At 35.0% G+C, this 115,343-nt stretch carries 80 protein-coding genes, 1 tRNA gene and 1 pseudogene (2 of these 82 cut by a window edge); 38 read left to right on the forward strand and 44 right to left on the reverse strand.

The window, feature by feature from the left end; translation table 11 throughout:
- Both L3049_RS13325 and L3049_RS13330 read left to right on the forward strand, forming a co-directional pair.
- Window positions 1-417 carry the 3' portion of an HAD family hydrolase gene (locus tag L3049_RS13325; RefSeq protein ID WP_275110307.1) on the forward strand. 51 nt of this gene lie to the left of the window's left edge, so only the last 417 of its 468 coding nucleotides appear in the window; the start codon falls outside the window, past its left edge; the stop codon is at window positions 415-417.
- Between the two features lie 98 nt (window positions 418-515).
- Window positions 516-950, forward strand: a complete 435-nt coding sequence (locus L3049_RS13330) for a rhodanese-like domain-containing protein (RefSeq protein ID WP_275110308.1) — start codon at window positions 516-518, stop codon at window positions 948-950.
- Here the strand turns inward: L3049_RS13330 and L3049_RS13335 are convergent.
- Window positions 943-1,437, reverse strand: a complete 495-nt coding sequence (locus L3049_RS13335; RefSeq protein WP_275110309.1) for an O-acetyl-ADP-ribose deacetylase — start codon at window positions 1,435-1,437, stop codon at window positions 943-945. The two genes, L3049_RS13330 and L3049_RS13335, sit on opposite strands and share 8 nt — an antisense overlap.
- A 245-nt stretch (window positions 1,438-1,682) precedes the next feature.
- Here L3049_RS13335 and L3049_RS13340 point away from each other — a divergent pair, with 245 nt between their 5' ends.
- A complete protein-coding gene (locus L3049_RS13340; RefSeq protein WP_275110310.1) occupies window positions 1,683-2,777 on the forward strand; it encodes a 6-phosphofructokinase in 1,095 nt (364 codons plus the stop codon).
- 56 nt (window positions 2,778-2,833) lie between these two features.
- Here the strand turns inward: L3049_RS13340 and L3049_RS13345 are convergent, their stop codons facing one another.
- The 7 genes from L3049_RS13345 to L3049_RS13375 all read right to left on the reverse strand — a co-directional run bounded on the left by L3049_RS13345 (window position 2,834) and on the right by L3049_RS13375 (window position 6,902).
- On the reverse strand, window positions 2,834-3,259 hold the full coding sequence (locus L3049_RS13345; protein WP_275110311.1) for a thiol-disulfide oxidoreductase DCC family protein: 426 nt from the start codon (window positions 3,257-3,259) through the stop codon (window positions 2,834-2,836).
- A 26-nt stretch (window positions 3,260-3,285) separates the two neighbouring features.
- On the reverse strand, window positions 3,286-4,320 hold the full coding sequence (locus L3049_RS13350) for a permease (protein ID WP_275110312.1): 1,035 nt from the start codon (window positions 4,318-4,320) through the stop codon (window positions 3,286-3,288).
- Window positions 4,321-4,331: 11 nt separating this feature from the next.
- Window positions 4,332-5,036: an aromatic aminobenezylarsenical efflux permease ArsG family transporter gene (locus tag L3049_RS13355; protein ID WP_275110313.1), complete on the reverse strand. Its 705-nt coding sequence runs from the start codon at window positions 5,034-5,036 to the stop codon at window positions 4,332-4,334.
- Window positions 5,037-5,043: 7 nt separating this feature from the next.
- Window positions 5,044-5,511: a nitrophenyl compound nitroreductase subunit ArsF family protein gene (locus L3049_RS13360; protein ID WP_275110314.1), complete on the reverse strand. Its 468-nt coding sequence runs from the start codon at window positions 5,509-5,511 to the stop codon at window positions 5,044-5,046.
- A 3-nt stretch (window positions 5,512-5,514) separates the two neighbouring features.
- The gene (locus L3049_RS13365) at window positions 5,515-5,751 is read right to left on the reverse strand and encodes a thioredoxin family protein (RefSeq protein ID WP_275110315.1); all 237 of its coding nucleotides are present in this window, start codon (window positions 5,749-5,751) and stop codon (window positions 5,515-5,517) included.
- Between the two features lie 11 nt (window positions 5,752-5,762).
- Entirely contained in the window at window positions 5,763-6,062 is a 300-nt protein-coding gene (locus L3049_RS13370; protein ID WP_275110316.1) for an ArsR/SmtB family transcription factor, read from the reverse strand.
- A gap of 120 nt (window positions 6,063-6,182) precedes the next feature.
- Window positions 6,183-6,902: a hypothetical protein gene (locus tag L3049_RS13375; protein ID WP_275110317.1), complete on the reverse strand. Its 720-nt coding sequence runs from the start codon at window positions 6,900-6,902 to the stop codon at window positions 6,183-6,185.
- 291 nt (window positions 6,903-7,193) lie between these two features.
- On the opposite strand from L3049_RS13375, the gene L3049_RS21660 reads away from it, so the two are divergent.
- Window positions 7,194-7,454 (forward strand): cysteine-rich small domain-containing protein, encoded by a 261-nt coding sequence (locus tag L3049_RS21660; protein WP_425440818.1) that lies wholly within the window; start codon window positions 7,194-7,196, stop codon window positions 7,452-7,454.
- Here L3049_RS21660 and L3049_RS13380 read toward each other — a convergent pair.
- The 6 genes from L3049_RS13380 to pheT form a co-directional block, all read right to left on the reverse strand.
- Window positions 7,451-9,256 (reverse strand): PAS domain-containing sensor histidine kinase, encoded by a 1,806-nt coding sequence (locus L3049_RS13380; RefSeq protein WP_275110318.1) that lies wholly within the window; start codon window positions 9,254-9,256, stop codon window positions 7,451-7,453. The two genes, L3049_RS21660 and L3049_RS13380, sit on opposite strands and share 4 nt — an antisense overlap.
- Before the next feature lie 155 nt (window positions 9,257-9,411).
- A complete protein-coding gene (locus L3049_RS13385; protein WP_275110319.1) occupies window positions 9,412-10,620 on the reverse strand; it encodes a winged helix-turn-helix domain-containing protein in 1,209 nt (402 codons plus the stop codon).
- 141 nt (window positions 10,621-10,761) lie between these two features.
- Window positions 10,762-11,436, reverse strand: a complete 675-nt coding sequence (locus L3049_RS13390; RefSeq protein WP_275110320.1) for a PrsW family glutamic-type intramembrane protease — start codon at window positions 11,434-11,436, stop codon at window positions 10,762-10,764.
- 168 nt (window positions 11,437-11,604) lie between these two features.
- Complete coding sequence (locus L3049_RS13395) at window positions 11,605-12,138, reverse strand: DUF4395 domain-containing protein (protein WP_275110321.1); 534 nt, start codon at window positions 12,136-12,138, stop codon at window positions 11,605-11,607.
- Between the two features lie 128 nt (window positions 12,139-12,266).
- Window positions 12,267-13,373, reverse strand: coding sequence for a glycosyl hydrolase 53 family protein (locus L3049_RS13400; protein WP_275110322.1), 1,107 nt, complete (start codon window positions 13,371-13,373; stop codon window positions 12,267-12,269).
- Window positions 13,374-13,511: 138 nt separating this feature from the next.
- Complete coding sequence (pheT, locus tag L3049_RS13405; RefSeq protein WP_275110323.1) at window positions 13,512-15,962, reverse strand: phenylalanine--tRNA ligase subunit beta; 2,451 nt, start codon at window positions 15,960-15,962, stop codon at window positions 13,512-13,514.
- Between the two features lie 552 nt (window positions 15,963-16,514).
- Between pheT and surE the strand changes: the two genes are divergently transcribed.
- From surE to lpxB, 3 genes are all read left to right on the forward strand, one after another.
- Window positions 16,515-17,291 (forward strand): 5'/3'-nucleotidase SurE, encoded by a 777-nt coding sequence (gene surE / locus L3049_RS13410; RefSeq protein WP_275110324.1) that lies wholly within the window; start codon window positions 16,515-16,517, stop codon window positions 17,289-17,291.
- Complete coding sequence (locus L3049_RS13415; RefSeq protein WP_275110325.1) at window positions 17,281-17,580, forward strand: hypothetical protein; 300 nt, start codon at window positions 17,281-17,283, stop codon at window positions 17,578-17,580. Before surE ends, L3049_RS13415 begins: the two co-directional genes overlap by 11 nt.
- Window positions 17,581-17,681: 101 nt before the next feature.
- Window positions 17,682-18,809, forward strand: a complete 1,128-nt coding sequence (gene lpxB / locus L3049_RS13420; protein WP_275110326.1) for a lipid-A-disaccharide synthase — start codon at window positions 17,682-17,684, stop codon at window positions 18,807-18,809.
- Between the two features lies 1 nt (window position 18,810).
- Here lpxB and L3049_RS13425 read toward each other — a convergent pair whose 3' ends face one another.
- Window positions 18,811-19,554, reverse strand: a complete 744-nt coding sequence (locus L3049_RS13425; RefSeq protein WP_275110327.1) for a GIN domain-containing protein — start codon at window positions 19,552-19,554, stop codon at window positions 18,811-18,813.
- Window positions 19,544-20,647: an acyloxyacyl hydrolase gene (locus L3049_RS13430; RefSeq protein WP_275110328.1), complete on the reverse strand. Its 1,104-nt coding sequence runs from the start codon at window positions 20,645-20,647 to the stop codon at window positions 19,544-19,546. The genes L3049_RS13425 and L3049_RS13430 overlap by 11 nt, the downstream gene beginning before the upstream one ends.
- Before the next feature lie 196 nt (window positions 20,648-20,843).
- On the opposite strand from L3049_RS13430, the gene gldF reads away from it, so the two are divergent.
- From gldF to L3049_RS13460, 6 genes are all read left to right on the forward strand, one after another.
- A complete protein-coding gene (gene gldF, locus L3049_RS13435; protein WP_275110329.1) occupies window positions 20,844-21,575 on the forward strand; it encodes a gliding motility-associated ABC transporter permease subunit GldF in 732 nt (243 codons plus the stop codon).
- A 12-nt stretch (window positions 21,576-21,587) separates the two neighbouring features.
- On the forward strand, window positions 21,588-23,288 hold the full coding sequence (gene gldG / locus L3049_RS13440) for a gliding motility-associated ABC transporter substrate-binding protein GldG (RefSeq protein WP_275110330.1): 1,701 nt from the start codon (window positions 21,588-21,590) through the stop codon (window positions 23,286-23,288).
- Window positions 23,289-23,601: 313 nt separating this feature from the next.
- A complete protein-coding gene (dnaN, locus tag L3049_RS13445) occupies window positions 23,602-24,732 on the forward strand; it encodes a DNA polymerase III subunit beta (protein ID WP_275110331.1) in 1,131 nt (376 codons plus the stop codon).
- A gap of 101 nt (window positions 24,733-24,833) precedes the next feature.
- Window positions 24,834-25,601, forward strand: coding sequence for a 3'-5' exonuclease (locus tag L3049_RS13450; RefSeq protein WP_275110332.1), 768 nt, complete (start codon window positions 24,834-24,836; stop codon window positions 25,599-25,601).
- A gap of 33 nt (window positions 25,602-25,634) precedes the next feature.
- Window positions 25,635-26,246, forward strand: a complete 612-nt coding sequence (locus L3049_RS13455; RefSeq protein ID WP_275110333.1) for a fumarylacetoacetate hydrolase family protein — start codon at window positions 25,635-25,637, stop codon at window positions 26,244-26,246.
- 233 nt (window positions 26,247-26,479) lie between these two features.
- A complete protein-coding gene (locus L3049_RS13460) occupies window positions 26,480-28,276 on the forward strand; it encodes an AMP-dependent synthetase/ligase (protein ID WP_275110334.1) in 1,797 nt (598 codons plus the stop codon).
- A gap of 76 nt (window positions 28,277-28,352) precedes the next feature.
- Here L3049_RS13460 and L3049_RS13465 read toward each other — a convergent pair whose 3' ends face one another.
- From L3049_RS13465 to L3049_RS13480, 5 genes and pseudogenes are all read right to left on the reverse strand, one after another.
- Window positions 28,353-29,222: a class I SAM-dependent methyltransferase gene (locus L3049_RS13465; protein WP_275110335.1), complete on the reverse strand. Its 870-nt coding sequence runs from the start codon at window positions 29,220-29,222 to the stop codon at window positions 28,353-28,355.
- 23 nt (window positions 29,223-29,245) lie between these two features.
- Complete coding sequence (locus L3049_RS13470; protein ID WP_275110336.1) at window positions 29,246-29,953, reverse strand: MgtC/SapB family protein; 708 nt, start codon at window positions 29,951-29,953, stop codon at window positions 29,246-29,248.
- Window positions 29,954-29,984: 31 nt separating this feature from the next.
- Window positions 29,985-30,962: an NfeD family protein gene (locus L3049_RS13475; protein WP_483874630.1), complete on the reverse strand. Its 978-nt coding sequence runs from the start codon at window positions 30,960-30,962 to the stop codon at window positions 29,985-29,987.
- Window positions 30,936-31,331 (reverse strand): annotated as a pseudogene (locus L3049_RS21715) (NfeD family protein); the annotation flags it as partial. The gene L3049_RS13475 and the pseudogene L3049_RS21715, both read right to left, overlap by 27 nt.
- 139 nt (window positions 31,332-31,470) lie before the next feature.
- On the reverse strand, window positions 31,471-32,271 hold the full coding sequence (locus L3049_RS13480; protein ID WP_275110338.1) for an EI24 domain-containing protein: 801 nt from the start codon (window positions 32,269-32,271) through the stop codon (window positions 31,471-31,473).
- A 161-nt stretch (window positions 32,272-32,432) separates the two neighbouring features.
- Here L3049_RS13480 and purB point away from each other — a divergent pair, with 161 nt between their 5' ends.
- Together purB and L3049_RS13490 are read left to right on the forward strand one after the other, a co-directional pair.
- Complete coding sequence (purB, locus tag L3049_RS13485; protein ID WP_275110339.1) at window positions 32,433-33,770, forward strand: adenylosuccinate lyase; 1,338 nt, start codon at window positions 32,433-32,435, stop codon at window positions 33,768-33,770.
- Between the two features lie 119 nt (window positions 33,771-33,889).
- A complete protein-coding gene (locus L3049_RS13490; protein WP_275110340.1) occupies window positions 33,890-35,713 on the forward strand; it encodes an ABC transporter ATP-binding protein in 1,824 nt (607 codons plus the stop codon).
- Between the two features lie 98 nt (window positions 35,714-35,811).
- On the opposite strand, the gene L3049_RS13495 is transcribed toward L3049_RS13490, so the two are convergent.
- Window positions 35,812-35,884 (reverse strand) — tRNA-Trp (locus L3049_RS13495).
- Complete coding sequence (locus tag L3049_RS13500) at window positions 35,875-36,132, reverse strand: hypothetical protein (RefSeq protein ID WP_275110341.1); 258 nt, start codon at window positions 36,130-36,132, stop codon at window positions 35,875-35,877. The genes L3049_RS13495 and L3049_RS13500 overlap by 10 nt, the downstream gene beginning before the upstream one ends.
- A 60-nt stretch (window positions 36,133-36,192) precedes the next feature.
- Here L3049_RS13500 and L3049_RS13505 point away from each other — a divergent pair, with 60 nt between their 5' ends.
- Window positions 36,193-36,633 (forward strand): (4Fe-4S)-binding protein, encoded by a 441-nt coding sequence (locus L3049_RS13505; protein WP_275110342.1) that lies wholly within the window; start codon window positions 36,193-36,195, stop codon window positions 36,631-36,633.
- A 35-nt stretch (window positions 36,634-36,668) separates the two neighbouring features.
- Here L3049_RS13505 and L3049_RS13510 read toward each other — a convergent pair whose 3' ends face one another.
- The 15 genes from L3049_RS13510 to L3049_RS13580 all read right to left on the reverse strand — a co-directional run bounded on the left by L3049_RS13510 (window position 36,669) and on the right by L3049_RS13580 (window position 62,724).
- Window positions 36,669-36,959 (reverse strand): HPF/RaiA family ribosome-associated protein, encoded by a 291-nt coding sequence (locus tag L3049_RS13510; RefSeq protein WP_275110343.1) that lies wholly within the window; start codon window positions 36,957-36,959, stop codon window positions 36,669-36,671.
- Between the two features lie 360 nt (window positions 36,960-37,319).
- Window positions 37,320-39,593: a beta-glucosidase BglX gene (bglX, locus tag L3049_RS13515; protein WP_275110344.1), complete on the reverse strand. Its 2,274-nt coding sequence runs from the start codon at window positions 39,591-39,593 to the stop codon at window positions 37,320-37,322.
- 28 nt (window positions 39,594-39,621) lie between these two features.
- On the reverse strand, window positions 39,622-41,805 hold the full coding sequence (locus L3049_RS13520) for a beta-glucosidase (RefSeq protein ID WP_275110345.1): 2,184 nt from the start codon (window positions 41,803-41,805) through the stop codon (window positions 39,622-39,624).
- Between the two features lie 48 nt (window positions 41,806-41,853).
- Window positions 41,854-43,314 (reverse strand): glycoside hydrolase family 30 protein, encoded by a 1,461-nt coding sequence (locus L3049_RS13525; protein WP_275110346.1) that lies wholly within the window; start codon window positions 43,312-43,314, stop codon window positions 41,854-41,856.
- Between the two features lie 94 nt (window positions 43,315-43,408).
- A complete protein-coding gene (locus L3049_RS13530) occupies window positions 43,409-44,944 on the reverse strand; it encodes a RagB/SusD family nutrient uptake outer membrane protein (RefSeq protein ID WP_275110347.1) in 1,536 nt (511 codons plus the stop codon).
- A 17-nt stretch (window positions 44,945-44,961) separates the two neighbouring features.
- Window positions 44,962-48,027, reverse strand: a complete 3,066-nt coding sequence (locus L3049_RS13535; protein WP_275110348.1) for a SusC/RagA family TonB-linked outer membrane protein — start codon at window positions 48,025-48,027, stop codon at window positions 44,962-44,964.
- A gap of 163 nt (window positions 48,028-48,190) precedes the next feature.
- Window positions 48,191-48,394, reverse strand: coding sequence for a hypothetical protein (locus tag L3049_RS13540; RefSeq protein ID WP_275110349.1), 204 nt, complete (start codon window positions 48,392-48,394; stop codon window positions 48,191-48,193).
- 2 nt (window positions 48,395-48,396) lie between these two features.
- On the reverse strand, window positions 48,397-50,121 hold the full coding sequence (locus L3049_RS13545) for a glycoside hydrolase family 9 protein (RefSeq protein WP_275110350.1): 1,725 nt from the start codon (window positions 50,119-50,121) through the stop codon (window positions 48,397-48,399).
- A 12-nt stretch (window positions 50,122-50,133) separates the two neighbouring features.
- Window positions 50,134-52,566: a glycoside hydrolase family 94 protein gene (locus tag L3049_RS13550; protein ID WP_275110351.1), complete on the reverse strand. Its 2,433-nt coding sequence runs from the start codon at window positions 52,564-52,566 to the stop codon at window positions 50,134-50,136.
- Window positions 52,567-52,628: 62 nt separating this feature from the next.
- Window positions 52,629-54,221: an MFS transporter gene (locus L3049_RS13555; protein ID WP_275110352.1), complete on the reverse strand. Its 1,593-nt coding sequence runs from the start codon at window positions 54,219-54,221 to the stop codon at window positions 52,629-52,631.
- 9 nt (window positions 54,222-54,230) lie between these two features.
- The gene (locus L3049_RS13560; protein WP_275110353.1) at window positions 54,231-54,971 is read right to left on the reverse strand and encodes an NUDIX hydrolase; all 741 of its coding nucleotides are present in this window, start codon (window positions 54,969-54,971) and stop codon (window positions 54,231-54,233) included.
- A gap of 883 nt (window positions 54,972-55,854) precedes the next feature.
- Complete coding sequence (locus L3049_RS13565) at window positions 55,855-56,730, reverse strand: alpha/beta hydrolase (protein ID WP_275110354.1); 876 nt, start codon at window positions 56,728-56,730, stop codon at window positions 55,855-55,857.
- A complete protein-coding gene (locus tag L3049_RS13570; RefSeq protein WP_275110355.1) occupies window positions 56,727-58,742 on the reverse strand; it encodes a response regulator in 2,016 nt (671 codons plus the stop codon). Before L3049_RS13570 ends, L3049_RS13565 begins: the two co-directional genes overlap by 4 nt.
- A gap of 4 nt (window positions 58,743-58,746) precedes the next feature.
- Window positions 58,747-61,827 carry a response regulator gene (locus L3049_RS13575; RefSeq protein ID WP_275110356.1) on the reverse strand — a complete coding sequence of 1,027 codons (3,081 nt, stop codon included), beginning with the start codon at window positions 61,825-61,827 and terminating at the stop codon, window positions 58,747-58,749.
- A gap of 42 nt (window positions 61,828-61,869) precedes the next feature.
- On the reverse strand, window positions 61,870-62,724 hold the full coding sequence (locus L3049_RS13580; protein WP_275110357.1) for a CheR family methyltransferase: 855 nt from the start codon (window positions 62,722-62,724) through the stop codon (window positions 61,870-61,872).
- Between the two features lie 449 nt (window positions 62,725-63,173).
- Between L3049_RS13580 and L3049_RS13585 the strand changes: the two genes are divergently transcribed.
- The gene (locus L3049_RS13585; protein WP_275110358.1) at window positions 63,174-64,640 is read left to right on the forward strand and encodes a hypothetical protein; all 1,467 of its coding nucleotides are present in this window, start codon (window positions 63,174-63,176) and stop codon (window positions 64,638-64,640) included.
- 452 nt (window positions 64,641-65,092) lie between these two features.
- Here L3049_RS13585 and L3049_RS13590 read toward each other — a convergent pair whose 3' ends face one another.
- The 5 genes from L3049_RS13590 to L3049_RS13610 all read right to left on the reverse strand — a co-directional run bounded on the left by L3049_RS13590 (window position 65,093) and on the right by L3049_RS13610 (window position 71,906).
- On the reverse strand, window positions 65,093-66,532 hold the full coding sequence (locus L3049_RS13590; RefSeq protein WP_275110359.1) for a TlpA family protein disulfide reductase: 1,440 nt from the start codon (window positions 66,530-66,532) through the stop codon (window positions 65,093-65,095).
- A gap of 353 nt (window positions 66,533-66,885) precedes the next feature.
- A complete protein-coding gene (locus L3049_RS13595) occupies window positions 66,886-68,430 on the reverse strand; it encodes a DUF2130 domain-containing protein (protein WP_275110360.1) in 1,545 nt (514 codons plus the stop codon).
- A 198-nt stretch (window positions 68,431-68,628) separates the two neighbouring features.
- On the reverse strand, window positions 68,629-69,105 hold the full coding sequence (locus L3049_RS13600; protein ID WP_275110361.1) for a hypothetical protein: 477 nt from the start codon (window positions 69,103-69,105) through the stop codon (window positions 68,629-68,631).
- A 413-nt stretch (window positions 69,106-69,518) separates the two neighbouring features.
- The gene (locus tag L3049_RS13605) at window positions 69,519-70,874 is read right to left on the reverse strand and encodes a glycoside hydrolase family 43 protein (protein WP_275110362.1); all 1,356 of its coding nucleotides are present in this window, start codon (window positions 70,872-70,874) and stop codon (window positions 69,519-69,521) included.
- A 543-nt stretch (window positions 70,875-71,417) separates the two neighbouring features.
- Window positions 71,418-71,906, reverse strand: coding sequence for a hypothetical protein (locus L3049_RS13610; protein ID WP_275110363.1), 489 nt, complete (start codon window positions 71,904-71,906; stop codon window positions 71,418-71,420).
- A 1,424-nt stretch (window positions 71,907-73,330) separates the two neighbouring features.
- On the opposite strand from L3049_RS13610, the gene L3049_RS13615 reads away from it, so the two are divergent.
- From L3049_RS13615 to L3049_RS13650, 8 genes are all read left to right on the forward strand, one after another.
- Window positions 73,331-73,885, forward strand: coding sequence for an RNA polymerase sigma factor (locus L3049_RS13615; RefSeq protein ID WP_275110364.1), 555 nt, complete (start codon window positions 73,331-73,333; stop codon window positions 73,883-73,885).
- 221 nt (window positions 73,886-74,106) lie between these two features.
- Window positions 74,107-75,282 (forward strand): FecR family protein, encoded by a 1,176-nt coding sequence (locus L3049_RS13620; protein WP_275110365.1) that lies wholly within the window; start codon window positions 74,107-74,109, stop codon window positions 75,280-75,282.
- 111 nt (window positions 75,283-75,393) lie between these two features.
- Complete coding sequence (locus tag L3049_RS13625) at window positions 75,394-79,038, forward strand: SusC/RagA family TonB-linked outer membrane protein (protein ID WP_275110366.1); 3,645 nt, start codon at window positions 75,394-75,396, stop codon at window positions 79,036-79,038.
- A gap of 109 nt (window positions 79,039-79,147) precedes the next feature.
- Window positions 79,148-80,674 (forward strand): RagB/SusD family nutrient uptake outer membrane protein, encoded by a 1,527-nt coding sequence (locus L3049_RS13630; protein WP_275110367.1) that lies wholly within the window; start codon window positions 79,148-79,150, stop codon window positions 80,672-80,674.
- A gap of 1 nt (window position 80,675) precedes the next feature.
- Entirely contained in the window at window positions 80,676-81,527 is an 852-nt protein-coding gene (locus L3049_RS13635; RefSeq protein WP_275110368.1) for a zinc-binding metallopeptidase, read from the forward strand.
- A 120-nt stretch (window positions 81,528-81,647) separates the two neighbouring features.
- Entirely contained in the window at window positions 81,648-82,937 is a 1,290-nt protein-coding gene (locus L3049_RS13640) for a DUF4302 domain-containing protein (protein WP_275110369.1), read from the forward strand.
- Window positions 82,938-83,089: 152 nt separating this feature from the next.
- Window positions 83,090-83,287: a hypothetical protein gene (locus tag L3049_RS13645; protein WP_275110370.1), complete on the forward strand. Its 198-nt coding sequence runs from the start codon at window positions 83,090-83,092 to the stop codon at window positions 83,285-83,287.
- Window positions 83,288-83,369: 82 nt separating this feature from the next.
- Complete coding sequence (locus L3049_RS13650) at window positions 83,370-83,579, forward strand: hypothetical protein (protein ID WP_275110371.1); 210 nt, start codon at window positions 83,370-83,372, stop codon at window positions 83,577-83,579.
- A 586-nt stretch (window positions 83,580-84,165) separates the two neighbouring features.
- Here L3049_RS13650 and L3049_RS13655 read toward each other — a convergent pair.
- Window positions 84,166-88,278 (reverse strand): hybrid sensor histidine kinase/response regulator transcription factor, encoded by a 4,113-nt coding sequence (locus L3049_RS13655; RefSeq protein ID WP_275110372.1) that lies wholly within the window; start codon window positions 88,276-88,278, stop codon window positions 84,166-84,168.
- A 973-nt stretch (window positions 88,279-89,251) separates the two neighbouring features.
- On the opposite strand from L3049_RS13655, the gene L3049_RS13660 reads away from it, so the two are divergent.
- From L3049_RS13660 to L3049_RS13720, 13 genes are all read left to right on the forward strand, one after another.
- Window positions 89,252-92,506: a SusC/RagA family TonB-linked outer membrane protein gene (locus L3049_RS13660; RefSeq protein ID WP_275110373.1), complete on the forward strand. Its 3,255-nt coding sequence runs from the start codon at window positions 89,252-89,254 to the stop codon at window positions 92,504-92,506.
- A gap of 26 nt (window positions 92,507-92,532) precedes the next feature.
- Window positions 92,533-94,434 carry a RagB/SusD family nutrient uptake outer membrane protein gene (locus L3049_RS13665; RefSeq protein ID WP_275110374.1) on the forward strand — a complete coding sequence of 634 codons (1,902 nt, stop codon included), beginning with the start codon at window positions 92,533-92,535 and terminating at the stop codon, window positions 94,432-94,434.
- A 427-nt stretch (window positions 94,435-94,861) separates the two neighbouring features.
- Window positions 94,862-96,070 (forward strand): glycoside hydrolase family 88 protein, encoded by a 1,209-nt coding sequence (locus L3049_RS13670; protein ID WP_275110375.1) that lies wholly within the window; start codon window positions 94,862-94,864, stop codon window positions 96,068-96,070.
- Between the two features lie 83 nt (window positions 96,071-96,153).
- Window positions 96,154-98,688: a COG1470 family protein gene (locus L3049_RS13675; RefSeq protein ID WP_275110376.1), complete on the forward strand. Its 2,535-nt coding sequence runs from the start codon at window positions 96,154-96,156 to the stop codon at window positions 98,686-98,688.
- 83 nt (window positions 98,689-98,771) lie between these two features.
- Complete coding sequence (locus L3049_RS13680) at window positions 98,772-100,217, forward strand: glycoside hydrolase family 30 protein (RefSeq protein ID WP_275110377.1); 1,446 nt, start codon at window positions 98,772-98,774, stop codon at window positions 100,215-100,217.
- A gap of 119 nt (window positions 100,218-100,336) precedes the next feature.
- A complete protein-coding gene (locus L3049_RS13685) occupies window positions 100,337-101,983 on the forward strand; it encodes a GH39 family glycosyl hydrolase (protein ID WP_275110378.1) in 1,647 nt (548 codons plus the stop codon).
- A gap of 6 nt (window positions 101,984-101,989) precedes the next feature.
- The gene (locus L3049_RS13690) at window positions 101,990-102,805 is read left to right on the forward strand and encodes a DUF1961 family protein (RefSeq protein ID WP_275110379.1); all 816 of its coding nucleotides are present in this window, start codon (window positions 101,990-101,992) and stop codon (window positions 102,803-102,805) included.
- Window positions 102,806-102,846: 41 nt separating this feature from the next.
- Complete coding sequence (locus L3049_RS13695; RefSeq protein ID WP_275110380.1) at window positions 102,847-103,983, forward strand: glycoside hydrolase family protein; 1,137 nt, start codon at window positions 102,847-102,849, stop codon at window positions 103,981-103,983.
- Window positions 103,980-105,362, forward strand: coding sequence for an alpha-L-fucosidase (locus L3049_RS13700; protein WP_275110381.1), 1,383 nt, complete (start codon window positions 103,980-103,982; stop codon window positions 105,360-105,362). Before L3049_RS13695 ends, L3049_RS13700 begins: the two co-directional genes overlap by 4 nt.
- A 144-nt stretch (window positions 105,363-105,506) precedes the next feature.
- Window positions 105,507-108,986, forward strand: coding sequence for an alginate lyase family protein (locus L3049_RS13705; RefSeq protein ID WP_275110382.1), 3,480 nt, complete (start codon window positions 105,507-105,509; stop codon window positions 108,984-108,986).
- A 334-nt stretch (window positions 108,987-109,320) separates the two neighbouring features.
- Window positions 109,321-111,321 (forward strand): glycoside hydrolase family 97 protein, encoded by a 2,001-nt coding sequence (locus L3049_RS13710; RefSeq protein ID WP_275110383.1) that lies wholly within the window; start codon window positions 109,321-109,323, stop codon window positions 111,319-111,321.
- A 15-nt stretch (window positions 111,322-111,336) separates the two neighbouring features.
- Window positions 111,337-114,171, forward strand: a complete 2,835-nt coding sequence (locus L3049_RS13715) for a heparinase II/III domain-containing protein (protein WP_275110384.1) — start codon at window positions 111,337-111,339, stop codon at window positions 114,169-114,171.
- A gap of 11 nt (window positions 114,172-114,182) precedes the next feature.
- On the forward strand, window positions 114,183-115,343 hold the beginning of the coding sequence (locus L3049_RS13720) for an endo-acting ulvan lysase-like protein (protein ID WP_275110385.1). Its footprint extends 1,599 nt past the window's final position; only the first 1,161 of its 2,760 coding nucleotides appear in the window; the start codon lies at window positions 114,183-114,185; its stop codon lies off the right edge, out of view.

Here is a 115,343-nt window from a genome sequence, read left to right on the forward strand (position 1 = left end):
TTAGTTGTTGATTCTAACGGAACATTAACTGTAAAAGGGGAGATTGTTCCAGGTGTAATGGAAAGAATTCATCAATTGCAATCATTGGGAGTGAATGTGGTCATGATTTCTTCAGATCAGAGAGGGAATGCTCGTGAATTAGCAGATTCAACAGGTATTACCTATTATGAAGCTCGTAATTCGAGAGAAAAAGAAGATATCTTACTTTCCTTAGGAAGCAGAAATGTTGCTGCCATTGGAAATGCACGTATTGATATAGGCTTGTTTGTACAAGCGGTTGTTTCTGTTGCTACCTTGCAAGCAGAAGGTATTCATAAAGATATTGTTGATCACGTAGATGTGATTGTTCCTTCAATTAATAATGCATTGGACTTCTTCCTTGATGAAGACACTTTCATTGCAACCATGAAACGTTAATTGATTCAAATATGATATTTAAAATCTCCTTTATTGGAGATTTTTTTTTGTATTCTTGTGAAGTGAAAAATCTTTATTAGCTTCATTAAAAATATTCCATGAATATATTATTGATTATATTTTCCGCGCTTTCACTGATCTTTGGTGTGTATTGGTATTTTATACATGTCCCAAATTATCATGGATATATATCTAGTGAGGGAGAGAAATTAAAAATATACTTAGATGCGGAAAAACTTTTAACCTTAGCTCGCAAGAATTCGGAAGAAATTTGGATCTTAGATGTAAGAGAAGAAGAATATTATTTAATGGGACATATTCCTGGAGCAAGGAATTTTCCTCATGATAAAGTAGATCAATGGTATTCTAAAATCCCCAAGGATAAAGCTCTTATTTTATATTGTGATTTAAGCTTAAAGACTCAGAATGTGATTGTTTTCCTTGAAGAAAAAGGCTATAATTGCATGCTTAACTGGGGTAAATACAAGCGTTGGAATTTAGATGAGGTTGTTGAAGAGACAATTTCTATTTAGCTAATTCATGATAAATGTTTAAGTTCTCATCATCGAAAATGCAAAAGGTAATTTCCTTTAGGTGCTGATACTTTTCTTTTTGTACAACTTTAATTGCTATTTGAGCAGCTTGCCTTTTGGGGTAGCCATAAACGCCTGTGCTGATATTAGGAAAAGCTATACTTTCCAATTTTAATGACTCGGCTATTCGAATACTGTTTTTATAACAGTTTTCTAATAAGATTGCTTCATTTTGATTGCCCCCATTCCAAATTGGCCCAACGGTATGAATTATATATTTAGCCGATAGTTGATATGCCTTGGTGTATTTTGCTTCACCTGTAGAGCAGCCATTTAATTTTTCGCACTCCCTTAAAAGTTCGGGGCCCGCAGCTCTGTGAATAGCACCATCGACTCCGCCACCACCTAGTAAGCTTGAATTGGCAGCATTTACAATGGCATCAACTTTTAATTGTGTGATATCAGATTGTAAAATAATTATTTTCATAGCTTTAATTTTTATAAATTGGGTGAATGTGCTGTATTTTAAAAGGATAAGCATGATAATTCAGCTTAATCATGTTCGAGTTTATTGCTGTTATAAAATTAACAATTCAAATTCATTATAAAAAAAGACACCGAAATCGATTGCAATTCATTGATTGTGAAATTGTTTGTTCGACTTTGGAAAAATATTTTTACTTTAGCCGAGCTAGCCAAGCAAATTGATTGAAATATATTAAATTGACGATTATGAAAAGAGTATTAGTTGCAACAGGGGGTGGCGATTGCCCGGGATTAAATGCGGTAATTCGTGCAGTAGTAAAACGTGCAGCACAAGAAAAAGATTGGGAAGTAATAGGTAGTATTCAGTCTTTCGATGGAATATTAAAAGAGCCTACTGAAATAAAAATATTAGATGATGCTGCCGTAAAAGGCATCCATTATCAGGGAGGAACTATAATTGGAACAACAACTAAAGGTGGTCCTTTTGCTTGGCCAGTTAAAAATTCTGATGGAACATGGGGATCAGCTGATCGTTCCGATGAGATGATTCGCAAACTGCAATATTTAGGCGTTGATGCTGTAATTAGTATTGGTGGTGACGGTTCACAGAAAATTTCACAAGCTTTATATGAGAAAGGTTTAAATATTATTGGTGTTCCTAAGACTATTGATAACGACTTGATGGCGACTGATTTTACTTTCGGTTACCAGACTGCAGTTCAGGTTTGTACAGAAGCTGTTGATAAGCTGAAAACAACGGCTGCATCTCACAACCGTATTTTCATTCTGGAAGCAATGGGACGTGATGCAGGATGGATTGCTTTATCGGCAGCTATTGCTGGTGGTGCAGAAGCATGTTTGATACCTGAAATTCCTTACGATATCACGAAAGTGAAAGAGAAGTTAGATACGCGTTTTCTCAAAGGCAAAGGTTTTGGAATTATTGTAATTGCTGAAGGTGCAATGCCGGAAGGAGGAGAGGCCCTTGCTGAAGAGAGTATTGAAGTTGGTAATCCAAACTTGAAATTAAGTGGTGCTGCAGATCGTTTGGCATACGAGCTAAAGGAAGCTGGTATTGAAGCTGATATTAGAACAACAGTGCTAGGTCACTTACAACGTGGCGGTATTCCTATGGCCTATGACCGGGTGCTGGCAACTCAGTTTGGAGTGAAAGCTTTCGAAATGGTTTTGGAAAAGAAATTTGGACATATGGTAGCTTACCATCACCCGGAAGTTGTAGCTGTACCACTTCCTGAAGCAATTGGAAAACAAAACCTTGTTGATCCGGATTCAAACTTGGTTAAAACAGCTAAAGGTGTTGGAATCTGCTTCGGAGACTAATTTACACTTCAAGATATACAGAACCGGAATCCGAAAGGCTTCCGGTTTTTTTATGCTTATCCGTGAAAACGATGTTTCCATTCGGCTTTTGGAATCATGCATTCTTTTTTATGACCAAACCAGCTATAACGATACTTTGCAACTAATTTATAAAACCAGTCGGTAATCGATTTTGGGAGGTATTTAAAATTTTCGATTGCTCGCCAAGGGTAAATCAAATGTTTGGATATTTCGAAAATAGCTGTGCTTTGCGTACTGATTTTTTCATTTTCAATAAACACCACAGTAGCGAGGTCTGTTTGGGATAAATTATATTTTGCCAGTAGATTTTTAGCATACTTCGATTGTAGAGAAGCGAAATGCAGGTTTTCTTTTCGATTGTAGGCCATAAGAAATCGAACAGAAGTATTGCACAAATTACAAACCCCATCGAAAAGTACGATAGGGTTTGAAGTATCTTGATATGATTTGTTTTCTGTCATCAATCGAAAGATTAATTTTTCATCCCTTAATAGATAAAATTAAAAATAAAGCCTACAGCTAGAATTCCAGCAGCAACAACTCCAATAAAGATAAGAATCAAAGGCATTTTTAATACCTTTTTCAGGATAATAATCTCAGGCAGAGATAAGCCAATTACCGACATCATAAAGGCTAAGGCTGTTCCAAGTGATGCCCCTTTTTCAATAAGTACACTTACAATCGGAATGATACCAGCCGCATTCGAATACATTGGAATACCAATTAAAATTGAAAGAGGTACCGAATACCAAACTGATTTACCCATCAAGTTAGCCATGAAATCTTCGGGAACATAGCCATGAGCAGCGGCACCAATGGCAACACCAATCACAATATAAAGCCAGATTTTACCAACAATTTCCTTAACCGTTTCAAAACCAAGTTTAATCCTTTCTGAGAAAGTGATTTTTGTTTCATCAACACCAGTTTGTCCTGTTTTAACTTCGAATACCCATTCCTGAATATATTTTTCAAGCTTAAGAACACCAATAAGCCAACCTGCAACAATTGCAATTAATAAGCCTGTAAGGGTGTAGATTATTGCTGTTTTCCATCCGAAAAGGCCCACTAACATGATAAGGGCAATTTCGTTGACCATAGGCGCAGCAATAAGAAAGCTGAAAGTAACTCCTAGTGGCACACCAGCCTCAACAAACCCTAAAAACAATGGAATGGCTGAGCAAGAACAAAAAGGCGTTAAAACACCTAAAAGAGCAGCCATAATATTCCCCATGAAGGTGGATTTACCCGCTAAAGCTTTTTTCGTTTTTTCAGGAGAAAAATAACTTCGAATAATACCAACGCCGAAAATAACCAGAACCAGAAGTAAAAGAACTTTAGGTACTTCAAAAATGAAGAAACGTAGCGTTTCACTCAAATGACTTTCGGGCATTCCCAATAAGCCATCGATAATAAAATCAGAGATATTCTGAAGATTAACGTATAAAAGATACCAAACTGGTAAAAGAAGTAAAACTGAGAGCAGTTGCTTTCTATTGGTGATTTGAATTGATTTAATCATGACTTAATAACTTAAGCAATAAAGAATATATATGTGAAATAAAGTCCGGCAATAATGAAAATGACTGCTGCCACTTTTCTAAACCAGAACTCGAAGCTTTTTACCTTATTGTAGAAATTTCCAACGCCTGAAAGTGTGAAGGCAAGTAGATAGGCAATAATAATTACAGGAAGGCCAGTAGCAATTGCAAACACTACAGGAAGAATTAATCCGTCGGCCTGTGAAATGGTTAAAGGAATTAACATTCCAAAATAGAGCACACCGCTATATGGGCAGAAAGCCAATGCGAATATCATTCCCATTAAAAAGGCGCCCCAATATTTGCCGCGTATTTTTTCACTGTTTAATTTATCGGTTAGAAAGCTAACTCCAGGGAAATTGAAGGAAATTAGATCTAACATGAAGATTCCAATAATCAGTAACAATGGTCCAAGTAACCTTTCGCCATAGGTGTTGAAGAAACTTGAAACATCAAACTTACTTGCTCCAAAATAGAGAATAACACCAAGAACTGTATAGCTAATTGCACGTCCTAAGGTATAAACCAAACCACTTATAAATATCTTCTTTTTATCGCCTAAACTTTTACTAATATAAGCTGTAGCTGTAATATTTGTTGCCAGTGGACATGGGCTAATAGCCGTCATAATTCCAAGCAGAAAAGCTGAAAATATGGGTAGATTACTTTGTGCTAACAGTTGATCCAGATATTCCATTGTTCGTTTATTGTAGCTCTGCTTTAATTACTGTTTGTAGCTTTTCAATGTAAGCAGGAGTGTCGTTAATAGCGTTGCGAAATGCAAAAGTTGTTAAGTCTTCAATTTTTCCTGACTTAGCACTTTTGATATACAAACTTGAACTACTAGCTTGAAATTGCTTGGCTAACTCTTTGTTTTTGTCTTCATCAAAATTGATATCGAAGAATTTTACATTTAGTGTTTCCGCTACTTCTTTAGCTTGTGCACCAACAGCTTTGCAAGTTTTACATTTTCTATCTCCGTGAAAATAGTATACGCCGGCATCTTCGGTAGTTGCTACAGTTTTAGCTTCTGCAGATTTCTCACATTTTGTACAATCTCCAGTACATGCAGTTTCTTCTTTCGCTGTTGCAGTTTCTTTTTTTGTATTTGATTGACAAGCTCCAAAGCTTAACCCCATTGCGATAAGGCAAAATGTTATAAGTTGTTTCATGTTTTAAGCGTTTTGAATTAGTTCTTTGATTTCAGATACAGATGGCACTTTACCACTAAATAACACTTTCTCATTTACAACCAAAGCTGGAGTAGACATAACGCCATAAGAAAGAATTTTAAGCATATCATCAACCTTTGTTACAGAAGCTTCAATATTCAATTCTTCAAGTGCTTTTTGTGTTGCATCGTGTAGGGTGTTGCACTTTTTGCAACCAGGACCTAATACTTTAATATCCATGTTTATTTTGTTTAGTTATTGAATAAATTGGTAAACATTTCTCGAGCAAGTGCCCAATTCTCTTTATTCAAACAATATTTAATTTTTGGAGGAACAATCTCTCCTTGTATTAAACCCGATGCTTTCAACTCTTTCAAGTGTTGTGAAAGGGTAGAACGGGCAATGGGCACTTCTTCAGCCAAATCGCCACTGTAGCAGCAGGATTGGCTTGATAAGAGTTTGCAAATGTAGACTCTCACCGGATGTGATAGTGCTTTAGCAAAACGAGCTAATTGTTTTTCATCATTCGAATAAAATTCTTTGTCTGTCATGTATTCGTTTTATTTGTTTTGTATTTCGTAGAAATACGAAACGAAGATAGAGGGAATTTTTATAAGACAAAAATTTAGAGGAGGAAATCTACATTATAGAAAATACTTCTTGCCTGTAAATTAATGATTGTGAATGTTGCAATAAGGAATTAACTTACTTTTTCCATGTTCATATCTATCATCACAATCATTGATATTTCCCTCGAAGCGTAATTTTTTTCGAACCCCAAAGCGGAATATGCCTTTGCCTTTTGCCATTCTTTCCAGTTTTTTGATTGCCTTGTCAGACAGTTGATCATACAAGGGTTGCAAAATTTCACATTGTTCAATTGTTCCATATTTTTTGTCCCAAATCAAAGCATCGTCTCCTGTAATAATTTGTTCTGAGGTATAAATCTGTTGCAATTGAGGAAAGGAAAAGGCAAATACTTTTGTTGATCCTTGATGTGCAAAATCAACTAATTCTTTGTTTCGAACTACAAATAGACGCAAAAAACAATTTTCCATTTTTGCTAACTGATTGGCAGCAACAGATGCTATTCCCATCCACTTTATGTCATGACCTTGTTGCATTCTGAACTCATTATAGAAAATGTAAAAATCTCTTATCTGCCGAATATTTTTGTATTTTTCATTTCCTTTATCAACACTCAAATTGTAATAATTTGCTTGTTTCCAAGTTTCAGTATTTCTTTTTCGGTCTTTTTTCAACCAGCATCCATTCTGTAAGTTAGCTTTGCTTGTTTCCTTTTTATAGGTGTGCATGTTTTTCCATTCTTGCGAATAAGTATGCTGTAGTGTAAGTAAGAGAAGGAGTGAAGTAAGAAGTACTGTTTTCAATTGTATGCGTGTTGTTTGTTATAGATAAGAATAAATGTATTGCAATTTTTGAAGTTAAGTTCAACATAAAAGTACAATTACATTTTGATTAATTGGATTGTGTAAATACTGTTTTATTAATTAAAACTTTATGAAATAGCAATTACTCTTTTAATTAGGTAGTTAGCTGTTTTAATAAGGTAAGGAAATCGGAAAGGAAAATAATTGATTGGAATAGTGACTGCCAGTTGCTAATTTTACAGGCAATTAATTTATTGGTTTTAGTAAGAATACGACTGAGGAGTTTGAGTTATGTCAGAAAATTATAAGTTTTTCCAAAATAAAAAGTGTGAATATTTTCCTTGTCACAAAGTTGAAAATGAAGAAGAATTTAACTGTCTGTTTTGTTACTGTCCTTTGTATATGTTGAAAGGGAATTGTGGTGGAAATTTTAAATACACGAACAATTTTAAAAATTGTGCAGATTGCATCATTCCACACAAAATAGATTCACACGAATACATGATGAGTAAAATGGGAGAGGTGTGTAAAATTGGTAGCGAAAGAGATTAGTAAGGTAAGGTAAAAAAGAAGGTGCTTCCTTTGCCTTCTTGGCTTTTCAACCAAATTTTACCTTTTAATAATTTTACAAAGGCTGTAGAAATTGATAAGCCAAGACCAGCTCCTTCTTGTAAACGTTTATTGGTCATGTCACCTTGAATAAAGCGTTCAAAAATAGCATGTTGTCTGTCTTCGGGAATGCCAACACCTGTGTCTTTTATGAAAAATTCTAGATGTTTGCCATTTGCTTCAAAGCCAAATTCAATTGCTCCTTGATTGGTGTATTTAATGGCATTTTTCAAAAGGTTGGTTAGTATAGCGTAAAGCTTTTCCCGATCAGTTTTAATCACAAGTTCTTTCGATAAATCAGGAACCAGAATAGCTAATTGTAAGTTTTTACTATCTGCTTCTGGCTTAAAGAAAGAATGCATGTATTGTAAAAGTTGATTGACATTTGTATCTTGGATATTTACATCGACTAAGCCAGCCTCAATTTTCGAAACATCAATAATATCATTAATAATGTTGAGCATTCGATTTCCACTTTCTTCAATGATATCGATGTATTCTTTTTGAATGCCCTTCTCTAAATCAGAATCTTTTAGTAGCTCGGCAAAACCCAATATACCATTCATCGGAGTGCGAATTTCATGACTCATATTAGCCAGGAAAGCGGACTTAAGTCGATCGCTTTCTTCTGCTTTTTCTTTGGCTTTAATAATTTCTGTTTCAACTTTTTTTCTATACGTAATATCAGTTCCAAAACAAGAGCTACCTATTACTTTCCCTTTTTTAACAATAGGATTGAATGTAACTTGAATAAACAGAAGTCCATTCTTTGTATCAAGTTCATCTTCAATTGTAAATTGTTCATTTGCTAGCACTCTGTCGTATCTTAATTTCCATGTTTCTCGAAACGGTTCGGGAATTATATCAAGAATACTTGCTCCAGGTTGAAGAGTGACATCAAAAATACCATGGAATACATCTTTGAAGGCCTGATTTAGATATAGTATTTCATAATTTTGATTGAAAGCCCAAATGCTTTCATTTGTTCCTTCAATTATTGCTGTAATGTTAGCATTTATGGCTTCAGTTGTATTTTTAGCATTGACTAGTTCTATTGTGCGTTCATCAACGGTTTTTTCAAGGTTCTTATTCAATTGTTCAACAGATATTTTTTCTTCATCAAGTTTTTGATTCAAGAAAAAATTTCGTCGAGACTGGAGTTCCATGTAATATGCAGCAAACATTCCAATAAGGTTAGCACTTACAAAAAAGAAGAGATTTGAAATGATTATTGGGATAGGGGTTTCGATATAAACAATTGCAAGTAAATTAAAAATGAGCAAGTTTAACCAACCACCAATGGTAGCCAATATAAATCGCATTTTAAGAAACAGATAGCCCGAAAAAAAGATGAGGAGTAAACCTGCATAGTATGCATTGTTTTCTGGCTCGAAGGTGGTCATTACACTAATTCCTGTTCCCCCAATAATGTAGCAAGCCAGTATTAACCATTGCCATATCTTTTTGAAAAATTTGGTAAAGGATAAAAAGATGACAAGAGTAACGGATGGAATGACAATGAAAAATCGAATGTTATGGAATAAATGGGCATGTTGGGGGAATAATAGTAAGTCTAAATAAGCAAAAACAGCATAAAGTAGCATTGTTAGAACTAAAGCAACTCTAACTTGAATAATAGAATTTTGGAAATAAGTTTCTTGAAATATGGGTTCAATGTGTTCTGGAAAGGATAAACTTATGCTATTGTATTGCATTTTCTCATTTCTGATATTGTTGAGATTCATGTATCCTTTGTTTGTAATAGATGGAGCTAATTCGTTATCGGTATTATCTTCCCATACTACGGTTCTAAAATAAAAAAGTTTAGAAAATAGGATTGAAATTTGAATTGATAATAATGTGTTTTATCACTTAAATTATTTTGCTGGCAGTTCTTATTTTAAGTGGCCATATTATTGATTAGATCGTTTAAAATTGGTGTGAAATTCGAAGGAGTAGTCTTGTATAATTGTACTTTGTTGCAATTGTTGAACTTCATAAAAGATTGTAACTCTTTGACTAATGAATAAGCAAAATCTTCAGTTTTAGTCAGTTTGTCTTCTAGGGCAATATGATTTATATGTAAGATGTTATTTTTTCTTTCTGCTTTACAATCCATACGGGCAACAAATTTGCCATTCCACAATATAGGTAAAGAGAAATATCCGTATTGACGTTTCGCTTCAGGAACATAACACTCAATCTGATAATCAAAATTAAAAAGAGTTTTTAATCGCTTTCGTTGAATGACCAAATTATCGAATGGGGAAAGTATATTAAGTTTGTTGCGAGCCAGTGGTTTGTTTAGCAACTCTAAGGAATTGGCTAAGGTGTAATATTTATTTTCACCGACAATTATTTGCATTAATTCTCCAGATAAATGCATTTCTTGAAGCATGCCTTGAACCGGTATTTTCGTGTTTTTTAATAAATAGGCAATTTCGCTTGCTTGTCCTAGTCCGTTTGCTTCCAGATATCTGTTAATTAAAAAACGTAGGTGTTCTTCTTCATTTGGGATATTGGTATTAATATCATCAGGCAATACACGTTCTGTAAGTTCATAAACCTTGTGGAAATTTAATCGGGAACCAATCATTACATCGCCTTGCATAAATAAGTTTTCCAAGGCCTGCTTAGCTGGTTTTGTTGTCCATTCTCCTTTTTTCTTGCCGGTTTGGTCAAAGTCTTTGGCCATTAGCGGACCTTCGTCGGCAATTCGTTTCAAAACTGAATTCATTAGTTTTGCATCACGCTTAAACCAGTGTTTTGCGTCACCATTTGCAATGGCTCGTTTGCGTGGCAAGCTAAAACGATAATCGCGCATAGGTAAGTAAGCTGCAGCATGCGACCAATATTCAAATACCTTTTTATCGGCAACCAATTGATCCAGATGAGTGTTTTGATATAGAGGGTTACGATTCCAAAGGGTATGATGATGAGCTCGCTCAATAGCAGAAATGGTATCAATTTGTATGTAACCAAGATGCTCAATTGCCGATAGGCTTGCTGATAGAGCAGTACCTGATGCTTTTGCTGGAGGTATTTTTTGCGATAGCAGGACTAATTTGCGAGCTTGTTGAATGGAGAGTGATTCTGTTATTTTTGCCATGTTTCTACCTTATTATTTCTTTGTAGTGTAAGATATAAAATGAAACTTATTCAATCCTATTTCTAGATTCTATTAGTAAAAAATAAAGCCAAATTCCTTTAGGGAAGTTGGCTTTTATCAATCTTGTTTTGATGATCTAATTTATCGATACCTAAAAATGGATTTGCTTTTTAATTCATTCATATTACCATTTGTTTTGTACATCAGGTAAATTAAAAATGGGAAAAAGAAAAGTAATACCCATTGAATATTTACCATTAATATAAAATCGTAAACTCCATGAAAGAAGAAAGGAACAAGGAATGCCAAGACAAATAATCCTTTCTTTTTCTGATTGGAAAACTTTGCTAATCCTAAGTAATAGCCCATCATGATCCCAAACATGGCATGTGCAGGAACCGCAGTAAAAGCTCTTGAAATACCTGTGCTCATTCCGTTAGAAAATACATACAGGATGTTTTCTACCAAGGCAAATCCAAGGGAAACAAAAACCGCATAAACAATCCCATCGAATCGTTCGTTAAAGTTTGGGTTTTTCCAAACCAATAAATAAACTGCTAGCAATTTAAAGGCTTCTTCGCAAAGTCCGGCCACTAAAAAAGCATCGCCAAATGCATAACCAATTTGCCCTCTAAGAAAAAGAGGATAGAATGAGGAAACTGCTTGTTCGGCAAAAATAACGGGGATGGTAATAATCATACCTGCCAATAGACCCTTTATTAAAAGTCGAATCGGTTCTTTTTCGTATTTGTCTCGGTAATAAACGTAAAACAAAATAATAGCTATAGGTGCGACAGAAATTAGGAGTAAGTTCATAGGTGTAATGGATATTTTTATGATGTTTACGAATTTAGAAAAAGCCAATTGGTAAACAAAGTAGAATTAGTGTAAATAGGATTTTCTGGTCTACATTTAATGAAAAAAGCCAAACTCCAAGAAGGAGTTCGGCTTTTAATTATTGTGGTAGTGGTTATATATTATTATTTATACTTCGCACGAGTTGCCCATGCAGTTTGGTTTCACTTCTGGTTGCTTTACGAGCTTTAAGCGAATGGCTAAAAAATAAATTTGGCAACCGATACAGATTCCAAATGCCGTTTCGATGAACATGAGTAGCATGCAAATTAGGCAAAGCATACAAACTGGTTCGAATAATGTAGCATCAGCTTGCAATGGGATGGATAGGAAAAAGACAACGGCTGCAAGTGTTAAACCTAAGCTCCAGGCGAATCTTTTCTGCACGGCACCAATGTATATCGGCTCTTGTTTAAGCACTATAAGGCGAGCTATCACATTTGCTGGTGCGTATTTAGGATTGATAAAAACACTAATGGCAAAGTTGATCAAGATAAACCCAGATACGTAGGGAATAGGAGCGTACTTCTTAAAAAATACTGCTGCTATTAAGGTAACCAAAATGGTGAAGAACAAAAGGCCTGCTGTTGCACGAACTTCTCTTTCATTTAGAACCTTATAGCTAATTCCATCAACATATTCTCCAAAACTAAATACTGACATTTCTTTGTGTTTAATTAAAAATCGAAGCGCAAAGTAATAAAAATACCTGCAGGTATTAAATTTTAATCGTTAAGTAAATGTTAAAGTAGGAAAGGTAGGGGGAATGAGAATTCAACTATTAAATGGAATCATTTATTAAATATCGATTTCCAAGTTTCAAGTGCTGGTCTTTCTTTGCCATTTTCATCTAACAAACCCGTGTCTTTCCAAAGCTTCCCTAAGTTTTTCACCTCATTTGGAAAGGTCTCCCACAGCTTGTCATAATCGCGGTGTGCCCACCAGATTACAAATTCGTAATCTTGATTGTAAGCATTTAAGAGCAGTGTTTCCAGATATTCCTTTTGTTGGCATTCGTCGCTTTCAATAAAAATGTCGTATCCATCAACTTGCAGATTTTCTGCCAAATGAGCTGTTTCCACAAAGGCAATTGGTTTATCGGTTTGTGCATGTAGAAAGTCAAATGCTTTTTGAAAATCATCTTTATTGTGTAAATCTTTAAAGTATGGGTAAAAACTAATGGCTACAAAATCCATGTTTTTTGCGTACTCACCGATTTTTGAAATGTTTGCAGTTGGTTCAGCCTGATACCAATTGTGCAAAGTTAGCGACTCACTAGTTCTTAAGTTTGGATACGCGGCTTTTATTCGTGGCCTGATTTTACTCATCAGTAATTTGTATTGTTCCCATTTTTCGGTAGAATGCAAGAGTAGTTCGTTCGCTTCAATCACCATTACCAAATAATCAGGATTAAACTGACCAATCAAATATTCTAAATGATCGAAATAGGCATCTTCTATGTGCTGATTGTCTAGTGAAGTGTAATCTGGAATTGTGCCATCAAAATCCTCTAGTAAATCGTTACGATTGTTATTTAGCAGGCTAACAGAGAGCAATAATTGATGATCGGGAATCTTTTTTGAGAGCTTGTTCTGAATAATATTTGTGAATTCTTCGGGCAATTCTGTTTCGTTTATCCAAGCCTTCCAAGGTATTTTGAAGTCGAGGTGTTCAGTATAGATATCAGCATTCTCAGCAATAAACTGGTAGGTATCATCAATATCCGATATGTTGGGACCATAATTCCAGCTGGTAAAGCCCATTTTAAAATTACGAGATTCTATTTGCTCCAACAGATCATCAGAACCACATACATTGGTATTTTTCTCATCACTTTTACTGCAAGCAAAAAACAGAAAGAGAGAACTCGCTATGGCAACGTTTTTTACTATATTCATTTTGTTCTGATAATTGTTAATGATTTGTTCCTGTTAAAAGTAGTAAAAGATGCCTTCAATATTTGTACCATTAATAATCTTCAATAAAAAAGCCGACTCCTAAAAAGAAGTCGGCTTTTAAATAATATTTGAGTACAATTAACGAAGCTCAGCTCCTAATTGCTTTTCGTAGCTTTTGATTAGCTTCTGCATAATTTTATCAATCTGCTTGTCAGTCAATGTTTTTTCAGTATCCTGAATAATGAAACTAACAGCATATGATTTCTTATCAGCACCCAATTGCTCACCTTCGTAAATATCGAATAGCGAAACTGATTTTAATAGCTTCTTCTCACAGTTGAAAGCAATGGTTTTGATCTCTGCAAAGCTTACGCTTTTGTCAATCAATAGAGCCAAGTCACGCTTAACAGCAGGGTATTTAGCAATAGGTACATAGTTAACCTTATTTCGAGTCGATTCTGCTAATAAAGTCTCCCATTTGAAATCAGCGTAATAAACCGGAGTCTCAATTCCAAAGCTCTTTAGAATTTTACCACTAACCATACCCATTTCAACTAAAACCTTTTTCTTAGCACCATAAGTTAAACCTTCGGTAAAGATATCACTCTCAGTTTCTTTAATTCTTAGTTTTTCAATATTGAAACCTAAACGTTTAAGAAGATTTTCCGTATAAGCTTTTAAATGGAAGAAAGATGTTGGCTCTTCCTTAAGATTCCAGTTTGCTGATGTTTTGTTTCCACACATGAAAACGCCCAAATGTTCTTTTTCGAAATAGTTGTCAACTGGGTTTTCGTTTTCCGGATTCACAAAGTGATGGTATGATTTACCAAACTCGTAAAACTTAAGATCAGCATTCTTACGATTGATGTTGTAAGCGATAGCTTCTAAACCACCAAACAATAACGACTGACGCATCGCATTCAAGTCAGAACTCAATGGATTCTTAATACGAACAGTATGGTTCTCCTCGATACTTTCCAATCCTTCGTAATAGCTGGATTTAGAAAGTGAATTGTTCATGATTTCGTTGAAGCCACCATAAGTCAACATATCCGAAAGCATATTCTTAAGTTTGTGCTCATCTGGTTTTGGTGCATAACTCAACGAAGCATTTACCTTATTAGGAACCTCAATATTATTGAAACCATAGATACGAAGAACTTCCTCTACGATATCAGCCTCACGTGTTACATCAACACGGTAAGGAGGAACCAATAAACTCATTTGATCGCCATCAATTTTATCAACTTTAATTTCTAAAGCTTCGAGAATATTTAGGATGGTTTCTTTGCCAATTTTCTTTCCAATTAAGCCTTCAATTCTTGAAATATTAGCTTCAACTTTAAAGTCTGCAATTGGGTTTGGATAAATATCGATAATATCTGATGAAATTGTTCCACCAGCAATTTCTTTAATTAATAGAGCTGCTCTTTTCAAAGCATATACCGTGTTGTTTGGATCTGTTCCACGCTCAAAACGGAAAGATGCATCGGTATTTAAGCCTTGACGGCGAGCTGTTTTACGAACATATACTGAATCGAAATAAGCTGATTCAAGGAAAATGTCAGTCGTTGTTTCACTCACGCCAGATTCGATACCTCCGAAAACACCAGCAATACACATTGGCGCTTCATCGTTGCAAATCATCAAGTCGTTCTCGTGCAATTCACGCTCTACCTCGTCAAGAGTTGTAAACTTGGTTTTAGCAGGCAATGTTTTCACAACAACTTTTCCACCTTTTACTTTTGCGTAATCAAAAGCATGCAAAGGTTGAGCTGTTTCGAACAACACATAGTTGGTAATATCAACAAGATTATTGATTGGCTTAAGACCTATCGCTTTTAAACGGTTTTGTAACCACTCTGGTGACTCTTCAACCTTAACGCCGCTAATGCAAACACCCGAGTAACGAGGACAAGCCTTTTCGTTCTCAACAACAACTTCGATAGCAGTATTTGTGTTTTCAACTTTAAAATCTTCCACTGAAGGAATCTTATAGTCGATATCTTTTTGCTGCTTAAGGTAAGCTGCTAAATCGCGAGCTACACCAATGTGTCCGGCACCATCAATACGATTAGGCGTTAAGTCAATCTCAATACAAGTATCATCCTCAACGTTGAAGAATTCCTTAGCAGGAGTTCCAACAACAGCGTCGCCATTCAAAACCATAATGCCATCGTGACCTTGACCTAAACCAATTTCATCTTCAGCACAAATCATCCCCATAGAAGGCTCACCTCTAAGCTTCGATTTCTTAATGGTAAATTCTTCATCACCATCATATAAAACGGTTCCCACTGTGGCTACAACCACTTTTTGTCCGGCAGCAACATTCTTTGCACCACAAACAATTGGAAGTAACTCACCCGAGTTAACATCAACAGTTGTAAGGCTCAAATGATCTGAATTTGGATGAGGTACACAAGTTTTAACTTCTCCAATAACAAGACCCTCCAGGCCTCCTTTAATAGATTGGATATTTTCAATACCACCAACTTCAAGTCCAATTTGAGTTAGAATGTCATCCATTTCAGCAAGCGTCAAATCTACATCTATGTAGTCTTTCAGCCATTTGTACGATATCTTCATTATATGTATATTTTTTCAGATAGTTTTCAATTTCAAAAGAAGAATAAACAGCTTGAGCGCCATCTATTTTCAAGCTTACAAAAGTAGGAATTTTACCTCCAAGTACCAAGTAAGTAATGTGCTTAAAATACTTAAGTTTTTTAAGGTTCTTGCCTCAACCTATTGTTGAATGGTTTGGTGTTACGATTGCAAAGATACACCCCTCTGTCTTGTGGACATCTCCCCTAAGAAGAGGAGAAAACCTTTAGTGAAGTTTTGTTCCAGATTATTACAACGGATAATATTTAATTCTTCCCCTTTGTAGGGGAAGTGCCAACAGGCGAAGGGGTGCAAAAAGGATTTTTTTCTTCCTGTTTTTTCTGTGCCTCTGTGGTTCTTTTTAGTAGTGTCATCATGTAAATCATTATAAACCTTTCTGCTCTTCGTGATATCCTTTGTCAACTTTGTGGTTAATTTCTTTGTTCTTTATCATTGATTGTAATATTTATCATCTGCGGAAATTGATTATTGCCCCGAATTCGAATATATTTGTACAATTATCAAATCAGAAATATGAGCGAAAAAACTGAAAAACCAATTATACTTGTTACCAATGATGATGGTCTAAATGCAAAAGGAATAAAGGCTTTGGTTGCAATGGTAAAGGATTTTGGAAATATTTATGTAGTAGCACCAAACCGTGCGAATTCTGGTAAATCAAATTCCATTACCGTTGAGGTTCCGATTCGAATTAAAAAGGTAAGAGACGAAGAAAACCTTCATATATACTCTTGCAAGGGAACTCCTGTTGATTGTGTAAAGCTCGCTTTGAATAAAATATTGCCACGAACTCCAGATTTTGTAGTTTCAGGAATTAATCATGGTGCCAATACTTCTGTAAGTGTTCTGTATTCAGGAACCATGGGGGCAACCATTGAGGGATGTTTGAATGGAATTCCTTCTATTGGCTTTTCATTAAATACTTTTGCAGCTGATGCTGATTTTACAGAATCTGTAAAGTATGGACGTAAGATTTTTACCAATTTAGTAGAGAATGGTTTGCCAACTAGTGTTTGTTTAAATGTGAATTTTCCTGATGGAGAAATTAAAGGAACACGTGTTTGTAGACAAGCAGATGGTCGATGGAAAGAGGAATTTGATCACAGGCAAGATCCTTTTGGAGGTGATTATTATTGGCTTACGGGATATTTTAAAAATGCAGAACCAAATGCAGAAGAAACGGATGAGTGGGCAATCCAAAATGGATACACGTCGGTTGTTCCTACACAAATTGATATGACAGCTCACAGCCTATTATCTGATTTAAAAAAATGGGATTATGAAGTCTAAGATAAATCTTACCCCTGTAGGTACTGTAATCGGAATATTGGTTCCAATTTTATCTATTCTATTGGTTTATTTAATAAAATTCCAGGCTGAGATGAGCATGGAAACTTTTATTGATAGCTTATTTGTGCATCGAATTTATACAAAGGTATTGGCACTAGGAGTGTACTTCGGAAATATTGCTTTTTTCTTTCTGTTTATAAAAATGGATTGGTTAAAAGCAGCAAGAGGAGTATTATTAGCTACTATTCTTTATTCTTTAGCCATTATGTTGTTCCGCATTGGAATGTAATAAAGTAGATTATAGATATTAGGATTGAGATTCTAGAGAATTAATTGTTGCTCTTTTTGTATCTCACATCTCATATCTCACATCTCATATCTAATTAAAAAATGAAATATTACATCATAACTGGTGAAGCTTCTGGTGATCTTCATGCCTCAAACCTAATGAAAGAACTTAAAAACGAAGATACACAAGCTGAGTTTCGTTTTTGGGGTGGCGACTTGATGCAGGCACAAGGAGGGGAGATGGTGAAGCATTACCGTGAAACGGCCTTTATGGGATTCGTTACGGTGTTGAAGAATCTGAAAACAATTCGAGCTAACTTCACCCTATGTGAAACTGACTTGTTAGCTTTTGCTCCTGATGTATTAATTCTGGTCGATTATCCGGGCTTTAATTTGCGAATGGCAGCCTTTGCTAAGAAGCATGGTATTCGTGTGCACTACTATATTTCTCCAAAGATTTGGGCTTGGAAAGAATCACGTGTGAAGAAAATAAAAGCACATGTCGATCGTATGTTTACCATATTCCCTTTCGAAACCGAATTTTATAAAAAACACAATTATGAGGTGAGTTTTGGAGGCAATCCTCTTTTAGATGCCATAGAAGATCGTGATAATAAGGATGAAAGCTTTGATCATTTTGCAGAAAGAAATCAATTATCACAAAAACCTATTATTGCTTTATTGGCAGGTAGTAGAAAGCAGGAGATTGAACGTATTTTGCCGGTTATGCTTCAGGTTGTAGATCGTTTCCCTGATTATCAATTCGTAGTGGCTGCTGCACCTTCCATTACAAAAGAATTTTATGCTTCCGTATCAAAAGGTAGTAAACTGAGTTTCGTTTATAATCAGACCTATGATTTATTGCAACAATCGAAAGCTGCATTGGTCGCTTCGGGAACAGCTACACTCGAAACTGCATTACTCAGAATCCCTCAGGTGGTTTGTTACCTAACAGGAGGTGGTAAGCTCTTATTTACAATTGGTAAGCGATTGTTGAAAGTGAAATATATTTCTTTGGTTAATTTGGTGATGGATAAGCTTATCGTAAAAGAATTAATCCAACACACTTGCAATAAGGAGATGATTACCGAAGAGTTGAATCAAATTCTTTTTAAAGAAGATTACCGAAGTGAAATGCTTCATAATTACCAACTGCTAAATGAGCATTTAGGTGGAGCAGGGGCATCAGCTCGTTTTGCTAAGATGATTTATAACGATCTACAGAGATAACTTATTCAGGTATTACCCTAGCGGTAGGGCTTTGATTGTTTACCTGCACTCGCTTAATGGTAATTTCCGGATTTCCTTTGTAATAAATATTTCCGCTGGTGTAAATTGTGGTATTCAGCTTCTTTTCAACCCAAATATGAGCTTCACCAATTCCATTTTGAATTAAATTGGTATTGCTTGTTTGTAAGCGAGATGCTTTAATATTGCTAATGCCAATTAATACATATTTAGCATCAAGACAAAAACCGGAAAATTCATAACCGCCAGCAACACTTCCGTAAGTATGAAAATCAAGAGAATTGTAATTTAAACTAAGATTCATTTCTACCAATTCACTTGCCGATGTAACATCAATATCCAATATATCTCCGCTAATTGTTCCTTGAGTGCTATAATTTGAAGGAGCTTCAGTTGCAATTTTTTTGAATTCTTTTAAATGGAATTCAGCTACGATTTGATCGTAGTTGGTAAAAATATTTTTATGAGAATGGTCAATGATTACATTCTGTTCATTAATTTGAATGGACACCTTAGAAATAATATTTTCTCCACCTTTTAAAAGAACAAATTCGTCATCATCTTCAACTAATATTATTTTGAAGATATTGTTGTTTTGAACTCCTGAAATACCAGGTAAATCAATTCTCTTTTCAATGTATTCTCCTTCTTCCTCAAAAGGATTTAGAGCATCGCAAGAGCAAAGTACCGCTAGCAGCAATATGAATATAGAAAGCTTATTTTTCATTCTTGTTTCTTTTTATTCGATAACCAATTCCCCATTCAATAAAATCAGCTTTTCCCATGTGAGCTTTTAGGCATAAGCTTGTCACAAGATGTTCACCAAACCTGTATCTTAGTCCTAATCTTGTATAGATTGGTTTTTCAGGAGTTGTTTTGTAAAAAGTATAAATACCAATATTTGCAATAATACTAAATTTCTCAATTGCAAGATCATGAGAAATGAAAAATGCTTGGCTAAATCGATTTTTAAAACTTGTTTCTGGATCAAAATCCCATTTACCTCTATTCGCAGCTTTATTGTAGAAAAAATCAATACCTAAACCTACTCTTTGTTTTGAATTGATTCCGATAGAATAATTCCCGCTTAAACTTGAAGTGTAATAGTTATGATGATCTTTTTCTGAAACTTGTTTGATTCCGTTTCCCCAAATTACGGATAATTCATTTCTGAGTTTTACGGCTTTAAATTTTGGCAATCCCTTATATGGGATTTTATCATTCCAATTGTATTGTACGCCAACAGTTCCAGTTAAAAGGTTTAATCCTTTATTAGGAGCACTGATTGCGCCATTGGAAATATGATTGAATCCAATACCACCATTAAGTCCCCATTTTTCATTTATGGAATAGCTTCCGTTTGCTAGTAATTTGAAAAAAGCATTGAATTTTGTTCCAATGGCAAGGTTGGTATAATTGTCAATTGGATCAAAGTGTTTTCTTGATATTCCAAGGCCAAAACCCATTTGAGTGTTGAATGCCCAACGTTTGCCTCTTTTTAAAGGAAAGTTGATATATGGAAAAATTGCAGTGACATTGCCTAATATCTTATCATTTCCTAAACTACCATGATACAATCCCAATCCAATTTCTGGCTGTTTGTATAATCTCGACCAAACTCGTTCTGTTGAAGGAATAAATCCTAAATTCAATTCAATAGCTGATATCTGATCATTAACCAAATAGCTAATGGATTTGTGATGAGATAAAACAGCTCCGTAATGATATCGGACTGTTGATGTAATGATATCTTTATTTTCTTGAGCAAATAAGCTATGGCAAGAAAAAAAGAGGATGATATATAGAAGACGAATTTTCATTTTAACAGCTTGAATTCATTAATGACCTTTGTTAAAATGTTAACTTAGAACAGATCATAAAGATTAGTGTACTTTTAATCGTATTTTGTAATTACGGATCAAATTTATGTAAGTAAATTGATTTACCAAAGTGTTTTTTCAACTGGAATAATTTTGCAAATTTGTAGGATAAGGATTTTTAATCAGAACCAGATATATGTTGCCACTACTTCGTAAGGAAATAAGAACTTTTTTTAGTTCTCTTACCGGATATTTTATTCTCTCGATATTTTTAATTTCCACAGGTTTATTTGTGTGGGTTTTTCCAGGCAACTCAAATCCATTAGAAACAGGATATGCCAATTTAGATGTGCTTTTTGAAATGGCTCCATGGATATATTTGTTCTTGATTCCCGCAGTTTGCATGCGATTATTTGCCGAAGAACGAAAACAGGGAACTATTGAATTGCTCTTAACTCGGCCAATTTCAGATATGGGAATTGTATTGGCGAAGTATCTTGCAGGTTTACTTGTGGTCGTATTTTCATTGCTATTTTGCTTGGTATACTATTATTCCATTTATTATTTGGGTAACCCAGTGGGGAGTGTTGATTCTGGTGCTTTTTGGGGTTCTTTTATTGGCCTGTTTTTATTGGCAGCTGTTTATGTTTCAATTGGTGTATTTGCTAGTTCAATTACAGATAACCAGATTGTTGCATTTCTTCTAGCCTTAATTTCTTGCTTCTTTTTTTATATTGGTTTCGATTATTTAGGAGATTTAAGCAGTCTGAAATCAGTGCAGAGCTTTATTATATCAATGGGAATAAATGAGCATTACCGTTCCATTTCAAGAGGAATTATTGATTCAAGAGATTTACTTTACTTTTTTTGGGTAATCATCTCATTTTTGTTGATAACAAGAACAGTACTACAAAGTAGAAATTGGTAATTGAAAATAGATATGGTGAAAAATAGAAAATTAAAAGACCTTTCTCAATTACTAATTTCAATATTAGCTTTAGTAATTGTCATTCAAGTTTTACAAGTGTATTTTTTTCGTTGGGATTTAACTTCCGAAAAAAGATATTCCCTATCGGATAACACCAAAAACTTAGTTTCTCATCTAGAAAAAGATTTGTTTTTAGAGGTTTACCTTGCCGGTGATTTACCTCACGGATTTACAAAATTGCAGAAAGCTTGCTTGGAGATGATAGATGAATTGTCTACCTATTCCAACAGGAAGATTTCTTATGTTTTAATCAACCCGAATGATGTGGCAAATCCGCAAAAGCGAAAAGAGCTATTTGCAGAATTGGTGGATCGCGGATTGAAACCAACCAATTTGCAGGAGAAAACTACCGATGGAAGTTTGAAACAAAAGCTAATTGTTCCTGGAATAATCATTCACGACAGAGCAAAAGAAACAAGTGTTCATTTATTGAAAAGTGTAGCAGGCTTATCCGCTGATCAGAATTTAAATCATTCGATTGAAACTTTAGAGTTTGAATTGACTTCTGCGATTCGAATGCTTCAGAATACTGCACCTAAAGAAATTGCTTTTCTTACTGGTCATGGCGAATTGGGCGAATATGAAGTAGCCGATTTTACAGCATCTCTTTTGCAGCGTTATGAGGTGAAAAGAATAAAGGCACAGGATTTAAATGGAGAGAGAAATCGTTTTTCAGCTTTGGTAATTGCACAGCCTAGCAATGAATTTTCAAGAGAAGATAAATATCACATCGACCAGTACGTGATGAATGGAGGAAGTGTGTTGTGGTTGGTTGATGAGGTTCGTGCCTCAATGGATAGTTTGGTAACAAAGGAAACTACGATGGCCTTTTATCAACCATTAAATTTTGAAGATCAACTGTTCAAATATGGCGTTCGTATTAATCCCGATTTGGTGATGGATGTTCACAGTCAGTTGATTCCAGTTCAAACAGCATTGCCTGGTCAGCCTGCTAAGTTTACGCCTGCACCTTGGTATTATTCTCCTTTGTTGGCAGCCCCCGATTCGCATCCAATTACTCGAAAATTGAATGTAGTAAAAGCAGAGTTCGCGAATTCAATTGATTTCGTGGGTGATAATAAGAAAATCAGAAAACAGGTTTTATTGATGACGTCGGATTACACCAGATTAGAAAAAGTACCAAAACCAATCAGTTTAGATATTGTAAATCGAAAGATGGATGCTTCCGATTTCCCTGCTGGACGAAAGAATATTGCTGTTTTATTGGAAGGTGAATTTCCTTCAGTTTTTCAGAATCGAATTTGGAAAGGAATCAACAAAAGTGAGTTTAAAAGCGAAAGCACTCCAACTAAAATGATTGTAATTTCTGATGGTGATTTGATTAAGAACAGAGTTAGAGGAACTGGAAATAACAGACAGATTGAGGCTTTGGGATACGATAGATATTCACGAAAAACATATGGAAATCGTAGTTTCTTACTTAATTGTATCGATTATTTATGCGACGATAGTGGGTGGATGGAGTTAAGATCAAGAGAAGTGAAATTGCGAATGCTAGACAAAACAAAAATTCGTTCGGAAAGATTATTTTGGCAGTTAGTTAATGTTTTATTACCTCTTATTTTTTTACTTATTTTTGGTATTATCCGCTTTTATCTTCGAAAGCGAAAATTTGCGTCTTCTAGTAACTAGATTTCTCCTGATAAATATTAATTTTGCCATCACCAAAAATGAAAGTTTAGAATCGATTCGCGATCTAATATTTTATTTTGTTATGATTTTTACCATGGTGCAAATATGTTTTTTTAAGGTAAATTGCCTACCTTCAATTAAATAGTGATTCTGTTTATCTGAATTGCTATCGTTTTTTGAATGAAGAAGATCAAGTTTACCTAATAAATTTGTATATTCACCACTTATTATTTGCCCTAAATCACATTCCTAAAATGGAAAAGGTAAACGGGTTGAAAATTGAATTATTGGTTAATTTTTAAATATTATGCAAATGAAATTTGTAGTATCAAGTACTGAGATTTTAGGACACATTCAAGCTATTAGCCGTGTTATTAGTAACAAAAATACGCTTCCAATTCTAGATAACTTTCTATTTGAATTGAAAGATGGTGAGCTTGTAGCAACTGCTTCTGACTTGGAAACGACTTTAATTACAACAATTCCATTGGATGCTTCTGAAGGAGAAGGTGTAATTGCTCTTCCGGCAAAAATTTTAACTGATACTTTAAAAGAATTTCCTGAGCAACCATTAACATTCGAAGTTGATTCGACCTCCTTGGCGGTAAAAATTACATCAGAAAATGGTGTGTTTAGTATCGTTGGTCAGAATGGCGAAGACTTTCCTAAACTACCAGAAAGAGAAGAGTCAAATCTTGTAAATATTACTGTTGCTAGTGAAGTGCTATTGAAAGGTGTAAACAAAACTTTGTTTGCTACTGCTGATGATGAGCTTCGTCCTGTAATGAATGGTATTTTTATCGAGTTGAATAATAATGACCTTACTTTTGTAGCTTCTGATGCTCACAAGTTGGTTCGTTACAAGCGTCTTGATGGTCGTTCAGAAGTTGAGTCTTCATTTATTCTTCCAAAGAAGCCTGCTTCATTGCTTCGTAACATTCTTCCAAAAGAGGAGAATCCGGTTTTGGTTGAGTTTGATGATAAGAATGCATTTTTCACACTTTCTAATTACAAGTTGATTTGTCGTTTAGTTGAAGGTAAATATCCAAGTTATGGTTCTGTTATTCCTACGAATAACCCATTCAAATTGACGATTGATCGTGTTGAGCTATATAATACACTTAAGCGTGTATCTGTATTCTCAAACCCTGCGAGTAACTTAATCAAGTTTGAATTGAACCAAAATGAATTAGTTGTTTCAGCTCAGGATATCGATTTCTCTATTTCAGCTCGCGAGAAATTAATGTGTCAGTACGAAGGAGAAGCTTTAGAGATCGGATTTAAATCAGTATTCCTTTTGGAAATCCTTCAGAATATATCTTCAGCTAATGTTGTGGTTGCATTGTCTGACCCAACTCGTGCAGGTTTATTCTTACCATACGATAACGAAAATGCAGATGAGGATGTATTGATGTTATTAATGCCAATGATGATCAATGCATAAAGAAGAAAAGATGATTAAAAAATAAAATAAACCCAGCAGAATCTAATTTTCTGTTGGGTTTTATATTTTTGTAGCATAAGCTAATATTTCATACGCAAACCATGAAATTGAATTTGAAAAACCCGATTGCATTCTTCGATTTAGAAACAACGGGCTTAAATGTATCAAAAGACCGAATTGTTGAGATTGCTATCGTAAAGATCAGCCCCAATGGCAATGAGGAAACTAAAACTTACCGTATAAATCCAACTATTCCTATTCCCAAAGAATCATCGGCCATACATGGTATTAGTGATGAGGATGTAAAAGATGAACCGACATTCAAGGAAATAGGTAAGACTATTGCTAAGTATATTGAAGGTTGTGATTTAGCCGGATACAATTCAAATCGATTTGATATTCCTTTATTGGCAGAAGAATTTCTTCGTGCTGATATTGATGTTGACATGAGAAAGCGCAAGTTTGTTGATGTGCAAACAATTTTCCATAAAATGGAGCAGCGTACTTTAATTGCAGCATATAAATTTTACTGTGGTAAAGATCTTGAAGGTGCTCACGGTGCTGAAGCCGATACTGTAGCAACTTATGAAGTCTTAAAATCTCAGCTTGACAAGTATGAGGAGCTAGAGAATGATATTGATTATTTATCGAAGTTCTCGACTCAAAATAAAAATGCCGATTTTGCAGGCATGATTGTGTTTGATAAGAAAGGGGTTGAGACGTTTAACTTTGGTAAAAATAAAGGTAAAGCTGTAGAGGAGGTTTTAAAAGAGCAACCAGGTTACTATGGTTGGATCATGAACAATGATTTTCCTCTTTATACAAAGAAAGTATTGACTGAAATAAAACTTAGAAATTTTAATATGTAAGCACTTTGTGCGAACGAATTAATTGGATTAGAGATGAAGATATTAGCGATTGGAAGAAATTATGTAGATCATGCAAAAGAGTTGAACAATCCGGTACCAAAGGAACCAGTAGTTTTTTCTATGCCCGATTCTGCACTTTTGAAAAGTAACAACGATTTTTATTACCCGGATTTCTCAAAGGATATTCATCACGAAGTAGAAGTTGTGGTAAAGATTAATAGAGTAGGGAAAAATATTCCAATCGAATTTGCCCATCGTTATTACGAAGAATTGGCTTTAGGAATTGATTTTACGGCACGTGATATTCAGGCAGAATGTAAGAAGAAAGGCTTACCATGGGAAAAAGCTAAGGCTTTTGATGGTGCTGCCCCAATTAGTAAGTTCATCAACAAGGATCAATTTAAAGATGTGAATCAAATGGATTTCCATTTGGATATCAATGGCAAGAGAGTACAAACTGGAAATACTTCCAATATGATATTTTCAATCGATTATTTAATCAGTTACCTATCGAAATATTTTACGCTTAAAATTGGTGATTTGATTTATACTGGTACACCGGAAGGTGTAGGACCAGTTAAAATAGGAGATCATTTGGAAGGTGAGTTAGAAGGTGAAAAACTTCTTGATTTTCACGTTAAATAAGCCAATTACCGTATAAATTCTGTATTTAATCAGTTAAATAGCCGGAGCATTATTGTTTCCGGCTATTTTTATATAAACAATTGAAAGGTAACTAGTTTAGTCCTTTTTGAATTAGCTTTAATTCTTATTTTCATGATTTTTAAGACTTTAGCCTTTTGTCTTTGCTTGGCAAACGTTTTAATAGTTGAGAAACATCACTATATTTGCGGTAGTATTACAACTAAAAGACTTTTATGGAATATCAGCATTGGGGGAAATTAATTCGCAACCGTATTGAAAAATATACGGATGGAATTGCCATGCACTACAAGGATGAGAAGAGTGGCGAGTGGGTTGGTGTAAGCTGGACTGAATTCGGATTACAAATACGTCAAATATCAAAAGCTTTAATAAAGGTTGGTGTGGGAGAAAAGCAGATGGCTGCTATTTTTTCTCAAAACATGCCAGAATGGATTACTGCTGACCTTGCAATTATGTGTTTGCGAGGAGTTACTGTGCCAATATATCCTACAAATTCAGCAAAAGAAGCTGAATATATTGTAGAGGATTCTCAAGCACAAGTAATATTCGTTGGCGAGCAAGAGCAATACGATCGCACAATGGAATTTATTGATCGTGTGCCTCATGTAAAAATGGTGGTTGCTTTCGATAAGGATGTAGTCTTGTCTGATTTTGATCGTTCAATGCATTGGGATGAATTCCTTATTTTTGGGAAGAATTCTAAAATGGGGCCTGAGTTTGAAGACCGCTTTGAAAGAGCAGAATTGGATGATTTAGCGACTCTTATTTACACATCGGGAACTACCGGTGAACCTAAAGGTGTGATGATAGATCACAACAATATTACATCTGTTCTTCGATCTCATGATATTGAACTCGATTTAACTGATGATGAAGTGTCTTTGAGTTTTTTACCCTTAAGTCATGTTTATGAACGTGGCTGGACTTTTTTCTGTTTGCACAGAGGGTTTAAGATCTATTTTAATCGTGATCCAAAGCAGATTGGACCAACAATGAAAGAGGCCAGACCAACTATAATGTGTACGGTACCTCGTATCTATGAGAAAATATATTCGGCTATTCAGGATAAGAGTAAATCGGCATCTCCTCTTAAACAAAAGCTAATTAATTGGGCTATCCAAACAGGTGGAAAGTACAATAACGATTATCAATTAATTGAAAAAAAGATTCCTTTAGGATTGAAATTGAAGTTCAAGCTTGCTGACAAATTAGTTTTAAGCAAATTTCGTGATATTTTTGGGGGACGTATCAACTTTACCCCATGTGGAGGGGCCCCATTATCATCAGAAATTATTGCATTTTTCCATTCTGTGGGAATTAATGTGAAAATGGGCTATGGTTTAACGGAAACTATGGCGACTGTTTGTCTTTATGGCGATACGCATATTGATTTTAATACCACAGGAAAAACATTGAATGGTGTTGAAATTAAGATTGGAGCTAATGATGAAATCATGGTGAAAGGTCCTGGAGTGATGCGTGGTTACTATAAAAAGCCTGAAGAAACGGCTAAAGTAATGAAAGATGGCTGGTTTTGTACAGGTGACGCAGGCAAAATTGATGAGAATGGAAATCTGACAATCACAGATAGAATCAAGGATTTGATGAAGACCTCGGGAGGAAAATATGTTGCTCCTCAGAAGTTGGAAACAACCCTTGTAAATGACCAATTTATTGAGCAAGTTGCTGTAATTGGTGATTGTAAAAAGTATGTAACAGCATTAGCCGTTCCAGCCTTTGAACCTTTAGCACAATATGCGAAAAAGCACAATATTTCATTTGAATCGATTGAAGATTTAATTGCTAATTCGCAGATTGTTGAGTTCTTTGAAAAGCGATTTGAAGATATGCAAAAGGAATTTTCTCGATTCGAAAAGATTAAGAAATTTACGCTTCTACCTAAAGAGTTTTCTATGGAGGCCGGAGAAATAACTTCAACGCTTAAACTAAAGCGAAAAGTGATTCAAGAAAAGTATAAACATCTTATCGAAAAGATGTATAAGGACTAGATAAGCCCACCAGTTTATTTATACTAACTCCGATGGAATTAATTTTCTACCGGAGTTTTTTTTATCTGATTTGTTTTTAAGCTTTTTGTGCAATCATGCCGATCCACGGACTTTCTTTTTCGAAGGGTTTTCCTTGCAGGTTAGACCAATATTCTTTCACATTAAAACCAGACTCTTCCATCATGTTAATACATCTTTTTAGAGAAAAGTAATGTTTCCAAATATGATGAGTTCTAACTTCACCATTTGCTAATAGCATGGTGTATTTGTCTAGTCGAACTTTATCTTTTTTGTATTTAAAATGAGATTGTAATAACAAATGCTCTTCTTCACTCCAAAAGCCTTCGTCATCACTAATGTACCAAGATTGTTCTGCTTCTTCCTTTGAGAAAAAATACTTGGTAAACACATCGAAAACGATGAATCCACCTGGTTTTAATGCCTTGTGAACTTTATTGAGAAGTATTTTTCTGTCTTCATGAGATAAGACACATAAATCTCCATAAATAAGCGTAATTACATCAAATTCATTCTGATAATCTATTTTCAGATAATCTTGGCAAATGTATTTTATTCGATATTGAAATCCTTCTGCTTGTTCTTTGGCATAATCAATAGAACTTTGCGAAATATCAATACCAGTAACATCAAATCCTTGTCCGTAAAAATTCTCACTATACAAGCCAGGTCCACATCCTAAATCAAGCAACTTGCTATCTTCCGGAAGCTTTAGATATTCGCACAGCCAAAGTACCGACTGTAAAATGTCTTGATACTTTCGTGATCCCTGATCAGATTCATCATCAAGATGTGCATTTAAAAGATGCTCGGAGATATAAGGATCTTGCCAGAAGTTTCCATCATCTTTGGCAAATAAGGCTGGTTTTTGTGTAATTTTCTCAAGTTGAGCTAAGTCCAACAATCCTTCTGCTGATATCAATTTCATAATTGTGATGCGATTTTTTTGCTTTACAGAATTTGCTGCAATTTTACTCTTTTAATTCCTGAAATACTATTTAAATCTGAAGTCAAATCGGTCAACTTAACCTTTTCGGATATTTGCACGGTAAGGTAATAGCTAATTTTATCTTCCTCAAAGGAATGTTCTATGTCAATTGTTCTAACCGCTACTTTGTATTTGCCTAAAATAGGAAGGAAATCATCAGAATGAACCTTTTGTCCTTGTGTATAAATGTTTAATCTTTTAATGAATTTATTTGTGAATACTTTCTTTCCTAAAACATCAAGAACAACTAGAGCTATCAATAATATGGCCGTACCTATTATTGCTCCCATGTACATTCCAGCACCAATTGTTAATCCCAAAGCTGCAACTACCCAAATTGATGCCGCTGTAGTTAATCCTTTTACGTTTACGCCAAATTTCATAATAGCACCTGCGCCTAGAAATCCAATTCCAGAAACAACTTGTGCCGCTATTCTTGATGGATCTCCATTTTGAAATTCAGGAAAGGTTTGAGGTACAAAAATAGAAAGTAGCATGATTAAAGTAGAGCCCATACAAATTAAAATATGAGTTCGTAAACCAGCAGGCTGTTTGTGTTTTTCTCTTTCAACACCAACAATAAAACCAATAATAAAGCTTAAAGTCAACCTGAAAAAAATAGTTTCAGTGGTAATTTGTGTCTCAGATATTAATTGTAAAAAATAATCCATTCAATATTTTTTGTAGTAGGTGATTTTTTGTTTAAAGTTCTTCCTCTTCTTTTCGAATAACGTATACTTGCCCAGTTTCAAAGCGGATCACTTCAATTTCAGTATCCTTGTCAAGAAAACCATCTTCCGATTTTGCATCGTAGATTTGCTTATCTATTTCTACCTTTCCTGAAGGACGAAGTACACTTAATACAATTCCGGTTTTTCCAATTAATGTTTTTGCGTGCATTTCAACACCAACGTAGCCTTCTTCAGTATTTTCAACTGTATTTAGGGCTAAGTGTCCTAAGAATGAATTAGACGCGAACAGTTTTTTACTTAGGTATAAGGATCCTAAAATTGAAGTAAACATGGAGAATACAACCAACATGATTGCGCTAAGAAGTGCTCTAATATGACGTGGTTCAAAATCGAAAGCAACATTATCAACCAAGCTAAGTGTGAGGCCAGTTATAATAAGAGTAAGCCCTGAAATTCCAGCTACACCAAAGCCAGGAATGACAAATATCTCTACGGCTAGAAGTATAACTCCAATAGCAAACAATAGAATTTCCCAGTTTTCTGCCATTCCTTCCAAATAAAGAGGAGAGAAATAAAGAACGGCTGCTATTATCGAAGCTATCAAAGGAAATCCAATTCCTGGTGATTGCAATTCAAAATAGATGCCACCAATTAGAATCATGATGAGAATTCCTTGAAGAACAGGATTGATCATGAAATCTACCATTTCTTCAATTACCGTTGGTTCGTATTTTTTGAGGATGTATTCGCCAACACCAACTTTTTTTAATACTTCCTCTACGCTATTTGCAATGCCTTCGCAATAGCCATTTTTAATCGCTTCGTTTGGAGTGAAAGTCAGAACTTTACCTGTGTCAATAACGTTTTCAATATAAGTGCGGGGATCTACCATTGCTTCTGCTATAAGTGGATCTCTCTTCCATTTTACAATTGTGTCACCATTCTGAATCAAAGTGTCTTTCCCATGTGATTCTGCTGTGGCTCGCATAGTCGATCGCATATACGATTGATACTTGTCAGGCATGGCTTCACCCGTTTGGTTCACAACAGTAGCAGCACCTATATTTGCTCCGGTTCGCATATAAATGCCATCGCAAGCAATTGAAATAAGTGCCCCAGCTGATGCAGCATTATTATCGATATAGACATAAACAGGTTTTTCACTATTCAAAATAGCAGTTCTAATGGAATCTGCATGAACGACCATACCACCATAGGTATTCATATGAATCAGGAATATATCTGCGTTCCATTCTTCAGCTTCTTCGAAAGCATCTTTAGTTTGTCGCCAAACAGGAGGTCCGATATCTTGTTTTATATCAAATTTGTAAACCTTGAGTGGTGTCAATTGGAGCAATACTATCTTGTATTGGATTTGCAGTAAGATGCAAACTCATTAAAATGGTAATGCTTAAGAGGAGAAAGTTTCGAAGGCTGTTCATGTTATAATTGTATTTAATGGTTTGTCTATGTAAGTTACCAATTAAGTTCAAGTTTTACGACTTATTTGTATTGCTTATTTTTTTGTCGTCCCAAATTTCATTAACCGCCAATGTTCCTGCTACAACAGAAATAACAGCTGCAAAACTAGAAAAAGAAACACCGCAAAATGGTATAATCAAGCAAAGTGAAAATACAAAACCGTTTGCCATAACAATACCTTTGTTTTCTCTCATGAATTGCACGCTTTCTTTAATACTCATCTTTTTTCGTTCAAGAGAATAATCAAGAAAAGAGAATCCATAAAAATAGGCAGAGATAAAAAATAAAAATATTGCTCCAATCCAGCCAATAATAGGGATGAAACTTAAAATAAACATTAAAATGGTAAGGATTAATTCAATGGCTAAATTACGCACAGCAATAAAAACACCACGCATAATGTCTTTAACAAATTGTCTGAATTCAAAAGGGTAATCATTTCCTGTTTTAATTTTCTCTGTTCGTTCTGAGAGATAGGAAAAGACAGGAGACATAATGATGATGATGATGTATCCACCGAAATATGCGAATATCAGAAAGAAGAGTATTTTAAAAATAACCCAAATAAATCCACCAATAGTTGCTTTTAGGAAGGCAGAACCCCAAAAGTCGGCATTTTCTAAATCTAACCATCCTTCTAGGTAAGTTTGAGATTGTTGAGCCAAATCGCCAATATAATCCCATCCAACCCAAAATAATATAATGTTTAGAAGTATCGGAAAAAGGAAAAACCAAGCTAGTTTTTTTCTGAAAATATACTGTATTGCTTCTGTATAGGTTCGCAAACCAAAGCTAAAATCTTTAATGAATTTCATTGATTCTGTCTTAAGTTAAAATGAGTGACTTAACAAAAATAGCAATTATCTTAAATTTTGAATCTCATTTTAGAAATCTAATATCTTATTGCAGATAAAATTCAATGCTTTTTTTAACTTTGTACTTCTAAATAATCATTTTACAACTTAATATTTATAGAATGCACAGTTTAACAGCTATTTCGCCTATAGATGGACGTTACCGTAATAAGGTTGACGTATTGGGAGAGTATTTTTCGGAGTATGCACTTATCAGATACCGCGTATTGGTAGAGGTAGAATATTTCATTTCGCTTTGCGAGCACCCAGTTCCTCAGTTAGCCGATTTTGATAAAAACAATTTCGATGAACTACGCAGTTTATATCTTGACTTTACTGTTGAAGATGCACAGAAAGTTAAAGACATTGAGGCTGTAACCAATCACGATGTAAAGGCAGTTGAATACTTCATTAAAGAGAAATTCGACGCTCTAAACCTACAACAATATAAAGAATTCATCCACTTCGGATTGACTTCTCAAGATATTAACAACACAGCAACGCCTTATTCTTTAAGAGATGCGGTACACGATGTGTATTACCCGGTTTTGGAAGAATTAATTGCTAAGCTTGAGTCTTTGGCTAAAGACTGGGATGATATTGCTCTTCTTGCTCGTACTCACGGTCAGCCAGCTTCTCCAACTCGTTTGGGTAAAGAGGTGATGGTTTACGTTTACCGTTTAAGAACTCAACTTAACCTATTAAAGTCGGTTCCTTGTTCTGCTAAGTTTGGTGGTGCTACTGGTAACTTCAATGCTCACCATGTAGCTTACCCACAAATCGACTGGAAAGCTTTCGGTAATAAATTTGTAAACGAGTCGTTAAAGCTTGAGCGTGAAGAATACACAACTCAGATTTCGAATTACGATAATATGGGTGCGATCTTCGATAATTTCAAGCGCATCAACACGATCTTGATTGATATGAACCGTGATTTCTGGCAATATGTGTCAATGAATTACTTCAAGCAAAAAATTAAGAAAGGTGAAGTTGGATCTTCGGCTATGCCTCATAAAGTGAACCCTATCGACTTCGAAAACTCAGAAGGTAACCTTGGTTTAGCTAACGCAACTTATGAGCATTTATCAGCAAAACTACCTATCTCTCGTTTACAGCGTGATCTTACTGACTCTACTGTATTGAGAAATATTGGTGTTCCTTTTGCTCACTCAATCATTGCATTTAAATCGACATTGAAAGGTTTAGATAAATTGATTATCTCAACTGATGCTTTCGAATCAGATTTAGAAGATAACTGGGCAGTTGTAGCTGAAGCCATTCAGACAATTTTACGTAGAGAAGCTTATCCAAATCCATATGAGGCATTGAAAGCTTTAACTCGTACAAACACAACCGTAACTCAGAATAGTATTGCTGAGTTTATCGATACGCTTGAGATTTCGGACAGCCTTAAAGCTGAGTTGAAAACTATTACTCCTAGCAATTATACCGGAATCTAAGATATTAATTATTGTTAATGCCTTGTAAATAGGCTGTAAGAGTTGTACTTTTACAGCCTATTTTTTATACAGCTTATCGGTATTTCGATATACTTTTATTTCACAGATTAAATTTTTTAATGAAAGATTTCATTCAGATATTAAAGCGATTCCTTCCTCCTTACAAGAGTGATTTAATCATGAGTTTTGTGTATAACTTGCTTGCAGCTGTTTTTGGCGTATTCTCTTTTGCTATGATGCAACCTGTTTTAGAGATTTTATTCAATATTGCAGAGCCAGCAGAAAAACTTGTACCATGGGAATTCACATTAGAGTCAGTCAAAACTAATTTTTACTATTACACTTCACAAGTAAAGTTAGAATATGGTGATGATTCGGCTCTTATTTTTGTTGGTATTTTTCTAATAATAGCCGTATTCCTAAAAGTTGGTTTTACCTATTTGGGCTCATATCACACCGTAGGTTTAAGAAATGGTGTGGTTCGGGATATGAGAAATCTAATTTATGATAAAATTGTAAACCTGCCAATCCCTTTCTTTACTGAAGAAAAAAAAGGTGATATTATTGCTCGCTCAACAGGTGATGTTCAGGAAGTAGAAAACTCTGTAATGAACTCATTGGATATGTTCATTAAAAATCCAGTAATAATCATTGTATCTCTATCGGCAATGATCATCATGAGTCCTCAGTTAACACTTTTCTCTTTCATTCTGCTACCTATAGCTGGTTTTATTATTGGTCGCATTGGTCGTAGCTTAAAGAAAACATCTCGTTTGGGTCAAAATAAAATGGGTGATCTTTTGTCTACCATCGAGGAAACATTATCAGGTCTAAGAATCATTAAGGCTTTTACGGCTGAAGAAAAAGTTCAAGATAAATTTGAAGCTGAAAATAATGATTACAGAAGAATAATGAACAGCTTGATGAGAAGAAGAGTTCTTGCTCATCCTGTTAGTGAATTTCTAGGAACAATAGTTATAGTCATTGTTCTATGGTATGGAGGTAAACTAATATTAAATGGAGAAGGTAATTTGAATGGCGCAAGCTTTATGGTATACCTAGTCTTATTTTATTCGATCATAAATCCTGCAAAAGCTTTCTCTAAAGCATTCTTTAGCATTCAAAAAGGATTGGCTGCTATGGAACGTATCGACCAGATACTAGATGCTGAGTCAACAATCGTTGATAAAGAAAGTGCAAAGTCGGTTGATACATTCGAAAAGTCGATTGAATACAGAAACGTTGCTTTCTCATACAATGGCGAGAAGCAAGTTCTTAAAAATATTAACCTTGAAATTCCAAAAGGGAAAACTGTTGCTTTGGTTGGTCAATCGGGGTCCGGCAAAACAACTTTTGTTGATCTATTACCTCGTTTTTACGATGTGATTGAAGGTGGTATTTTTGTTGATGGTGAGGATATTCGTGATTGCAAGATTACTGATATGCGTAACCTAATGGGTAATGTGAACCAAGAGTCAATCTTATTCAATGACACCATTTTCAATAATATTGCTTTTGGTGTTGAGAATGCTACACTAGAAGAGGTTGAAGCGGCAGCAAAAATTGCCAATGCTCACGACTTTATCACAGCAACTGAGGATGGCTACCATACCAATATTGGTGACCGTGGAGGTAAGCTTTCCGGTGGTCAACGTCAGCGTTTGAGTATTGCCCGTGCTGTCCTTAAGAATCCTCCAATTATGATTCTTGATGAAGCTACTTCTGCCCTTGATACAGAATCAGAACGTTTAGTTCAGGATGCTTTGGATAAGCTAATGCAAAACAGAACTTCAGTTGTAATTGCTCACCGTTTATCAACGGTTAAGAATGCTGATTTAATCTGTGTTTTCCACGAAGGTGAGATTGTTGAACGTGGTCAGCATGATGAATTGATAGAAAAAGATGGAGCTTATAAGAAATTGTATGACATGCAGCTCTTGTAAATTTCGATAAGATATTTTTTTGGAAAGATGAACTGGTATACTGGTTCATCTTTTTTTGTGACATAAAAAAAACCTTTCGAAAGAATCGAAAGGTTTTGCACGGGTGGAGAGACTCGAACTCCCGACACCTGGTTTTGGAGACCAGTGCTCTGCCAACTGAGCTACACCCGTATTTTTATTTTGTGATCTGCCTCCCGATAGCTATCGGGATGAGCTACACCCGTATTTTTTAAACAAACCAGAAGAGCTTTTCTGGAAAAGTCTGCGACAAAAGTAGAATATTTTTTTTCATGTGCAAACTCTTTTTTCGGTTCATAATTTAATTTTTCAAATTCAAAGTTTTCTTGATTTTGCACGGGTTTCAGAATGAGATGATTGCCTTGATGAAAACATTTTTTAATTTTTAAAATTATTTTCACAAAATCAGTAAAATGTGGTAAATTAATAGGAGAACTTTTAATATATGAAAAACTTGTCCTATGAAGAAAGCAAAAAAAGAATATTCAAATGGAGTGGTTACGGTTGTTTACGAACCAGATTTATGTATTCATTCTGGAGTTTGTTTTAAAGGATTGCCTGATGTTTTTCAACCAGGAACGCGGCCTTGGGTAAAAGCGAAAGGGGCAAGTACCGATGAAATTATTATGCAAATACAGAAATGTCCGTCCAGAGCTCTATCATTTTATATGAATAGTGGTGATGAGAATGAAGAGAAAGGTCCTATAAAAGCGATTGAAACAGGACAAAAAGTAGAAGTTTTTAAAGATGGTCCAATGATGATGGAAGGTCCAATCACTTTAATTGGATCGGATGGACATCGAGAAGTCCTTGGGAATTCTTGCTATTTTTGCAGGTGTGGAGCTTCGAAAAACAAACCATTCTGTGATGGTTCGCACAAGGATATAAAATTTAAGGAATAAAAAAAGGGCTCGATTTGAGCCCTTTTTTCTGTAGATTATTTCGTTTTAATTTCTTTATATTTTATGATTTGTGTTCTTAAAGCTTCCGAAACCAAATCTGCAGCTTCTTCAAATGTTTTGCTTTTCTTTTTTGCAAATAGTTCACTTCCAGGAACATTCATTTTTACTTCAACAACTTTATTATCTTTTGTACTTGATTTGTCAATATTAAGTATTACATCATAACCTGTAATTGTACTATCTAATTTTTCAAGTTTTTTTAATTTTTGGTTGATAAAAGCCTCTAGTTTACTATCTGCTTTAAATCCTACGGATTGCATTTTCATGTTCATCACAATTCCTCCTATATTTAATATGCATTAAATTGCATAAGTTAATATTCTGTTAAATATAAACCGGTTCTTTCTACTCGCGCGCTTTTGGCCTTGCAAAGCCATAAATGATTAATCTTTCTACCTTGAAAATAAGCAAAAAATCTAAGCTTAGGAAATGAAAAAGGTGAATTTAAATGACTTTAACATATTTTATTTTTCAAGAGGTTCAGGATTAGGGAAATAAAATTTAAAGAAAATTAATCTTTTATTAATGTTTAATCGGAATTGTAATGTCAGAGAGGAGAGAGATAAAAAAATGGCGGAAAACAAAGTCGTTTTCCACCATTTTTAGCACATAACTAATCTATCTAACTATTCTTTTAAGGTAAAACTGATTTTTTGTACCTCAACAGAATTTTTTCCCACAAATATGTGATAAGTTCCAGATTCAATTAAAAATTCACCATCAGGAGAATAATACCCTAAATCAGATGGGTTTAATGAAAAGCTTATTTGTTTGCTGTCACCTTTCTTAAGCAGAACCTTTTTGTAAGCTCTAAGTTCTTTAACCGGGCGAGCATATTTAGCCTTGGGATCTTGAATGTATAATTGTACAATTTCTTCGCCATCGAATTTTCCTGAATTGGTAATAGAAAGCTTTACTTCGATTGAATCATTTTTTGTGATCCTTGCTTTGTTGCATGTAAGTTCTCCATATTCAAAATTTGTATAGCTCAAACCATATCCGAAAGGATATAAAGGTGTATTTGGAGAATCGGTATAGTGCGACCAAAATACATTATTAGTAGAAGTCGGTCTGCCAGTGTTCATGTAATTGTAATAAATAGGGCACTGTCCAACATTTCTGGGAAATGACATGGTTAATTTACCAGATGGATTGTAATCTCCAAACAAAACATCTGCAATAGCATTTCCTGCTTCCGATCCAGCAAACCAAGTTTCCAAAATCGCAGGTGCTTTTTCAGATAATTCAGGAATAGCCAATGGACGTCCATTCATCAGAACTGCAACAATATTTTCATTTACCTTAAGAACAGCATTAAACAGTGCCATTTGTTCTCCTTTTAATGTAATATTGGTTTGACTTCTTCCTTCCCCTGATTGAAAGCAATCTTCGCCAATTGCCATGATTACAACTTCAGATTTCTGTGCTGCTTTAATAGCTTCAGAAAACTTAGAATTGTTATCCTTCTTAAAGGTTAGTTCTTGTCTGAAATTTCGATCTCCTGTTGTTAGATCGCAACCTTTTGCATAATTAATTTTTGTTTTTGCTGATACACTTGCTTGAATGCCTTCCAAAAGAGAAACTGCCGAGTTTTTGATTGCTTTGGCTCTCCAGCTTCCCAAAGGAATATCCTTACTATTTGCCATTGGCCCAATAAGGGCAATCGACTTTACTTGTTTGGATAAGGGTAGGAGTTGTTCTTTGTTTTTAAGAAGTACCATTGAGTGACGAGCAACTTTCCGAGCAATTGATCTATTTTCTTCGCTATAAATTTCTATTTTCTCTCGTTCAATATTTGAGTATTGATAAGGATCTTCGAACAAACCGAGTTGGTATTTAATTTTTAAAATGCGTTTTGCGGCATCATCAATTAAACTTTCATCAACTTTTCCTTCTTCAACAAGTTCTTTGAGGTGCTTTATGTAGCCATTAGACTCCATATCCATATCGCTACCAGCATTTATGGCAAGAGAAGTTGCTTCCTTTAGGTTTTCAGCTGCACCATGAATCGAAATTTCTTTAAGGCTTGCCCAATCAGAAACAACAAACCCTTTAAAATTCCATTGCTCTTTGAGTAAGGTGCGCTGTAAATATTCATTTGCTGTACAAGGGGTTCCATTGATAATATTAAATGAATTCATAAAAGTAGCAACACCTGCATTGGCTGCCGCTTTGAAAGGAGGTAAAACAATATTGTGAAGCGTATAAGGGCTTATTTCTACCGTATTGTAATCTCTACCAGATTCTGAGAATGCATAGCCAGCAAAGTGTTTAGCACAAGCAGCAATGGTATTTTTTGCAGCTAAATCCTCTCCTTGAAAACCTTTAATGCGAGCTACAGATAAAACGCTTGCTAAATACGGATCTTCACCACAACCTTCCATAACTCTTCCCCAGCGCGCATCTCTACCTACATCCATCATGGGTGCAAAAGTCCAATGCAGACCTGCGGCAGAAGCTTCTTTTGCGGCTACTTGGGCTGATAGTCTAACAATCTCTGTATCCCAAGATGAGGCTTCAGCTAAAGGAATGGGAAACATGGTTTGGTAACCGTGAATGACATCGTAACCAAAGATTAAGGGAATGCCTAAACGGCTATTTTTAATGGCTAATTCTTGAGCTTTACGAGTTGCATCTGCACCTGTTACATTTAGCATCGACCCAACGTCACCATTCTTTATTTGCTCTAGTCGATTTTGCGATTCACTATTTTGTGGAGCAGGTCCTGTCATTTCCCAATGACTGGTATATTGATTTAATTGCCCTATTTTCTCAGAAAGGGTCATGTCATCCAGAAGTTTAGATACAAATTTATCTTCTTCGGATAAGTTGCTTTTCTCTTTATTACACGATGAAAGTATAAGTAGTGAGAGTATTATGAGGTATATTGTTTTTGTCATTTTAGTGACTTTTTTATGGCGTTTGATCTTAGTTAACTTCAATTGATATTGTTTTCTCAATGTCTCGTGAAGACACACCTACCATTAGCTTAAAATTACCTTTCTCCAAATTCCAATCCATAATTGAATCATCAAAGAAAGCAAGATCTTTAGTTGGTATTATTAGGGTAATTGTTTTTGTTTCTCCCGGATTTAAGTTCACTTTTTTAAATGCCTTTAATTCTTTTAGAGGTCGTAAAACAGAAGCTTTGACATCATTTGCATATACTTGAATGACTTCGTTTCCTTTTATTTTACCTGTGTTTCGAATTTTACAAGAGACGGTAATAGAATCTTCTTTACCATAAGAACGCTTGTCGGATTTCACATTCAATATTTCAAAAGAAGTGTAAGACAATCCGAAACCAAAAGCATAGAGAGGTTTTATTTTTTTTGTGTCGTGCCAACGGTAACCAACCAATATATCTTCCTTGTATTCTTGATTTGTACCATCGCCAGGGTAAGAGAATTCGTCAAATGCATGTGCAGCATTATCTTCCAGTTTTACAGGGAAAGAAAATGGCAGTTTGCCAGATGGGTTTACATCTCCAGAAAGTATATCAGCAATTGCATTTCCAGCTTCGCTACCCAAATACCAAGTTTGTACAACAGCTTTTACTTTTGAAAGCCAAGGCATTTCAACAGCATTTCCACTTACCAGAAGAACAGCTGTGTTTTTATTTACCGCTATTATTTTATTCAGTAAATCATCTTGTCCGAAAGGCAATGAAAAATGTTTACGGTCATCTCCTTCACAATCCTGATGATGGTTTTTGTTTAAACCGCCCACGAAAAGAACGATATCTGCTTTAGCTGCCACTTTTATTGCTTCGACTTGTAATGAATCGGCGTTTAATTTTGATTCTACAACACGACCATAAACTGACGGTCCAGAAGCATATCCCATTGCATGCAAAATTTTTGCATTTTTGAATCGTTTCTGAATTCCCTCCAAAGGTGAAATTTCATGAATGGTTTTTAATTCTGAAGAACCTCCACCAATTGTCATCATTTTAGTAGCATTTTCACCAATTACTGCTATGGTTTGTACCTTTTCGGGATCAATAGGGAAGGTATTATTTTCATTTTTAAGCAGTACAATTCCTTCCTGTGCAATTTCACGAGCTACATTAAAATGTTCCTGACTATTCATACTGCCAAACGGACGAGATTTGTCCATATTTGTTCTGAACATTAAACGAAGAATACGGCTTACCTTTTCATCAATAACCGATTCATCAATTTCTCCTGATTCAACCATTTTACGCAAAGGATGAGCCATGAAATAGTTGTCGTAAGCGTTTTTTAATGAGCTTGTTAACCCATCGGTCCCTGTTCCCATTTCGATATCTAAGCCATAAAGAGCAGCTTGCTTGGTGTCATGAGTAGCTCCCCAGTCGGTAACCAAAATACCATCGAAAGCCCAATCTCCTTTTAATATTTTATTAACTAATAGTTCATTGTGACAACAATACTGTCCTCTGAATTGATTGTAGGCTCCCATTATACTCCACACTTTGCCTTCCTGAACAGCAGCTTTAAATGCTGGCAAGTAAATTTCGTATAAGGCTCTATCGCTTAATTCAACATTAATATGATCTCTCCAGTGTTCCTGATTGTTTAAAACATAGTGCTTAACGCAAGCCGCGACTCCGTTTTCCTGTACTCCATGAATGTAAGGAACCACCATTTTGGAAGCTAGATATGGATCTTCTCCCATATATTCAAAATTTCTTCCATTAAGGGGAGTTCTGTAAATATTAACACCAGGACCAAGGAGGATGTCTTTCTTGCGATATCTAGCTTCTTCTCCAATTGCTTTTCCGTATTTGTAGGATAATTCGGTATTAAAGGTGGCCGCCAAACAAGTTAAGGCAGGAAATGCAGTACAAGAATCATTTGTCCAACCAGCATGATTCCAACTATCCCAATCTATTTCAGCTCGTACACCATGTGGTCCGTCAGACATCCAAAGTTCTGGTATTCCCAAACGAGCTACTCCTTTTGAGCTAAACTTAGACTGTGCATGACACATGTCCAACTTTTCTTTCAAGGTGAGTTGTTTTATAATATTTTCAATTTTACTGTCCATTGATTGTGAGCTGTTTTGGGCAAAAATTTGATTCGAACTGATTAGGGTAAATAAGAAAAATGTAAATAGTAATTTATTCATGTAATGTGAGTTATATGGTTTTGAATGGTTGGTGGGTTTATTGAATTTTTAGTATCTGATCGTTTGTATTGCTCTTGCTGGAATATTTATGCTTACAGCTTGATTGGCTCCAACATAAAGCTGGTAATTTATTGATTCTTCTGATTGATTCATAACAACTGTAGCAATTTTTCCATCTTCATTTACAAAGGATGTGCTTTCTAAAAAACTAACACTTGAAACCGTACTTATTCTTTTGGCTCCTGGGCGGATAAATTTTGAGAAATGTCCCAAGTAGTAATAAGATGGTGTATAAATTATGCTGTCTGTTTTAGTGTCGGCATGAATAGGAGAGAAGCATAAATTTCCAACATGATTTGGTCCTCCCGTTTCATCCAATAGAATATTCCAATCGGTCCATCCAACGGTTCCTCGGTTAAAGTCATTAATCATTGAACGACCGTATCGTTCGGCATTAGGCCAATATTGATATTTAGCAGGATTGAAACTTTCGTTACAACCTTCAGTGAATAGTAATTTCTTGTCAGGATAAGCTTCCTGTATTTTTTGCAAATTATCGAACATTGGTTCTCCACCTCGCCAGGTTTCATACCAGTGGAAACCTGTTCCCCATGCATATTTAGATGCTTCTGCATCATCAAAAATAGTATTTGCCCTGTGGGTAATTAAATCTCTGTTGTGATCCCAAACCACAATGTTTTTATCTCCAAGTCCTTCTTTTTCTAATATCGGACCCAAATGATTTTTAAGAAAATCTCTTTCTTCTTCGGCTGTGTAAATACAAGATTCCCAGCGTTGAACGGCCATTGGTTCATTCTGAATTGTTACACCCCAAACAGGAATGCCTTCCTTTTCGTATGCTTTGATGAATTTAGCGTAGTATTTTGCCCAAATATCATAGTATTCAGGTAATAGTTTTCCACCTTGAAGCATGTTTTTATTATCCTTCATAAATGCAGGAGGACTCCATGGGCTAGCATAAAATAGCATTGATCCTCCAGCTTTTTTAATTGCTCGTTTGATCATTGGCAAACGAAACTGTCTGTCATGTTCTATTGAGAAGGTTTTTAATTCTTTGTCTCCTTCTTGGATATATGTGAAGCTGCCACTACTAAAATCGCAGCTGTGAATAGACGTGCGTAGTAAGGTATAAGCAATACCTTCTTTGCCATAATAGGCAGAAATTAATTCTTCTTGTTTTTCTTTTGAAAGTTTTGCGAATACTTCAGCAGAAGCATCAGTTATCGCTCCACCAATTCCTATGAATGTTTGAAATGTGTTGTTTGGATTAACGAATATGGAATTTTCGGTTTCCAGAGCTTGTTTTGTATTCTTGAATTGAGCCTGTGCGGTTTGTGTTAATCTAAGATCTGTATCCTTAGCAGTAGTAATCACTGTTACGGTTTTTCCTTCTGCACTAAACTCAATACTAGAGTTTGTATTTTCTTTCTTATTTGGCTGCGAACATGCTATAAAAGCAAATGCAATAACCGGGATGAATCTTTTCATAGTTTTGATTTTCTATATTCTAATGAATTTGGAAAAGACTACCCTGAATAAGGGTAGTCTTTTTTTATGATTCAAATTTCAATATAAATGATAATTAGTATCCAGGGTTTTGATCTGTTTCGTCAATTGAATTATTTGCGATAATTTCATTTTGAGGAATTGGGAACAATTCATGTTTGTTGGCTTGGAATCCTATGCCACTCATTTCTTGACTTGCTAAATCCCAACGAACTAAATCCCAATATCTGCTTCCTTCAAAAGCTAATTCTAATTGTCTTTCAGTTACAATTGCTTGAAAGATATCATCAGAAGCTGTAATGTCTGCTAAATTTGCACGATCACGAACTTTATTTAATTCGATTAATGCTAATCCATCTTGGGTTGAAAAGTGATAAGCTTCTGCAGCCATAAGCAATACGTCAGCATAGCGCATTAAACGCCAGTTAATGGTATAGTTTAGTTCTGCAACTCCACTTTCGCTTGTTTCTGATGCTTTGGTAACATACTTCATACGCATATAACCTTCATAGTCATGAGCATTAGGATCTTCGATTACGCCGCCTGTTGCTATGAAATCAGCAGCCGACATAACAGTTGCATCTCCACGTTCAGTATCTCCTGCGTCTATATAAGCTTGACCAATTTTAGAGGTTGGCATATTGAATCCCCATCCGTTTGCAACATCAAGAGAAGATCCAGAAAGATTAAATAGGTTACTACGAGGGCCTTGTAGCTGAGCTTCGATATTGTTTTCGTTGCCTCCGCCCCAAGGGAAGTTACCCCAATCATAAGATTCTTGTGAAGTATAAGAAATTTCGAATAATGATTCTTGTCCAAATTCAGTCTCTTTTGTCCAAACATCGGCAAAAATTGGTTCCAAGTCGAACTCAAGACTGCTAATAACATTGCCCAATTGAGTTGCAGCTTCTCCATATTTTTTCTGATAAAGAAGAGCTTTCCCATAATAAGCCTGTGCAGTTCCTTTTGAAAAACGATATTTGTCAGCAGCACTGTACTCACTTTTTAAAGGAAGATCGGGAATTGCTTCAGAAAAATCTTTCTCAATTTGAGTATAAACTTCAGCAGCAGTAGCTCTAGGAAGATGGTACTCTGAAGGATCAGCTGGGTTAATAGTCATCAATGGTACACCTCCAAATAGAGTAACCATTTCAAAATAGGTATAAGCTCTTAATGCTTTTGCCTCAGCAATTAACTCTTTTTTTGCATCCGTATCTGGTTCTACTAAATTAATTACTGTATTCGCAGAACTAATTGCTTTGTAGAAATTGGTCCAGATGCTTTCAATTTTTGCATTGGTTGTTTGAATAGCAAAATCATCAATGTTTTGATATTCTGTCTGATCACCTTCAGAAGAACCAGCTAAGCAATCATCAGCCGGCAGGTTTTTGATAAAATAAACACTTGCCCATGAACCGCTTGAGAAATTGTGTTGCATTGAATTGTAGATTCCTACCACAACTGTTTTTACCTCTTCTTCAGTTTCTAAATAAGTATCACTTGATAGTTTCCCTTTAGGTTCGATATCAAGAAAGCTATCTTCGTTGCACGAAGTACTAGCAAAAGCAATGGCTAGACCTAGTATGAATTTATAATATTTTGAATATTTCATTTGTTACGATTTTAAAATTAAAAGTTTAGCGATACACCAAAAATTACTTTACCGGCAATTGGATATAATCCACGATCAACACCTTGTCTAGCGTTATTTGAACTACCAGCTTCAGGATCTAAACCTTCGTAATCTGTAAAAGTGAAAAAGTCATCCAATGAAACGAATACTCTAGCACGATCAATACCTGTTTTTTGCAGGATGTCTGATGGTAAAGTATACCCAACTTGAATTTGTTTAATTCTCATATATGATCCATCAGAAACCATTAAGTCACTACGATAAACATAGTCGCTTGAATTGTTTGCAGCAGGACGACTCGCATTAGTATTTGATGGAGTCCAACGATCGTCAAACATAAATTTAGGCTTGTTTGAGAATGGTCTGTCAGAACGGAACCAACCCATAAACACATCATTCCCTTGCGAGCCTTGTAAGAACAGGTTAAAGTCAAAACCTTTGTATTGAGCATTAAAAGTTGCACCATATAAAATGTCAGCATGAGGATCACCAATGTAAGTCTGATCTGCATCAGATATTTCACCATCTTTATTAACATCTACAACGATAACATCACCATTTGTAGGATCAATACCATTGGTTTTATAACCTTTAAAGTACCAAATAGGAAGACCTTCTTCGAACCATGTTAAATCATGACCACGTAAGTTATCACCTTTTACTGGAGAATCAACGTCAAGTCTTGTTACTTCGTTATCAAGAGTAGATAAATTTAAATTTACACTGTATTTAAATTCGTGATCTCTATTGTTGTATCCCAATTCAAAGTCAAAACCTTTATTAGTTACATCACCAACATTCATAATTGGGAAATCATTACCTGTTGATAAAGGTCCCGAACCTGTCGTTAAAAGATCTTTTGTTGTTTTATTATAATAATCCATAGCGAAAGATAATTTTCCGCTCAAGGCTCTTAAGTCAAAACCAATATCTAATTGTTCTGTAGTTTCCCATTTAAGATCAGGATTAATTAACTTGTCAATTTCAGCTCCTGGTTGATATACATCATCAGCTCCTGGATATTGAGCGCCAAATACATAAAATTCTTGACCTTCGTTACCTGGGATATTAGAACGACTTCCGTTTTCTCCCCAACTAGCTCTTAATTTTAAATAATCAATACCTTGAAAGTCAAAGAAATCTTCTTCAGAAATAGTCCAACCCGCAGAAACAGCAGAGAAAACAGCTGCTTGATTATCAACTGGGAATACATCAGCAGCATCACGTCTAAGTGAAACTTCTAACATATATCGGTTAAGGTAGTTGTATGATAAACGACCAAAGAAAGAGGTCATAGTGTGGTTTACATACCCACCACCTGTACGATCAAATTCATTTGAAGTAGTATAACCTTGGTATGCATATTGGTCACCTTCTTTAATAAGTGGAGCAGAATGCATTGTGTAATCAGGTGCTTGATATTCTTCAGCTGAATAACCTGCTAAAACAGTAAAGTCATGATCGCCAAATGTTTTGTTATAAGAAGCAAAATTTTCCCATAACCATGTGTACCATTTGTTGATATTATCATCAACATAAGTTTCAGAATTTTGACTTTCTGCAGAGAAATAATATACAGGAGCCCAAGAGTGATCCGTTTGATAAGTTAAATCAAGTCCAGCTCTAGAAGTAAAAGTTAATCCTTTAAATGGTTTGATTGTTGCATATACATTACCAAGAATTTTATCTTGAACAATGTTGTTTCTATAAGTATCAAGTAAAGCTAATGGATTTGCTGTTTCACCTGTAACATACTCTGGTAAACCATAATATTTACCATTACTATTCTGTAGAATCGTATTTCCACCATCCAATAAATCTTGAACTCTTTGTGGAGTACCATCGTAAGTTGTTTGAGTTAGAGGATCAAGAAGAAGTGCAAAGTTAACTGCTCCACGATACTCATCATCCTCACCAATATATTTCTGCTTGGAGTGAGAAAAACTAAAATTATTTCCTACTTCTAACCAATCTTTAAGTTGACTTTTTACGTTTGCACGTGCAGTAAAACGTTCGTATTTCGCTTTGTCTCCACCAACAATACCGTCTTGACCATAGTATGATCCAGAAATTAGATAAGTTGTTTTTTCACTACCACCAGAAAAGCTTAAGTGATGCTTTTGCATTGGAGCAACTTCGAAAATTTCATCTAGCCAATCTGTATCAGTACCATTTAAGGTTACGGTACCGGCGCCAGATTCTTGCATCCATTGTTGATACTCACTTGCGTTCATTACTTCCATATCACTTCTTGATGATTGGAATCCGTACTGAAAGTCGTAAGAGATTTTAGATGATCCAGCCTTACCCGTTTTTGTTGTGATTAAGATAACACCATTTGCACCTTCTGTACCATAAATAGCAGCAGAAGCAGCATCTTTAAGAACTTCCATAGATGCAATGTCAGCAGGGTCAATGTTATTGATATCACCAGTTTTCATACCATCAACAATAAACAAAGGATTTGAATTTCCATTTGAGTTGACACCACGAATTCTGATTTTTGCTCCAGCACCTGGAGATCCTGATGTTGAAAGGATAGAAACACCAGCAGTTTTACCTTGAATTGCTTGATCGGCTCTTGAAACTGGAACGTTTTGGATATCCTCCGATTTAATACTAGAGATAGATCCAGTTACTAAGCTTTTCTTTTTCACACCATATCCAACAACTACAACTTCATCCATGCCTATTGCATCCTCAAGCATTATTACATTAAGCTGCACTTGATCAGCAACAAGAATTTCTTGACTGGTGTAACCAATAAAACTATACACAATTACATCTTCAGCACTAGCGAAAATGGTATAATTTCCGTCAATGTCGGATACAGTACCTGTAGTTGTACCTTTAAGAGATATATTAACTCCAGGCAAACCAAAACCAGATGAATCTGAAATTTTTCCAGATATTTCTTTGTTTGAGTTTTGCCCAAATATGATGGCTACATTGCAAAGGACCATCAGTAGTAGCATTGTTGGCTTAAGAAGCCAGTTACTCTTTTTTTGCTTCCCTGTTTGTAGGCAATGTGAGGGAGCATTAAAATTTTCAGATTTTTTCATAAAATTAAATTGATTCATTAGCGTATTATGATTTAATTCCAAAAGGAGAGGACCAACATATCCTTATGGACTTTTATTGATTATTCGTATTGATTGATAGTATTTCATCAATAGTAGTTTTTAGTGAGATTTTTCAATATTCTTTGTGTTGATTAATTGGTTGTCAATGGCTATTGAAATCGTTTTCGGGAGCATCAAAGAATAAAACTTGATAAAAGTCTATCTTCTCATAATGTTTCAGTTCTAATCGCTTAGTACATTCCTGCCCATATTTGTCTTTTTTTTTCATAAATTTGCGATGATTCATTAGCGTATTAACAAATGAGTTATTTGCCGAAAGGAGAGGACCAACTTTTCTTTTCGGCATTTTTATTTTTTATCATAGGCATCCATTCCAAAGGTTAAGAAAACTAGTGGCGCATTCCAATTGATTGCAATTTCGTTGGTTGAATAACTACATTGCTCATCAATATATGATTTTGCAGGGTAAGTAGATCTGATGATTTCAGGTCCACAATCGTTAAGAACAATTAGGTTTGGTCCACCTACAAGAAATCCTGGTACCGGTTCAACAACAGCATCGGCTGCGGATGGTCGGTGATGGATGTTCATTGGCGATAAAGAACCAAAACCTGTCACAAAGCAATAAGCTGTTGTATTTCGGCCAAGCAAATAATTTAAACTTTCTCTTGCTGAGTTCAGGTATTTGGAATTCTTAGTTATTTGGTGTGCAAGTAATTTCATTACGCCTTGATTGGCAAATTCAGAATTGCTTCCCCATTGGTATTTGTTAATTGCGATATGGTAAGGAGACTTTTCTTCTTTCAGAATTAACTCATCTGTACGTGCAAGAAATTGAGTTTCGATTGTTTTAAACTCTTCTCTTTTGTTAGATGTTAGTAAGGAGAAAATGCCCAATGTTGCAACGTCTCTCCAACCAGGTGTTGAAACTTCTAATTTTGATGAATTTAGATGCTTCAAGTAGCTCTTTTCTTCTGTTGCTAAATACATTTCGGAAGCAGCCCAAAACCATTCATCTTTTAAATTGGTATCATCATAAGCTCCAGTTGAAATGTCAGCGTCTTGATTGTAAATTTCATTTGGGTTTTTAATTGCCCAGTTCCATGCTTTTTTTGATTGGATCAAACAAGAATCTGCTAATCCAGGTAGTTGAGTTTCAAAATCACTAAACAATCTTGACGCGTAGCTCATGGTAGCTGCAAAATCGAGAGCTGCCGTTGTGCTTTTCTGAACCAAATACCTCTTGTTTATCGCCTTGTGTGGCATTACAAAATCTTCGAACTTTTTGGTCGTTAGTTTGTGATAAACACCACCATCAAAAGAATCTTGCATTGTCATCATCCATCTCAAATTGTACAAGGCTTCGTCTAGAATATCAGGAACTGTATTGTTAGATTCCGGAATGTTCAAGTTTATTTCATCGAAGTATTCCGAAAATAAATGATAAGACAAAAGCATTGTGTAAGTCGAAATGCTGCTGTTTACAATGTATTTATTGTAATCGCCAGCATCATACCAACCTTTTGGAGATGATATAATACTGTTTTCAGGATGATTTTTATCTGCTGCAGAAGAGTGATAATAGACAATTGTATCTGGATGGCCAGCTGGGCGTGCCCATTTGCCACCATGTAAACTGTCAATTTCTATTCCCGAGCGATTCAGGTAGAAAGACTTAAGCGAAGCTTTTGCAAGTTTCGCATAAGGCCTTTCTGTTATGATTATTTTATTTGAGATGATGCTATCATTAACTACAATATAATACGTTCCCTTGTCTGTTAATTCTGAAAAATCAATAGATTGAATTGTGTCACCTGACAATGAACAATACTGTTTTGAACCAGTAGCTTTTTCAAGTATGATTTTACCTTCACTGTTTTTGATTTGAAACAGATTGGCACTTGTTCTGACCATTGCTTTTTTAGGAGCATTGTTTTCATATCCAACTTGATTGGCAAGGATGAGTTGTGCGTTTGCAGGAACAGGCTCATCCATTTTTTGATTAGAGCAAGCAACCGCTGTCAATAAAACAGCAAGTAGAAAAGTATATATTTTATAGTCTTTAATATTCATCTCTTTGTATTTTTATCCTATAATAACTGTTACTTTTTGTGTTCCTGATTTAATAATAGGAATGATATTTCCTTCAATAGGTTTACCATCAATCACCATCGATTTTACACCCTTGTTTTTGCCCAAAGGATTTAAGATGTTGATTTCATAAGTGGCATTTCTAAATTGACGGGTTATGGTATATTCTTTCCATTCTTTTGGGATACACGGATCAATCCTTAAGCCATCGTAGTCTGGTTGAATACCTAAAATGTATTGAGTTACCGCATAGAAATTCCACGATGCAGTACCCGTTAGCCAACTATTTTTTCCTTCGCCCGGTTTAAATGCATCTTTTCCGGCTACCATTTGGCAGTATACATAGGGTTCAACTTTGTGCAATTCACTAATATCTTCAAGATATGTAGGACAGATTTTTCGGAAATATTCCCAAGCTTGATCACCTCTTCCTAATAATGCTTCGCCAATAACTATCCAAGGGTTGTTGTGGCAGAAAATACCTGCGTTTTCCTTGTATCCGGCAGGGTAGGTTGAGATTTCACCGTATTCAATTTTGTATTCGGTAAATGCTGGATTGTTTAGCACAATTCCAAAAGGAGTATCCAATCGTTCTTTAACGCTATCCAATGCTTTTTCCATCATGCCTTCTTCTTTTCCGATTTCGGCCATGGTGCACCATCCTTGCGATTCGATGAAAATTTTACCTTCCTCGTTTTCTTCTGAACCAACTTTTTTACCGTAGTAATCATAGGCTCTAAGAAACCAATCGCCATCCCAAGCATGTTTTTTTATTGATTCAGTCATTGCTTCAACATGCACATTGGCTTTATTCGCTTCTTCAGTATTACCAATTCGTTCGCAAAGCTTAATGAATTCTTTTCCGTACACGACGAATAATCCTGCAATCATTACCGATTCAGCAGTTCTTCCTTTTTTGTTTCCTGTGGTCTGGAACGATTCGTTCGGATTTGTTGAGAAACAGTTTAGATTCAAGCAATCATTCCAATCGGCACGACCGATTAATGGCAACTGATGAGGCCCCAAATTATTCACAACATGATTGAAAGATACTTTTAGGTGATGAAACAAAGATTGTGCTTTTGATTCATCATTATCGAAAGGAACCATTTCATCCAGAATACTAAAATCACCTGTTTCTTTAATATAGCATGTTACAGATAAGATTAACCACAACGGATCATCATTAAAATCGCCTCCTAAGGCATGATTTCCCATTTTTGTTAGTGGTTGATATTGGTGATAGCATCCGCCATCTTCAAATTGAGTAGCTGCAATATCTAAAATTCGTTGTCTTGCTTCAGCTGGTATTTGGTGAACGAAACCAATAATATCTTGATTGGAATCTCTGAATCCCATGCCACGACCGATTCCACTTTCGAAGAAACTTGCACTTCTCGACATGTTAAAGGTCACCATGCATTGGTATTGATTCCAAATGCTAACCATTCTGTTTAGCTCCGTTTCTTGACTCTCCAAATTGAATTTGTCAAGCAGTTTAGACCAGTAAGTTTCTAAATCTGCGAAAGCAGTATTCACTTTTTCGGTAGTGTCAAATTGAGCCATCATGACTTTGGCTTTCTCTTTGTTGATAACTCCTTTAGAAGCCCATTTTTCTTCGTCTTTGTTCTCTACATATCCTAAAGTGAAAACAAACTCTTTTTCTTCACCTGCTTGTAATTCTACTTCGATGTAATGAGATGCAACAGGCGACCATCCGTGAGCAATGCTGTTTCCGGCTTTGCCATTTTCAATTGCCTGTGGTTTATCAAATCCATTGTGCATACCAATAAAGCTTTCGCGATCGGTGTCAAAACCATTTATTTCAGAATTTACTGAAAAGAATGCGTAATGATTTCTTCTCTCTTTGTATTCAGTTTTGTGGTAAAGTGCTGATCCTTCAACTTCAACTTCGCCTGTTGATAGGTTGCGTTGAAAATTGGTCATGTCATCTTCAGCATTCCAAAGGCACCATTCTGCGAACGAGAAAAGCTTTACTTTCTTAACTTTATCGGTTTCGTTTTTTAGTTTTAACAGATGTACTTCTCCCATGTAGTCAAGAGGGATGAAGCAAAGTAAATTTGAAGAAAGTCCATTTTTACTGCTTAAAAAACGAGTATAACTAAGGCCATGACGACACTCATACTTGTCTAGTTCTGTTTGAGTTGGTTTAAAACCTGGATTCCAAGTGCACTCCTCATCTTTTATATAGTAGTAACGCCCGCCCATATCTACAGGCACGTTATTGTAACGATATCTAGTTAACCTTCTAAATTTCGCATCTTTATAAAAAGTGTATCCTCCCGCTGTATTTGATATCAATCCAAAAAAGTCTTTGTTTCCAAGGTAATTGATCCATGGAAAAGGTGTTTTTGGTGATGTAATCACATACTCTCTGTTGGTGTCATCAAAGAAACCGTACTTCATAATACTTCAATTAAAATGTTTATTCTATAAAGTGTATGTTACACTTCTTGTATTCGTCTTTATTATTTATTCTGTAACCTACGGCTTTGCAATTCTTTCGTGATCTCATCCATTTTGCTTTGATTCAATGGATAAATTGTCATGAAAATTGCGCCTAGAATTGCAATGATTGCAGGTATCCAACTCATTAGCATTTTAATGCCAGGAATTGCTCCTTGAATGGCCACATGATCTTGTCCGCTATAGTGAAAGGCTGCCAATACAAATCCAATGATTGCACCTGCCACGCCTCCTCCAAATTTGGTTGCGAATGAACCAGCAGAATAAATCAATCCAGTTGCACGTCGGCCATTTTTAAATTCTGAATAGTCGGCAGCATCACCAAGCATTGCAAAAAATAGCGTTGGAAATATTGCTGAAGCAAATTCGGATACGATACCTAATATGAAAATGGCACTAATGTCGTTGGGACCACAAAATATAATGGATGCATTTACGAGTCCTGAGAATATCAATGCATAGATAAAGAGCTTTTTCTTGCCTAGTTTTTTACTTAGGGGTGCAGTAATCATGGCACCAGCAATTGATGCAAACATTAATGCGACCATAAATGATGCAGCTAAGAGTTGATTGTGCAAGTAATGCGTAAAATAGATTACTACGATACCTTGTTTTATCGAATTGTAGATGCTGAAAAGTAAACCAATTGTTAGCAACACCAACCATGGTTTATTTTGAATTAGATCTTTTAAATCTTTTCGTAAATTACTTTTTTGCGCTTTAGGAGGTTGAACTCTTTCTTTGGTGCTCCAAAAAGTTATGAACATGAAAAAAGCCAAAAAAGCAGACATTAAATATATTGAGTAGCTGTAACCACTTTTTTGATCGATAATTACAATTTTTTCTTTTGATAGGTTTTTTTCACCTGAAACGATAAATGAATATGGTTTGTTAGCTTCTACTGAAAAACTTTTATCATGTGTTAAGGTATCTTTAATTCCTTCCCAGGAAAATTTAGCGATTCCATCTTTCGTTTTGATATTTACATTTTCAACATCTGCAGGAGCTGAAACGACAACCTGAAATTTATCATTTAGAAGTTCATTAACTTGAATATCTGGATTGATGTTTCCGAAGTGTGCAACTAGATAAAGCAAAGCGCCTTGAACTAACATTCCACCAGCAAAAGCACCTACCATTCGGTACGATCCTATACTCGTTCTTTCTTTGTCATCACCAGTCATTACAGCCATTAATGCTCCGTATGGAATATTATTTGCCGTATAGATTAAGGTGAAGAAAATATAGGTGACGTAGGCGTAAATAATTTTGCCTGTTGGGCCTAGATTTGGAGCCGTGAAAAGTAAAGATAAAATGACGCCTAGGGGAATTGCTGTAAACAATATCCAAGGTCTGAATTTGCCATACTTTGTATTGGTGTGATCACCAGCAATGCCAATTAAGACGTCACTAATCCCATCAGAAAAGCGGGCCACTAGCATTAGTAAACCAACTGCTGCAGGATTGATTCCGAAAACATCGGTATAAAAAATAAAAAGAAATGTAGCCACACCTCTCCAAGCAATGTTTGCTGCCCCATCGCCTAAAGCATAGCCTAATTTTTCTTTTATTGATATTTTATATGAATCTGACATTTCTTTCTTTTAGACTGTGAAATCAAATAATTCCTTTTTTGTTTTTTCATAAACATCTCTGCTAAAAACGTAAAGACGAGCAGGTTTGTGTGCTACTCCCGTTTGTTTCTCGTCTGTGGGAATTAGGTATTTCATACGTGCAATTTTCTTTCTGAAATTTCTTTTGTCTAATTCAGTGCTTAAGATTACTTCGTATATGTTTTGTAATTGTGTAAGGCTAAATTTTTCAGGAAGTAATTCGAAACCGATAGGTTCTTGCTTAATTTTATTGCGCAAGGCAATTAAGGCTTCGTTTAGTATTTGATTGTGATCGAAGGCTAGTTCTCCAACTTCTGAAACGGGAACCCACTTTACATTTCTACCTTTCCATTCAAGTGTAATACTTTGGGTTGCTAGTAAAGCAAAATAACCAATGGAGACGATTCTTTTGTTTGGATCTCTTCCATCATGAATTAACCATTTGCGGTCATTATCTTTTTTTAATCTTTCTGGATGTGCGAATGTTTTGAATTGATCTAGAAATACATTTTTTAATCCAGTTAAATCAAATAATACACGATAAGCAGCCTGTTCTATTGTTTCATCTTCGTAAATGTGATTTCCTGTAAGAGTTAAATCTGTAAATTCTGATTTTCCGGTTTTTTCATCAGTAAGTGTTCTATCTACAAGTAGAACTTGAAGTTCTTGCCCATTGTATCCGAAAATGACACAATCAACAGAAATATAGTCGTTTAATGTTCTTTTTATCATTGTTGGTTTGGTTGTTTTGATGGTGTTGATATGTATAAGTGTAAAATCAACACTAACTAATCATGACGCTAATGTAAAATCTTTTTTAGAAAAATCAAAAAATGATTTGTCTCTTGATCGAAAACGTGTGCGTAATACATTGTATAAAGTACACTAAGTCTTCTTTGTTTTCCTGCCTTTGATGATGTAAATGAAAGTTTAAGGGGAAAGCTTATTTAGAGTTAGTGTAAATAATTAGTGTGGTGGTTTTCTCAATTCAGGGAGAAAGTAGAAGATATATGTTTTGATTGAGTTGTGGCTAATGGAGGAGGAAGTGGGCGAAAAAAGAAGGTAATATGGCAGGAATAAACTTTTGGGCTTGGTTAGGTGAAGTAAGGTCGCTGGTTCCAAAAGCAATCTGAAAAACAAGAGATGACATAATCGGAGATTCACCGTGCGAGTAACAAGAATGGTATTCTGTTTAAGGTACTGATGAAAGTACCAAAGCAAGAATTAAGAATTGTTGTAGCTCAATATCTAGAGTGCAATTGAAGAAAGTATAAAAAATAAAACATTAGATTCTACCTATTAAGAAGAATATTATGAGAGATAACAAAGGCTGCCTAAATGGGCAGCCTTTGTTGTTATGTGTTATCTTCCTTTCGAAATTTCTTTGAAAATCTGTTCGTATTCTTTGAATTTATGTTTACGAATAGGTCTGATTTTGGGTTCAGTTGAGAAATGAAGCAATAAACAAGGTGAAATGCTTTTATACTTATCTACGTATTCATATCGTACAAATTCATTGTTGCTAATGCGTTGTTTAATTGTGTTATGGTATGGATACATTGTTTGATTTTTAAAATTTACTTTCTTTTACGGTTTTCAATGTAAGCTATTTTTTTTATTTCTGAGCTATACCTTCCACAAGTGTCCAATCGTAAAAACGCTCAATCCATGTGTCAGAAGGTAATCCTTTTTCGCGCATGCCAAATCCATGACCTCCTTTAGAATACATATGCAGAGCAACATTTAAGCCCATTTTGTGGTAAGAGTTGTATAATTCAATAGAGCCAGGAACCAAACCTAAAGGATCGTTCGAAGCACAGAAAATAATCATAGGAGGAGAATTTATTTTAGGTTTCTGTACAGGATATTGTGTTGTCCACGGATAAACAGGTACCAAAAAATCAGGCCTATTTTCCTTTGTGTAATTGTAAGCAACACCCATTGTTACAGCTCCTCCAGCCGAGAAGCCCATAAAGCCAATTTTATCAGGCTTAATAGTAAATTCATTGGCATTATTTCTTACGTAAGAGATTGCATTTAAACCATCAGAAATGGAAAGTGGAATTACTTTCGCAACCTCTTCTCTTATTTTTGAAGGATTGTTTTTCGATAAAACAGCTAGTTCTGTTACCGCATCATCTCCTGTAGGGACCAATCGATATTTTAATACGAAAACAGTAAAACCTTTTTTGATAAGCCATTTGGCAACATCTCTACCTTCACTATTAATGCTATGAGCGTATAATGCACCTCCTGGAGCAACAATTACAGCTGCACCATTATTCAATTCTTTTGTTGGTTTGTAAACCAGCATTGTAGGAGTCGAAACATTGGTAATTACTTGTGTAGTCCACTTTTCAGAGTAATATTCTTTCTCGTTTTGGCTCCATTTTATTTCTGTAGATTGTTTAAAAGGTAGCTTGATAACCTCTTGTGCGTTAGTAAATAAAAAGCTTGTAATGAATAAGGTGATTAAAAATTGTTTTTTCATTCTTGTATTGATGTTAATTTTCTTGACTTGTTAAGACATTTATTTATTGCTTCTAATAATTTTTGTTTGCCAATTGGTTTAGACAGATACAAGTCACAACCTGCTGATAATATTTTTTCCTGATCGCCAGCCATAGCATATGCAGTTTGAGCAATAATTGGGAGTTTTGGATTTATCTTTTTAATTTGCTCTGTAGCTTCATATCCATTCATTATTGGCATGTTGATGTCCATTAATACCAAATCAACTTCCTTATTTGTTGTGCAATACCCTACAGCTTCTTTCCCATTTTTAGCTCGAATACAATCAACTCCCTCTTTGCGAAGCAATTCCAATAAATAGGAATAACTCGCAGTGTCATCTTCTGCAATTAGAATTGTTTTACCCTTCAAATTAAGATGTTGCTGAGTGAATTCATCTGTGCTATTTTGTTTTGCATTATCCATATTTATTGGAATCGTAAAATAAAAAGAGGCGCCTTTGCCTTCTTCTGAATTAACCCAAATTTCTCCACCCAATAAATTGATTAGTCGCTTGCAGATTGTTAATCCTAAACCAGTTCCGCCATATATTCTTGTCTTCGACTCATCTACTTGTCTAAACACCTCGAAAATCAATTCCTGTTTATCTAAAGGGATCCCAATTCCTGAATCAGTAACGTGAAATTTAATCATTGGAATTTGATTTTGAATGATTTCTTCGCAACCAAATTCAACAGTTCCAGATTTGGTGAACTTTAATGCATTTTTTAAGAGGTTTAGTAGAACCTGTTTAATTCTATTCTGATCTGAATTTAAGATGAGATCAGTATTCTGAAGTTTGATATTTCTTTTGAGTTGGAGCTCTTCTTTTCCAAGATTTGTTTGTTCACTCGTAATAATAGAGTGCACTTCATCTAAAGTCTCTTCAATTGAAAAACGTTCATGTTCAATATTAATATCACCTGTTTCGATTAATGATATATCAAAAAGATCTTCAATAAGTGCTAATAAATTATTACCACTCTTGTTTATTATTGCATTGAAATTAAGAATGTCTTCAATGTTTGAATCTTTATGGATTAATTCTGAAAATCCAATTACTGCATTTAATGGAGTTCTCAATTCATGCGACATACTTGCTAAAAAAGTTGACTTTATTTTATCACTTTTCTCCGCATCTTCCTTTGCTAAGATTAACTCTTCGGTTAGTTTTTTTCTTTGGGTAATATCTGTAATAAAACCTTCCAAAGATACCAGACGATTGCCATCAAAAATACCACAACCACGTTCCCATACCCAGTGAATTTTACCATTCTTATTACGAATAGGATATTCTTCTTCGAATACACCCCTACGCCCCAAGGCTTCTTGCCATTTATTCCATAATAAATCACGGTATTCAGGTAGTATAATCTGATTGAAATTAATTTTAGAATTTTTGATAAAATCTTCAGGTGTGTAACCAGATATATTTGTGCAACCTTTGCTAATGTATTCCATTTTCCAATCTCTGTCGTTGGCACAAGTATAAACAAAGCCAGGAAGGTTATTCAGCAAGGTTTCCATTTTTCGATTGGTTTCCTCTAATTCTTTTATCTTATTTTCAATGCCAATTCCTAATATCTTATTTTCCTTTCTTAATTCATCTTCGGCATCTTTAATTCGTAGCATTACATTCAATTGCGCAATTAATTCTTCTTCTTCAATCGGTTTTGAAAGAAAAGCATCTGCACCTATTTCCAATCCTTTAATCCTGCTCTTTTTATCGCCACGCATGGCAGTAATAAGAATGATAGGAATGTGTTTGGTCTTTATTTCTTTTTTAAGCCTTTGGCAAGTCTCAAAACCATCCATTCCAGGCATAATAATATCCAATAGAATAGTGTCTGGCTGTTCTGTAATGGCCATTTCAATTCCTTCAGAACCAGATTGGCAAGTTATGATTGTACAAGTGGAGTAATACCTTTTTAGTATTGCCTGGTAAACTACTAAATTGTCCTTATTATCGTCAATAGCTAGAATCTTTCTCATAAGATTAAATAAAGAAGTTTTCAATTTTAGTCAGAATCTCTAAATGTCCAACAGGTTTGGTTACATATTCATCACAACCGGCTTTTAAGATTGCTTCTTTGTCTTCTATCATTGCCATTGCAGTTAATGCAATCACAGGAATGTTTTCATTTTTTGTATTGGATTTAATTCTTTTAACCACTTCTAAGCCATCTATTTTAGGTAGGGCCATGTCTAAGAGAATTAAGTGTGGATTTATTAAATCTACCATAGTCAATCCTTGTTCACCATCAATAGCTTCATGAATTTCGTATTTGTCGCCTAGTATTGCTTTAATGGTAACCATATTATCAGGATTGTCTTCAATGATAAGCACTTTAGCCTTTTCATTTTTATCAAGATTTATTTTTGGGCAGATTCGATTTGCATATTCGGAAGGTTCTACTTTTTCAATCTCACCAAACATTTTATGAATCTTCTCAAGTAAAGCCTTTATGTTGATATCACCTTTTTGGATTAATTGTTGAACATTATTAGCACTTAATCGACTTAAATCTTCTCTTGTTAGATCTTTCGCAGTTAAGATTACCACAGGGATATTAGCGGTGTTTTCTTTGCTTCTAATTCGTTCCAACACTTCAAACCCGTCAATTTCGGGCATCATTAGATCTAGAATAATACCATCAGGAATGGTGTGATTTACAAATTCCAGAGCTTCTTTGCCACCATTGGCAATATCTATTGTGTAACCTTCCAGTTCTAGAACCTGCTTCATTTGAATAATAGCAGTTTCATTGTCTTCAATCATTAAAATTCTTGTGTTTTCACGAGGCTTACATAATGTGCTTGTGTGATTGTTTTGATTATCTGGATTCAATTGAACACTTGGACCTGATGGATTATATGTGTTTTTTGTATTTTCTGAATAGGGAACTGAATAAAGAAGAAATGGAGAAGCTTCTTTTTCTAAGTGCCAAACTATAGGAATTGTGATTGTAAAGCATGACCCTTTATTAATTTCACTAGTAACACTAATTTTACCGCCAAGTATATTAATCAATTTGTTTACGATGGCTAATCCAAGACCTGTGCCTTCGTATTGGCGCGAAGAACTTCCATCAATCTGTCGAAATTCATCAAAAATGGTTTCTAGATTTTTTTTGGAAATTCCAATGCCACTATCTTGAACTTCAATTGTAATCTTTTCTTCGTCATGGAAGGCAGAAACAATAACTTTACCTTTTTCGGTGAATTTAACGGCATTACCAATTAAATTAGTCAAGATCTGGCTTAATCGAACTTCATCAGAATCGAAACCAGGGAAGGTGTTGTTGCAATTAATTTCCAATTCTATTCCCTTTTGAATAGCAAGAGGCTGAATGTTTTCCTGTAAAAGTTTCAGAATTGGTTTGAGCTGAATTTGACGTGGATACACATCCATTTTTCCAGCTTCTATTTTCGAAAGATCTAAAATATCATTGATTAATTGTAAAAGATTTGTTCCATTTCGCTCTACAATTTCCAGATATGAATTTTCTTCCTCGTTAAGTTTATCTTTTGCTTGCATGATTAAGGTTCGTGAAAGAGCCATAATCGAATTTAATGGAGTGCGTAATTCATGACTCATATTGGAAAGAAATTCACTTTTAAGTCGATTAGCTTCTTCTACTTCAATTTTTTTAGCTTCTAAAATTCTGTTTTGTTCATTTAATTCAGTAGCCTGATTTTGCATTTCATGCGACTGTTCCTGCAATTCATTTGTTTGTTCTTTCAGTTCTTCCGATTGTGCTTCTAGTGTTTGATTCGTTACGATTAAACTATCAGCTAAAGATTTTGTTTTTCTGGCAGAAATTAAATTCTCAAAAGCAATGTTGATACTAAGAGTCGATAAAGAAAGAATATCAATGCTTTCTGCTGTGTATTTTTCCAGATTGCTAAGAGAGATAATTGCTTTTACTTCATTTCCATCAAGAATGGGTAAGCTAAGGATTTCCATTGGGGCATATTCTCCAATACTAGTAGTGAACTGAAAGCCTGGATGATTTTGCAAACCATCAATTATTTGCATTTTTTTCTTGCGAATTGAGATGCCAAATTCACCAGGAGGATTGGTTAGAGAGAAATTTTGTAATGTATTTTTACTCGCACCAATAGATGCAATGCATTCATAGCATTTTCTATCTTCGTTAAGAATATAAAAGATAGCATTATTTGAATCTGTCACCTCTAAAATAGATTCCAAAAGTTGATAGGCAAATTTTTCAGTATTAGTCTCTCCAATTAATGAATTGCTGATTGAGGAAATGCCATTTTGAACAGTCATCCTTGATTTAAGAGAATGAGTCATGTTGTTAATTCCTTCGGCAAGTGAATTTAGCTCATCATTAGCTGAGGTTTCATTTTGGATATTTAAATCACCTTGTTGAATAGCTTCAGAAACAGCATTCATTTTATGGATAGGCCGTCGTATGCTTTGGGTTATTTTAAATGCGATATAAACACTAAGTAGTATGCTGATAATTAGAATGATTAAAATGGTTCGGAATATAAATTGGCCTTGCTTAAGGGCTGAACTTCGAAATGACCTTGCTTTTTGATCAGCAAAATCTTTCATTATTTTAATTTTCTTATTTATTTCTAGAATGTGTAATGCGCCTTTCCCTTTGGTAATTTGTGCTGCTTGGTTTCGCTCTCCTTTTTTTGCTAAGTCAATAACTTCCAAACGGATTGGTTTCCATGATTTAAATGAATCCCATGCTTCGCTAACATCATTTAAATCTCCAAGAAATTCTTTTGAGACAATTTTAAAAAGTTGATTTACATTCTTTTCGCATTCTGCTACTGCATCTATAGCTAAATTAAGTTCCTTTTCATTTTGTGCAAGAGGAACATCTTTCATCGATCGATGAATGGCAATTATATTCGTTTCTATTTCCTGAACAGCATTACTTACAGTATAAGGATGATCAAAAATATCCTCTATTGTGCTTAAATTCTGATTTGAATTCCAAAGTGCAATTAAACCAACACTAATGGTAAACAATGTGAGAAGTAAAAATCCTAAAAATAGACGAAAGCCGATGTTTAAATTTCTTAGTTTAAGCATGAAATAAGATTTGTTGACGAATTATAAACTCGCTGTTAGTGCTTATATTTTTTTATATATTTTGAATAATGTCGATTCTTTTTGGAATCTTTTTTCATACTCTCCTGAGGGTTCTTCAACTTCACCTAAAATGAGAAATCCTGAAGAATTCATGGATCGATGCAATTTGTTAAAAATGATTTCTTGGTATTCTTTGTTGAAATAAATTAGAACATTCCTGCAAAATATTAAATCGAAGTCCCCATAAATACTTTCTTCAGGAGCGTATTGCTGATTGTTTAAGAGATCGAAATTTGAGAAATGAATCATTTTTTTAATTCTTGGGATAATCGAATATTTCTCATCGACTTTAGAGAAATAGTTTTGTGCAATCTCAAGTTTTGTCTCTTTCAAAGAGTCAATTAAGTATTCTCCTTTTTTTGCTTTTAGTAAGGACTTTTGATCAATGTCTGTAGCAAAAATACTTGCGTTAAGCTTAATGTTATTTTTCCGGATATAGTTATCAATTAGAATTCCTATCGAATAGGCTTCTTCTCCTGTTGAGCATCCTGCAGACCAAATTCGGAGTGTTGGGTTTGCCGTTTTCAGTTTCTCATTAATAATTTTAGGAATAATAATTTTGTCAAGGTATTCAAAGGTGAAAGCATTTCTGAAAAAGTGACTCACATTTATTGTGAGGATATCTTGTAATGCTTCAAATTCCTCAGAATTATGCTGTAAATATTCAAGATATTCTTGGTGATTATTGGTGTTCGTTACCGACATTCGTCTTGAAATACGACGATGTAAAAAATCGAGTTCACTTCCACACAAATCAATTTTTTTAGAAAGATATAAAAGGCTCAGTATTTCATGAAGCTCTTTGCTAATACTCTCTTTTTTAGTGTTGATTTGCATCTTAGATTCTTTTTTTTGCATGTAATATTAAAAAAGGAGTCAATCAATTTTCGATCTTCATCACCTAAATTATACGAGTAACAGAGTAGACATAACAGGAAGTGTAATACACTAATTTTATTACATTTCTAAGAACTAAAAGAACAATAAGAACTCCTGAAGTAGTACTAAAAATCGGTATTATCGAGTAAATAACCAATATAAATAGTGTGTGTGTTGAAACAAGGTCATGAGACAGGCTAGTTGTGAATGGAAAGAGTCATTTTATGGAAAATAGAATGTTACGATAATTTGAGTATAATGACCTTAAGCTATAAGGGATTGTAAATGCAAACGATATAAGTTGAAAACCCTTTTGATTTGGGTGTTGTATGGATGTGTTCATTGAATCAAAATCAGTATCTTTGTAGAAAATTAGGACCCTTCCAAACAAAAAAGAAAAATAGCCTATGATCAATGAAGTTGTAAAAGTACATGATAAGTTTTCGGTAGAAATTAAAATGGGCTATGAGCCTCGTAAAGATCGCAAAGTGAATGAATTGTCTGTGAAAACCTGGTTGTTTGTGCCAAGTAGTCTGGATATTAATTCTTCAACTTATCAGAAAGAGGACTTTTACAATGATTTTAATTCGAATATTCGCCTAATTACACCTCCTTATCTGTTAAGAGATATTGCCTTGGGAAGTCATTCCGTATTTAGATATTTGGAGGATGCTTTTCAGAATGTAGCCAATCATCCAAGCCCTAAAAATGAAGCAAATTATGAATATCACATTCGTATGTTTCATACCATTTTAAGGTCGGCTTTGCGCAGGGAAATTCAGCATATTATTCGTAACGAACTGGCGGATGATCGCAAGTACCTTATTGGAGAATACATTGCCAATGTTAAGAAGATTGGTCGTCGTTATCGTGATTTACGCCGAATTGTAAATGTGCCTACCATCCGTAAAGAGATGTATGATTATTACCTTTTTGGCGATGAATTTATGAGCAATCAGTTCGAGGAGCATTCTCATTATTTGTATCGAGGCTTACGAAAATTGCATCATGCCGATTTTGAACAAAATAAGGATGTAATTTTAGAATTGATTAGGGAGGAAAATAGCTACAAACGAAGCAAAGGTTACTTGGTTGTAGAAGAAAAGCCAAATGATAAAAACCGTTGGTTTGTGCATCGTAATGGTGCTTTTCGAAAATACTTTGAAGGCCAATTGTTACTTACATCTCGTAAGAAAAAAGAGGGTGTATTTGTAATGCAACTATTGTATAGTTTGGCTGCTGGATTGGCGATGATTATTGGTGCAGCTCTAACCTTTATCTTTCAGAAAAGTTTGGGGACATTAACCATGCCTTTATTTGTGGCTTTGGTGATTATTTACATGTTAAAAGATCGCATAAAAGATCTCAGTCGACTTTATTTGGTTGGAAAAATCAACAAGCGTTTTTTCGATCACAAAACCATTATTCGGGTTAAAGGAGATGAGAAAATTGGTTGGTGTAAAGAAAGTTTCGATTTTGTTCGTGAAGACAGTGTTCCTTTGCGAGTGATGAAGCATCGCGATCGCTCAAGAATTGTTGATGTGGAAAGTCGTGGTGTAGGAGAGAAGATTATTTTTTACCGAAAACTACTTCGATTAGATCAAAAAGCGCTCGACAATTCATACGGAAACTACAACATTACAGGAGTAGTAGATATTATTCGTTTTAACGTATCGCGTTTAATTCAGAAGATGGATAATCCTGAAATTCCATTGTACTATTTAAAGGATGATGATGAATTTGAGAAGATATCTGGAGAAAAAGTATATTTCGTAAATATGGTACTTCGTTTTAAGTTGGATGACCAAACCAGCTATCGTCGTTATCGAATTATTTTTAACCGACGAGGTATTAAAAAAGTTGAGAAAGTTTAAGGAAATTAGATTTGAGTAATCTGTAATTGTATTGCTATGAAAAAGAGAACAATTTTAACTCTCATTATACTGTTTATAGGCCTTATTTTTTCAGCCACTGTTTTTGTGTATCAAATAAAAGAGGAAATATTTAACTGGAAGTTTTATGTTTCTTTCTTGGGGATTATGATTTTAGGGATGCTGTTTATGGCACTTATTCAACGAGCTATTAGCAGAGGTAAAAGGTATTGATCAAGAGATTTCTAGTTTTGAACCTTATTTTTCACACCTAATAATCTTGACTTTATCTATGCTTAAATCAACAGATACAAAACAAAATACCTTCCGCACCGTATTTAGGCCGATGAGGGTGGAGTGAAGAAGAGAATCTTGAATAAAAATGAATAATAAAAAAGAGGCTGTATCGATGATAGGATACAGCCTCTTTGTGTTTTTGTACAATTCGGAGTTGATTATTTAGCAGCTAATTTCAGGAGTTGTTCTTTTAATTTTGGACTACCTGGTCTATCGGCATTGTACGATACCAACTTACCTTCTTTATTAATAAGTAAATAGGTAGGAACTGCAATAATGGAAAGCGATTTGTGTAGCTTCGAGTCAAAGCCATTGTCAAAGCGATAATGGTTTTTATCTGTTAAAGAAACTTTGAATACCTCTGGCCAAAGTTTATCCGATTTCCCATCTATAGTAGCATAAATGAATTCTATCGGTTGGTCGGATAAGGATTCTTTTAGCTTTTTAGATTCTGGCATAATCATTCTGCAAGGACCGCAACCCAAGCTCCAAATATCCAGATAAACCACTTTTCCTTTGTGCTGAGCAATTAAATCTTCTATTGTTAGCTCCATTTCATCGGAGCTGTGTAATGCTGTTTGCAATAATTCTGGGCTTAAAGGAGCATCAATCATTGCCTTTTTAGCATTGCGCAAATTTAGCTCACGATCAACAACCATTTTGCAATTCGGATCGGTGCTAATTTTAGTAAAGGATTCAATGTATTTCGGCGCATCTGTATTTCTAAATGTCAGATTAAAATAGATTTCTAGCACTAGTACGTTTTCTCTTGTTTTGCCACTCAATGAATCCATTATAACGGAAAGTTTAGCATCTTCTCTACTGAGAGTAGTATCGGAAGCCATTCTTTTTTGTGATTCTTTACGAATTAAAGAGCTAAATAGGTGAATGTAATCACTGCAAATGAGGTATTCATCGTTTTGAATGGAAGCAATTGTATTGTATTTATTAGATCCAGCTGGCAATTGCAAAGAGTTCATATCTACTTTGTTTTTTCTGGAATAAGCTTGGGGAGCTCTATTTAGTAGATTGATGTTATCAATTTTTGTTTCTGTTTCAAAGAAGTGAATAAATTCTTTTTGCAATTCATGTTTCTTTTTGAAAATTGCCAATTCATTTTGTCTAAGGTTTACATAGTCAGTAATCATTGTAAACATGTCCTCTAGCGTGTGTTCTTTGGTGTACCATGATCGCATTAATTCAATTCGATCACATTTTTTTACTTTTTCGAGCTGATATAGAAAACTGTTTGGAGTAGCACCAATTCCTTCAAAATGAAGAGAATCGTCATCAACAGTTATTTCCAATTGATCACCAGGGCTAAGAACCAGTGAATTTCGCTTATTGTTGTAGGTCATCATTCCTTTACTTATTTTTTGTAGTGGAATCGTAATGCTAAAATGTCCGGTACTATCCGGATAAGCAGTTTTGGTATTGTTTTTAGGATCAGCGGGATTTTCTTTAAACCACATAAACTCTATTTTTTCAATATCGGGGGAGAGTCCCTTGCCGTTAATTGTTGCAAAATTTTCCGGCTCTTTCGTGATGCAAGAGCTTAGCAGGATTACTAAGGCACAAATGCTTACTAATTTGTTCATGTTTTTGGGTTTTTCAAAATGGTTATATCGTATGATATTATACAGAGCAACTAAGATATTAGTTTTAATGTACTGTTGAGTATTGTTGATGTTAATATATGTTAAATTAAAACTTAATCACATTGATACGATTCATCAATATTGCATTTAAAACTTAACAGTACAAAATCTAACAAAAATCATGTAAGTATCTTCTTGTCAAGTTTGTCAAGCATGAAAAAAGGCTGTTGATGTTTCAACAGCCTTTGTTAAGATACACTCTTGTGTTTGTTTCGCTTAAATCTTCTTTTAATAATGTGATGATTCGATCAGTAGTAATAATATTTAGTCATTAATTTAGTACTGTTTCGTTCCTAAAGTTCTTCTAGGTTATCAAATTTTGCTTTCATCGTTGGATTACCGTACGTCAGTTTTTTAATCGTTAAATCATCAGCTTTATTATTTGCCAAACGTAAATTATTTTCAGATGATAAAAGAGCATCCTTCGTTTTTTGAAGATGAGTAATGGTTTTATCAATTTCGTCAATAGCAGTTTTAAATTTTCGACTGGCTAAATCGTAATTATATGCAAACCCTTTTCTAAAGGTCTCAATCTTATCCTCAAAATTGGTAATGTCAACGTTTTGATTTTTTATTAAATTAAGCTCAGCCTTGTATTTTAGGGAATTCATTGCGGCATTACGAAGCAATGTAATTATTGGAATGAAAAATTGTGGACGCACAACATACATTTTCTCAAATTTATGAGAAACATCAACTATACCAGTATTGTAGAATTCATTCTCCGATTCTAAAAGAGAGACTAAAACTGCGTATTCACATTTTTTATCTATACGATCCTTGTCAAGTTTAGCAAAGAAATCTTCATTTCTTTTCTTAGTGGCAGTTTCATCATTCTCATTTTTCATTTCAAACATAATTGAAATGATTTCATTTCCTGAGTTATCGGTTTCTTTATAAATAAAATCACCTTTACTTCCACCTCTCGAATCATTATCTTTTTCGAAATAAGCATTTTGAAAGGCTGTTGCTCGTAGTTTATTAAACTCTGATTCACAATGTAGTTCTAAAGTTTCACCAACCATTTTTGTAGAAAGCTTCTGTTTGAAATCTTTTAAACGAGCAATCTCATCATCTTTCATTTTGATGGTTTCATCTTTGGTATTAAGCTTATTTGTAAATTGTTCCTTAATAGATTTTTCAAGTAGTTCTTTTTCGGTTTCCTTGATTTTTAAATTGTTAACAAGATCATCCCGTTCTTTTTCAATTACCTTAGTAGACTCTGATACGGCTAATTTTTTTTCAGTTTCAGCTTTATCGATTAGCGACTGCATTGTAAGAATTTCAGTTTCTTTTGCCGTTAATTTCTCTGCAAGTTCAGCGCTACTTTGGGCTTTTAGCTCAGATAGTTTTTTATCCTTTTCTGCCAATTCTTTTTGCAATGTATTTTGGATATTTGCTTCAGCTAATTTAACTGCATTTACTTTTTCGGTTTCCTTTATTTTTAGATTGTTAACAAGATCATCCCGTTCTTTTTCGATTTCCTTGGTTGCTTCAGTTACTGCTAATTTTTTCTCAGTTTCCGCTTTTTCAATCATTGCCTTCATTTCAGAAATTTCAGATTCTTTCGCAGTTAATTTTTCTGATAATTCTGTATCGCTCTGAGCTTTTAGCTCGCTTAGTTTTTTATCTTTTTCTGCCAGTTCTTTTTGCAATGTATTTGTGATGTTTGCTTCAGCTAATTTAACAGCATTCGCTTTTTCTTTTTCAGCAAGAATTAATCTATTCTTCAATTCTTCTTCGAATTGATGGTCGCGAACTTGCTTTAGAATATCTGCAAATCCAGCTTCATCAACTTTAAAAGCTTTTTTGCAATTTGGGCAGATTATTTCATTCATATTGTTCTATTATTTCTGGATTTTTTACAGTTTCTAAAATTGTTATTCTAAGCGTTAAAGTACCAATAAAATTATTTTATTCCATCAATTGCAATCTGACTCTATAACTGTTTGCTCGTTACGGTGGTGTTATACAGCGTAGCCTTGTTTTGCGCCTGCGGCAAGCTATTCTTTATGAGCCATTGTTGTTACCTGTTGTTATATATCTTTCAGCAACTTCTTTATTTTAATTTTTCTCTGTTTTTCTTGGTTTCGTTTTTTTCTAAAACTTATTAGCCCAACTAAGGAGAAAATAGTGAAAAAGACTAAGAGAATAATTTGATTTATATGATCATAGTCTCCGTCAGATTTACTCATGAAATCAAAAAAATAATCTAAAATCATTAGAGATGTCATTGCTCCACCGAAAATAGCCATTATCAAAAAATGTTTGGAGTTATAGCTTCCAAATGAATTTCCAATAAGTCCTTTTTCATTTCGTTCTTCTTCAATCAACTTTTCAAGCTGCCATTTCTTTTGATGTCTTTCTACATTCTTGAAATTGAATTTTCGAGCAGTGAGTTCTTTCTCTGCAAAATATTTCGCATCCTTATTCAATTTCTGCCTGCCGACAAATATCTCATAGAGTTCTTTGTCGGATTTATTTTTGAATATTTTTTCCCAATTATAACTCATTGTCTTTTTATAATTACAGGTAACGTTAAGAATATGCGGAGTTTGGGTTTTCGAAGCTCCAACATATCAGACCGTTACTGTTTTGAGTAAATGTATTGAAGTTAAATTTACCTACAAACCCCAACTTACGTATATTTATTGTTGGCCACAGTTATTTATTGTCAATCAGTGTTTTAATTTATCCGACTCGGTTCTATCTTTAAAGTTCACTATAAACCTGTCTGAATTATTCGTAGTTATAATCAGTTACAGCATCTTATTTGAACTAATCAGTAATCGGGTTTTACCAAATTTGTCAAGTTTGATGAATCCTTTTTTGATTGCTCCAGAGCTAAAGCCATTTGTCCGTGTTTTAATGTGAGGTATCATATCCGAAAGCTCAATATTTTCCATTATGGATTAAACTCCAAGGGCTATCGCGCTGTAAATTGAAACCAATTGAGACGGAAAGGTTCATCAGCTCCACGATATACCAAATAAAGATCATTCACCCCATAAATTTCTGAAACTGAACAACGTATTGTTTTCCATTTATCCCAACTACCAGTCCCTTTAACCTTGCATGTGCCAATCAACTTACCGGTTTCTGAACCAAGACGAATTTCAATCGCTCCACCTTTACCTTCAGCCGCCACTCTAATTTGAATTTTTTTTGCTCCTGAGCCAAAATCGACTCCGGAAAGTTGAGTCCAATCGCCATCGCTTATTTCTGTTACCATGCATCCACCTTCGCTGCACGGCGTTACTTCAATTCCGTTTTGGTGATCCATAGTCTCGGACTCAACCTTTTCAAACGGATTCAATGATTTAATCTGAGGAACACTCTCGCGTGTCACAACAACCTTTTTCATCGTGCCATCTTCATTATACTCTAATAAATCAACACAAACATTTCGTTTATATGCTTTATTCGATATTCGACGATCGTGATAAAACATGTACCATTGATCATTAAATAGAATGATTGACTCGTGGCTATTATTTCTAAGGTTTATATTTTCACCATCAAGTGATGGGCTTGGCAATACCACCCCCTGAAGCTCAGAATTAGTGAACAATGGATTATCAGCTATGATGTAGTAAATATGTTGTCCAGGTAATCCTGGGTACGACAAATAATACTTGCTGTCTTTCTTGTGTACAAAAGGTCCTTCAAAGGAATGTGGTGAATCGATGGTTATAGCTGTTCCATCTACCGAAATCATATCCTCATTCAGTTTAATTACACGAAAGTTTTTTCCGTGCGGGCTGGTTTTATTCCTTCCGCCACCAAAGTAGAGATAAGCTTGTCCATCATCATCAATATAGGCGCATGGATCAAATAACCAACTCACATCACAATTTGGCATTGTTTTATCAACTAGGGGCTTTCCTAGCGGATCAACAAAAGGTCCCTCTGGCTTATCTGACACAGCGACACCGATGGAATTACCTGCATTCGGGTAATAGAGATAAAACTTATCGTTGCGGAATACAACTGAAGGGGCATAGGCATTATCAGCCCACTTAGAATCCTCTTTTACCCTAAAAACAATGCCGTGATCCGTCCAATTCACCATGTCATCGGAAGAGATTAAGGTATAATTCAGCAATCCATCGTAGGAATCTACATTATCTTCATCACTCGAGCAGTATACATACACACGACCTTCATGCACCATAGCATTAGGATCTGCACAAAACCGCTGCGTTATTATCGGATTATCTGCTTTCACTATTTCCTGAGTCATTATTAGTAAGCCAATTATTGCAATTGTTACTCTAATCATTTTTTTCATATTTTTTAATAAATTAATAATAATGGTTTTGTTACCTACAATTCTATCTAGTTCAAATGAATAGGACTAGTATTAGTCCCAATAGTCCAATTATTATCAAAAAAGTTATTCTTGTTTTTATATGCATTGTAGTTTTGTTCAATTCTGACTAACGTAAATATTAGTCTCAAATTATCAACTGTTTAAGTTTTCACAAATAAATTCAATTTTTTGCTCCATAGTTGTCGTTTCTTTCCAAGGCATAGCAATTTGTTTTTATCACAAATTACGACCTAAAAAGTGTAAACCATGTGCCTTTAACTTTGTAAACGATGTCCCTTTACCATACCTAATTGCCCCTAACGGTCTTGCTAAGTTGCGTGGGCGATTAAAACAGATGTCTTGTCAAACCGCACGAAAGCAAGCCGCATAAATTTGTTTATATTTTTAAGCAAACCAAATCTGGGTGGCTTGCTGGTGTTTCTTAATTGCACTAATCTTTCAAATTGAGCATCACCGCCAATGAAATTTAGCTTTTGTTAGCTGCTGCCATTTCTATATTTTTTCTAATTCTAATACAAATTTCGTTTTTGGCAAATAACTGATCCTTATTGAATCATCTTTTTCAATCCCATGATAAATTTTATCACGATATACGAAAATCCATTTTGATTTAAAGTCTGGATTGGTAAACGATAGGCTTATGTCAGATTTATCTTGTCTGATATTTTTAATTCTTGTTTCCATAACTATCTTTTTCCTATTATTATAGTCCGTATTCTTCCTTGTCATAAAAATAAACATTGGAAGTCCAATTAACACTAAGAATATCAGAGCACATAAAGCAATCGAATTCAAATATGTCATTGAGTCTATTAAGTATTCGCCATTTCTGCCAGGAATAACTGGAATAATTAGAGTCGCTGCAATAAACAGAAGTGTAAGGATTAATATCCTTTTTTTGTCCTTTCTTCTGATTGCGCGAATCATAAGTTCATCTTTGCTATCGAAGTACTTCTCATTAAGAGTTTCTCTGAAATTCATTCTTCTAATTTTTTCAATTTACAATGCTTTTTTTCTCAAGCGTAGATTTTGGTTGCAGCTAACGGTATGGCGATATGTTTCGTCACTTGTTTTGAAATATATCCGCCTGTTATCATCTGTTGGGCTGTGAATACCACTTAGGATAAATTATTTCAGCCCATTTAAAAATAATTTGTCCTATTTAAAATTTCATTCCCTTTTGCATTGTCTATACACCCGTGTATGGATCTGTTCAATGAGGGAAGAAGAGATTGCAACACTCCAGGATTTTTACCATACTTGACTTTTATAAAAAAGTCTCGTAACTTCTCAAAGTCAAAAACGTTTTTACGTTCTGAATGTGTAACACTCACACGCTTCAAGCGTTGACTTTGATGAACTCGTTCTCAAGAATCCTTCCTTATCCCAATCCCTGAAATTTTATCTCAAACGCTCAAATTCACAGCACAATTGATGATTTAACTAGTTTATAACAACAATATTGTTGTTATTTCTTATGTGTCAACATTATAGTTGTTGTTATCCCTCCCATACGGTATGCTAACAACAATTATAAAATATATTTAACAATACCAAAGCTAGTTAAATTCGCATAAGTATAAGGATGTCAAACTTGCCAAGTTTCTAATTGTGATACAATACACACTAATTTTGGTTTTAGGCTTCCTGTTCGCTGTGGAATTTCATTTGTTCGCTCGGGAAGTGCAACTGTTCGCACAATAGGTCGTCTGCTACATCATAAAGTGCTTCTGCTACAAGCAAAATGTATTTCTGTTACAGGAGGTTTGTTCTTCTGTTACATGGGTAAAGGCTTCTGCTACAAGCAAAGAGTCTTCTGCTACAGGTCAAATGTGTTTCTGCTACAAGGGGTTTGTTCTTCTGCTACATGGGTAAAGGCTTCTGCTACGTGCAGAAGAGTATATGTGTTGTAGCAGATGAGGTAAATAGCCGAGCAGAAGAATGCAAATGGCGTGCAGCTATACAATAACTTGTAAGAGAATGCATTCATTTATGAGCAGAACATAAAAAAAGGGAAACATTTCTGTTTCCCCTTTAGCTGCTTCATTTTTTATGTTTTGCTTACCTCTTTGGTTGTTTTAGGATAGATAGAGGAATCCTTTCCTTAAGTAATTCAGGTATAAATAGAATTGAGAAAATTTGATTGTTTTTTTATTGGTAGGAAGTAGTTTGAATTTGAGTAGTTATGATATGTATTAGGAGAGGAGGAAAAGAAAAGAATTCTTCTTATTGTTTAGTACTCTTGTTTTTATCTTAATTAGAGTGATGTTTTAGCTGTTTGCAGAATTTTAAGTAAAACTTGTTTTATGCTTACTTTCCTATTCTTCAATTGCTAGGCTAGGGAAGTGGAGTTGCGAATGATATTTTGCAATATCGCCATGCTTTACTATTTTTACGGACCCTCTATGAAAAACCAAGAACAAAATATCATTGAAAAATTACGATTTGGAGATGAATCAGGCTTGCGAGAAATGTTTGATTTGTACTACTCTCCATTGTGCATTTTTGCCTTAAAATATATTGATGCTTTCGATAAATCGGAGGATTTGGTGCAAGAGGTTTTTATTAATTTCTGGGAAAAGAATCGGGTCGCGCAGTTAAATGGATCGCTAAAATCTTACCTTTTTACGGCAGTAAAAAACAATGCACTGGCCTATATTCGTAAGAATAATAAATATTTACTGGAAGAGTTGAATGATGATATTGATCTGTTTGTTGAAGAATCCATTGATTCTGAAATGTTGGAGGATAAAAAGAAACAACTCTACAAAGAATTAGATAATTTATCAGAAAACAATAGAAAGGTTTTTGAAGCTATCGTTTTTGAAAATTTGAAATATAAAGAAGTAGCAGAGATTCATGGTGTTTCGGTGAATACTGTAAAAACACAATTTTCCAGATCTTTAAAACAGCTTAGAGCTTCATTTACGATTATTATTCTACTCTTACTTCATTCATAGGTGAAATAAGATCGATTTTGTTGATGTAAATATTTCCTAGGAATTTGATTTTAGAAAATCAAATTTCTTCTTGTTTATGGCTATTCCTGCCCAAAATGATTGAGTGGATAAAAAAATAACATTTTTTTTAGTTTATCTGTCACCCATTTTAAGGTTCTTGAATCTTGATATTGATAATCACACACACTTATGAACTATTAAAACCAATTGGTATTAAAAAAATGCAAGAAAAAGAAGAACATATTATTCAATTAGCAATCGATTATTCGAAGGGGGAATTGTCGGTACAAGCTAAATTGGAATTAGAGGAGCTTTTGGCAGAAAGCAAGGAGAATAGAAGCATTTTCGATTCTTATTGTGAGAAATACCATAAGGCTCGGTCGGTTGCTTTTCTAAGTCAGCTGGATGAGGAAAAGGCGTGGGGAAGAATAAGGGGATCAATTAAAAAGCCAGAAAAGAAATCACGAAAATTACATTTGTGGATTCCATATGCTGCAGCAATAGCAATTCTGATTAGTGTTAGCACTTTCTTTTTAACACAGCATCAGGAAAAAATTCTTTCTTCGAAAGAATACAATTTTAGTGAACTAGCACAAGTAGGAAGTCGAAAAGCTTTTCTAACTCTTGCAAATGGTTCGAAAGTAACGCTTCATGAGGAGATAGAGCAACAAATTGCTGAAGCTGATGGAACAAAAATCACAAAGGATTCGGCAAATAACATAACCTATTTGGCTAATGCGGATACAAAGCAAGAATTACTGTACAATACCATTAATGTTCCGCGAGGGGGAGAGTATTCCTTAACCTTATCGGATGGAACAAAGGTTTGGTTAAATTCCGATACTGAATTGCGTTATCCGGTGAAGTTCTCTAAAGATAAAAGAGATGTATATCTAGTAGGTGAGGCATATTTGGAAGTTGCTCATAATAAAGAAGCTCCTTTCACAGTTCACACGCACGATTCGGAAGTTGTTGTGTTGGGAACGAAATTTAATATTTCTTCTTATGAGGATCAGGAATTTATTGCAACAACCTTGGTTGAAGGAAGTGTGCAAATTAATAACCTGACCAGCACTGAGATCCTTGAACCAGGAGATCAGTCAATGATCGTTCGAGGTTCTGCGCAAATTAATGTTGCAAAGGTAGATACAGGTTTGTATACCTCTTGGGTGAATGGAGTTTTCGAATTTGAAAATATGGAGTTGGAATACATTATGGCTCAATTGGGCAGATGGTACGATGTAAAATTCTTCTTTAAAGAGGAACAGCAAAAACACATCCGTTTTACCGGAGCCATTAAGCGTGATAAACCGTTTGAGTTTATGTTAGAAATGATAGAACAAGTTGAACAAGTAAAATTTTCAGTGAAAGATGAACATATAATAGTGGGTCGATAAGAATCGATCAAAATATATAAATAAAAAAAACAGGAAATATTGGCCTATTTCCTGTTTTAAGTCTAATCATTCTCATTGCATAAGCAATGAGTAAAACGTAACCCTAAAAATATGAAAAAAAATCGAGAATGGCGGTGTTTTTCACCGACCATTAGGAAATTCATGCTTCTAATGAAACTAACCCTATTTTTATTTTTTGCTTTTACCTTTCAGCTTTCAGCTGAAGTAAGTCTTGGACAGGCTGTTAGCTTGAGCTCTGGAGAGATTTCAGTCCGAGATGTATTTAAAAATTTAAAACAGCAAACCGGTACCTATTTTATGTATCAGGAAGATGCTGTTAGCCACCAACTCTCGGTTGATTTAAATTTCGACGAAGCTACTTTGGAAGAAGTTTTGGATCAGGTTTGTGCTCAAACAGATCTTCAGTATGATATTGTTGAAGATTACGTTTTAATTACAAAAGGAACTCCTGTAATTGTTGCCCCAACAGTTCAGGAAGAACGAAAAATTACCGGTGTTGTTGTCGATGATAAAGGAATTGCCTTACCAGGTGTATCTGTTATTGTAAAAGGTACAACCATGGGAGTAACAACCGACTTCGATGGTAAATATGTAATCGTTGTTCCAGACGAGTATCAAATTCTTTTGTATTCTTTTGTGGGTACATCTCCAAAGGAACACAAATTGGCAAAAGGAGAGTTAGTTGTAAACGTAACTCTTGAAAATCAGTCAGAACAATTGGGAGAGGTAGTTGTAACAACGGGATATCAAAGAATTGATCGTAAGTTATTTGCTGGTTCTGCAACAAAGTTAGATGCAAAGGAAACAAAGATTGAAGGTATTGTGGATGTGAGTAGAATGATTGAAGGTCGTTCGGCTGGTGTTCAGGTGCAAAATGTATCTGGTACTTTTGGTGCGGCACCAAAAATTCGTGTTCGTGGTGCTTCTTCAATTTACGGAGATCAGAAACCTTTGTGGGTTGTTGATGGTGTTGTTTTGGAAGATCTTGTGAATGTTTCTGCTGATGAATTGTCTTCAGGAGATGCTGAAACGTTGATTAGTTCTTCGGTAGCTGGTATCAACTCTGATGATATTGAAAGTTTTCAGATTTTGAAGGATGCTGCTGCAACTGCACTATACGGAGCTAAAGCGATGAATGGTGTAATTGTGATTACCACTAAAAAAGGTACAAAAGGCAAAACAAGAATTAGCTATACTTCTAATTATACAGTTAAAATGAAGCCTGAGTATTCGGATTACAACATCATGAATTCAAAGGACCAGATGTCTGTATATTCTCAAATGGAAGACAAAGGATGGTTAAATCATGCTGCAATTGCGAAAAGAAAAGATGGTGGCGTTTACTTAAAAATGTACGATCTGATCAATCAATATGATCCTGCAACAGGATTTGGTCTAGAAAATACGCCTGAAGCTCGTGCACGCTTTCTTCAAAAGTATGAAATGGCAAATACCGACTGGTTCGACATTCTATTTAAAAACTCAATTGCTCAGGAACACTCAGTAAGTTTATCAAGTGGAACAGATCGTTCTCAAACTTATGTTTCTACAAGTTTTTACAACGACGAAGGCTGGTCAGTTTCATCAAAAGTGAAGCGTTATACTGCTAACTTTAAAAATACAATTCAAATCAACGACAAGTTAAAAGTTGGTTTTAGTTCTGTAGGTTCTATTCGAGAGCAAGATGCTCCAGGAACAACCAAACGTGTTGATAATGTATTTGAAGGTACTTATTCTCGTTCTTTTGATATCAATCCATTTTCTTATGCTTTGAATACATCTAGAACGATGAGAGCTTACGATGACAATGGAAATTATGAATTCTACAAGAGAGATTTTGCTCCTTTCAATATCTTACACGAGTTAGAGAATAACAAAATCAAACTGAATATTTTAGATTTAAATCTTCAAGCTGATTTAGAGTACAAGTTCAATCCACATTTGACTTATAATTTTATTGGTTCATTACGATATGTGAAGTCGACCAGAGAGCATGAAATTACTGAACAAAGTAATTATGCAATGGCTCACAGAATGGCTCCGAATTCAACGGTTCGTAAAGCAAATCAATTGTTGTATTTAGATCCTGAAAATCCAAATGGAGAGAGAGTATCTGTACTTCCTGAAGGTGGATTTTACAACAGATATGAGAACTTCTTGAAGAGTACTTATATCAGAAACGTCTTGACTTATAACAATACGATTAAGGAAACTCACCTTGTTAATGCTTTGTTCGGACAGGAAATTAAATCTTCCGATCGTCAAGGGTATTTTAACAATGGACCTGGATACCAATATGGTTCTGGTGGTGTGCCTTTTATCGATTACAGATATTACAAGCAAGCACTAGAAGGAAATCAGGATGTTTACAGTATGGGATGGACCTATGATCGTTACCTGGCTTTCTTTACCAACTTGGCTTATTCTTACAAAGGAAAGTACACGATTAACGGTACTGCTCGTGTTGATGGATCAAACCAATTGGGACAAGATCGTAGTTCTAGATGGTTACCAACTTGGAACCTTTCAGCTTCTTGGAATGTAACAGAAGAAGATTGGATGCAAGATCAAACGCTAATTTCAATGTTAAAATTTCGTGGAACTTATGGTTTGACCGCTTCTATGGGAATGGCAACCAATTCGACTGCAATTTTAAGAAATCAAGTTACCAACAGACCTTATCTATCAGAAAAGGAAACGGGAATTGAGATTGAAAGTTTAGAAAATTCTGAATTAACCTGGGAAAAACAATACGAGACCAATATAGGTGTTGATTTGGGTTTACTTAAAAACAGAATTAGTATTATCTCGGATGTATACTATCGTCAAGGTTTCGATTTGATTGGTGTTTTGAAAACCAGTGGTATTGGAGGTGAAGGTTACAAATATGGTAACTATGCTGATATGACATCGAAGGGTATCGAATTGACATTGAATACGAAAAATATTGTAACGAACAATTTCTCTTGGACCTCGAATCTTACGTTTGCTTACAATGATAATGAAATTACAAACCTAAAGAGCAAGCCTAGAGTTTACGACTTGGTATTAGCTGAGGGTGGTGCAATTGAAGGTAGTGAGGTTCGTTCTTTGTATTCAATTCCATTTGCTGGATTAGATGAATATGGTGTTCCAACTTTTTATGGTGAAGATGGTGAAGTGACTCAGGAAATTAATCTTCAGTCGAATGTTACCGATTACTTAAAGTACGAAGGTCCTGTTGATCCTAAAATCACTGGTGGTTTTGATAATAAATTCAAATATAAAAATTGGGCTTTAAGTGTATTTGTTTCTTATGCTGCAGGTAATAAGATTCGTTTGAATCCTGTTTTTAAAGCGCAATACAACGATATGGATGCCATGTCGAATGAATTTAAGAACCGTTGGACCATGTTTGGAGATGAGAATGTAACGAACATACCAACCATCTTAAGTCAGAGACAAGAGTCAGACATGTACGATTACCCAATGAGTTATTACAACTATAGCTCTGCCAGAGTTGCAAACGGAGATTTTGTTCGTTTGAAATCATTGGCGTTAACCTACAATTTTCCGAAAGGAATGGTTAGTAAATTGGGTTTAAACAATGTTAGCTTAAAGGCACAAGCTACCAATCTATGGTTGATTTATTCAGACAAAGATTTGTATGGACAAGATCCAGAATTTTACAGTTCAGGAGGAGTTGCATTGCCTCAGCCAAAGCAATTTACAATGACATTGAAAGTTGGATTATAAAGGAAATGATCATGAAACGTCCATTGTAAAATCATCATGAAATTAGTTAAAAGATGATCGTTTTATATTGGAAAGTTCCATCTGATAATTAAATATCAAATTAGAACAGATGAAAATATTATATAAAGGTTTATTACTACTAGCAGTAGGATCGACATTGTTCTCTTGCGACGATTACCTGGATAAGGTGCCCGACAACAGAACAGAGATAAAAGAGAAAGAGCAAATTGCAAAAATTTTGGTTAACGCATATCCTAAAACAAGTTATGCTGCACTTTGCGAAACCATGTCCGATAATGTTGGAGATAAAGGAAGCGATGGTTTTCTGACTTCTGAAAATTCGGAAGCTTATAAATACGTTGAAAACTTCACAAAGGAGGATCAAAACAACCCAATTTTTTATTGGAACTATGCTTATACTGCAATTGCACATGCAAATCAGGCATTGTTGGAAATTGAAAAATTGGAGCAAGAAGGTGTTACTGGTCTAGATTCATACCGAGGCGAAGCTTTGGTATGTAGAGCTTATACTCACTTTATGTTGGTGAATATGTTTGCTCCAGATTACGATGCAGCAACGGCATCTACAGATTTAGGTATTCCTTATGTAGAGGAAGTAGAAACTGAATTGTTGAAAGATTACAAAAGACAAACAGTGGCTCAGGTTTATGAAAAGGTAGAAGCTGATTTGTTGGAAGGAATGAACTTGTTAGATGATACTCGTTATTCAGTGCCAAAATATCACTTTACAATTGCCTCGGCAAAAGCTTTTGCTTCCCGTTTGTATTTATGGATGGGTAGAGATGCTAGCGATTATTCCAAATCTTTAGATTATGCGAATGATGTGTTGGGTGCAAATCCAGCAGCAATGCTTCGTGATTACAAAGGATTTTATGCAAGCGCAAGTTACTACGATAAGGAAGCTCAGTACACGAAAGCGACTGAAACGCCAAACTTATTGCTAAGTGAGTGTATCGATAATTGGGGATACTACTACGCTTATTTGCGTTTTTCTTTAACCGGACTGTTATCTGGCGAAATATTCGAAATGGGAGCAACTGCAACTTGGGGGTTGAGCTATGCTCATACCATTCATGGAGGAACAGATTATGCTCACTTTCCGAAGTGGAGAGTACATGAAATTAAAGACAATCCATCGGATAATTCGTTTGTACCTTCTTTTATGATGCCACTGTTTACAACTGATGAGTTGATGTATAATCGCATTGAAGCCTTGTTGTATTTAGATGAAATTGATGCTGTTCTTGCTGATTTTAACATCTTAATAAATACTAGAGTGAAGTACTCTACAGAGTTGAGTAAATATGATATCAATCATTTTTATACAACTGGTGAAATGGTGTTTTTTCCACCTTGGGAATTACCAACCTACGAAACTCCTGAAGAAATTGCTGAGTTAAAAGGTTCTATGTTTCAATTTTATCTTGATTTGAAGCGTAAAGATTTTATCCACGAAGGAATGAGATGGTTTGATATTAGAAGATTCGATTTGGAAGTAACACACGAAACAGCAGATGGTGAAACTTTTACATTGGAAGCAAAAGATCTAAAGAAAACACTTCAGATTCCTGAAATAGCAGTTGCTAACGGTCTACAACCTAATAAAAGAAATTAATATGAAATTATATAAATATTTATTCCTGATAATGCTTGCTACCTCCTTTGTAGCTTGCGATAAGGAAGAGGATTTAGGTGAATCCAATATCATTATTGATGATACGAAAAATGAAATTGATCAATGGATTTACGATCACTTTACGAAACCTTATAATGTTGAAATAAAGTACGAATGGGACGATACAGAGCTTGAAAATAGTAAAGTGTTAACACCACCTTCTTTGGAAAAAATCATTCCTTTTTTAGAGGTGTTGTTAGAAGCTTGGGTAGAACCTTATGCCGAATTTGGGGGAGAAGATTTTGTTAAAAAAATGATCCCTAAACAAATCATTTTGGTAGGAAGTCAAAATATGAATACGAACGGAACCATGGTGCAGGGAACAGCCGAAGGGGGACGAAAAGTGGTTTTGTATCAAATCAACGAGTTTACTTATAGTAATTGGTCTTTTTTAAAGAGATTGATGCACATTATGCACCATGAGTTTGGACACATTCTTCATCAGGATGTCTTATACCCTGAAGAGTTTAAACAAGTTACTCCAGGCGGATATACAGCTGCATGGATGAATGTAAGTGAAGAAGATGCTTTGGATGAAGGTTTTATTTCTCCTTACTCGAAAAATATTATTGATGATGATTGGGTGGAGATTATTGCCTACATGCTAACCAATAGTAAGTTGGAGTACGATACGCACATTCAAAGAGGTAGTTATCAGGGACAAGCTATTCTTAGAGTAAAAGAAGAAATGGTGGTTAACTATTATCAAAATGTTTGGGATATTGACATGTATGCTCTTCAAGAAAGAATTCATGAAGTATTCGAAATGGTCCGATTGAGAGAGGACAACTAAATTCAATAAGTTTTATACAGGTTAATCCCGAATTAGTTCTTGTAAAACTAATCGGGCTTGCCTGATATTAATAGAATGTTCATTGAGAAATGAACTGTTTAATATGAAAAATTGAACCAAATGAAAAATATATATTTATTAATACTGGCAAGTTTTGTTTTGTTTACTTCCTGCGATAATGAAGTCGATGAATTGTTCGAACTTTCATCTCAGGAACGAATTAACGAGGCTACACAAGAATACAAGGATATTCTTACAGCACCAGAAAATGGATGGTTGATTGAAGTAATTCCAACCGACGAGGCTATGGGCGCATTTAATGCCTATGCGAAGTTTACCAAGGAAGGAATGAGTTATTTGAGCAATGATTTTAATGCTTATAGAATTGAGGCAGTAACCGATTCTTCCTTATACCGTGTGGGTTACACGCAAGGAATGACCATTACCTTCACCACATTTTCTCAAATGAATTATTTCTCGAATCCAAACAACAGTTGGGGCGCAGGAAAAGGTGGAGATATTGAGCTTTTAGTAAAAGAAATCTCCGACGATGAAATTGTTTGTGAGGGTAAGGTGAACAAAGGATCTTATATCTTCAGAAAAGCAGGTGTGTCAGATCATACTGCAGCTTTGCAGGAGATTATGAACATGGAAACAAAGATGATCAAACAAACTTATTTGAGTGATTACGCTTTTCCTTCTTTGATTCTTGAAGATGGTAAAAAAATTAGCTTTTCTTATAATGCTATCCGAAAATCAGTGCGAGTAAGTACTTTTTTACAAACAGCTGAAGGATTGTTAGAAGATGTAGTCTATCATAAGGTAAAATGGGACAATAAAGGATTTACATTATTGGATCCGATTACCGTAGATGGTAAGGATATTACCAGATTGGATTACAATGCTGATGAGGAGGTTTTTAAAACGCCAAGTGATCAAGTTCAAGCAGTTTTTCGAGTAGATCCATGGCCCCCAGTTCAAATTAAAGGAATGGCCGAGAAGTTTAATGAGATAGGTTGGGGTGATGTTATACGATACAGTAGAGGCCTGCAAACAAAGGTTAGTGATTTTGGCTTTTTATATCCTGATTTTAAAAAAATAGTGTATTGTAATCAGTATTATGGATGCGGATGGTTTTTTAATACGAGTAACTATTGGCCTTTCGCTATCATCAAAGATAAGAAGGCTACTGTACTCGATGAAGATGTAATTGCTTTTGAATACGATGGCTGTAACAACAGGTATTACACTCCTTTTAAGTTAGAAGATCGCCTAGCAACACCAGAAGGACAAGTGCTTAAGGATATTTTATTCTCTGAAAAAGGCTTTCGTTTGTTTACCTCTGATAATGAAAATATTTACCTTATTAGTATGGATGACCCAAGTGATTGGATGATTATAAATGTCTAATAAGAAGAATGGAAGAATGATTATCTGCTGGTTTTGTTTGATTCTACATTCAAAACCAGTAGTTCGTCTTCTATAAATTTGTTCAAATAAACTAAATGCTGAAGTCTAGCGTATTTTTAAGAATAATAATAAGGTAAATTAGCTGTGTTAATATGAAAACGAAAACAAAAACAATTTTAGCTCTTATTCCAATGTTTATAAGTGTTGTGTGGGTAGCTACTGTTTTTGTAATGCAAATACAACAGGAAATTTGGAACTGGAAGTTTTATGCATCCTTCCTAGCATTCTTAGGTTTTACTGCGCTATTCTTAACATTTCTATTTTGGGCTATTGGTAGAGGTAAAATTTAGGATAAATATCCTCAAGTTTTGGTCGATAGACTTTATTTGTTGTCTTTGAAAATATACATAGAGGCATTAAAATTCCAAGAATATGAAACTGAAAAACTTAGATAAGAATAAAGTTTTCTGGCTGATAAAGAAAACAATTGTAACGTTTATTTTAGTGTTGGTAATGGATTATTTTGTCTTTGATGTGAAGTTAGATGTACGTGCATATATCTCTGCTCTTTTATTTGGTGTAACCTTAACTGTATGGGAATTCTATTTCCCAGCTTATGGAAAGAGTAAAAACAAAGAATAAATAAAAATAGAGAAGGACTCGAATTTTGTGAGTCTATAAAATATTTTTTTTTCAGATAAAAGAAAGTGGTTAGTCTTTTATTACATTTAGTAGTAGTGAATTTGAGTGATTGCAGCTAGACTTGGTCTGGCTGCTTTTTTTATGCTGAAAAATTCCCTGTTTAGCTTAATTAAAACATCAATGCCAATTTAATGTGTAATGTTCACTAGGCTGAGCGACCTAGATATTTATACACCCTAATAAAAAGTAGTAGTAGACTATAAGGTTCTTTAAATCGACACTGATGTATTTAATAACTAAATGTGCTATGAATGTATTAAAATTATGTTGAAAGTTGAGTTGTCAAATGTGCCAAGTTTATTAAGTTCACAATTTAAGCCTGTTTAATCTCTTTTTAGTTCGTTTTAGGCATGAAAGTTATGAAAGGCCTATTGCTTTTAATGTTTTGGAATGAAATGACTCATTAACGACCATGGAACCTTAGCTTTTTTCACAAAGCGTTCCTTAATCATTAGATCATTTTTGATTGATCCTCTTTAGGGATTTGCATGTCTTAATTTAACAAGAATAAACAGAAGTAATAGAGTTATACTTGGTTTGATTGATTAGTGTCACCATTAATTTTCTTCAAATGACATTCTGAAAACTGTTTAGGCGTTTGTCCATATTGATTTTTAAATAGGGAGATAAAATGAGAAACATCAGAGAATCCAACCATAAAGGTTACTTCGTTTACATTATGGTGTTGCTTAATTAATAATTCAGCTGCATGCTTTAAACGAATATCTCTAATATATTTACTAGGAGTTGTATTCAAGAGCGCCTTAAACTTCCTAAATAACTGACTTCTACTCATTCCTAGTTCTGAACTTAAGCCTTCAACCGATAAATCAAAATCAGAAATTTTTAATGTAATAAGCTCCGATACTTTATCAAGAAAAAGTTTATCTAATGGAGGAATATCACAGGTTTCATCAATTAGATCAATATTATTTGTTTCTGCATTGTTATATTTTTCCTTAATATTTTCGCGCAATTGAAGAATGTTTTCAACTTGAATTTTTAGCAAATCGATATTAAATGGTTTCTCTATATAGGCATCGGCATGGTGGCGGAAACCTTCTATTTTTTGATCATCAGATGTTCTTGCAGTTAAAAGAATAACAGGAATATGAGAGGTGATAAAATCAGTTTTTATCGAATTGCATAATTCCAAACCATTCATTTTAGGCATCATAATGTCCGATAAAATAAGATCAGGCATCTGTTCTTTTGCTTTTTTCAAAGCCATTTCACCATTCGTACATTCAATAAGGGTATACTCTTCAAAATTTGATAGTAGATATTCTCTTAAATCATCATGGTCTTCAACAATCATGACAGTTTCTTTTTTGCTTACAAGTTCCGTTTGCGTTTCTTCAAACTGAATTGATTGAGGTATTGTTGGTTGATCTGTAAAATTAGAACCATTATAAGATATTGTCGTAATCTCTTCTGTTTTAAAGGATTTTTTATCGATAGGAATGGTAAAGGAAAAACAAGTTCCTCTATCAATTTCACTTTCTACATCAATATTTCCACGGTGCAGATTAACTAAGCTTTTTGTAAACGATAAACCGATTCCTGCTCCAGTTTGATGATGATCTACAAAATCGGTTGTGTAAAATCGATCAAATACTTTTCCTAATGAATCGGAAGGTATTCCAACTCCATCGTCTTTTACTTTAAGAATAGCTTTATCATTTTCTATTTGTACCGAAAGTTCAATATTGCCCCCTTCATTGGTGAATTTAATGGCGTTGGAAAGTAAGTTAAACAATACTTTCTCTAAAATGCTAAAATCGAACCAGCATTGAGCTGTATTTTGCTCAGATCCTGAGAATAGTAGGTTTATGTTTTTGTTTTGAGCTATGTCTTCAAAGCTATTGAATATTTCTTTTGATTCTTTAATGATATCTCCTTGAGCAACTTTAAGTCTGATTCTATTTTCTTCAATTCTTCTGAAATCCATTAACTGGTTAATGAGACGAAGTAATCGTTGAGCGTTTCTATTCATGCTCAATAAATTTGATTTAAGTTTCGGGTCCTTCGTTTCGTAATGCGTTAATTTTTCTAAAGGCGCTGTTATAAGGGTTAATGGTGTTCTTAATTCATGAGAGATATTTGTGAAAAATCTCAATCTATTTTTACCAGCTTCATCAATTCTTTGTTTTTCTAGAATCTCTGCTTTTAATTTGTTCTCGTGGTTTGTTCGGTAGGTGATAATAGCTGAAAATAAGCTAAGTAAAAGAATCAGAAGGACAAAATAGATGAAAATTGCTGTTTTGCTTTTCCAAAAAGGAGGCCAAACCTTAACACGAACAGAGGTGCCCTCGTTATTCCATAAACCATCATTATTTGAAGCGATCACCTTAAATGTATAATCGCCTGCAGGTAAATGTGTGTAAGTTGCAATTCTGTTGTGTTCTGCATTCTTCCAGTCGTTATCATACCCTTCCAATTTATAACGATATTTGTTATTCTCAGGAGAAGTGTAATTGATACCAATAAACTCAAAGGAAAAAGACGATTGTTCGTAGGTTAGCTCTAACTCGTTGGTTAAACTAATATGCTTTGTTAGTGGAGAACCTGGAGCTCCTATTTCTACAGGTTCGTTAAGAACCAACATTTCAGTTAATAGTACATTGGGAATATTGGGGTTGTCTTTGATCGAATCGGGATGAAAGATATTGAATCCATTGGTACCAGAGAATAGTAAATAACCATTGCTGGTCTTTAAAGAGACAAATTCCTCAAATACATTGGATTGAAGACCATCATGTTTATCGTAGTTTTTAAACGATTTTTTATTGGCATTTAATTTCGAAATTCCCCCTTTTGTACTCACCCATATATTATTAATGTCATCGACCAAAACAGCACAAATGTTGTCATTACTTAAGCCATCATTTTCGGTAAATACTTTGTTGGTTCCTTCTTTAGGATTGTGTTGTACTAAACCTTTATTTGTAGCAAACCAGATTGTTCCGTCAAGATCTTGAGTGATGTTATTTATACGCGTTTTTTTATCAAGTATTCGTTTCGAATCGGTTAGTTCGAATTGTTTAGCGATACCTTTAGTTTTGTTGTATTTGTATACACCATTCGACCATGTACCAATCAGGATGTCTTCACCAGTATCAAAAAAACATCTTGCATAAGTAACATTTTTTAAATGCGAATACTGCTTACTGATAGGGTTGTAGATATCTGTGTAGGAATTGTTTCCAATCCATATTTTACCATCGAAATCTTTATAGATGGAATAGATATTATTATTTGATATAGAATTTCTTGTTGAATTGGCTTTTGAAAATTGTGAGAAAATATTTTCTTTTTTGTGATAAGTGAAAATTCCACTACCAAAGGTGCCTACTAATAATTTTCCTGCTTCCAGTTCATTTATTGCGATTACAATATCGTTATCAATCCAATTTGCTTTTGATTTATCGGCTTTGTAATTCTTAAAAATTCTTTTTTTAGCATTGAATTTGCTAATTCCACCACCTTCTTTTGTGCCAATCCATAGTTCTCCATCCGAATCTTCAAACAGAGCTCTTACACTATTACTCATTAAGCCTGTTTTTGTATAATCAAAATGATAATGATCAAATAGTTTTCTGTTTTTATCAATGAAATTGAGACCGTTATTATAGCTGCCAATCCAAACGTTACCAAATTTGTCGGTGTACATTACGATTGGAGTTTTACTTTGTAATCCTTTGGGATTATAAAGGTCTGGTTGTAGAAAATCAGATTCGCCAGTACTTTGGTTAAGTACCATTACGCCTAAATCTTTTATACCGGCCAGGATAATGTCATTATTATAGGAAGTTATGGTCGCAATCCAATTGTATTCTGTCGATTCCATTTCTGGTTCGTAATACTTGGAAATACGATCATTTGCACAAATGTAAATCGAATTGCTTTGTTTGCTTCCGATCCATAATGTATTTTTAGAGTCAACATACAGACTTGTAATGTGTAAAGGATCTCCGTTTTTTAAAGTGTAATTTACCTTTTGGTATGAATCCGTTTCTGGGATATAATAATAAAGTCCTTTTTCGGAACCGAACCACAAACGTTGGTTTTTATCCTCACAAATGGCGGTCAAATTTTTAGGTACACTCTTATTTATTTTTGAGATGTTAATAAATTGATCCTTTTGGGGCATATATTTAAACAATCCATCGCTAAATCCCTCATTAAATCCTTCAACCCAAACATTACTTTGGCTATCGACACAAACAGATCCGCGAGCAAAAGGACTGTAGGTCGTGTTCGTATTTGTGAATGTGCCGTAATTTATAAATTTATAAGATGTTTTATCGAATTTAGAAATCCCAGATGATGTAACCAGCCATAAACAGTTTCTTGTCGGATCTTCAGCAATAGAGGAGATAAAATTATCGGCAAATGCACTACTGTCAGATGGCGTATTTTCAAAATGGTCAAATGAATACCCATTAAAACGACACAAACCATCAGCAGTTCCAATCCAAATAAAGCCATCCTGATCTTGAGTAATTGAGTTTACCCAGTTCGATATCAATCCATTTTCATAGTTGTAATGTTTAAATGGAATGGTGTTCTGTGCATGTATAGATAAGAACTGAAAAAATACAATGTTTAAAAATAGCAATAGCGTTTTTTTACTCATAGTGGTTTTATTACATCCTTGAAATGTGGTGTGATTGTAACCTGAAATACGTAACTAGTTTTCAGTATCCATTGTAAGTAATGATAATTGGATTGACCAAAAATAGTTAAATGCTTCAGTAAAAAAAATACACATCTACAAATGAGCACGGTTTAAGTGCTATTTTGGGTGAATATATAATGGATAAATAAAAAGAATATGGACAAGCTGATCAAAAAGTAATAAGTTCGACACAGAATTCGGTTTCTTACCTGTTTTTTTGAATTTAGATCCTTTTTACGATTTGTAAATTTAGTTATCTAGAAATGGATAAGTTTTATCAAACTGCAAATCAACTTAAATTTTTTGTCCAATAATTAATAAAGAATTCTCATTTCTTGACAAAAATTGAATTCGTTTCAAAATTTAAAAAACGATTTTAGGTACTTTAAATTGGTATTTGTTTTGGTTTAAAATTGAAATGCGAATTTAATTTATACGAAAACAATACAATTGATCATTATTTGCAAAATCCATAAAGTACAAAAGGTGAGCGCATTAGGGGTATTCTGCAACAAGAGTCCTATAATTTGAAACAGATTTCCTATATAATTTACACATCTATGAATAGTTTTATTGCATGAAATTATTGGTGAAGGAAAAGCTTAAGGCAATCAGTAAAAATAAATATACCATATATATATACATGGTGTTTATTGCTTTATATGTGTGCTTAATGATTTACTTATTTTTTTGATTGTTTAAATAAACTTGAATCCCATTTAGGGTGAAAAGTTTTTTTTTCTTACGACCAGAAAACGTTTTCGAAGTAGGTTTTTCTTTTCGAATTCCAAATAATTATAAAAAATAAAAAATCGTGAATACGAAGTGTTATGTTGATAAAAAGAAAACGAGAGATGAACCAAACATCTCTCGCCAAATAATATCTAAAAATAGATATTATCATAATTATAACTTATAATCTTGCAAATTTATGAAAAAAAAATCATTTTTAAGGTATCTTACCTTTGGAGTTGGTTTAAAATGTGCCAGTTTTCTGTTGGTATTGATTTTATTCAATCTAACAGCTAATGCGAATCCTTTTTTCGCCATTAGTACAAATGAGACTGTTGGGGCTAAAAACCAACAAGCCCGAAAAATTACCGGTAAAGTGCTTGATGAGAGTGGAATTTCTCTTCCAGGAGTATCTGTAATCGTTAAAGGAACCACAATGGGAACTATCACAACCATTGATGGTGATTTTGCAATCAATGTTTCAGAAGGTGCTACAACACTTTTACTGACTTTTGTTGGTATGGAGAATGTTGAAATTGATATTCAAAACCAAGACTTCTTTGAAGTGAAAATGAAAGCTAGCTCAATAGGTTTAGATGAATTAGTTGTTGTTGGTTATGGTGCACAGAAAAAAGCCACAATGTCTGGTTCAGTTGCACAGGTAAAAGGAGATGAGATGCTTAAAGGTAAAGGTACCTCTAGTGCAGCTCTTGCTATTCAAGGTGAAATTCCTGGAGTACAAATAACACGTACATCAGCTCGTCCGGGTAACGAGAATATTGACATTAAGATTCGCGGTGATATTTCTGTAAATAATATTTCCCCACTTATTTTATTGGATGGATTACAAATACCTGAATGGCAGTTGTCAACTATCAATCCAAATGATATTGAAACTTATTCCGTTATTAAAGATGGTGCAGCAGCAATTTTTGGTACAAAGGCAGCTGGTGGAGTTCTTTTAATTACAACGAAAAAAGGTAAGGCAGGAAAGATTAAAGTTGAATACAATGCTGACCTACAGTTTACTATTCCTTACGAATGGCCTATTACTAATTTGCAGGAATTAGGAGAGCTGTGGACTCAAGCAGGTTCTAACGATGCAATTACATTTACTGATGGTGATGGTAACGAAGCAGTTGCTGGAGGAACTTATAAGTTTTTTAGTAAAGATCAATGGGAAAAAATTGCAAATGGTGAAATTCCTACAGAACAGTTGTTTGGTGCTTTTGATTTTAAATATGCAGACACTGACTATTTTGACGAAGTTTATGGTGTAACTACATCGCAAAGACACAATATTTCGATATCGGGAGGTAGTGATAAGGCAACATTTAGAACTTCATTGGGTTATGCTAATGATCGTTCTACTATGGATGTGTCATATGATGGTGCAAAGAAGTATAACTTTCGTACTAACTTGAACTACAAGGTAAACGATATGGTAACTGCAGATTTGAATGTTTCATATGATAACAGACAAATTGATGTGCCAACGCAAGGAGTGGGTGAAACAGTAAATGACCCTTGGTTATGGCCTGTTTATAATCCTGATGGAGAATATTATCATCTTTGGGGTGCTAGAAACGTTGTTGGAAAGCTAAAAGAAGGTGGTCGTACTGAAACTGAACAAGAAATATTCAGATTAGGTGGAAAAATCACATTAAATCTAGGTAAATACGTTAAAGGGCTATCGTTAAATTATCAAGGGAATATGATGTCTCGTAGAAATGATAAAACAGCTCGTAAAACAACTACTACTGTTTACGATTGGACTAGTGAAAATGTGATTTCTGAGGCATTATCAGGTACATCTGTAGATATTGATTTAAGTAAGATATTCTTTCAAAATCATGTGTTTCAAGCGAATTACAAACGTTCTTTTGGTAATCATAACTTAGGTGTTATGGTCGGAATGACTGCTGAAGAAGAGACAGTTACAAAGTATGAAATGTATCGTAAGAATATGGCATCCGATGAGCTTGATGCTTTGAATACAGGTGATGCTACCACACAAACTAATGGGGGTTCAGCTTATGCAACAGGCTTGGTATCTTACTTAGGTAGAGTAAATTACGATTATAATGGAATTTATTTATTAGAAGTTTCTGGTCGTCGTGATGGTTCTTCTCGTTTACATGAGGATAAACGTTGGAAAAATTTCTTAGGTGCTTCAACTGGTGTTAGACTATCAGAAATGGACTTTTTAAAAGATGGACTTTTCCAAAATTTAAAAATTCGTGCTTCTTATGGTGAAACTGGTTCTACAACAGGAATTGGTGCTTACGATTACTTTTCAACCATTTCTACTGGAGAAACATACTTTGGTTCTTCACCAAGTATCAACAATACAGCTTGGATCAAATCAATGACGTCTACTGATCGTACTTGGGAGCGTGTAGCAAAAACCAATTTTGGTGTTGATTTCACAACATTAAATAGTCGCCTTAGTGGAACATTTGAATATTTCAAGCACCAAAATAAGGACATGTTAATTAGTATCACTTACCCACAAGTTCTAGGAGCAAGTGCACCAAAGACAAATAGTGGTGACTTTAATAATCACGGATGGGAAGTATCTTTAAAGTGGAGAGATAAAATTGGTGAATTGAAATATAAAGTTGGTGTATCTATGTGGGATAGTAAATCAGAAGTTACTCACATGGAAGGAGCTCAAACTATTAAACATGGTGTAAATACAACGATTGAAGGAAAGCCATTAAATGCGATTTATGCCTACAGAACTGATGGGATTTTTCAAAATGAGGCTGAAGTGTTAGCTTATTACAATGATTATGGATTTACAGATCCTTCTGATCAATTAGCTAAAAAATCGGGTACTGCACTTCCAGATTACCGCAGTAATAACCGTTTAAGTCCAGGATCATACAGAAAAGTTGATGAAAATAACGATGGAATAATCAATGATGATGATTTATATTATTTCGGCGATGCCAACCCTCATTATAATTTTGGAATTAATCTAAGTGCAGAGTGGAGAAATTTCGATTTCAGTGCATTCTTCCAAGGTGTAGGTCAGCAGTATATTGTACGTAGTGGTACATTAGCTTACCCTTTCCGTGCATGGTGGATGAACCAGAATAATACATGGGCTGGTGATACATGGACTCCTGAGAATACGGGAGCAGATTATCCAGCAATAACCAACAACGGCAAACGTAAAGGTTGGAATTATGGAACCACGAATGATAACAATGTAATTAACGCCTGGTACATGCGTGCTAAAGTGATTTCATTGGGATATACCGTGCCTAAAGAACTTATACAGAATATTGGGCTTGAAAGAGTTCGTGTATCTGTTACTGGTAATGACATTTTTACATTTAGTAATGTAAAAGATGGTTTAGATCCTGAAAATGGAAGTTCTGCTCACGGTGGTAATGTAGATCCATTTAATTCATCATTAATTTTTAGCATTCAGGCTACATTTTAATTCTTTCAACTAAAATGAATATAGAAATGAAAAATATATATAAACAAATCAATAAGTTTAGTCTGGCATTAGCTGCAACAGGACTAATCTTTGGTGGCTGCGATGATTATTTGGATCAAGAGCCTAAAGACCAGGTAACTGAGGCGATTTATTACGAAACACAAGAACAATTTACGAATGCTTCTAATTATTTTTATACCCGTTTTGGTTGGGAAGAGGGTGATGGAGCTACAGATCTTTCAGGTAACATAGGTGACACTGATTATGCTTCTGGAAAAACAATTATTCCTGTTTCAGATGACATATGGAAAAATAACTACGTTTATTTACGAGTAATAAATCAACTGATTGAAAAAGCTGCAGAATACAATGGCGAGCAGTCTGAAATTTCAGCATCTCTTGGTACGGCGTATTTCTTTAGAGCTTGGCATCACAATAAATTGTTGTTGCGTTTTGGTGGTGTACCTATTGTTACCCGTTCTTTGGATGTAAGTTCCGAGGAGGTTTATGCTCCACGTAATAGTCGTTATGAAGTAGTTAATCAGATGGTTTCAGATTTAGATATGGCAATTTCTCTTTTGCCAACTGCTACATCTTTAGCTGATAGTGAGGTAGGTAAAATAACTGTTGAAGCAGCTAAGTCTTTCAAGGCTCGTATCTTGTTGCATGCTGCAACTTGGGAAAAGTATGTTAGTACAACTGCAGATGGCGATGGATCATCAGTAGGGGCAGGGTCTGCTAAACCAGCGGGATATCCTTCAGTTGATGAAATGTTTACTGAGGCTAAGAAAATGGCAACAGAAGTTATGAATAGTGGAGCTTTTGAACTATGGGACAAACGTGCGGAGATTGAAGCTGCATACCCAGGTTGGGGAGATCATCACCTGTTTTACTTTTTCTGTTTAGAAGATGGAACTTCTAATCCAGCTGGTCTTACCAAAGCTGATAACAAGGAGTTTATTATCCAAACAGTTTATGACTATATTTTAAGACAAAATAGAAATAATACAACTCATGCTAAACCTTGGGGACCATCACGTAAGTTGATGGATATGTATTTGTGTTCAGATGGTTTACCAGTGCAACATTCGGGTGTGTTTAACGGATACGGAATGATGACTTCAGAATTTCAAAATCGTGACCTGCGATTAGTTGGCTTGGTAAAAGAACCACTTAAAGAATACTGGGGATACGGATCAGGTACTGCAGGCGGTGGAGCTCAGTATGACAAAGATTTCTCTGATTTTTCTTGGGATTTCCGTTATGTTCCAAATTTAGATAACGAATCAGCTACTCGTAATATGGGATATGAAGGGCGAAAATTAACCCACGAAAATTATTACCGTGAAACAAGGACTCAGTCTTATAACTTTCCATTACTTCGTTATGCTGAGGTGTTGTTAATATATGCTGAGGCTGCATGTGAATTAGGAGATGGAGTAATTTCAGATGGTGATTTGGACCTTTCTATCAATAAAATCAGAGAGCGTTCTGGTGTAGCAGATTTAACAAATGCATTAATTTCTCCTTTTAGTGATTTAACAATGCTTGGTGAAATTCGTCGTGAGCGTGCTATTGAGTTGTTTGGAGAGAATTTCCGTTACGACGATTTAAAGCGTTGGGGAATTGCCGAAGAGGAATTGAATAAAAATGTTTGCGTTACTTATGTAGCAGGAACAGAATTTGAAACAGCAATAGATCCGATGGATGCAACACTTAATATTTATAATGCTAGTGCATGGTCTTATGGTTTAACGACTACAGAAGAAGCAACTTCATCTTATGCAGGTATTGCTTCTACAAAAGCTGGTGCTTTAATTATTGATGCAAGTGGAAACAGAAGATTTCAGCGTATGAATTATGTTGATCCAATTCCTTCTGTTCAGATTGAATTAAATGAGAACTTGTTACAAAATCCAGGATATTAATGGACTTTTTTTTCAAGTTTAGATAGAAATTAAACTAGTTAATAGTTTGGTTTATTAGTAACAATATCATTACGGGCAATTTATTTCTTAGGATTTATTATTGTCCGTAATGTTTGTTCTTATGAGAATGTGTTTGTTGATTTATATGATCAATATCAATTGAAATAATAATTGAATATTATTTGGTGGTTGAATCATACAGCTCTAAAATCTAGAACACTGGGAATGAATTATCGTTGGTGTAAAGCCAAAAAATACCCAATAAATTTAAGGTAGAAATGAATTGGAAAATCTAATTTATTTAAGGGAAGACCTTGTTTTGTACAAGGTGAAAATCAATTTGCAATAATAGTAACGAGGTTATGTGTTTTGAATGTGAATTATTTCGAAGCAAGAAAGCCTTAGTTAGCATCAAATAAAGGAATTAATGAAGAGAATGAACAAACTGATAACAGCTTTTTTAATCTTAATTATAACTGTTTCATGTTCTAATGAGAAGAAAGCGATAGAAAAACTTGATACTGACAAGGTGTTGGAGTATTGTGTTGAGAAAGCACAGGAAACAATGAATGACTTAACTGATGTTGACAGTTTACCGAGGAATATATATCCTGGACAAAAAAAATGGAATAAAGTTGGTAATAAGGATTGGACTTGTGGATTTTGGCCAGGTGTACTTTGGTATGCTTATGAAGCCTCCAATGACTCTACGATATTAAAAAAAGCTAAAGATTTTACGAATCCCTTGCAAGCAGTTCTCGACGTTCCTGTTGATAACCACGATTTGGGTTTTATGTTGTATTGCAGTTTTGGAAATGGATATCGTCTTACTCAAGATCCTGAGTATCATGATTTTTTAATAGAAGCAGCGGATTCATTGGCAACATTGTATAACCCTAAGGTTGGAACGATATTATCTTGGCCTGTTATGCGAAAAAAAATGAACTGGCCTCACAATACGATCATCGACAACATGATCAATTTGGAACTTTTATTTTGGGCTTCAAAAAATGGTGGCGATAAATCTCTATATGATATGGCTGTAAAACATGCTGAAACTTGCATGACAACACTTATCAGACCTGATTTTAGCACTTACCATGTAGCTGTTTTCGATACAATTGATGGGCATTTTATCAAAGGTGTTACACATCAAGGTTATGCCGATGATTCTCAATGGGCACGTGGCCAAGGATGGGGAATTTATGGTTATACCATGTGTCACCGTGAAACTGGTAAGGTAGAATTTTTAGAAACAGCTAAGAAACTTGCTGATGTTTTTATTGATCGCTTATCTGAAGATGGTGTACCTTATTGGGATTTTAATGATCCTTCAATTCCGAATGCGCCAAAAGATGCCTCAGCAGCTGCTGTTGTTGCTTCTGGTATGTTGGAGCTTTCTACATTTATGAAAGACAAAGCAGATCAATTGAAATACAGAAATGCAGCCGTTTCTTTATTGACAAAACTTTCAACAGATATGTATTTAAGTAAGGATGTGAACCAGGCAATGTTATTGCATTCAACAGGACATCTACCTCATAATTCTGAAATTGATGCATCGATAATATATGCTGACTACTATTTTATAGAAGCATTGTTACGTTTGAAAAAAATAGAGGATAGCGAAAAATAAAATTTGTAAATGCACCTGTTTTAAGTAAGAGACTTAAAGCAGGTGCTTTAATAGTAAAGGAATTAAATTAAAAAAGAGTTAAAATGGGGCTGTTTAAATTGAATGTTAGGTTAATTAGAAAACTATTATTCTTATTAGTGATTTTGTTATCATGTTCAATTCAATCATATTCAATTGATTCTTGTCATGATAATGTAACTAAAGAATGCATATCCTTAGAAAGTAAAATTCTTTCTTTAAATGGGAATTCAGGAGAGACCGTGTCCTACTCTTTTGAATTGAAAAATAGTTATGATAGAACACAGATTATTCGCTTAAGTGTTAGAAAGGTACGAGAGTTAGCCTGTAAAACAGCTTTATCTGATACGCTAATTACACTTCAACCTCAAGCTAACTATAAGGGAACCCTTAAAGTAATTGTAAGTGATCGAATACCTGTTGGAGGACAAGAAAACATTACGATCCTTGTAAAAGATAGCCAAAATATTGAAGAGCATAGTTTGAAGTTTATAACTGTTCGATCAACACCTCACCCTTTTTTGTTGGTAACCAATGAAATCATAGAAGAATCAAAAGCAAAAATTGAAAAATATCCTTGGGCAAAGGAGAATTTAGCTAAAATGCTAAACACTTTGGATAAATTTCAGTTTCCAGAAAGAAAAATCATTACAAAACCAAGACCAACGAAGGTATGGTCAAGCTTGTCTTACATTGCTAGTGATGGCGAAAAGGCATTTCAATTGGCTTTGGCTTATAAGTTAACGAACAAGGTAAATTATCGAGAAAAGCTAATTGGGTTTATTAAGGAAGTTTGCGATAAAGAGGAAGGCTACCTTTCTATAGGAGCTGCAACTACAGGTGTGCAAGTTCATGAAGGAAATTTTTTCCTTTTTTTAGCTGCAGCTTGCGATATCGTTTACAACGAAGCTTCCTTGTCAGATGAAGACCGTGAAAACATTAAAAATACATTCCGTTTTTATCTGAAACAGAACAAAGGGCACATGAGTTCTTTGGGAATTATGAATCATCAAGCGAGTGCTAATGCTGGGGCTATTTTTGCAGCTCTTTTTTTGCAAGATATTGAAGAGGTAAATTACTTGATAGATGCTGATGGTGGTATGGCCGATCAAATATCGAAAGGCGTGATGGCTGATGGTTGGTGGTTCGAAGGAACTGTGAATTATTGTCATTTGGTTACACAAAGATATGTGTTAGTTGCACAGGCTTTTGAGAATTTTGGCTGGGATTTATATCACAGAAGATTTCCTGTTGAGTATAAAAGCAAGGATTTTGAGAATGCCAAAGAGGGATTTACTGGTATGAAGTTCGATAATTGGGGACCTACAGGCAAAAATACCAGAGGAGTAGAGGATTTGGTAGGTGCTTATATCCCCATGATGGATGAAAATGCCTGGGTTGTTTCCAGTAATGATTCCAAACTAACCAAGCCCGATATTTATTATGAATTAGCCTATAGACACTATCGTACAGATGAGTTGGCATGGGTGGTGAAAAATTCACAAAGAAATAGTTGGGTATCCTTGATGTATGGTTTGCCTAATCTACCTGAAGTAAAAGATCCAAGAACAAATTCAGATTTTGCCGCTAATGTTGGATTGGTAGCTTTAAGATCACAAGGAAAAGAACAAAAACCTGAAGAGCAAATACAAGCTTATTTTAAATTTGGTACCCATGGTGGTTGGCATGGACATTTCGATAGAACTGGGATGTTGGCCTTAGATCGTTATGGACATAAGTTCTTCGGAACAGAAATGGCTTGGTTTGGTTATGGTCATGCAGGATACAAAGAATGTGTTCAGACTTCAGCGACTCATAATATGGTCGTAGTTGATGAATTACAACAAGAGGCTGTTCCTTCTGAGCAAAAACTTTTTTACGCTGGCGAAATGATGCAAGTTAGTCTTACGGAAACCAATGCTCGTTGGCGAAAAATTCCAACCTTCAATATTGAAAAGTTTCCACCTTGGGATGATACTGATTTTGAAACAGAACCGATACTACAACGTCGACTTTCAATTGTTACAGATGATTATGTGCTAATTGCAGATTATGTGCGTGCATCAGAGAAACATACTTACGATTGGATGTTACACCCTATAGGATTGAAATCTGTAAAAGGTGCAATAAAAAAAGGAAAAGAATTAGCTGTTCTTAGTTCCTCAAACACTTCTCCCTACAAATATTTCAAAGCTGGCCAATGGTATAAAAAGAATAAAGGCACAGTGGTTCAGTTTGAGGACGAGAATGTCAATCTGGATGTTCATTTAATATGGCCAAAAAAGACTGCTATTTTAATCGCCAACTTTCCAAATGGAGGTAAGCAAAGCGGAATTAGGAATAACCCTAATCGCAGAACACTAGGAGTTCGAGGTGAAGCAAAGGAAATACTTTACTTAAATGTTTTGGAACCTTACAAGGGAGAAGCAATGATTACCAATATTGAATCGGTAGTTTCTAATGAAATAACGGTTTTCCTAAGAGATGGAAGAAAACAAAACATATCGATCGATCATTTGAAAGGAAAAGCGGAAGATGTTCAAGTTCAGATTGTTGAAGTTTTGAATAATGTTGATTTACGTAAGGAGTCAACAAATTAATAAGATAAAAAGAAATTAATGAGACTGTTGAATTGCCAATAGTCATATAAAGAATATTTGATCATAGATCTAAATTTTTACAGATGAAAAACAAACTAAACAGTTCAATTTCAAAACTAGCAAGCTTGTTGGTGTTGTTGGTAGTTTTTAATACTGCTCAAGCTCAAAAAGTTGAGCTAATTTATACAACATCATCGGATAGATGGGTTAAAGAAAAGAAAGCAGTTCAAACAAATAAAGATGTCAATGCAAAAGCTGATATCGTTGTTGATGCAAACAGTCCATTGCAGGTTGTTGATGGTATTGGAGGCGCCTTTAATGAGTTAGGTTGGACTGCAATGAATGTTTTGCCTAAAGAGGATGCTGCTAAGGTTTTTGATGCTCTTTTTGGTGAGGATGGTTGTAATTTTTCAATGGGAAGAGTGCCAATAGGTGCAAGTGATTATGCCTTGAGTTATTATTCAATGAATGATGTTCCCGAAGATTTTGAAATGCGCGATTTTAATATCGACCGTGATCGTTTCATCATGATACCATATATTAAAGAAGCCTTTAAACGTCGTCCAGATTTCAAATTATGGGCATCGCCATGGACACCGCCAGCATGGATGAAAGTAAACGAACATTACTCGTTGCGAGCAGGAGATATGGGAGGACGTGTAGGAGGAAATAAAATGGCAGCAGGTAAGGAGATTCGAACCAGTTCAACAGCGTTTAAAATGCAAAGACGCTATTTAGAAGCTTATGCTCTGTATTTTTCGAAATTTATTACGGCATATAAAGAAGCAGGAACTCCAGTTTTTATGATTCAACCACAAAATGAAATATTATATGCGCCAAATTGGCCTGCGTGCACTTGGTTGACAGAGGATATGTCTTATTTTATTGGAGACTTTCTAGGACCAAAATTTGAAAAAGATAGTTTGGATACTGAAATTTGGTTGGGTACCATTAACAGTCCAGATCCTCGCTATATACAGTATGCATTAGAACACAAAAATGCTAAAAAATACATCAAGGGCGTAGGTTTTCAGTGGAATGGAGAACGTTCGATTCCTACCATATCAAAAGAGTATCCAAATATTAAATTAATGCAAACCGAGAATAAATGTGGTGAGAAAGAAAACGATTGGTCGTCACTTGAAAGATCTTGGAAATCAATAGTGCATTATTTTAATAATGGAGCAGGATCTTATTTGTATTGGAATATGATTTTAGATGAAACTGGCAAAAGTGCTTGGGGATGGCCTCAGAACTCGATGGTTGTTATCGATAGTAAGTCAAAAGAAGTTAAGTATAACGATGAGTTTTATCTTTTTAAGCATCTTTCGCATTTTGTACAACCTGGTGATCATTTCTTAAAGTCAGAAGGAGAAAATCAGTTGGCATTTAAATTAAAGGATGGCCGAACATTACTATTGGTTTATAATCCTGAAAAAAATAGTAAAACAGTGAATATTAAGCTTGGCGAAACGCATCTAAAAGCAAAATTAGAAGCCGTGTCAATTAATACGATTTTGATCAACTAAAACCAAATTTTATAAAAGGTTCCGTTCCTAAATTAGGGAATGGAACCTTTGTTTAATGAAATTTTGAAATCAAGTGTTGGGAATTAGAAAGCCCGAATAATTTAAAATACTCTTATAAAATGAAAAATATATATTGTAAAGTATCGACTTTATTCTTGGTCATGATGTTAGTTTTCTCGGGAACTACTATTGCTCAGAAAACAATTGAAATTGATACAGACTCAAAAGGTGAAACATTTGAACATTTCTGGAGCAAATGTGTGGGAGCTGGAAGAGCTAATGAAGCATTAAGAGCTGGATGGTTAGAGCAACTTAAGCTAGTACAAGAAAATTGTGGTTTTGAGTATGTTCGCTTTCATGGTTTGTTTCATGACGATATGTTTCCTGTTTTCGAAAAAAATGGAAAGACAACTTACAATTGGCAATACATTGATGATGTATTTGACCGTTTATTGGATTTAAATGTAAAACCATTTGTTGAGTTGGCATTTTTGCCTAAAAGCATGGCAGCGGAAGATTCAAAAACGGTTTTTTGGTGGAAAGCTAATATTACACCAAATGAGGATTCTTTCGAAAAATGGCACGATTTAGTATCTGCCTTCACGCAGCATGCGGTTGATCGATATGGTATTGACGAAGTATTAACTTGGTATTTTGAAGTATGGAACGAGCCAAACCTGTATCAATTATTTTGGGATGGTACTAAATCACAGTATTTCGAAATGTATAAGCAATCAGCTTTAGCCGTAAAAGCCGTTGATCAGCGTCTTAGAATTGGTGGTCCAGCCACTAGTAACTTCGTGCCTGATGCGCGTTTTGACACTGAAACTTTAGACAATGATGCAGCGAAAGAAGTATTTACTGTTGATGATATTAACAAATTGGATTGGCATGGTGTTTGGATTGAGGATTTTCTGAAATATTGTGATAAAGAGAATTTACCTGTTGATTTTGTAAGTTGTCATCCTTATCCAACCGATTATGCTTTTAATCCTGAAACAGGAAAAGGAAGAGGCCTTACCCGTTTTATTCATGCTCCAAAATTGGATATGGAATGGTTAAAAGAAACGGTTGTGAAAAGTGCTTTCCCAAATGCTGAAATTCACTTAACAGAATGGAATACCAGTCCGAGTAGTAGAGATGCCATGCATGATTTCTTGCCTCCAGCAGCCTACATTGTAAAATCCAATCTAGATTGTCTTGGCTTAACGAATTCATTGGCTTTTTGGACATTTACTGATATTTTTGAAGAAAAAGGAGGAGCTTCTAGTATCTTTCATGGTGGTTTCGGAATGATAAATTACCAGGGTTTAGTTAAACCAAGCTATCATGCTTATCGCATGTTGCATCAGTTAGGAGATGAAGAATTATTTAAAAATGATTATCTGTTTGTAAGTCGTAAATCAGAAAATGGTAAAATAGTAGCCTTAGCCTATAACTATCCTAAAGAGTACTATGGTTCTGTACCTGCTGGAAATAACAAATTGGAAGAAGGAACATCAAGAGTGCTTGACTTCACACTTACAGGTTTGCAAGCGGGCAAAATGTTTAAAATCGAAATTTTAGATAAAGATCACGGTAATATTCATAATTCTTGGGAAGCATTGGGAAAACCAGAACCTCCAACACGCGAGCAAATAAAAGTGATGAAAAAAGCAGCGAATGCACTAAAAACAGAATTGGTTTCGGCTGATAAGGACGGTAACTTAAGCATCAAGCATGAAATTACACCTTGGAGTTTAGTGCTTATTGAGCAAATAAATTAAATGAATATGAAATTGAACGTGACCATGCATCATTACTTTAAAAGCTTTGTGTACCTAGTTGTTGTCTGTCTCTTTATGGGCTGTTCTGGTAAAACACAGAAAGATTTTGAAAGCCTAAATTCCTCAAAAGATTGGACTTTGAAACTTTCAGATTCTTGTACTGGAAATTGGCAGGACAACTGGTTTCTCGATGGCTTAATTGCCACGGTTGAGAACAGTGAAAAAGGAATGAACTTTACTGCAGGTCCTGAATTTAGGAATGATGCACACCACGCTGTTCTTTGGACGAAAGAATCATTTAAAGGAGATGTTAAGATCGAGTACAATTATACCCGAACTGATTCGCAAGTAATCAATGTCAATATTCTATACATTCAAGCGCAAGGAATTGGCAAAGGACCATACGATAAGGATATTTCAAAATGGAATCACCTAAGAGAGGTGCCAAAAATGAGTCTTTACTACAATTATATGAATCCGCTTCACATAAGTTATGCGGCCTTTCCTATGGTTAATGAAGATCCAGAAAATGACTATCTGCGTGTGAGAAAATACCCGGTAACTGATGCAATTACCTTTAAAGATATGGAGGTGGAGCCTTCTTATTATGATATCGGACTTTTCCTCCCTAATATAAGCTATAAAGTGACTGTTATAAAGACGGATTCGCAATTGCTTATGAATGTTAATGGAGATGGAAAGAATAAGTTGTACACTTTTGATGTATCAGATAAAGAGAAGTTAGTTGAAGGGCGTATTGGATTAAGACACATGTACACGCGTTCGGCTCGATATAGCGATTTTAAAGTGTCAACTAAATAGTTTAAAAAACAATATTTCTGCATAATACTGAGAAAGGAATCATGATAAAACGCTTAACACCATATTTAGGAATAGTTATTGCTTTGCTCTGCCTAAACTCAAAGATTAGCGCTCAGGAATGGGAAAATGATATTTACCCACGTATTGGAGAGGCACCTATTAACGGTGGATTTGCCATGGATAATTATTGGGTGTGGGGAAGTTCTGTGGTAAAAGGCAATGATGGTACATTTCATATGTTTGTAAGCCGCTGGCCAAAATCCTTACCTTTTCATCCTGGATGGATGCTTGCTTCAGAAATTGTACATGCAGTTGCTGAAAAAGCTGAAGGTCCTTATGAATTCGTAGAAGTTGCATTGGGAGCTCGCGGAGCCAAATATTGGGATGGGAGATCTGCGCATAATCCAAGAGTAGTAAAGTATAAAGATACCTATGTGATGTTTTATATGGGGTCGACTCATCCATTTGATGAGATTTCAGATTTAAGCCTGGATTCACCACAAACAATTGTGGCTCGTTCCAACAAAAGAATTGGCATTGCTACATCTAAAAGCTTAAATGGTCCATGGCAAAGGCGGGATAAATGTATTTTAGAAACCAAACCTGATACTTTTTATGAGTTCTTGACTTCTAATCCAGCACCATGGATTAATGAGGATGGTAGTGTAGACTTAATTTTTAAATCTAGAAAATACAATAAGAATTTTCCATTCCATAGTTCTATGAAGATAGGCTTAGCAAAGGCCGATCATTATGAAGGCCCTTATTCTGTAGCTGTGAGTGAACCTATTTTTGGAGTGGATAAAATCGGAGAAGTGGAAGATCCATTTTTATGGAAAGATAAAAATGGATATCACATGATAGCTAAGGACCAAAGAGGCCAAATAACTGGAAAAATGCACTCTGGAGTTCTGGCTCATTCTAAAGATGCTATCAACTGGAAGCTTGATAAAGATCCGTTGGCGTACACGCGTAATATAAAATGGTCAGGTGGTAGTGTTATTGAAATGGGACAGCTAGAACGTCCTTTTGTCCTAATTCAGAATGGAGTATTAACACACTTATTTTTTGCAACTATGGATGGCCCTGGAGGATTTTCGAATTCTACAAAATCTTGGAATATGGTGATTCCATTAAATAATGAAAAAACAAATAAAAATTTAAATATAATAAAATGAACAAGTTATTACAGATTATAGCCGTTTGTATGCTTTTATTCAACTTTGGATGTGAATCAAAAGTAAAGAAAGGAAGCAAAGATTCTGAAGAAAAATCAGTCGTGAGATTATCAGATGATGAACGTATGGAATGGTGGCGTGATGCCCGTTTTGGAATGTTTATTCATTGGGGAGCCTATGCTATTCCTGGTGGAGAGCGTAATGGTGAAGTTTGTAAAGGTGGAGCCGAATGGGTCATGGATAAATTAGACTATACCATTGAGGATTACGAAAAGGAAGTTACAGCTAAATTTAATCCAGTTAAGTTCGATGCTGATGCTTGGGTTAAAATGGCACAAGATGCTGGTATGAAATACATTGTATTAACATCGAAGCATCATGATGGATTCTGTCTTTGGGATTCTGAAATTACTGATTATGATGTGATGGAAGCTAGTCCATTTAAGCGCGATATCGTTAAAGAATTATCAGAAGCTTGTAAGAAAGCTGATATGAGATTTTGTTTGTATCACTCAATAGTCGATTGGCATCATCCACAAGCACAGGCGCCTTTATTCCCTAATTATAATGCGGGTCAAAAAGATCAAACTGTCGTTAATCCTGAATTTCCAAAATATTATGAGAATTATTTAAAACCAATGGTTGGTGAGTTGCTAACCAAGTATGATAATGTAGATGTTATTTGGTTTGATGGTGATTGGATTGCAGACTATACTACAGAAATGGGGAAAGATTTTTATTCTTATATCCGCAGTGTAAAGCCAAATGTCATTGTAAATAACCGTGTTGATAAAGGTCGTAACGGAATGGAAGGAATGGATAAGGAAGGCGAATTCGCTGGCGATTTCGGTACTCCTGAACAAGAAATTCCTGCAACAGGTATTGATTCTGATTGGGAAGCATGCATGACAATGAATGGATCATGGGGCTACAAACCATCGGATAAAAACTGGAAGAGTGATACTAAACTGATCCAAAACTTAGTAGACATTGTATCTAAAGGAGGTAACTTCTTATTAAATATTGGTCCTGATGCACAAGGTTTATTTCCTCAGGAGAGCATTGATCGTTTAAAGAGTATAGGAGAATGGACAAAAGCGAATAGTGAAGCCATTTATGGTGCTAAGGCTAGTCCTTTTGCACGTCCGGAGTGGGGAAGATATACCAGTAAGTCTGGTGTGGTTTATGCACATGTATTTGACTGGCCTAAAGATGGAAGATTAGTTTTAGATGCAAGCATCAAAATTAAAAGTGCAAGCTTATTAAGCACGCCAACATCTGAGTTGTTAGTGAACACTGATGATAATGGTGTTTCAATTCAAGTACCGGTTTCAGCACCAGATCGTTCCGCTAGTGTTATTAAGATTATTGTAGAATAGTTTCGTTTGATTTGGTAATGTGGTTAGCAAACGACAAGTGTTAGTAATAACACTTGTCGTTAATTTAATTCTCTGTTACCAAACTATTTTAAGCAATGCTTCTTTTTTTGCCTCATACATCAAACGTTTGTAAATTTTAATACAATGAGATTTAGCTTTTTTGTTCTTCTTTTTTTATTTGGAAATATTCTTCAGGCACAATTAAAAACCACAGTTGGAGCATCTGATTTTACTGATTGGTCAGGAATTACCAAAGTCAAAAATAACAATGCTTATTTCCAAAGTGGGGAAGTAATTTCTTTTTCTTATCCAAAGCTCAAACGGTCAGCCAAAGGATATAGAGATTATTATGCTAATGCTTTAGATTGGAGTGTATACGCAGGTTTATCCTTTCAAATCTATCAAAAAAATGAATCGGCGAATGATATTGAAATTTCATTTACAGTAGACGAAACCAGTACACGTATTTTACAGCACGTGAGTAAAGCGAAAATTCAAATTGTTGGAAAAGGATGGCAAGAGGTTTTTATTCCTTGGGAGATGTTTGATTTAGTGAAAGGACAAAGAGGAACGCTTCAAGGAGTTACTAAACTAGATATTCTTGCTAAGTCGGCAAATAACCAAACATTACAGATTAAAAATATAGCCTTAAGCAAAGGTCAGGTTTTATCAATGGAATCGAAGATTTTGGGTAAGTCGGCTAAGGCTGGAGAAACAGTAGAATATGAATTAGAGCTTGGTAATACCACAAACAAAAATCAAAAAATACAATTTATTTTCCCCCGAGTAGGATGGGAATCAATGCACTCAAGCATTGAACCTTCCTCTATAGAACTGGCTCCCAACCAGATTAAAAAATGCAAGGTTCTTGTTACTATTCCAGCATCATTACCGCAAGGAGTACGTGAAAAACAAGTGTTAAAAGCCATTGCAAATGGAAATGCAACAATTTCTATTGAATTTACAACAGCAGTTACAGTACCATCACCGTTTATGGTTCATACAAGCGAAGGATGGCAAGAAATAGAAGAGAAAATAGAGCATTATGACTGGGCCAAAGAAGAATTAGCAATCTACGAAGCAAAAGCTATCAATTGGAAAGTGCCTGAATATGCGACTAAAGAAGCATCTATTGATGCTTACCGAGGCAAGTATCTGTTTCATAATAATGAAGCTGGCAATGCGATGCAATGTGCCATTGCCTATAGACTAACTGGTAAAAAGGAGTATGCTCAAAAATGTGTTGATTTATTGCGCAAACTGTCTGATAAAGAAAATGGTTATCCAGCTACATTTAGAGTAAACCAAAACAACTTTGTAAAAGAAGGTGGTGTTTTTCAGGATTTGGCCAGAACCTATGATATGATTAAGGATTGTGGTCTGTTAAGCCAAAAGGATCATAAATTAATTGAAAATACTTTCCGTTTATATATCGAAACAACCATGTTGGGTAACGATAATGGAGGTGTTAATAATTGGGATTTAAGTGAACTTGCAGGGGCCTTTTATAGCGCATTGGTTATTCAGGATTGGAATCTTGTAGAATGGACCTTACATTCTCCATCTGGTATTTACCGTCAGTTTTCGCAAGGAGTTATGAGCGATGGTTGGTGGTATGAATGTGCAGTTGGCTACAACTTATGGTGTTCAACCATGTTCTCAGAAATAGCCATTGCATTGCGTCCTTGGGGAAACAATTTTGTTGATGAGCAAGTTGCAATTGGAACGACTCCATATTATTCCTTATTGCCTGAACGCATGACTCCAGGCTTGTATGGTATGGATTTTAATAAATGGGGAGCTATGCACAAGAGCAGTGTTGGTATTAAAGATATGTGGGATGCATTAATTCCCTTTCTGGATTACCGTGGAGTAATGTTTGCAGTAAACGATGCCAAGGAAGATTTAGTAATTGGAGAACCTTACGAATTAGCTTATTACCTGTATGGCGATCCTGAATATGCAGCTGTTATCAACCGAGGTGAGCAAAGAAATTTATTATACGGAGTACCCGAATTGCCTGAAGTGACATCAGATAAAGTGAAACATTCTTCCTTCGCCGATAACATGGGGATTGTTCAGTTACGATCGCAAACAAAAGACAGGGAGCAACGAGAGCAAATTCAGGCAGTATTGCATTACGGCACACATGGTGGTTATCACGGCCATTTCGATAGAACTAATTTCTTGAGCATGATGCGTTATGGACGAAGCTTTTATAATCCTGAAATGTATTGGTATGGATATAAATCTCACTTATATAAGTTCTTGGTGCAAACTTCTATCAACAAAAATATGGTGGTTGTCGATCAAAAAATGCAAGAGCCAAAAGAAAGTTTCAAGACCTTGTTTTATACAGGAAATATGATGCAGGCTGCGGCGGTTGAGACAAAAGCACGTTGGAGTAATCCACCATACGGAGGTATGATATATGGTGATAAAACACATCTGACATTTGCCGAAAAAGCATTTGAAGAGGGACGCTCTGTAGTTGTACCTGAGAATGCGCCAAAATATGGAACGTTGACCGATTTTTCTGAACCTGTTTTGCAGCGTAGGTTAATGATAATGATGGATGACTATGTGGTATTGGCAGATTATCTGCAAGCTAATGAAGAGCATACTTACGATTGGTTGTTCCAAATGAAAGGATTTAAAGAAATGCTTGCTGATAAATCGGAGTTGTTTAAACACGATAATCAAATGAGTTCAGATCCTTTAGGAAGTGCTCAATTTATAACGGATTGTAACTGGTATAAAACCGAAGGGACATCACGGGCTAAATTCGAAATGTGTTGGGGAGAAGGCTGTGATAATGCAGGAGGACGAATGCCACATAGTGAAGATGGTCCTTTAAAGATTGACGTAATCACTGCCTGGCCGCAACAGAACAATATCATGATTGGTACTGCTCCCGAAAGTTTTGGCGTGAACAAACAATTATGGTATACGGTTAAGGCTGATAATGAAACGATATTAAGTGACAGTTCTGGTGTTTGGATTCTAGGTAGTAAAAATATAGAATTGGATATTACAGATAAAAAAGAATTGATACTATCCACAAAAATTGACAAAAAAGCTAAGAATAATACCATTTTCTGGGGCAATGCAAAATTGATCTTAAAAGATGGTTCCGAAGTAATGATTTCATCACTTCCAGTTGAAAAGAAAAACATTCTAGATGCATCTGCTGGTCAAGATTACTATGGTGGAGTGATTAAAATTGGTGGAGAATCAATGCCAAATTCAACTCCCGCTATGCCGGAAAATTATAACGAAGCTGGTGAAATTAGGGTAGATCTATCGGGTATTGATGTGCTGACATTTAAAGCTAAAATTGGAGGGGATTTCCCATTGGGTGATGAATCAGCACGAAGAAAAACGATGGCTGTTCGAAGTTATGGAAAAGATACTCGCTATCTATCAGTTCTTGAACCTTATGAAAAGGTGTCGTCAATTAAATCAGTAAGTGCAATAAATGCCAATGAGTTGGTCGTTGAGCTTACCGATGGTAGAATTCAAGAAATCACCATTTTTGATCTGGATAGTGAAACGAATGAAATAAGAGTATCGGTGAAGGAGCTTGTGAATGGAGTAGTTATTCGAGAAGAGCAAACAAAGTAATCTCAGTGGGCTTCGGCTGAAGCCTTATCGTAAATGGATTGCCTCAGTTTTTTTGTTGAATATCGTCACGTGCTTAAATATTAGTTTGTTGAGGTTAAATTATTGCAAGAATTTTATAGACGTTGGAGCTAATGAATGTTCAAAATAGATATTTTTTTAGTGTAAATGAACATTTCATAATTCTACAGGATTGATCAACTTAGTAGCCCAAATGATATCTATGAAGACCATTTTATTTCAGTGTGTATTTTTAATTTGAATGGATTTGTGCCGATAAAAAGCAAAATGTGAGTTTTAAGGGGTAGGGATTTTAAAAAATGTAGAATTTAAAAATATGAAACCAAGTTGGAAGTTAACAAGTAATCTTTTTTGTCTGCTAGTAGCACTGGTAGTTTCTTTTGGATGCAAGCAAAATACAGAAATAGAGGTGAAATCGCCCAATGGAAAGAACATACTTACGTTTTATCCTTTAAGTGAAGCCCAAAATGGGATTACATTCTCAGTGCAAAATAATGGACGTAAAGTTATTTTACCATCTGTTCTTGAATTAAAATCGAATGATATTGATTTTAGTAGTCTTTTTGAAATAAAAAGTGTGGAGAATTCAGTAGTTGAAAATGAATGGATAAACGATTTCGGTGAACGAAAGCTTACTCCTGACAATTACGCGCAGGTAAAAATTCAGCTTGAAAGTGCAGCGGCTAGGGTCAACCTTATTTGTCGTGCCTACAACGAAGGAGTTGCATTTGCCTACGAGATTCCTGAACAAGGTGATTTGAAATCTATTCGCCTAGATGATGAGGTAATCAATTATCAATTTGCTGATGATCATGAAGTATGGTCGACACCAAAAAGAGAGCCTGGCGTACTTACCGCTCAGGGAGAATATCAAAAGATTCCTTTAAGTAATTTACAAGAAGGTTGCGAACGTCCTTTGGTTATAGAGATTGCTGATGATATAAAAATAGCCTTAGCTGAAGCTAAATTAGTGAATTATGCGCGTTTGAGTTACAGTTCAGGTAAAGACGGAAAGTTTAGTATTACTTCGAGCTTAGATGGAAAATTGCAAGAATTAAAGCAAGATACCATCACAGGAGCATTGGAAGGACAATGGACTCAGCACTCGAAAGTAACTATGGAGCTTCCATTTCAATCCCCGTGGCGTGTTGTAATGATGGCGGAAGATCATGGAAAATTATTAGAGCATAATTATCTGTTACAAAACTTGAACGATTCATGTGCCATTAAAGATGTATCATGGATCACGCCGGGAAAAGTTCTTAGAGAAGGTACTTTAACTACAAAAGGAGGTTTTGCAGCTATCGACTTTGTTGCTTCTCACAATATGCAATACGTTCATTTCGATGCTGGTTGGTATGGTAATGAAATGTACGATGGTTCTGATGCAACCACAATTACGCTTGATCCTAATCGATCGAAAGGACCATTTGATATAGAAGCTATATGTAAATATGCCAAAGCAAAAGGTGTGAAAGTAATGTTATATGTGAATCGCCGTGCATTGGAAAAGCAATTGGATGAGGTATTGCCATTATATAAAAAATGGGGTGTCGCAGGAATCAAATATGGTTTTGTTCGTGTCGGAGATCAGGATGCTACAGCTTGGTTGCATGAGGCAATTAAAAAGACTGCAGAATATGAAATGATAATGGATGTTCACGACGAGTATCGTCCAACGGGTTTCTCACGTACTTACCCTAATTTAATGACTCAGGAAGGGATAGCTGGCGATGAAACAACAGTTACAAATGCACACACATTAATTACCATGTTTACCAGAACCTTGGCAGGAGCATCAGACAATACAGTTTGTTATTACAATAAACGAGTTGAAAAAATGGGTTCTCACGCATCTCAATTGGCAAAAACGGTTTGCATTTTTAGTCCGCTTCAGTTTTTGTATTGGTACGATAGCGCCCCAATGGCTCCAATAAAAAAGGATGCACTTTGGGGAAATACTAAACACATTGGTAACGAACCAGAATTGGAATTCTTCAACAACGTTCCAACCGTTTGGGATGAAACAAAAGTGTTGCATGCCGAAATTGGAGAATTAGGTGTGATTGCTCGAAGAAAAGGGAACGACTGGTTTGTTGGTTGTATCAATGGAGAAGCTAGTAAAAATGTGAAAGTTAATTTTTCATTTTTGGAAGAAGGTACTAACTACTCTGCGAAAATTTACACCGATGATGAAACGGTTAAAACAAGAACTCGAGTTAAAATTCAAGAGAAACAAGTGAATGCTAAAGATTCAGTGAATTTGAAAGTGAAAGCAAACAATGGTTTTGCTATGCACATTCAACTAGTGAAATAGAAATTAATCGTTATTATGAAAGTAAGAGTTTTGAAGAGTTTTGTAATTTGTTTGATGCTTATATTGCCAGTTTGTGCAGTCGCACAAGAAAAGAAGAATAGTAATGCTGATATTACTAAAATCTATACGCATCCAAGAATTTATAACAATGATAATTCCAAAGAAGCATTTCTAAAATCGCTGGATCATACAGAATGGAAGAAGGATTTTGTTGAGCAAAAAAAGCAACATGTTGCCAAATACATTCAATTGTGCGAAAAGGATCCAGAATGGTTGGTTTCTCGCTTGCAGATGAACTGGAAAACGAAACACTCAAATGTATATTTAATGGGTGGTAACTTTTCTCATTCTGATGGAGAAGCTCCTGTTCCAACAGTTCGTTATTCTGGAACTCGCGATTGGGCTACAGATTACAAAAGACAAAAACTTGAGGACCTTGAACCTTATTTTGATGATGAGCGTGGCTACTTTTTGGAAAACAAGAATACCGGAAAAAAAGAGTGGGTTCATCCTTCAAAAATGGGCCATGCTATCGAAGGCATCAACAGGAATATTTTATCTATTGTAGAGGATGCAGCATTTTTATATTGGCTTACCGGTGATGAAAAATATGCAAAATTAGCGGAACCTGTTTTTCTTACTTATATGGATGGAATGCATTATCGCAATCCTCCTGTGGTCTTAGATAAATCAAATCAGCGATTTGTTTCTGGTTTAGCCACCTTCGAGGTGATTCATGAAAAGGCGGTGATGCACTTGTCGCTATCTTACGATTATTTGTACAAGTATTTCGTTCAAAAAAAGATTGATTTGAGTAATTCCACTTCCGTTTTTCAAAAATGGGGTGATCAAATCATAAAATATGGTATTCCGGATAACAATTGGAACCTATTTCAGGCACGATTCTTAACTTATATTGCTTTGGTTCTGGAAGATGATGAGAGTTATGAGAATGGAAAAGGGCAGCAATATTATTTAAAACACACCTTTGATGTGTCTACACCACGTCAAATTGCGATAAAAGATGCGCTAAAGGTTTACGATCAAAAAACGGGTATTTGGCCTGAATCACCATCCTATTCGATGCATGTAAATACTACTTTGCTCGAAATAATGGCACTCTTGGATAATGTTACGAACGCCAACGAATTGTCCAATTTTCCTATTATTGAAAAAGCTGCTCTGGCCTGTTTTCAATATTTATTTCCGAGTGGTAATAATGTGGGTTTTGGTGATTCTGGTCATGGTACAATTCCTTTTGAGAATTTTGAACTGCTGATTGCAAATTATAAAAAATACAAGAACAAGAAGAAAGAACAACTTATTACTTCACTGTTACAATCTAACATTGAAGATGGGTTATATCAACGAAAGGCAAATAGCTTGTTCCAACTTAACTTTTATGTTGATGACTTAAGTGCCGTTACTGATGAGGTAGAAACATCTGCTTTGATGACGCCTACTTTTTATGCCTCCAATGTAAGCATGTTTGTACAGCGTATGGGAAAAGGGGATAAGGCCATTATGGTTTCTACCGTTGGTTCGTATGGTAATCACGCCCATACCAATGGTATTTCAATGGAATTGTTTGCCAATAATTACGTGCACGCACCCGACATGGGCAGAGGCAGAAGTTATTGGAGCCCTGATTTTAAGGAATACTATGCAAAAATGCCAGCGCATAACACGGTTGTAGTAGATGGTAAATCAAACTATAGCAATATGCGTAGTTTCAATCCCTATAGCATGGATCATCACTATCCAAAATCGGGTGAGATAAATCCTGGGTTTAAAGAAGTGTCATTCTGTAAAGTTTCATTTGTAGAACCAGAAACAAATGCAGATCAGCAACGATTAACGGCTATAATTAATACGCCATCAGGTAAAGGATATGTGTTGGATTTGTTTAGATCAAAGACCAAGGAAGATACGCAGAAGCATGAGTATTTTTATCACAACCTGGGCCATTCGTTTCAGCTTTACAATCATGCAGATCAGCAATTGAAACTGAGAAAAACCAATGAGCTAACGTCAAAGGATGGCCAATTAAAAGCATACGATTATTTGACAGATAAGAAAGAGATAACACTCGATGGCGACTTAAAAGCCATGTTTAAAATTGAAGAAGACGGTAAACCTGATAATTTGATGAAAGTTTGGATTAAAGGGAATGAAAACCAGTCTATCTTTTCGGTTAAGAGTCCAAAGAGTAATGCCATATCAAAAGGGACTGGCACTGCACCTAAATCGTTGATTGGTGAAAAAATGCCAACCTTAATTTTGAGAAGAAATGAACAGGCTTGGACAAATCCATTTGTATTATTATTTAACCCATACTTTGAAAACGGAGATAACCCGATAAATGATGTGGATTTTAGTGAAATGCAAAAGAATTCTGCTTGTCAGAAAATAAAAGTTAGTCATTCCAATGGAATTACAAATGACCAGATAGTCGTATCAAAATCGGAGAATGATGTTGTCTCTAGTGAAGATTTCTACCAGAAAGGATTGTTCTCGATTGTAAGGGTGAACGAGGAAAAGGATATTCCTGATTTCTTATTTGCTTCAGGTATTTATCAACTAAAATACAATGAATGGGAAATTTTGGCGGTCAATACAGTTGCTACGATTTCAATCGAAAACACGACTGAAGGACTTATGGTGCAAAACGATAATCCGGTGGTCTTGAAAATTCCTATAACTCCTGATTTTAAACCAGTAATAATTCGCTTGTACGACGAGTCCGGAAAGTATATTGAGCGAAATGGAAATGTGAACAGGCACAATACAAACCAGATCGAGTTCCGTTTAGCAAAACCTTATAATAAAGCTTTAATCATCTCAGAATAAAAGATTTTACAATGCATTTTACAAAAAAAATTACCGTGTTGATAGCTATTGTTTCTTTAGCTATCACAGCAAATTCTCAGGTAAATGAAAAGATTCCTCTTCCTGAAAATCTGCATCAAACTTATCCGCGTTTATACATTACTCAAGATGAAAAGCCAGGATTAGAAACTACTATTCAGGAAGAAAAGTGGGCACAGGATGTACTCGAAGGGATACATAATCGCATTGATACATATGTGGAACGTCATGTGAATGATCCGGAATGGATGGTGTCTCGTTTGCAAATGCATTGGAAGACAAAAGCCAAAAATGAGTATATAAATGGCATTTACTTTTCGCATTCTGATGGAGAAGCACCTGTACCAACCGTTCGTTTTACCGGTTCGCGCGATTATACTACAAATTACGCCACTCCAAAATTAGAAGAGATTCTTCCTTTTATGGATGATGAGCGTGGTATTTATCTTCCAAATAAAACCAAAGAAGGAAATCCTTTTGAGTGGGTAGAAGCATCTAAAACTGGAGGGGTAATTCATAAAATTAACGAAAAAATTATTGGTTTATCACGCGATGCAGCCTTTATGTATTGGCTGGAAAATGATGAGCGTTACGCAAAATTTGCTTTCGATGTGTTCGATACATATATGGCTGGTATGTTTTATCGCAGAGAGCCAATTGATTTAATGAATGGTCATATTCAAACCTTGGTAGGTTTTACTTGTTTTCAGGTAATACATGAAAAAGCTTTGAAAGAGATTGCTGAGCTATATGATTTTTTACATCCATATATTGAAGCTAAATATCCCGATAATATTACTAATTATGATGCTACTATAAAGCGTTGGACAGATCAAGTAATTAAACAAGGTGTGCCACAGAATAACTGGAACCTACATCAGGCAAATGTTATTTTAAAGGCGGCTATGGTTTTGCAAGACAATAAGAACTACGAGGATGCAAAAGGGCGTGAATATTATATCGATTACATCTTAAATGTGACTTCGGCACGTCAATGGTCAATGACTAAATTGCTTGATTACGGTTACGATGAAAGCAATGGGGTTTGGGCAGAATGTCCGGGATACTCACAAAGTGTAACCAAAGAGCTCATGAGCTTTATTCTTGATTTCGATAATACTTTCGATCATAACATATTGCCGTATACCCCTGTG

It is taken from the genome of Labilibaculum sp. DW002 (assembly GCF_029029525.1).
GTDB lineage: Bacteria > Bacteroidota > Bacteroidia > Bacteroidales > Marinifilaceae > Paralabilibaculum > Paralabilibaculum antarcticum.

Bases quoted from the DNA above. Each gene is read 5' to 3' on its own strand.
- L3049_RS13670 (WP_275110375.1), top strand. From the start codon at position 94,862: ATGAAGAGAATGAACAAACTGATAACAGCTTTTTTAATCTTAATTATA.
- L3049_RS13395 (WP_275110321.1), bottom strand. From the start codon at position 12,138: ATGTCAGTATTTAGTTTTGGAGAATATGTTGATGGAATTAGCTATAAG.
- L3049_RS13690 (WP_275110379.1), top strand. From the start codon at position 101,990: ATGAAATTGAACGTGACCATGCATCATTACTTTAAAAGCTTTGTGTAC.
- bglX (WP_275110344.1), bottom strand. From the start codon at position 39,593: ATGACAAAAACAATATACCTCATAATACTCTCACTACTTATACTTTCA.
- L3049_RS21660 (WP_425440818.1), top strand. From the start codon at position 7,194: ATGTCAGAAAATTATAAGTTTTTCCAAAATAAAAAGTGTGAATATTTT.
- L3049_RS13560 (WP_275110353.1), bottom strand. From the start codon at position 54,971: ATGATAAAAAGAACATTAAACGACTATATTTCTGTTGATTGTGTCATT.
- L3049_RS13455 (WP_275110333.1), top strand. From the start codon at position 25,635: ATGAAGATATTAGCGATTGGAAGAAATTATGTAGATCATGCAAAAGAG.
- L3049_RS13530 (WP_275110347.1), bottom strand. From the start codon at position 44,944: ATGAAATATTCAAAATATTATAAATTCATACTAGGTCTAGCCATTGCT.
- surE (WP_275110324.1), top strand. From the start codon at position 16,515: ATGAGCGAAAAAACTGAAAAACCAATTATACTTGTTACCAATGATGAT.
- L3049_RS13550 (WP_275110351.1), bottom strand. From the start codon at position 52,566: ATGAAGTACGGTTTCTTTGATGACACCAACAGAGAGTATGTGATTACA.
- L3049_RS13390 (WP_275110320.1), bottom strand. From the start codon at position 11,436: ATGAACTTACTCCTAATTTCTGTCGCACCTATAGCTATTATTTTGTTT.
- L3049_RS13660 (WP_275110373.1), top strand. From the start codon at position 89,252: ATGAAAAAAAAATCATTTTTAAGGTATCTTACCTTTGGAGTTGGTTTA.
- L3049_RS13535 (WP_275110348.1), bottom strand. From the start codon at position 48,027: ATGAAAAAATCTGAAAATTTTAATGCTCCCTCACATTGCCTACAAACA.
- L3049_RS13645 (WP_275110370.1), top strand. From the start codon at position 83,090: ATGAAAACGAAAACAAAAACAATTTTAGCTCTTATTCCAATGTTTATA.
- L3049_RS13585 (WP_275110358.1), top strand. From the start codon at position 63,174: ATGATCAATGAAGTTGTAAAAGTACATGATAAGTTTTCGGTAGAAATT.
- L3049_RS13615 (WP_275110364.1), top strand. From the start codon at position 73,331: ATGAAAAACCAAGAACAAAATATCATTGAAAAATTACGATTTGGAGAT.
- L3049_RS13370 (WP_275110316.1), bottom strand. From the start codon at position 6,062: ATGACAGACAAAGAATTTTATTCGAATGATGAAAAACAATTAGCTCGT.
- L3049_RS13595 (WP_275110360.1), bottom strand. From the start codon at position 68,430: ATGAATGAAATAATCTGCCCAAATTGCAAAAAAGCTTTTAAAGTTGAT.
- L3049_RS13335 (WP_275110309.1), bottom strand. From the start codon at position 1,437: ATGAAAATAATTATTTTACAATCTGATATCACACAATTAAAAGTTGAT.
- L3049_RS13655 (WP_275110372.1), bottom strand. From the start codon at position 88,278: ATGAGTAAAAAAACGCTATTGCTATTTTTAAACATTGTATTTTTTCAG.
- L3049_RS13480 (WP_275110338.1), bottom strand. From the start codon at position 32,271: ATGAAATTCATTAAAGATTTTAGCTTTGGTTTGCGAACCTATACAGAA.
- lpxB (WP_275110326.1), top strand. From the start codon at position 17,682: ATGAAATATTACATCATAACTGGTGAAGCTTCTGGTGATCTTCATGCC.
- purB (WP_275110339.1), top strand. From the start codon at position 32,433: ATGCACAGTTTAACAGCTATTTCGCCTATAGATGGACGTTACCGTAAT.
- L3049_RS13425 (WP_275110327.1), bottom strand. From the start codon at position 19,554: ATGAAAAATAAGCTTTCTATATTCATATTGCTGCTAGCGGTACTTTGC.
- L3049_RS13650 (WP_275110371.1), top strand. From the start codon at position 83,370: ATGAAACTGAAAAACTTAGATAAGAATAAAGTTTTCTGGCTGATAAAG.
- gldF (WP_275110329.1), top strand. From the start codon at position 20,844: ATGTTGCCACTACTTCGTAAGGAAATAAGAACTTTTTTTAGTTCTCTT.
- L3049_RS13715 (WP_275110384.1), top strand. From the start codon at position 111,337: ATGAAAGTAAGAGTTTTGAAGAGTTTTGTAATTTGTTTGATGCTTATA.
- L3049_RS13470 (WP_275110336.1), bottom strand. From the start codon at position 29,953: ATGGATTATTTTTTACAATTAATATCTGAGACACAAATTACCACTGAA.
- L3049_RS13520 (WP_275110345.1), bottom strand. From the start codon at position 41,805: ATGAATAAATTACTATTTACATTTTTCTTATTTACCCTAATCAGTTCG.
- L3049_RS13665 (WP_275110374.1), top strand. From the start codon at position 92,533: ATGAAAAATATATATAAACAAATCAATAAGTTTAGTCTGGCATTAGCT.
- L3049_RS13415 (WP_275110325.1), top strand. From the start codon at position 17,281: ATGAAGTCTAAGATAAATCTTACCCCTGTAGGTACTGTAATCGGAATA.
- L3049_RS13620 (WP_275110365.1), top strand. From the start codon at position 74,107: ATGCAAGAAAAAGAAGAACATATTATTCAATTAGCAATCGATTATTCG.
- L3049_RS13685 (WP_275110378.1), top strand. From the start codon at position 100,337: ATGAAAAATATATATTGTAAAGTATCGACTTTATTCTTGGTCATGATG.
- L3049_RS13635 (WP_275110368.1), top strand. From the start codon at position 80,676: ATGAAATTATATAAATATTTATTCCTGATAATGCTTGCTACCTCCTTT.
- dnaN (WP_275110331.1), top strand. From the start codon at position 23,602: ATGAAATTTGTAGTATCAAGTACTGAGATTTTAGGACACATTCAAGCT.
- L3049_RS13385 (WP_275110319.1), bottom strand. From the start codon at position 10,620: ATGGCAAAAATAACAGAATCACTCTCCATTCAACAAGCTCGCAAATTA.
- L3049_RS13355 (WP_275110313.1), bottom strand. From the start codon at position 5,036: ATGGAATATCTGGATCAACTGTTAGCACAAAGTAATCTACCCATATTT.
- L3049_RS13600 (WP_275110361.1), bottom strand. From the start codon at position 69,105: ATGAGTTATAATTGGGAAAAAATATTCAAAAATAAATCCGACAAAGAA.
- L3049_RS13575 (WP_275110356.1), bottom strand. From the start codon at position 61,827: ATGCTTAAACTAAGAAATTTAAACATCGGCTTTCGTCTATTTTTAGGA.
- L3049_RS13510 (WP_275110343.1), bottom strand. From the start codon at position 36,959: ATGAAAATGCAATCCGTAGGATTTAAAGCAGATAGTAAACTAGAGGCT.
- L3049_RS13490 (WP_275110340.1), top strand. From the start codon at position 33,890: ATGAAAGATTTCATTCAGATATTAAAGCGATTCCTTCCTCCTTACAAG.
- L3049_RS13465 (WP_275110335.1), bottom strand. From the start codon at position 29,222: ATGAAATTGATATCAGCAGAAGGATTGTTGGACTTAGCTCAACTTGAG.
- L3049_RS13610 (WP_275110363.1), bottom strand. From the start codon at position 71,906: ATGAATTTCAGAGAAACTCTTAATGAGAAGTACTTCGATAGCAAAGAT.
- L3049_RS13345 (WP_275110311.1), bottom strand. From the start codon at position 3,259: ATGACAGAAAACAAATCATATCAAGATACTTCAAACCCTATCGTACTT.
- L3049_RS13710 (WP_275110383.1), top strand. From the start codon at position 109,321: ATGAAACCAAGTTGGAAGTTAACAAGTAATCTTTTTTGTCTGCTAGTA.
- L3049_RS13505 (WP_275110342.1), top strand. From the start codon at position 36,193: ATGAAGAAAGCAAAAAAAGAATATTCAAATGGAGTGGTTACGGTTGTT.
- L3049_RS13350 (WP_275110312.1), bottom strand. From the start codon at position 4,320: ATGATTAAATCAATTCAAATCACCAATAGAAAGCAACTGCTCTCAGTT.
- L3049_RS13450 (WP_275110332.1), top strand. From the start codon at position 24,834: ATGAAATTGAATTTGAAAAACCCGATTGCATTCTTCGATTTAGAAACA.
- L3049_RS13380 (WP_275110318.1), bottom strand. From the start codon at position 9,256: ATGAATCTCAACAATATCAGAAATGAGAAAATGCAATACAATAGCATA.
- L3049_RS13680 (WP_275110377.1), top strand. From the start codon at position 98,772: ATGAAAAACAAACTAAACAGTTCAATTTCAAAACTAGCAAGCTTGTTG.
- L3049_RS13330 (WP_275110308.1), top strand. From the start codon at position 516: ATGAATATATTATTGATTATATTTTCCGCGCTTTCACTGATCTTTGGT.
- L3049_RS13630 (WP_275110367.1), top strand. From the start codon at position 79,148: ATGAAAATATTATATAAAGGTTTATTACTACTAGCAGTAGGATCGACA.
- L3049_RS13340 (WP_275110310.1), top strand. From the start codon at position 1,683: ATGAAAAGAGTATTAGTTGCAACAGGGGGTGGCGATTGCCCGGGATTA.
- pheT (WP_275110323.1), bottom strand. From the start codon at position 15,962: ATGAAGATATCGTACAAATGGCTGAAAGACTACATAGATGTAGATTTG.
- L3049_RS13580 (WP_275110357.1), bottom strand. From the start codon at position 62,724: ATGCAAATCAACACTAAAAAAGAGAGTATTAGCAAAGAGCTTCATGAA.
- L3049_RS13675 (WP_275110376.1), top strand. From the start codon at position 96,154: ATGGGGCTGTTTAAATTGAATGTTAGGTTAATTAGAAAACTATTATTC.
- L3049_RS13365 (WP_275110315.1), bottom strand. From the start codon at position 5,751: ATGGATATTAAAGTATTAGGTCCTGGTTGCAAAAAGTGCAACACCCTA.
- L3049_RS13430 (WP_275110328.1), bottom strand. From the start codon at position 20,647: ATGAAAATTCGTCTTCTATATATCATCCTCTTTTTTTCTTGCCATAGC.
- L3049_RS13695 (WP_275110380.1), top strand. From the start codon at position 102,847: ATGATAAAACGCTTAACACCATATTTAGGAATAGTTATTGCTTTGCTC.
- L3049_RS13705 (WP_275110382.1), top strand. From the start codon at position 105,507: ATGAGATTTAGCTTTTTTGTTCTTCTTTTTTTATTTGGAAATATTCTT.
- L3049_RS13565 (WP_275110354.1), bottom strand. From the start codon at position 56,730: ATGAAAAAACAATTTTTAATCACCTTATTCATTACAAGCTTTTTATTT.
- L3049_RS13625 (WP_275110366.1), top strand. From the start codon at position 75,394: ATGAAAAAAAATCGAGAATGGCGGTGTTTTTCACCGACCATTAGGAAA.
- L3049_RS13555 (WP_275110352.1), bottom strand. From the start codon at position 54,221: ATGTCAGATTCATATAAAATATCAATAAAAGAAAAATTAGGCTATGCT.
- L3049_RS13640 (WP_275110369.1), top strand. From the start codon at position 81,648: ATGAAAAATATATATTTATTAATACTGGCAAGTTTTGTTTTGTTTACT.
- L3049_RS13525 (WP_275110346.1), bottom strand. From the start codon at position 43,314: ATGAAAAGATTCATCCCGGTTATTGCATTTGCTTTTATAGCATGTTCG.
- L3049_RS13570 (WP_275110355.1), bottom strand. From the start codon at position 58,742: ATGAGAAAGATTCTAGCTATTGACGATAATAAGGACAATTTAGTAGTT.
- L3049_RS13400 (WP_275110322.1), bottom strand. From the start codon at position 13,373: ATGAATATAGTAAAAAACGTTGCCATAGCGAGTTCTCTCTTTCTGTTT.
- gldG (WP_275110330.1), top strand. From the start codon at position 21,588: ATGGTGAAAAATAGAAAATTAAAAGACCTTTCTCAATTACTAATTTCA.
- L3049_RS13700 (WP_275110381.1), top strand. From the start codon at position 103,980: ATGAACAAGTTATTACAGATTATAGCCGTTTGTATGCTTTTATTCAAC.
- L3049_RS13545 (WP_275110350.1), bottom strand. From the start codon at position 50,121: ATGAATATTAAAGACTATAAAATATATACTTTTCTACTTGCTGTTTTA.
- L3049_RS13475 (WP_483874630.1), bottom strand. From the start codon at position 30,962: ATGCGAGCCACAGCAGAATCACATGGGAAAGACACTTTGATTCAGAAT.
- L3049_RS13540 (WP_275110349.1), bottom strand. From the start codon at position 48,394: ATGCCGAAAAGAAAAGTTGGTCCTCTCCTTTCGGCAAATAACTCATTT.
- L3049_RS13590 (WP_275110359.1), bottom strand. From the start codon at position 66,532: ATGAACAAATTAGTAAGCATTTGTGCCTTAGTAATCCTGCTAAGCTCT.
- L3049_RS13460 (WP_275110334.1), top strand. From the start codon at position 26,480: ATGGAATATCAGCATTGGGGGAAATTAATTCGCAACCGTATTGAAAAA.
- L3049_RS13360 (WP_275110314.1), bottom strand. From the start codon at position 5,511: ATGAAACAACTTATAACATTTTGCCTTATCGCAATGGGGTTAAGCTTT.
- L3049_RS13605 (WP_275110362.1), bottom strand. From the start codon at position 70,874: ATGATTAGAGTAACAATTGCAATAATTGGCTTACTAATAATGACTCAG.